Here is a 115343-nt window from a genome sequence, read left to right as displayed (position 1 = left end):
GGTTTGCATCGCGCGCGGCGGGGCCGATCTTCAGATCGTCCGGCGCGGCGGACGGCTCTGCGCCCAGCCCGTCCCGGCGGACGAACGGCGGAGCTGGCATCCCAACGTGGATCGGCTGGTCGAGAGCGCTCTGCGCGCCGTGGCGCCGTCACGGCTGATCGGTGTTCTCCTGACGGGCATGGGGTCGGATGGAGCGGCCTCGATGACGGAGCTGCGCCGACAGGGTGGGCGCACCATTGCGGAGGCGGAGGCCAGCGCCGTCGTGTTCGGCATGCCGCAAGAACTGATCCGCCGCGGCGGTGCCGACATGGTGCTGCCATCCGACCGGGTGGCCCAGCAGATGACGCGGTGGGTGAGGGGGGGAGTGTGATTGGAGCGGTGGAGGAGGCGGCATGGCCCTGGTGAAGGCACGGAAGATTGGCGGAGCGACGCCTGCGACCGCAGCGGAGGGCGGCGATCCGCTGATTTGGCTGGAGGACGCTGATCCGGCCCGACGCCGACAGGCCGCCCATGCGCTCGGCGAACGTCCGGACGCCGTTCCCGCCTTGTCCGCAAGGCTGGCGCGCGAGGAGGACCCGAGCGTCCGCGAAACCCTTCTCACCGCCTTGGTCCGCACCGGTACCGCTGCGGCCGCGGCGGCGCTGGTGCCCCATCTGGCGAGCGAGGACGTCGGGCTGCGCAATGGCGTGCTCGAAAGCCTTCAGCAGATGCCCGCCGCCGTGGTGATGCCGGAGGTGGCCCTGCTGCTGACGGCCGGGGATTCGGATCTGCGCATCTTCGCGGCCCAGCTCATCGGGAAGCTGCCGCATCCGGACCGGCTGGACCTGCTGTCCGGGGTGATCGACCGTGACCCGCACGTCAACGTCTGCCTTTCCGCGGTGGAGGCGCTGATGGAAAGCGGCGATCCCGCGGCCCTGCCGGTCGTAGAGCGGCTCGGCGCGCGTTTTCCGGACGACCCCTTCGTCACCTTTTCCGTCGACGCGGCGCGCCGCCTGTTTTCCGGAGCCTGAATGAGCCTGCCTTCGGACAAGGGGCCTTCGGACAAGGGGGACACCGCCGGCCTGAGCGCCGCGGATTACGACGCCTTCTGCCGGTTCTTGCGGGAACGCACCGGCCTGTCCTTCACCGAGGCCAAACGCTACTTCGTCGACCGCCGCGTGTCGGAGCGGATGGCGGCGGTCGGCGTCGACCATTTCCGCCAATACCTGAATCTGCTGCGCTTCCAGGCGTCGGGGGAGGAGTTGCAGCTTCTCGTCAACCGCATGACGGTGAACGAGACCTATTTCTTCCGCGAGATGTACCAGCTCGACTGCCTGGTGAACGCGGCGCTGGACGAGGTGGTGCGCGGGCGGGAGCCGGGCAGCCGGGTGCGCATCTGGTCGGCCGGCTGCGCCACCGGGGAGGAGCCCTATTCCATCGCGATCACGCTGCTGGAGCGGTGGAGCCGGGTGGATGAATTCGAGATCGAACTCTACGCCTCCGACATCGACAGCCATGTGCTTGAGCGTGCACAGGAAGGCATTTATGAGGAACGGTCGCTGCAGGCCATGCCGCGGAATCTCGTTGCCAAATACTTCACCCGTCTGGACGACCAGCGCTGGCAGATCATGGGAGAACTGCGGGACTCCATCGATTTCTCGCTCGTGAACATCGCCGATCCGCGCCAGATGGCGAATTTCCGTGGCATGGACGTCATCTTCTGCCGCAATCTGCTGATCTATTTCGATGACCTGGGGCGGCGCGAGGCGACGTCGATGTTCTACGACGCGCTGTCGCCCTGCGGATTCATCTGCCTCGGCCATTCGGAGAGCATGAGCCGGATGTCCTCCCTCTTCGTGCCGCGCCGGTTCCCCGACGCCATCCTCTATCAGAAGCCCCAGAGTTAAGGAGGCCGCCCGGTGACCGATCGACCAAATCCGCAACCCCGCGTCCTCGTGGTGGACGACGCCGTGACCGTCCGGGCCTACACCCGGCAGGTTTTGGAGGCCGACGGCTTTCGGGTCGACGAGGCGGTGAACGGGATCGACGGGCTGGAGCATGCGCTGGCGTCCACGCCGGACCTGCTGATCGTCGACATCAACATGCAGAAGATGGACGGCTACACCATGCTGCGCCGCCTGCGCCAGGAGCAGACCCTGCGGGACGTGCCGGCCATCATGATCAGCACCGAATCCAAGGACAGCGACCGCGAGAAGGCGCTGCTCGCCGGCGCCAACTGGTACTTCGTGAAGCCGGTGCGCCCTGCCGACCTGACGGCCGCCGCCCGCCTGCTCACCGGTCGAGAGGCACGGTCATGAGCGCGCTGTTCGAGCAGTTCGTCCTGGAATCGCGGGAGTTGCTGGAGGCGGCGGGCGCCGCGCTGTTGCGGCTGGAGCGCGACCCGACCGACAAGGCTCCGATCAATGACCTGTTCCGCGCGCTGCACACGCTGAAGGGCGCCACCGCCCTGTTCGATCTGGCGCCCTTCACCCGCATGGTCCATGCCGGCGAAGACGCCCTGATGGCGGTTCGGGACGGACGCGCCGCCATGAGCGGCGAATTGGCCGACCGGCTGCTGGCGTTGCTGGACATCGGCGCGGCCTGGGTCGATGGGCTGGAGCACAGCCAATCCCTTCCTGATGATGCCGACGCCCGCGCGCAGGCGCAGGAAGCGGGGTTGCGCGCCGCCCTTGGCGGGACGGCGGAGAGTGCGGGCAGCGGCACGCCGGCCGGATTCGCCTGGGTGGACGAACTGCCGGAGGCCGACCGGGCCAAGGCTGCCGGGCGCACGGTCACCGCCATCGCCTACGCCCCTGCGGAGGATTGCTTCTTCGCCGGGGATGATCCGCTGGACCTGTGCCGCCGCATCCCGGACCTGCTGCTGCTGCGCATCGAGGCCACCGGGGCGTGGCCGGCGCTGACCGACCTCGACCCCTACCGCTGTGCCCTGCGCTTCCGCGCGCTGAGTGGCGCGCCGAAGGACGAGTTGATGCGCCTGTTCCGCGGCGTTCCCGATCAGGTGTCCCTCGCCACGATCACGATACCCGCCCTGACCGAGGCGGCATCCCCCGCTGCGCCGCCCAGCCTCGCCACGGCCATGCTGCGGGAGCAGGCGCGCATCCTCCGTCTGCCGGGCAGCGACGAGGAAACGGCGGCCCGCCGGGCCGCGGTGCTGCGGGCGGTGCGCAACATCCTCGCCGCCGAGGGGCGGGCCGCGGAGAGGGCGGCGCTGGACCGCGCCGCCGAAGGCCCGGTGGACGCGCTCATCCCTTGCGTCGAGTCCCTGGCCGACGGCCCGGCTGCGACGGCGCCCACCGCTCCGGCCGCCCCGGCGCGGCGGGCGCTGCGGGTCGATGCCGAACGCATGGACCGGCTGATGGCGCTGGTCGCTGAACTGGTCGTCGCCAAAGGAAGTCTGCCCCACCTCGCGCGCGAGGCACAGGAGGGGCGGAGCGCCGACGCTCTGGCCCAAAGCATCAAGGAGGCCCACAACCGCATCGACTCCATCGTGGGCGACCTGCAGGACGCGGTGCTGCGGTTGCGGCTGCTTCCCCTGTCGCGCGTCTTCGACCCGCTGCCCCGTCTGGTCCGCGACACCGCGCGGCAGCTCGGCAAACCGGTCGAACTGCACGTCTCCGGCGGCGAGACGGAGGCGGACAAGGACATCCTCGACATCCTGGGCGAGCCGCTGCTGCACCTCGTCCGCAACGGGCTGGACCATGGCGTCGAGCCGCCGGAGCGCCGTCGTGCCGCCGGCAAGCCGGAGGTCGCGGCCATCCGCGTCCAGGCCTTCCAGGACAGCGGCGGCGTGGTGGTCGAGGTCTCCGACGACGGGGCGGGCATCGACGCGGCGGCCGTGCGCCGCAAGGCGGTGACCCAGGGCGCCCTGACCGCGGAGCAGGCGGCGGGCCTGTCCGACGCCGAGGCGTTGCGCCTGATCTTCCTGCCGGGGGTCAGCACCTCGGAGACCGTGTCGGACCTGTCGGGCCGCGGGGTGGGGATGGACGCCGTGCGCAGCGCGGTGGAGCAGGCGGGGGCGGGTGGAGGTCGCTTCGACTCCCGGCGCCGGAACCCGCTTCCGCCTCGTCCTGCCGCTCACGATGATGGTGACGCGGCTGGTGACGGTGGAGACGGCGGGTGCGCTCTATGGCTTGCCGATGACCCTGGTGACCGGGATGCAGCGTGTTCCCCACGGCGCGATCCGCCGGATGAAGCATGCGGAGAGCGTGGTCGTTCAGGACGCTGTGGTGCCGCTTCTGCGGCTGCGCCGCCTGCTCAACCTGCCGGAGGACGAGCGGGTGCGGAGCGGGGAGGCGGTGCTGCTGGTGGATCTCGGCGGGCAGCCGGTGGCGCTGGTCGTGGACGCCTTCCGGGAACGCGCCGACGTGGTCTTGAAACCGATGACCGGGCTGCTCGCCCGGCTGCGCGGCTACGCCGGCACGGCGGTGCTCGGCGACGGGCGCCTTCTGCTCGCCCTCAACCTGCGGGAGCTGGTGTGATGCCCATCCGTTTCGAGGACCGCACCGCCCGTTTCGAGGGCGCCTGCACCGTGGAAGAAGCGATCCCGCTGGCCGAATGGCTGGGCGCAGTGGAGGATCCCCGGCTGGACCTCGGTGCCTGCGCCGGGCTGCACACCGCGTTGCTTCAGGTGCTGGTGGCGGCGGGGAGGCCGATCGCGGTGCCGCCGGAGGACGCCTTCCTGAAGGGCTGGGTGATGCCCGTGCTGGCCAAGCGATAGCGCGTGGGCCGCTTTTGCCTTCAGGAAGGCCGCCGCAAGCCGCCACCGGCTCCCGCGCCGGTGGCGGACGGCGCTTAGGAGAACAGCTCCATCGTGTCGGGAATCTTGGCAGGCGTCCGCCCGGCCAGGATGGCGCTGACCGCCTCGACCGCGGAGACCAGCGAGGTTTGCGAGAAGGGCTTGGGCAGGCAGCCCACCCCATACTCGCGCGTCGGCTCCACTTCCTCGCGGTAGGAGGTGACGAATAGGCAGGGGATGCCCAGAGCGGTCATCCGGCGGGCCGCGTCGATGCCGCTGGAGCCCTGGGCGAGATGGATGTCCACCAGCGCCAGATCCGGCTTCACCTCCTGCGCCAGGACCAGCGCCTTTTCGCTGGTGGAGGCCGGCCCGTGCACCTCGTGCCCGGCGGATTCCAGGTAGAAGCTCTGCTCCATGGCGATGAGGACCTCGTCCTCGACGAGAAGAATCTTCATCCGTTCCACTCCGCCGCGCTGTCTTCCAGGATGGGGCCGCGCGTTTCCGGCATGGTCAGCGCGATGCGGAAGGAGGTTCCCCGTTCGACCGGCATCAGCGTGACCGTTGCACCGACCTGACCGGTGAGGCTGGTGATCAAGCGCATGCCGAGGCTGCGCGACCGGCGCATGTCGAACCCGGCGGGAAGGCCGGGTCCTTGGTCGGTCACGGTCAGAGCCAGCAGGTCGCCGGCCCGGTCAAGCGACACCAGGACGTTGGCGGGCGTGGACCCGCGGTGCTTGATGGCGTTGGTGATCAGTTCGTTGGCGATCAGCCCCAGCGGTGCCGCCTGATCGATGGGCAGGTCGACGCGCTCGGCCCGCACCTCGATGGAGCCCAGCGTGTCGCCGCCCGACGCGCGGGACAGATCGGCGCACAGCTCGTTCAGATAGCTGCCGAACTCGATGGTCTGGAACTGTTCGGTCTGGTAGAGCCGGCTGTGCACCCGCGCGATGGCATCGATGCGGCTGCGGGCGTCCTGGAAATGAACCCGCTCGGCGGCCCCCGGCAGACTCATGGTCTGGAGCGTCAGCAGGCTGGACACGAGCTGAAGGCTGTTCTTCACCCGGTGGTTCACTTCACGCAGCAGCGTGGACTTCTGCCCGACCAGCTTGCGCAGCGCCGCTTCCATCGACTTGATCTCGGTGACGTCGATGTGCATCAGCACCGCCCCGCCGAAGGGACCGGCGGCCATCGGCGCGGCGAGGCAGCGGTACCAGCGCGGCCCGGCATCGGACAGACCCGGATATTCGATGGAGACCGGCGCCCCGCCGCGCAGCAGGCTGCGCAGCCCCTCGATCAGTGCGTCGGCATGCTCCGCCCCGCTGCGGGTGGCGGCACAGGCTTCCAGATAGTCGTCGCCGATGGCCGAGCCGTCGCCGAGGAAACCGGCCTGCGGCCCGCTTCCCGCCCAGGCCTTGTTGACCGAGATGATGTGCCCGCCATGGTCGAGAACGGCGATGTGCGCCGGCAGCGCGTCGAGCGTGGCCTTGGTCTGCTCGGCGAGCTGGCGCATGGCGAGCGCGTTGGCCTTCAGCTCCTCGCGGGTGCGGCGGCGCTCGGTGATGTCGCGCAGGACGCCGGTGATGAAGCTCCGCCCTTCCGATTCCCAGCGGGCCAGCGAGACCTCCAGGTCGATGCGGGTCCCGTCGCGCTTGCGCCCGATCAGTTCCACGGGTGCAGGGCGTCCGGCCGGGTCGCGCTCCAGCAGGCCGGACCAGTCGGGGGAGCCTTCGGCGAGGAACAGGCTGACATGCTGGCCGATCAGTTCATTGGGCGGAAAGCCGAACTGCAGGGCTGCGGCGCCGTTGGCCCATTGCACGACGCCGCGCGTGTCGGTGGTGACGATGGCGTCGGGGGCGGTGTCCACGATGGCACGGTAGCGCGCGTCGCGCTGCTCGCGCAGAACCCGCTCCCGGTTGACCACGGCGGTGACGTCGCTCACCTGGATCAGGCAGTAGGAGGCGTTGGCGACGGAGAAGGGACGGATCAGCACATTGTGGACCATCCGTCGCCCGTCGGCGCAGCGCAGCGGGAACAGCACCGGGTTCAGCGTGTGGGACAGGACGCTGGGCGCCCCGGTTTCCAGCACGTCGCGCACCGCGTTGTGCAGCCGCGTGTCGCGCAGGGACGGCAGGGCTTCCACCAGCTCCCGCCCGTGCATGTCGGGTTCGGGGGTGCCCGACGCCCTTTCCATCCAGCGGTTCCAGAACTGCACGCGGCCATGGCGGTCCAGCACGACGATGCCGGCGTCCATCGCGTCGAGAAGGCCGTCCAGCCAGGGCATGCGCTTAAACTCGGTCGGTTCCATCGGGCGTTCCGGAGGCGATGCGGTCGATGAATCCATGGATCAGTCCCTTCAGCGACTCCAGAGACGACAGTCCCATGAGCAACGCGATGTAGCCGCGAATGCTCCGGCTGCGGATCAGGAAGTCGATGTAGAGGAACATCACCAGTTCGTCGGGGTTGGGCCCGTTGCTTTGGAAAATGCGGTCGCTGTCGCCGCGCAACACGCTGGGCAGCGAGATGTCCAGATTGTCCTTCAACGTGTTGGCCATCACGACCAGACAGCCATTGAGGATGATGTTGCCGATCTCCGCAAGCGCGTCCTGCTCCAGATCGACGATCTCCTCCAGGCTCAGCTCGCTGCCAAGGACGGCGCGGGCCAGTTCCAGGCTGTTGGTCTCGGGGAAGATCAACAGGGCGCGGCCGGAAAAGGACCCGTCGAAACGCTGCTCGACCGCGACGAGGCTCATTTTCTCGCGCGCGGCCAGGAGGCCGGCGGCGTCGTTGCGGCTGACGATCTCGATGGAGGGAACCGACAGCAGGACCTGATCGGCGACCATGCGGCTGAGGTTGGTCGCGGCACGGCCGACGCCCATGTTCACCAGCTCGGTCAGCGCGTCGCGCTCGAGGTCGCTCAGATCAACCATGCACCGACGCTCCCGTTTCCATGGACACGCCGGTGCACCGGCGCCCCCGGGCACAGTGCGACAGGAATGCCGTCAAAGTCTCCCCCGTCGACGGCATAGGCCAAATTGGGAGTGCTCTAGGCAATTCAGCAACAAGGCGCCGTCGATCCAACAATCGGTTCCTTCCATTGATCGCGGTCCGAATAAAAAGGCCGTCTGTATTATGATCCGGCGCGACGCTCCGCCGCACCCTGTTGCGGGTCAGGCCGCAAGCCGGCGGACGAGATCCCGGAGGAAGCCTTCGCAGGCTGTCACCTGGGCGACGTCGATGTACTCGTTGGGCTGATGCGCCTGATCGATGGAGCCAGGGCCGCAGAGCACAGTGGACAGGCCGGCCTCCTGAAACTGCCCGGCCTCCGCCGCGAAGGAGACCATGCCGGTGTCGTTGCGTCCTGTCAGGGCGTGGCAGAGCTGGGCTGCCGGCCCGTCCGGCTCCGGCGCCAGCCCTGGCACGCCGGCGACCTGCTCGGTGCGGATGTCGCAGTCCGGGCTGATTTGCCGCATGGCGGCGCGCAACCGCTCGCATTCCACCTCGAAGCGGTCGCGGTAGCGCGTCCAGTCGTCGCCGGGCAGCGGACGGATGTCCCAGACGAAGGAACAGTGGCGTGCGGTGATGTTGGCCGCCGTGCCGCCTTCGATGGTGCCGACCTGCAGCGTGGTGAAGGGCGGGTCGAAGCCGCAGGAGGGGTCCGCGGCGGCGGCGTTCTCCGCCGCCATGTCGCCCACGAGATTGACGAGCCGCGCCGCGGTCATCACCGCGCTGACCCCGCGGTCGATCTGGGACGAATGGACCTCGTGCCCGGTGACCGTGGTGCGCAGCACGTAGCAACCCTTGTGGGCCAGAACGACCCCCATCGAGGTCGGCTCGCCGACGATAACGGCGCTGGGGCGCGGCAACTCATCGGCGATGCGGGCGATCATGGCCGGGGCGCCGATGCAGCCGACCTCCTCGTCGTAGGACAACGCCAGATGCAGCGGCCGCTTCAGCCCGGCCTCCAGGATGTCCGGCAGCATGGCCAGCGCCACCGCGGGGAAGCTCTTCATGTCGGCGGTGCCGCGTCCATAGAGGCGCCCGTCGCGTTCGACCAGGGTGAAGGGATCGGTGTCCCAGGGTTGTCCGTCCACCGGGACGACGTCCGTGTGCGCCGACAGCACCACGCCGCCTTCGGTCATCGGACCGATGGTCGCGAACAAGTTCGCCTTGGCGCCGTCCGGGCTGGGCACCAGCCGGCTCTCGACGCCGTACCCGGCGAGATAGTCCCGAACCCAGTCGATCAGCGCCATGTTGGAACGGCGCGAAACCGTGTCGAAACCGACCAGGCGGGCGATCATCGCCTTGGAACCGTCTTGCACCCTTACGATCCATTCTGCGGGACGGCGGCGCCGATCCCACGCTTGTGATAATCTTTAGCAGTCAGACACTGGCCCCTGCATCCTACGATGTCAAATGAGTCGTCCGGATTATGTGGGCATAGCGGCCAACGACCAACACCGGTTGAACGGTCCTCCCGCACGCGGGGTGCCGTCCAACCGGCCGCAAAGCGGAACCGCTCGGGCCGGAGCGCCGCAGGGCGAAAGGGGCAGGGCAGAAAGGGAAGGGGCCGTCAGGCCGCCGACCAGACCTTCTCGGTCAGGATCGTGCGCACCAGCGTCAGCGCGCTCTCGGCGCTCTCGCGCCCGTCGAGCTTCGCCGCCACCGCCTCGATCTGGGCCGGCGGCAGGGTGGAGCGCAGGCGGCGCACCGTGTCGGTCAGGTGCTTCTTGGCGAAGCGCGCCTGGTTCCCACGCTCCGACAATTCCTGGAAGGCCAGCCGCCGGGTGGTCGCGTCGCGTCCGGCGCTGGCTGCCGTCGCACGCTCCGCCGCCGCGGCAAGCTCGTTCGAGGATTGGAGGTAGTTGCTGATGGCTTCGGTCAGGATACGGTTGGCTTGAAGCAAGGGATCAAGGGACATGCGCAGAACTCTTTGCCTTCCGTGACGGCTCTGGGCCGCAAACGGCCCCCTGCCAAGACGTTTCACCCAAAGTTAATTGGGCCGGCCGGCCCGGTTCAACCCGGCGAAGGGTTCTATGCGGACCGCAAGCCGGACCGGCGCCGGCGCGGGGCCGGCACGGGGGCGCAACCAACGCATGGTCTATCACCGTCCGCCCTCTGTCGAGGTTGGACAAGCAATGGGCCTATGAATTTCCTATGAACTAAGGCACGCTTTCTTTGTGTACGTTTATCGTCACATAAACCGGGCACTAAAACGGGAACCCACGGGCGCAGGACGCCGTTTTCCTCGAGCGTCGATGTTTCTGCGGCCAAGCCCACTTGGACCAAAGCCCACTTGGAGACGGAAGAATGCAAGGCGATCGTGAGGACCGCATCCGCCACCGCGCCTATGAGATCTGGGAGCGCGCCGGGCGACCGGAGGGACGGGGGGAAGAGCATTGGGCGCAGGCCTGCGCCGAGATCGAAACCGAGGACCGGACGGCCGCCACGGCGGAGCCGGTCGCCATGGTCGCGGCCGTCAAGGACGCCGCCGCGGGCGTCGTGAAGAAGGCGGTCCGCCGGACCAAGACGGCGGCGACCGAACTGCTGGGCGTCGGCCTGAACGCCGTGGTCGATGTGGTCGAGGAGGCCGTCGCGCCCAAGACGCCGCGCGCCCGCAAGACCAAGGCCGAGCCGACTGCCGCAAACGAATCCCCAGCCGAAACCCAGGCCGAAACCCCGGTCGCGGTTCCGGTTCCGGCGGCCCCGAAGGTGGCGAAGCCGCCCCGCGCCAAGGCCGTGAAAGGGGAAGCCGTGAAGGCAGAAGCGGTGAAGCCGGTCGCTCCGCGCGGACGCCGCAAGCCGGCCGCGCCGGACACCGAACCGGCCCATTGACCCGCACCGGCCCTGCGCGTTCCTACACACAGGGACGGATGTAGGGCCGGTTCGCCTCCCAAAGCTCGTCCAGGATCTTCACGGCAGCGTCGGTGGAAGTCACCACCGGGTCGATCAGGAGGGCCTGGAGCGCCAAGTCCTTCGAGGCGTGGACCGCGGCCTCGACGGAGAGTTGCTGCACGCCCGCCTGGACGTGCAGCAGTTTGGCAATCGGGTCGGGGAGGGGGCCGAGCGAGACCGGGTGAACGCCCGCCGCGTCGGCCAGCAGCGGCACCTCGACCGCCAGATCGGGCGGCAGGTTGGGGATGGCGCCCTGGTTGTAGACGATCCCCGACTCAATGAAGCGCTTCTGGTTGTGCAGCACCCCGGCGATGACCTGCACCGCCCGCTCGCCCCAGGATGGCTGCGTCCAGTCGTCGGGCACCGGCGTCGTCCCGGCGATGGTCCCGTCCATCAGCGCGTTGAGGATGCCGCGCCCGCGCTCGTCCTCGGCGAAGTCGAATCCATGCTCCCCGCCTTCCCAGCCGTAGGGGAGGTATTCGCCCATATGATCGTCGCTGCAGGTCGGCCACAGGCCGAAGCTGTTGAACAGGCGGCGGGTCAGCGGTGTGAAGGCCGGGTCGTGGGTCTTCTCCCGCTCGCGCAGCAGCGGGTAGAGGTCGCGCCCGCTCGCCTTGTCGCGGATGTGCATCAGCCATTGGAAGTGGTTCAACCCAGCGCCCCAGACCTCCACGTCCTTTTCGGCCATGCCGAGGATCTGGCAGATGAACCAGCGCGCCAGGAAGATGCCGTGGCACAGCCCCAGCGTCTTGACCTTGGTGTATTTACCGAGGCCGAGGACGACGCGGCTTTCCGGATTCGACAGGTTGATGAACTGGGCGTCCGGGCACAGCTCCTCGATGTCGCGGGCGAAGTCGAAGATCAGGGGCAGGGTGCGCAGCGTGAAGAACAGGCCGCCGGGTCCGCCGTTCTCGCCCAGCGTATGGCGGATGCCATGCTTCTTCGGCACCTCGAAATCGAGCTTCCACAGGCGGTTGCGGTCGATGGCGACGGAGTTGACGACGAATTCCGCGCCTTGCAGGGCAGCGCGGCGGTCGGTGGTCTGTTCGATGATCAGGCCGGCGGCGCCCTTGGCGTTCAGCAGGCGGGCGAGCGCGGTCATGCGGTCGAGCGCCGCCGGGTTCGTGTCGACCAGAGTCAGGGTGCTGCCCGCCAGCTCCGTCGTGGTGAAGAGGTCGCGGTACATGCTCAGCCCGAAGGCCGCGCTGCCGGCGCCCAGGAAGACGATCTTAGTGGTTTTGGGAGTGGAAACAGCCATGGAATGCCTCCCGCCGGCGGGAATGCTGCTGTGCTGATTTGTCAGGGCAGCCGCTTTGGGTGAAGCATACACTCGTTAAGACGAAGAGACTATACCTGATGGTCAGAATAAGTGTGGTCGCCTCTTCGCTCGCGCAACATGACCTTCGCGCTCGCAACAGTGCGTCTGCAACATAATCACTTCAAGGGAGTCCCCATCATGGCACTCATCACTTTTCCCAAGGACTTCCTGTGGGGGGCGTCCACCGCGGCCTATCAGATCGAGGGGGCGATTCACGAGGACAGGCGCGGCCCCTGCGTGTGGGACACCTTCACCGACGCCGGGCGCATCCAGGATGGCAGCAGTGCCGCTGTCGCCTGCGACCATTACCACCGCTGGGCGGAGGACATCGCCCTGCTGAAGGACGCGGGATTCAACGCCTACCGCTTCTCCATCGCTTGGCCACGCATCCTGCCGAGTGGGGCGGGGGCGGTGAACACGGCGGGGCTCGACTTCTACGACCGGCTCGTGGACGGGCTGTTGGCCGCCGGCATCCGGCCGATGGCCTGCCTGTACCATTGGGACCTGCCGCAGCCGCTGGAAGACCGCGGTGGCTGGCAGGGCCGGGAGGTCGTCGGCCCCTTCGCCGACTACGCCCGCATCGTCGCCGCCCGGCTTGCCGACCGGGTGAAGGACTGGATGATGCTGAACGAGCCGAACGTGGTGGCCACCCACGGCTACGGCACCGGGGAGCACGCGCCCGGCCATAAGCTGGGTGAGGTCGGCATCCTGCGCGCGCTGCACCACCAGAATCTGGCGCAAGGTGCGGCGCTCCGCGCCATATCGGCGGAACATTCCGGCCTGACGCTCGGCACCGTCATCAACCTCCAGCCCTGCCGGGCTGAGAGCGACCGGCCGGAGGACATCGCGGCGGCGGCCCGCTGGGACGCGGTGTGGAACCGGGTGGCCCTGGACGGCGTGATGCGCGGCAAGATCCCCGATCTGATGGCCGAGCGGATGAAGGACTTCGTGCTGCCCGGTGATGAGGAGGCGATCCGCTTCCCCATCGACCTGCTGGGCATCAACTACTACTCGCGCATGACCATGAAGCACGAGACGGGCCATCCGTTCGACGTGTGGTGGGGCGACGCCCATTGCGACCGCTGGACCGCCATGGCTTGGCCGGTCCAGCCCGACGGGATGTACGACCTCCTGATGGAGTTTAAGCGCGACTACGGCAACCCCGCCGTCTTCGTCGCGGAGAATGGTGCGGCCTATGACGACGTGGTGACGCCGGACGGGCAGGTACACGACGCGGAGCGCGTGGATTTCCTGCGCGACCATGTGGCGTCGGTCGGCCGCGCCCTAGCCGATGGCTGCAACGTGAAGGGCTATCTGTGCTGGAGCCTGCTGGACAATTTCGAATGGGCCTTCGGCCTGTCGAAGCGGTTCGGCATCGTTCGCGTCGACTATGACACGCTGGTCCGCACGCCCAAGGACAGCTACCGCTTTCTGAGCGCGGTGGCAAAGAGCGGGCGGCTTGATCTCGCGTGAAGAACAGGAGGGCAGGCTGCGCGGAGCGATGCTCCGTCAGCCTGTTCTTCTTGCGGAGAACGAAGATTTTTGATCATTGATGCTTTGAGATCTAATCATTAGAAATATAAGAGTTTCTTGTTAATTTACTCTTCACAATATTGGCTTCAGATGATCCGGTATCACACGCCATGCGTTCAGGATCATCGGAGGAAGCCATGGGAATTTCCGACGTTTCGGCATCCTTGTTCCAGGCCACCGCTGCGGCCTCCGTGCAGGCGAAACCCACCGCTGCGAAGAGCGGCGCCACGGACGGGACGGCACCGGCCGCCGCCTCCAAGAGTGACAAGGTTGATCTCAGCGATCTGGCGTCGGCGCTCAAGGGTGACGCGCTCGACCTGTTCACGAATCTCGCGGCGGAGGATCGGACCTCCCTGGGCAAACTCGTCTCCAGCGGGGCGATGTCGGCGGACGAACTCAATGACGCGCTGTCGTTCGCCCTGAAGTCGGAGCGCAAGAAGGCGTTCTGGCAATCCGCCAGGGAGGACGCCGAGGCTGGGCGCACCCCTGAAGGCGAGGCGCGGCAGCAGAAAATGCAATCCATCACGCAGCGCATGTTCTCCGAGACGGAAACCCGGCGCGCGGCCATGTTCGCGTCGGGCATGAGCATGGAGGACCGGATGGCTGCGACGGCTCAATTGGGCGAAGAGATGAGGGCGCTGCAGAACACGTATGACCAGTTGGCGGGGATCGGTAAACCGATGACCGCCTACACGCTGAAAGGAGGCGACGAGCGCTTCTTTGCGACGTCCAAGGAACAGGCGGCTGGGCAAAAGTTTGCGGATCTGGGATTCCAATCCGGCTCTTTCGACAAGGTGCTCTCGACGCTTGCCAAGGGGTTCGCCCAAAAATATGTGGCTGAAGAAGGTAAGAAGGAAATTACGATAGGATCTCCAATTAAGTAGACTTTTAGGTTTTCGTGATTGGTCTTTCAAAGTTTTGCAAAGAGCGCCTATGGAGTGATCGGCCGCCTGATCGTCAGTGTCTCTGAATTGTCACATCGGAGCCAAGCGGAAGCGGTGCTATCGACGGCGTCGTGTCATTACGGCGTCCGCCCATGCATTCCGTTGGAACTCACATCGCTTCAGGGTCCGGTGACGCCGAAAACGTCCGTGTGGCCGTCGTCGTGCCGACCTACAAGCATTCGGGCCTGCTGGTCGAGGCGCTGTCCACTGCGCTCGCCCAGGACACGGACTTCGCCTACGCCGTGGTCGTGGTCGACGACGGCTGCCCCTTCCCGGAGACTGGGCGGGTCTGCCTGGAATTCGCGGCGGCCCATCCGGGGCGGCTCTATTACCTGCACAAGCGCAACGCCGGGCTGAGCGCGGCGCGCAACAGCGGAATCGACTTTGCGCTGGACGCCTTTCCGGCGCTCGAGGCGGTCTATTTCCTCGACTCCGACAACCGCATCCGGCCCCATCTGCTGCAACGCATGCTGGACGCGCTGCGGGCGGCGGGACCTAAGGTCGGCTGGGCCTATCCGGACGTCGACAAGTTCGGCTTCTTCGAGTTCTGCGACATGTCCGGCGGCTATTCGCCGCTGGAGCATCTGTTCCGCAACGTCAGCGAGGCCGGCAGCATGGCGTCGCGCCGCCTGCTGGACAGCGGCGCCCGCTTCGACGAGGCGATGCGCCAGGGCAGCGAGGACTGGGAGTTCTGGCTGCAAGGGTTGGAGCGCGGCTTCCACGGCGTGCATGTGCCGGGCACCGGCTTCGGCTACCGCCGCCGCGGCGAGAGCATGCTGACCGAATCGGAGCGCGATTACCGCCCCATCCTGACTCACATCCAGAAGCGCCACCCCTCGCTGTTCGCGGTCCGGGCCGTGCTGCGGGCGGAGGCCGCCGTCGGCCGGCGCTACGCCGTTTACCTGCCCGACCGCGCCATCGTCCGCTGCGTCACCGACCCTGCGCTGGGCGAAGAGGACGTGCCGCTCGCCGACTTCGTGCGCCGCGCCCTGCGCGCGCCGGAGCGGCCCGGCTATGGGGAGTGCCCCGGCCTGCTGGCGGTGATGGACTCCGGTCTTTACGAGTTGCTGGCGCGCCATAGCCTGCTGCATGGCGCCCTGTGGGTCTTGGAGCGTGCGACAGCCCAGGCGACCCTGGTGCGCGCCAAGGTAACGGCGCGGGCGGCGGAAAACGGCTGCGAACTGTCCTGGTCCGGGGTGCCTGTGGGGTTGCAGGCGGATGTGCCGTTTCCCCTGCCGGGCGGCGGGGCGGCGATGGCGATGCTGCCGACCGCGGCCCTGCTCGACCTCGTGCGGCGCCAACCGGCGGGCATTCCCTTGCTGGAACGGGAGCCTTGGAAGCCCTGCGCCGAGGCCCGGCTGAGCCTCACCCTGGCGCTGCCCGGCGCGGTGCAACCGCCGGCCGGCGCCGATGCCGCCCTGTCCGCGCTGCACGAGGCGATGGCCGCAGCGTGGTCACGGCCGTCCAACGGCGGCTGGGCGGCGGCACCCATCGACCGCTACCGCGCCGGGGTCGCCACGCCGGAGGATGTCTACCAGACGGTGCACCGGCTGCCCTCGGTGCTTCCGCTGCTTCCCCCCGCGGGACACCGGCGCTTGGCTGCGCTGGTGGCCGATCCCGCCGACGCGGGGGCGCTGGAGACCGCCGCCCGCATGGCCCGCTGGCTGGCCGGGAAGGGCTATGACGCGCATCTGGTGGCGCTGGGGAGCGGGGACCTGGCCCTGGCCGCGGTATTGGTCGAGGCGTTCGCGTCGGTCATCCCTCACCCGTCGCCGCTGGTGCTGCCGGAACGTCCGCTGACCCACCGCGACGCCTATCTGGGCACGCCGCTGCGTCCCTGGGATGCGGTGGAGGAGGATATGGCGGTCGGCACGTTGGCCGTCTTCGATCTGGTCGTGACCGTGCGGCACGGCGCGGCGCACCCGCTGATGGGCCGGCTGCGCGCGCTCGGCGTGACGGGCTGGGCGCTTCTGGGGGCGTCCACCCTCCCGGACGCGCCGTCCCTGGCCGACGCGGTCAACGGCTGCGCCGCCTTCGAGCACGCCTACCAGACCGTCGTGCCCCTCGACGCCCGGACCTTCCGCCTCTGCCAAGCGCTGGGATTCCCACCGGACAAGCTGCGGCGCTGGGAGGATGCGGCGGAGCCGGACACCGATCCCGACTGGACCGCCTGCGCGCCTTTGTCCTCGTGTCTTTCCGAAACCCCCGTGGCCGCCTGAGAAGGGTGTCATCGTCATGAAGCTCTCCGCCCCTGCGGCCCAGTTCGCCTCCCTCTACGACGGCACGCCGAAAATCATCGCCGTCGGCACCGACACCAGTTTGGAAGCGGGCACCGTGCCCTTTCGCCTGCTGCGGCTGGTCCGTCACGACGGCGGCTATCTGCTGCTGTCCGGGGACACCGAGCCGGAGGAGGGCGAGGCGTTGCGCGCGCTGGCGATCCCGCCCGCCGCCGTCCGGGCGCTGTGGTCGGTCGACGAGGCGGCGCGGCGGGACGCCGAGCGGCTGCTCGGCTGGTGGGAGGAGGCCGGCGGGCCGGACAGCGCGCCACCGCAGATGACGGGCGATGCGTCCGCACTGCTGCGTGGCCTGCTGGGGCAGGCTTTCGGAGAAATCGACGGGCTGCACCGCCGCAACGCCGGCCTTCAGCAGACCTTGTCCACCCTCCGGGAGGAGTGGGGCCGTTCCGCCCGCCTGCCGCCCGAGGCGGTGGAACTTCTGGATGCCCTGCGCCTCAGCCCGCCGCGGCTGGTCTTCGCCTCGCCGCGCCCGGTGGGAGCGCTGCCGGTGCCGCTGCGCCATGGCCGGAACACCGCGGGAGCGGCTGAAATCGTGCAGCGCCTGCCGGCGGGTGCGCGGGGGCTGGTGGGACTTGACCTGCATCTCGACCAAGCGCCGAAGGGAAGCGGGGCGCTTGCCGTTGCCCTGGCCGGGGCGGAGACCGGCGAGACCCTTGCGGAATGGAGGCTGTCCTTCGGTGATCTGCGGTCCGGCTGGCTGTCGCTGCGCCTGCCCGCCGCCTCCACCCGGATGGATCGGCTTCTCGACCTGCGGATCGGCGCCATCGGGGTGGTGACGGAGGCGCCGCGCCTGTCGTTGGCCCAGGCCGGTCTGCTCGACGAATACGCCGTCGCGCCACCGGCCCGCGCCGTCGGGCTGCCGGCCATGCTGGCGCTGCGGCTGTGGGGCGGGCTGCCGGGGCTGGAGTATGGCGCGGCGGCGCATCTGGCGCCGCATCCCGCGCCGGACCGTATGGTCTGGCCGCTGACTCAGCCGGTGCTGGCGCAACTGCGCAAGGGCCGCGAGTTCGAGGCGACCTTCCCCTGGTTCGGCCTGCTGCGCGGCGGGCGCGTCCTGCTCCACCCGCTCCATGGCGTCGTCACGGCGGCCCACATCCCGCTGGACGAGGTTCCGGGCGCCGTGGCGGTGCGGGTGCGGGCGGTGATCGACGATCCGCGCTGCCGCTCCCCCATCGCCTGCAAACTGGTGGTGGCACCGCCGTCGCTGACGGTGGACGAGGCGGAACGGGAGGAGGGCATCCTAGCCTCCAGCGGCTGGGCGGTGCTGGAGGAGCCGCGCCGTCCGCTCGACCTGTCGGCGGCACTGGCGGCGCCCTGGTCGGGGCCGGTGGCGCTCCATCTTTTCACCGACATTCCGGACCGCGGCCACGGCCTGTACGGACGCACCATCTTTTCCGATTTCGAAGTGGAGATCGATTCCCGCACCGCCTGGGCCACCCCGCCCGCGCTGCCGGTGATGGACGGGGTTGCCGCCACGCCGTGACCGGCTATGACCTTGTGGCAGTGCACCAATCCTTTGGTGCACTGCGGGGCAAGCTGTTGGTAATAAACTGTTCGTTAGGGTAAAGGAGGTCTTGCTTCAAGCCCAGGGGGTGGAAGGGCCATGTCGATCGCGTCCAGGACGCCGGACCGGTCCGGCTTCACCCGCCGTTTCCTTCATCTTGCCGGTGGCTTCTGGTCGGGTGGCTCCCGCTCGGCTGGGCGGAACTGGACGGTGTGGCTCCTCGCCGGGGCGCTGGGGCTTCTGACGGTCGGGCAGGTGGTGGTTCCCATCCTGCTGAACTTGTGGAGCCAGCATCTGTTCGACGCGCTGGAGCAGCGCTCCATGGACCGCTTCGTGCTGATGATCGCGGCGGCGGGCGGGATCATCCTGTTCAACATCGTCAACACCATCCTGCATCTACGGGTGAAGCGCCGACTGCAGCTGGGTTGGCGGACATGGCTGACGCAGAAGCTGCTGGGCGATTGGCTGACGCGCGGCCGGCAGCATCAGGTGACCTACCTGCCCGGCGACCACGACAACCCAGACGGGCGCATCGCCGAGGACATCCGCATTGCCACGGAGGCGGCGATCGATCTCGCTCTGTCGCTGTCCTATTGCGCGCTTTTGCTGATCAGCTTCACCAACATCCTGTGGCGGCTGTCCGGTTCGCCGGAGGTGACGCTGGCCGGAAGCACCGTCCATGTGCCGGGTTATCTGCTCTACATCGCGCTGGTCTACGCGGCCGTCGGGACGAGCATCGCCCTGTTGATGGGAAAGCCGCTGGTGAGGGCGGTGAACCGCCGGCAGGGGCACGAGGCCTCCTTCCGCTTCGGCCTTGCCCGCGTGCGCGAGAACGCGCAGGACGTGGCGCTCCTGCATGGGGAGTCGGGTGAACGCGACCGGTTGGCCGTGCTGTTCGGCGGGGTGCAGCGGGGCTGGAACGGCCAGACGCACGCCCTGTCCAACATGATGGTCTTCAGCGCCGCCTATTCGGTGCTGTCCGCCGTATTCCCGATCCTGGTCGCTTCGCCCAGCTACATCGCCGGGGCCATTTCGCTCGGCGTGCTGATGCAGACGGCGCAGGCTTTCCAGCAGACGGTGGGCGCCCTGTCCTGGCCCATCGACAACCTTGCCCGCGCGGCGGAATGGAAGGCGTCGGTGGAGCGTGTGCTGGGCCTGCACGAGGCGCTCCAGCGCCTGGACCGCGAGATCGACGGGCAGGGAACGGAGCGCATCACCGTGGAGCGCAGCGATGGCGAGCATTGCCTGAGCTTCCGCGGGCTGTCCATTGCCGAGCCGGACGGGCGGCGCGTGGTGGAACCCTTCGATCTGGAGATCCACCCCGGCGAGCGCGTGCTGATCGTCGGCGACGCGGCGGCGGCGGTCAGGCTGTTCCGGGCGGTGGCGCGGGTCTGGCCCTGGGGCGGGGGAGGCATCGTCCTGCCCGCGCTCACCCGCGTGTTCTTCATGGCCGAACGTCCCTATCTGCCGCACGACACGCTGCGCGCCGCCCTCAGCTACCCCCTGGGGGCGGAAACGGTCGGCGATGCCGCTGCGGCGGCGGCGCTGGATCGGGTCGGCCTCGGGCACCTCCGGGCCCGGCTGGACGAGTCCGACAGCTGGGACGAGGTTCTGGCGGTGTCGGAGCAGCAATTGCTGGGCTTCGCCCGCCTGCTGATCCGCCGTCCGGACTGGATCTTCCTGGAGGACGCCACCGACAGCCTCGATCCGCGGACCGAGGAGGCGATGCTGCGCCTGATCGACAGTGAGTTCCCCGCCGCCACCCTGATCACCATCGGCAGCCATCCCGGCCTGGAAGCGCACCACCGCCGCAAGCTGGTGCTGGAGCGATGCGATGACACGGTGCGCATGCGCGAGGAGCCCCACGGGGACCGGAGGATCGCGGCGGTCGCGGAGTAGGGGGCGCCTCGCTACCGGGCCCGCTACCGGGAGAGCACAGCGGCTTGCAGCCGGCGCACCAGACCGGTCAAGGCCGCGCGGCGCTCCTCCTCGGAGCGGTTGTCGGTCAAGGTTTCCTCATGGATGCGCGTCGTCAGCGCGGACAGTTGGTCCGTGAAGCCGGCGCGGTGCTTCTCGTCGAAGAAGGGCAGGAAGACGTCGGAGACGCCGAGGCGGCGGCTCAACTCTTCGATGGGCAGAATTCCGACCGGGCCGTGCCGGCGCTCCACATCCGCGAATCCCTGGATCAGCGCGATCTGATCGAGGAAATACGCCATGTTGCGCTGTCGCATCCAATGCAGAAGGGCGGTGGCCGTGCGCTCCAAAATCTCCCGCGTGGATTCGTTTGGGCGCAGCACGATCAGCCCGTTGCTGATGGTGTTGTAGAGATAGTCCAGGCTGTCCGGCCGATGGATGAGCATCGCCTCCTCATCCGGCGCCATGGCCTCGACGAGGCGCCGCGGGTCGATCGGCAGCAGGGCGTCGATGTCGATCATCACCAGCGGTGGGCGCCCATGGAGGTCCAGCACGTCCGGTGCCCTCATCAGCCGCAGGCAGGTGTAGAGGGTGCGCCGGCTGATCGGATCGAGATCCGGCGGCGTCCGTTCCATGCTGACGGTCAGGCGGCAGCGCCGCAGCAACGCCCGCAGCCCGGCGACCACCTCCGCGATGTCGGGGCCGGGGTCCGCGACGTGGATGTGCATCCGTTGCCCTTCGCCGCAGAAGGCATCCACCGTCAGCAGAAGGGGGGCCGCGAACAGCTTCAGGTAACGGTCGTCGCAGGCAGCGAACAGGAGAGGTCCCGCGCCGTCGGCGGCCGGTTCCGATTGGAAGCCGGCCCGGTAGTCCGCAAGCTCCGCCAGCGGCACCGACCGGCAGAGGGCATCGAATTCGTCGCCGAAGGTGACGTGGCGCAGGAAGGGCAGGGCGGGGACCAGCGCCTTCAGCATTGCCCGGCCCGCCTCCTCGCTCCCCGGCATCCGCAGGAGCAGCGAACCGCGCAGGAAGTCGATCCAGGGCAGCAACTCCCGGTTTTCGGTCGCCGCCGCGTGGCGGAAGTGGTCGAGCGCCCGCTTCGCGGCGTCCGGTCGCCCCGCTCCGATCCGATCGTTCGCCACATGCATGGCGATGTAGACGGGGGCCTTCCAGAACAGATGCTCCGCCCGCGCCGCGGCCATCATCCCGCGGGCATGGGCGGCGAGAGCGGAGCCATTGTCTCCGCTTGCATCGAGAAGGGCTGCGTTTTCCCAAGCCGTATGGTTTGTGGGCTGCAGGGCCGCCGAGTCCCTGTAGGCCGCTGCGGCCCGGTCGGCATCGCCCGCCGCCTGCGCCGCCTCGGCCAAGTGAAATCGGTCCTGCGCGTCGTCGGGACGCAACCGGACCACCCGCGTGAGCAGGGCGCTGGCCCGGTCCGCCTGTCGCGCCGACAACAGGGCCAGTCCCAGTCCGGACAGCACCGCCGGTGCCGATGGATCGAGCGCTGCCGCCGCTTGGAACGTGGGAATGGCAGCCCCGGAGTCGCCCGCTCTCTGGAGGGTCAAGGCCAGATTGAAGGCCGCGAAGGGAGCCGCCGGGCGGAGCCGGAAGGCCCGGCGGTAGGCCATCAGGGTGGTGTCGGACGGCTTGGGCTCGTCCGTCGCGCACCCGGCCGCGTCCAGTTCGGCGGTCGTGTGGGCGATCCCCTCTTGGGCGGCGCCGTCACCCGGATCGATGATCTGGGCGGTGCGGTAGGCGGCCAAGGCCTCGGCGTGGCGCCCGCCGGCCCGCCACAAGCCTCCGAGCGCAATCAGCGGTCCAGCCCCCGGAGCCAGGGCGAAGCCGCTCCTCAGGGCCGCTTCCGCGTCATCAAAGCGTCCGAGGGCCTTCAGGGCGAGCGCGAGGTTGGAGTGATAGGCGGCGACGTTGCTGCGGCGGGCGATGGCGTCGGTGATCAGGGACACCCCTTCCGCGGGGTCGCCGGCTTGGCTTCGCAGCACCCCGAGAAGATGCAGCACGTCGGGATGACCGGGCTGCCGCTCCAGGAGCGTCCGGTAAAGCGGCTCGGCCTCGACGAGCCTGCCGGTCCGGTGCAGGGCCACGGCGTTCGCCAGAAGCGTCTCGGAAGGGATTGGCGCGTTCATGGGGAACGTCCCTGATTTGAAGGGGCTGACTGGCTTTTCTACCCCGGGGCGGCCTTCGCGCTCAACAATCACGCCAAAAGGTGATTTCGCAGGATTGCCTTTCCCGTTGTGACAGGGTTTCCTTGAGCCGCGGTGGTCCAAGGTCAAGGCGCGGGAGCGAGAGGCAGCGGTCATGCAGGATCTTTCCTTGAGCTTCCGGCAGGCGGTGGCTCTGCATCAGCAAGGGCGCCTGCCGGAAGCGGATGCGGCGTACCGTGCCGTGCTCGACGCCGTGCCGGACCATGCGGACACGTTGCGTCTGTGGGGGCTGGTCGCCTTGCAGTCGGGTGCCGCCGGGGCGGCCTGTGCGCGCCTGTCCTGCGCGGTTGCGGCCAATCCCGGCTCGGCGGAGGCGCTGCACGTGCTCGGCGGTGCGTTCCGGCAAACCGGCGATCTCGGGAAGGCGCTCGACTCCTACCGCCGCGCGGCGGTGCTTCGGCCGGTCTTTCCCGAATGCCACTTCAATCATGGCAATGCCTTGATTCAGGCGGAGCGGCCGCTGGAGGCCGCGGTGGCCTACCGCATGGCGGTCGTTCAGCAGCCGCTGGCGGCGAACAGCCGTCTCAATCTGGCAGGGGTGCTCAACCGCATCGGAGATCCCGCGGGTGCGGCGCTCCAGGCTCGGGCTGCGGTCGTTCTGGAACCCCATCAACCCACGATGCTGACGGCGCTTGGTCGTGCCGAGACGGGTCTGGGGAACGCCGTCGCCGCCGAACGGACGCATGGTCGCGCCCGCCGGCTGGATCCTCGGCAGGAGCCTGTTGCCTATGAGCACGGCCTGGCCTTGTCGGCGGTCGGCCGAATCGAGGAGGCCGGCGTTCTCCTGCACGCCCTGGCCCGCTCCACCGACGCCACCGTGAGGCTGGGGGCCAAGCTGGCCCTGCACCGGCTGGTGCTCCGCTGCATCGACGTCGATGACTACCGGCGAGCCGCTGCCGTCACCCTGAACGGCTGGAGCGGGCAGGGGAGCCATGGAGCGGCGATGCTGCCGATGAGGGTCCGGATCGAGACCTCCAGCGCATGCAACCTGCGGTGCCGGCACTGCACCACCGGCGTGGCGTACCACAGCACCGAACGCCGCTTGCTGAAGCCGGAGTTGTTCGAGCGAATCCTGCAGGATCTCAAGGGAATCGAAGCGCTGGTCAGTTGCGTCATGTATCTGGGCGGGGAACCGCTGATGAATCCCCAACTGGAAAGGATGATTCGGCGTTTGAGGGACGAGACGTCGATCGATCAGATCCATTTCGTCACCAACGCCATGCTGGTGACCGAAGAGCGTTGCCGCGAACTGGCGGACAGCGGCGTGGCGCGGATCATCGTCTCGATCGACGGCCGCTCGCCGGAGGAGAACGATGCCATCCGCCGGGGGTCCCACTATCCCACGGTGCGCCGGAACCTGAATCTGATGCGCCGGTACCTGGAACCCGTCGGCGTGCAGCTGGACATCTCCAACAACATCATGCGCCGCCCGGGGGATCCTCCGACCGCTGCGACTCCGGCCTTTCTGATCCAGGATTTTCCCGGCCTGTCGATCGCCACGAACTACGCGTACAAGTGGCCGGGCTGGACGCAGACGGAAGAGGAAGCGACGCTGGCGGTTGAGGTCAATCCGGGTCGGCGCCGTGGTTTTTGCGGTGCGCCGTTCACGGAAACGGTGATCCGGCCCAACGGCGACGTGACGCTGTGCTGCTACGACATTTCCGGCATCGAGGTGATGGGCAACCTGAGGCAGGGCAGCCTGGAAAAGATATGGAACGGCGAGCGCTACCGTGCGGTGAGGCTGGCCATGATGGCCGGTGACGAGGCGGCTTTGCCCGGCGTGTGCCGGAAATGCCCGGTCTACACAGGGGAGGAAATCCACGAACGCCCGGCGGACCAGCCCATCCCCGACATGGCGCTCAGGTAGCCGGTCAAAGCCGCGTCGGTCCGTTGCCCCGTGCCTGCGTTCCGTGTCCACCCAGCGGCCCGCCAATCAGCGCGGAGTACCATTTGGCGGATTCCTTCGGCGTCCGCGCCTGCGTCTCGAAGTCCACATGGACGATGCCGAACCGCGTGCCGTAGCCGCCCCCCCATTCGAAGTTGTCGAGCAGAGACCACACGAAGTAGCCGCGCACGTCGGCCCCGTCCGTCACCGCCCTTGCCATCTCGCCGATGCAGGTCTGCAGATAGTCCAGCCGCTCCCGGTCCATCACGATCCCCTGCGCGTCCGGGGACTCCGGCGCCTTGGTGCCGTAGCCGTTCTCCGTCACGTAGATCGGCAGGCGGTAGCGCGCTGCGGCGTGCATCAAGGCCTCGTGGAAGGCGCTGGGCTGGAGCGGCCAGCCGATGTCGGTGCGCGGCATGCCCTCCGGTGGGGCACCGAACCCGCATCCCCAGACGGCACCCGGCTCGGCCTGGGCGAAGAGGGGGGCGTAGTGGTTCATGCCGAACCAGTCCACCGGCCGGCAGATCCGCGCCATGTCGCCCGCCTGGACATAGGGCTCGATGGCGCGGGCGATGCGCGGCGGGTAGCGGCCCAGTATCTGGGCGTCGGGGAAGCACAGATTCCACAGCTCGTCGAACAGGGCCGCCGCCTCGACGTTATCGGGCGCCGGGTCGGCGGGGCGGCAGGGCTGGAAACTGTGCACCGCCCCGATGGAGGCGCCCGGCACCAGAGCCCGCAGCACGTCCACGCCGGCCCCATGGGCAAGGTTGGTGTGGTGGATGACCTTCAGATGCTCCCCGCGGTCGGACACGCTGGGGGCGCCCCAGCCGAGCGCGTAGCCGAACAGGGTGAAGACGGAGAACTCATTGAAGGTCGCCCAGCGCGTCACCCGGTCGCCGAAGCGGCGGGCGCAGAGGACGGCGTAGTCGGCGTACCAGCCGGCGCTGTCGCGGTTCGCCCAGCCGCCGCGGTCCTGCAACGCCTGTGGCAGGTCCCAATGGTAGAGGCAGGCCCAGGGCTCGATCCCCGCCTCCAGAAGGCGGTCGATCAGCCGATCGTAGAAGTCCAGCCCGGCCTCGTTGACCACCCCGCGCCCGCGCGGCAGGACGCGCGGCCAGGAGATCGAGAATCGGTAGGCGCCGACCCCGATGTCCCGCATCAGCGCCACATCCTCGGCGTAGCGGTGGTAATGGTCGCAGGCGACGTCGCCGGTGTCGCCGTTGTCCACCCGGCCCTTCAACCGGCAGAAGCTGTCCCAGATGCTGGGTGCCCGACCGTCCTCCGCCGCGGCCCCTTCGACTTGAAAGGCCGAGGTCGAGGTTCCCCAGAGGAATCCTTCAGGAAAATCGGAGGTGAGAAGGGGCATCGCTCGCCGTTCCACAGCCTTATGTTCCAAGGAAGATCGCTCCGTCGAACCGTTTGCTCGTCATTATGCCTGTTTCTTGACCATTCCGCCAAAGGTAGTATGGGTATGGCGATCGGGGCGGATGGGAGACGACGATGGCGGACCTGAAGGATTTTGTTTGGGGCGTCTCCACCTCCGCCTATCAGATCGAGGGCGCCGCGGCGGAGGATGGGCGCGGACCCAGCATCTGGGACACGCGCTGCCGCACGGCGGGCGGGGTGGTGAACGGCGACACCGGCGACGTCGCCTGCGACCACTACCACCGCTACGCCGAAGATGTGGCGCTGATGCGCGGGCTGGGGGTGGATGCCTACCGCTTCTCCGTGGCGTGGCCCAGGGTGCTGCCGCGGGGACGCGGGATGGCCAACGAGGCCGGGCTGGACTTTTACGACCGCCTGATCGACACGGTGCTGGAGGCCGGGATTGAGCCCTGGCTGTGCGTCTATCATTGGGATCTGCCACAGGCGCTGCAGGACCGCGGCGGCTGGGCCAACCGGGACAGCGCCGGCTGGTACGCCGATTACACGACTCTGCTGGCGCGGCGTTACGGCGACCGGGTGACGCGCTGGATCACCTTCAACGAGTTCTCCGTCTTCACCCTGTTCGGCTACGCCATTCCCTGGGCGGCTCCCGGCATCACCGACCGGGACCAGCATCTGCGGGCCATCCATCACGTGAACCTTGCCCATGGGGCCGGGGTCGACGCGATCCGGGTCCTGGTGCCCGGTGCTTCCATCGGCGCGGTGCACAACCGCCAGCGGGTGCTGCCGGAAGGCGGCAAGCCGGAGAACGCGGAGGCCGCCGCCCTGCTGGACGAGCATTGGAACCTGACCTTCTGCGACCCCCAGCTTCTCGGCCATTACCCCCCGCGCGTCGCGCGCGCCATCGAGCCTTACGTGAAGGCCGGCGACATGGCGCGGATCTGCCGGCCCATGGACTGGTTCGGCCTGAACCATTACGGCCCGATTTTCGCCCGCGTGAACCCGGACACCACCTGGGGCTATGGCTGGGGTGACGCCCCGCCCGATTCGCCGACGCACGGTGTCGGATGGGCGGTTTTCCCCGACGCCTTCCGCGATGAGCTGCTGGAGATCACCCGCCGCTACCGTATGCCCATCGTCATTACGGAAAACGGTTGTGGCGGCAGCGATTCGCCGGACGAATCGGGCGTCATCGTCGATCAGCACCGAATCAATTATCTGCAGCTCTATAACGCCTCAATGCATGAAGCGATTCGCGGCGGAGCGGATGTGCGCGGTTACTTCGTCTGGTCGCTTCTGGATAATTTCGAGTGGGGAAGCGGTTACGGCAACCGTTTCGGCATCGTCCACGTCGACTTCGAATCGCAGAAACGCACGCCGAAAGCCTCTGCCCGTTGGTACGCCGACCTGATAAAGCGCACGCGTTCCGCCACCTGAGCGGGCGGCGATTTTATCATCGAAGCCTACTATTTCCATTCGACTGGCAGGCCCGTCCGCGTGTCCTGCATGAAACACATTACACATTTGCATGTTAAACCTGATGCACAGGCTTGCGCTTTGCGCATCACTTTGCCCATCCTCCGTCTTGGATCATTCGTTCTCGAAGGAAACTGACATGCAAAGCAGCGACACCGACGGTTCTGAGAATTCGGCCACCGATCTGGTTGCCATGACGGGTAAGATCGTTGCGTCTTATGTCCGCTCGAACCAGATCGCGGTGAATGATCTTCCGAACCTCATCCGGATCGTCCATCAAAGTCTGTCGGGCACCGGTCGTCCGGCCGAACCGGAAGCGGTTGAGCTGCGTCCTGCCGTGCCGGTAAAGAAGTCGGTGATGCCGGACTACATCGTTTGCCTTGAGGACGGCAAGAAACTGAAGATGCTGAAGCGCTATTTGCGCACGGCTTATGGAATGACGCCCGACGAATACCGCCGGAAGTGGGGCCTGCCCGCGGATTATCCGATGACCGCCCCGAACTACGCGGAACAGCGTTCCGCCTTCGCGAAGTCGATTGGTCTCGGCAAGAAGGCCGCCGCGCCGGTCAAGCCGGCCCGCCGTGGCCGCGCCAAGAACGTCGCCTGATCGCTCCATGCCCCGAATTGCCCCTTTCCCGCGCTTGGGAAGGGGGCAGCGGGCATGACCGCCGGTTTTGCCCGCAGCGGCTTCAGCGTTGCGCGATCCGCGGCGTAGCCAGGCTGTTCAGGCTGGTGATCCATTCCGACAGGGTGACGAAACGGCAACCGCGGGTGCGCAGAAGGCCGATGGCCCGGGGAAGCGCCTCCGCCGTCGCGTTGTAGGTGGTGTGCATCAGGACGACGCTGCCGATGGTGCCGGTGGCTTCAAGCTGGGCCATGATCTTGCCGGCGTCGCGGGTGAACCAGTCGCGCGTGTCGACGTTCCACAGCGCCGGGCTCATTTTCTCCTGATCGACGGCCGTCAGCGTGTCGTTGTTCCAGCGTCCGGCGGGCGGGCGGAACAGCACCGGGTCGGCGCCAGCGGCGGCCAGGATGCGGTTCGTTTCCGCAATCTGCGCGCGCTGGGCCTCGGTGGTCAGGGTGCGCATGTTCGGGTGGGTCAGGCTGTGATTGCCAACCTCGTGGCCTTCCTGGACGATTCGCTGAATGATCCGCGGGTGGCGGACCGCGACGTTGCCAATGGGGAAGAAGGTTGCCCGCACCCCCTCGACGCGCAGGATGTCGAGGATGCGCGGGGTCACCGCCGGGTGCGGTCCATCGTCGAAGGTCAGGGAGCAGAGGTTCCAACGGCTGGCCTTCAGCGCTCCGATGTCCACCCGCGCGTCGTTGCCGGGGACGATGGCGGCTATTCGTGACAGGCGGGCGGCTTGCCGCTCGATCTCCTGCATTTCCCGGCTCTGGTCCGGGCTGTAGGTCACGACACCGTTGTGGTCGTTGTCCTCAACGGTGGCAGGCGCCGCCGTTGCCGGTTGCTCAACGGCGGCATCCACCACGAGGCAGCTGCCACCACCGCCGACGATTCGGCGGCAGACGAAGTTTGGATCGAGATCAGGCAGGGGAGCGGCCCGCAGGACGAAACCGGAGTCGGGAACCTCAGGCTTCTGCAGGAAGACTCGGGGAACGAGGTCGGCGACCATGTCGGGTTGGCGCCGGACAACCGCCTTCCAGGCAACCCATGCGTCGGCCTCTGTCCGGTAAACGCCGAATTGCAGCATCTTGGCCGACGGCTTCCCATCCGCGTCCTTCCGCACCGTGGTGACGGTTGCCAGATGCGACGGGTCCGCCGCTTGGGCCGGCATCGCGACCGCGCCGCAGAGCGCGGATGCCATCAGGCCCGCGGCCAAAAGCCGAAAACGGGACCGCCTCCGCGCCATGGCGGGGCCGAACATGTGGGAGGTGGAGAGGCCCGAACCTGAAATCATGTGCGATCGACCATCAACATCGCCGCAGTGAGATCAGGTGTGGGCGATACCTCTTATGAGATAGAGCAAAATTTATCACGTCTCCATAAGGATCGGCGCCAAGAGGTCGTTGTCACGGATTTCCCTGGCATATTTTCCATAATGCTCCTTATGGAATTTATGCGCTCGTTCAACTAAAAGCCTCAAAAAAAACTCCAAACACCGGATTCGTGCTTCTGCTCTCCGCTCTAATGGGGCGACCTTGCGTATCTCTCCTCAGCGACGCCGAAGGAGGGTCACGCCGTCACCCACGGGCAGCATGCACAGGGCCGTCCTCTCATCTTCCAGACGGGCCGCATTGAAGGCGCGGATGGCCTCGGTCTTATGCTTGCGATCGCTGGGATCGGCGACTCGTCCGCGCCACAAAGTGTTGTCCACCACGATCAGGCCACCGCGCCTCACGAGGGTGAGGCAACGCTCGAAATAGGCATCGTAGTTTTCCTTGTCGGCGTCGATGAAGGCGAAATCGAACGACTCGCCGCCTCCATCTGCGATGAGCTTGTCCAGACCGTCGAGCGCCGGCCCGATGCGCAGGTCGATCTTGTCCGCGACTCCGGCCTCGGACCAGATCGCGCGGGCTTGGGAGGTCCACTGCTCGTTGATGTCGAAACTGATGATGCGCCCATCGTCCGGCAAAGCCTGCGCCACCGTCAGCGCGCTGTATCCGGTGAACGTGCCGATATCCAAGGTCCGGCGTGCGCCGATCAATTCGACCAGGAAAGCCAGAAGCTGGCCCTCCTCCGGCGCGATCTGATAGTGGGCCTCGGTCAGTTTGGCCGTTTCGGCGCGCAGCTTCGCCTGGATGGCGGTCTCGCGCAGGGAAGCGTCGAGCATGTACCGGTAGATGGCATCGGGCATGAAGATCGACTGCACGGTCAAGGAATCCGCTCCCCACTCTGGCCGCCCGCTCCTTGTGGGCGTCCGTTCACATGTGGGGAGCCTTGGCGATTCCGAAAGCTGTTCCCCCGTGTCTCCAATGGCCGCACCCGCAGCTTGTCAGTCGGGAGCCCGTCCGAAAGCGAAGCGCAGGGCGTCGGCCACGGCCAGCGGCAGCATCGAACCGTGGCTTTCCTCGACGAAGTCATGGAAGGCGAGCCGCAAACCCGGAACCGTCGCAAGGGTGGCCGCAACCTCCCTTCCCGTTTGCCCGGAACGCAGGCGCTTCAGCCGTTCGGCGTCCGCCGGCGGCAACGGACGTTCCACCAGCTTGCCGGACGTCTCGATCAGCAGCGCCGTGCCGGGCGCCACGCCTGCACCCACCGCTCGATCGAGGAACGCCGCCTGCTCCTTCAGGATGCCCTGCCCGTTCCACCAGATCGCCGGGTCGGCCGCGACATAGGTCTGGAACAGGTCCCCCTTGGTGTAGAGAACGTAGAGGGAGAACAGTCCGCCCAGCGAATGACCGAACAGCGTCCGGCGCTGCCGGTCGATGGGCAGGCGCGCTTCGACCGACGGGATCACCTGCGTCTCAACGAAGGCCAGGAAATCGTCGCGTCCACCGGTTTCGATGACGGAGGCGCCGTCCCGCGACGGCGGAATCAACTCCGGCGGGGTCGGCGGTGTCAGGTCGCGGTAGCGGCGGAGGACGTCGAACGGCCCGTCGATCGGATAGCCGATTCCGACGATCACCGCAGAACCGTAGGGCTCGGGCGGATTAGGACCGATGACCGACTCCATCATCGGTACGGTCGCGTTGCCGTCCAGCAGATAGATGACCGGATAGCCGTCCGGGGGCGGCGCTTCGACGGGGCGGACGAGAAACACTCGGTAATCCAGGCCCGTCCGGTCGGCGCGCAGATCGAACGATTCCACCTTGCGGGCCTCCTTCACGGTTTCGGCCATCACGGTTTCCACCGGCGCGGCCTGGACGCCGAAGCCGGACAAGGCCAGCAGCAGCACGGTCGTAGCGAATCGGAGCATCGACGTTGGTTCCTGCACAATCGAACGATGTGGACCGGTGCATCGGGTGGAACCGTGCTCGCGGCCCCATGTTGTTGCACGGTCAGCAGCAGGAGAGCAACGCGATGAGAAAGCTCCTTTCCGCAACGGCGGTCGCCCTCGTCATGGTCGCGGCCGGGCCCTCGCTCGCCCAGCAGAGCGCCGCCATCGCCAACCCGGCCAACGCCTATCGGGAGGTGAAGGACGACAACGTCATGGTGCTGTCCCTCAAGCGGACGGTCGGGCAACTGGACGACATGGATGTCCTGGGACCGGACGGCACGAAGATCGGCGAGGTTGAGGAGGTGCTGATGGACGCCTCCGGGCAAACGGTCGCCGTTGTTGTGGACGTCGAGCATGGCGTGGGGATCGGCGACAAGGAGGTCATCGTCGGCCTGGACCAACTGCGCGACGACGGGCGCAGCCTGACGACGGCGCTGTCGAACGCGCAGCTCGGAACCCTGCCGATCTGGGACGATTGAGGCCGATCCAGCCTGTCGGTAATGCGTTACTGCGGCGCCATGCGGATGGCGCCGTCAAGCCGGATCACCTCGCCGTTCAACATTTCGTTTTCCAGAATGTGCTGCACGAGTCGGGCGTATTCGGAGGGCTGGCCGAAGCGCTTCGGGAAAGGCACCGTGGCGGCGAGGCTGTCCTGGACTTCCTGCGGCATGTTCAGCAGCATCGGCGTGCCGATCAGGCCCGGCGCGATGGTCATCACGCGCACGCCGCTGCGCGCCAGATCGCGGGCGGCGCAGATGGTCAGGGCGACGATGCCGCCCTTCGACGAGGCGTAGGCGGCTTGCCCGATCTGACCCTCGTAGGCGGCGACCGAGGCGGTGTTGACGATCACGCCCCGCTCCCCCGACTCCAGCGGGTCGAGCGTGCCCATGTCCGCGGCGGCGAGGCGCAGCATGTTGAAGGTGCCGATCAGGTTGACCTCGATCACCTTGCGGAAGTCGTCCAGCGCCATCGGGCCATCGCGCCCGACGATCCGCTTCGCCGGAGCGACGCCCGCGCAGTTCACCGCGATGCGGGCCGGGCCATGGGCCGCGCGGGCCTCGGCCACGGCCTTCTCCGCCGACTCCGCGCTCGACACGTCGCAGAGCAGGCCCAGGCCGCCGATCTCCTCGGCCACCTGTTTGACCGCCGCCTCGTTCATGTCGAGCACGGTGACCTTGGCGCCCAGCTTCGCCAGATGGCGCGCGGTTTCCGCCCCCATGCCGGAGGCGCCACCGGTGACGATGGCGGCCTGACCGTTGATCTGCATCGCGCTCTCTCCCTGATGTGTTTTGCTGCCGTTTGAGTTTTACATCCCGCCCGGATAGTTCGGCCCGCCGCCGCCCTCCGGGACGACCCAGTTGATGTTCTGGGTGGGGTCCTTGATGTCGCAGGTCTTGCAGTGCACGCAGTTCTGCGCGTTGATCTGCAGGCGCGGGTCGCTGCCGTCCTCCGCCCGCACGATCTCGTACACACCCGCCGGGCAGTAGCGCGTCTCCGGCGCGTCGTAGAGCGCCAGATTGACCGCGATCGGCACCGACGCGTCCTTCAGCGTCAGGTGCGCCGGCTGGTCCTCCTCGTGGTTGGTGTTCGACAGATACACCGAGGACAGCCGGTCGAACGACACCACGCCGTCCGGCTTGGGATAGGCGATCTTCGGCATCTCCGACGCCTTCTTCAGCGTCTCGTGGTCGCCGTGCCGATGGTGCAGCGTCCACGGCGACTTGCCCTTGGTCGCCGTCTCGTAGGCCGCGTTGGCCAGACCCGCCCACAGCCCCTTCTGGAAGCCGGGGCGGATGTTGCGCACCGCATGCAGTTCCGACCACACCCAGGACGCCTTCAGCTTCTCCGGATAGGCCACCGCCTCGCGCGCCGCTGCCTCGGCGGACAGCAACTCATGCACCGCCTCGGCCGCCAGCATGCCTGACTTCATCGCGGTGTGGTTGCCCTTGATCTTGGGCACGTTGAGGAAGCCCGCCGCGTCGCCGACGATCACACCGCCGGGGAAGGTCAGCTTGGGGATCGACTGGAAGCCGCCTTCGCTGAGCGCCCGCGCACCATAGGCGATGCGCCGCCCGCCCTCGAAGGTCGGGCGGATGGCCGGGTGGGTCTTGTAGCGCTGGAACTCCTCGAAGGGCGACAGGTGCGGGTTCTCGTAGTCGAGCCCGACCACGAAGCCGACCGACACCAGGTTGCCCTCCATGTGGTAGAGCCAGGAGCCGCCGTAGGTCTTGGGGTCCATCGGCCAGCCGATGGTGTGGACGATCAGGCCGGGCTGCGACTTGGCGGGATCGACCTCCCACAGCTCCTTGATGCCGATGCCGTAGGTCTGCGGGTCGGCGTCGCGGCGCAGGTCGAAGCGCTCGAACAGCGTCTTGGTCAGCGAGCCGCGGCAGCCCTCGGCGAAGATGGTCTGCTTGGCGTGCAGCTCCATGCCCGGCGTGTAGTTGGCGGTCTTCTCGCCGTCCTTGCCGATGCCCATGTCGCCGGTGGCCACACCCTTGACCGCACCCGTGTCGTCGTAGAGCACCTCCGCCGCGGCGAAGCCGGGGTAGATCTCCACACCCAGCTCCTCGGCCTGCCCGGCCATCCAGCGGGCGAGGTTGCCAAGGCTGATGATGTAGTTGCCGTGATTGTGCATCTGCGGCGGGGCGAAGGGCGACTTGAGGGCCTTGGTCTCGGTGAGATAGAGGAAGCGGTCCTCGCGGGCCGGGGTGGTCAGGGGCGCGCCCTTCTCCTTCCAGTCGGGGATCAGCTCGTCGAGCGCGTGCGGCTCGAACACCGCGCCGGAGAGCAGGTGGGCGCCGACCTCCGAGCCCTTCTCGACGACGCAGACCGACAGCTCCTGCCCGGCGTCGTTGGCGAGCTGTTTCAGGCGGATGGCCGCGCTCAGGCCCGACGGGCCGGCTCCGACGACAAGGACGTCGTACTCCATCACCTCGCGCGGGTCGCGAGCCATCTCGTCAGCCATTTCTTCTTCTTTCCTTTTTTCGTGCGAACAAACTCAGTGCGACAACAGAACGGGAAGGGTCATCTGGCGCAGGATCTGGCGGGTGTTGCTGCCCCGTCCGAACAGCGGGAACAGCGAGCCGCCATAGCCGCCGAAGCCGCCCATCACCAGAAGATCGGCGCCGTGGTCCGAGGCGCGCGACAGCACGGCGTCCATCGGAGTCATGCTGGCGATGGTCATGCGTTCCTGCGTGGCCGTCACGCCGTGGCTCGCCAGATGCTCCAGGATGTCGACCTGCGGGACGTTGCCGCCCCCCTCCGCCCGCGGCTGGGTGTGGAAGGCGAGCAGGAGTACGGAACTCGCCTGCTTCAGCAGCGGCAGCGCGTCGTTGACGGCGCGGGTGGCCTCGCGGCTGCCATTCCAGGCGATGACCGGGCGGTCGGCGAGCTGCGGATAGCTGCCGCTGTGCGGCACGACCAGGATCGGGCGCCCGGCGTTCAGCACCACCTCCTCAAGCAGGTCCGCCGGGACGCGGCTGTCCTCCGGGTCGTGCTGGCCGAAGACGGCGAGGTCGACATAGCGCGAGCAGATCACCGTCTCGGCGATCACATGGCCGTACTCGCCATGGCTGAGCTGCCACCAGCGGGTGGTCACCCCGGCTTCGTGGGCCTTCTCCTCGAACAGCTCCCGGGCCCGCTGCGCCGCCTGGGTCAGCGCCGGGCCGGCCTTGCGCGTGACGATGCCGGCACCGGAGCTGTCGCTCTGCGCGAACAGGCCGGTCAGAACGGCGCCATGCTTCTGCGCCAGGGTCAGGGCGACGGTCAGCCGCTCCCCGCAGCGGTCGCTGTCGTCCACATGCACCAGCAGGTTCGTGAAGCTCATGGCGCCCTTCCCTTCCCTCTTCCCCGTGTTTTACGCACATCCCCGCGCGCGGGCGACCTTCGAGGCGGTCGGACGGCCGATGGCATCGCTGATATAAGCGCCAGCCGCCACCAGCCGGTCGAGGTCCACTCCCGTCTCGATGCCCAGCCCGTTCAGCATGTAGAGCACGTCCTCGCTCGCCACGTTGCCCGACGCCCCCTTGGCGTAGGGGCAGCCGCCCAGCCCGGCGACGGAGCTGTCCACCACCGCCACGCCCATCTCCAGCGTCGCCAGGATGTTGGCGAGCGCCTGGCCGTAGGTGTCGTGGAAATGCACCGCCAAGCGCTCCATCGGCACGCGCTCCGCCACCGCCGCGATCATCGCCTGGGCCTTGGCCGGGGTGCCGGTGCCGATGGTGTCGCCGAGCGAGACCTCGTAACAGCCCATGTCGAGCAGCCGGCCGGCCACCTCGGCCACCGCCGCCGGGGCGATCTCCCCCTCGTAGGGGCAGCCGAGCACGCAGGAGACGTAGCCGCGCACCGGCACGCCCCGGGCCTTCGCCTGCTCCAGCACCGGAACGAAGCGGTCCAGGCTTTCGGCGATGGAGCAGTTGATGTTCTTCTGGCTGAAGCTTTCCGACGCGGCGGCGAAGACCGCCACCTCGTCGGCGCGGGCGGCGAGCGCGCCCTCCAGCCCCTTGGCGTTCGGGGTGAGGGCTGCGTAGCGCACCCCCTCCTTGCGGCGGATGCCGGCGAAGACGTCCGGCGTGTCGGCCATCTGCGGGACCCATTTGGGCGACACGAAGCTGCCGGCCTCGATGGCGGTCAGCCCGGCGTCGGTCAGCCGGTCGACCAGACCGATCTTCACCGCCGTCGGGACGATCTGCTTCTCGTTCTGGAGGCCGTCGCGCGGGCCGACCTCCACTATGCGGACGCTCCTGGGCAGACGCATGCTCATCCCTCCGCCACGTCGAGGACCAGCAGGTCCACGCCTTCGGACACCTGATCGCCCGCCGCGAAGTTGACGGCGCTGACCGTGCCGGCGGCGGGGGCCTTGATGGTGTGCTCCATCTTCATCGCCTCCAGCAGCATCAGCGGCGCGCCCGCCTCCACCGTCTGGCCGGGCTCGACCAGCACGCGGACGACGGTGCCCGGCATCGGCGCGGTCAGGCGGCCGGACCCGCCCTCCTGCTCCGCGGCGCGGGCGGTCGGGTCGTCCAGATGCAGGCGCCACACCGCTCCATCCGATAGGATGGTCAGGTCCAGCCCCTGGCAGACCACCGTGGCGCGGGTGCGCACCGCGTCGATGGTGGCGGTCAGCGTCTCGCCATCGAGCGTCACCCGCTCCGCCCGGATGGCCGGGCGGCCCTCCACCTCGATCTCGTAGCCGTCGGGGCGGAAATGCAGGGTCAGGCCGCGCGGCGTGTCGCCGTCGAGCAGGCGCAGGTCGTGGTGGTTGTCGTCGTTGAGGCGCCAGCCGCTGGCCGACAGCCAGGGCGACCAGGGATCCGACGCGGCGCGGCGGGCCTTTCGGGCGTCGGCGTTGCGGCGGAGCAGCACGCTGAGCGCCGCGATGGCCAGCCCGCGATCCGGCACCGGGGCCGGCGGGGGCAGCAGGTCGGCGCGGTGCCGCTCGATGAAGCCGGTGTCGATCTCCACCGCGCGGAAGGCCGGGTGCCCGGCGATGGCGCCGAGGAAGGCCACGTTCGTCGTGACGCCGACCACCTCGTAGGCGGCGAGCGCCACGCGCAGGCGGCGCAGCGCGGCGTCGCGGTCCTCGTCCCAGACGATCAGCTTGGCGATCATCGGGTCGTAGAACATGGTGACCTCGTCGCCCTCGCGGACGCCGGTGTCGACGCGGACATGCTCGTTCTCGGCGGGCGGGCGCAGGCGGACCAGCTTGCCGATGGCCGGCAGGAACTCGCGCTGCGGGTCCTCCGCGTAGAGGCGCGCCTCGAAGGCGTGGCCGCGGCGGGTGAGCTGGGCCTGCATCAGCGGCAGCGTGCCGCCGGCGGCGACGCGCAGCTGCCATTCGACGAGGTCCTGGCCGGTGATCTTCTCGGTCACCGGATGCTCCACCTGGAGGCGGGTGTTCATCTCGATGAAGTAGAATCCGCCGTCCTCGTAGAGGAATTCCACGGTCCCGGCGCCGACATAGTTCACCGCCTTGGCGGCGGCCACCGCGGCCTCGCCCATGCGGCGGCGCAGGTCGTCGGGCAGCGCCGGGGCCGGGGCCTCCTCGATCACCTTCTGATGGCGGCGCTGGATCGAGCAGTCGCGCTCGAACAGATAGACGCCGTTGCCGTGGGTGTCGCAGAAGACCTGGATCTCCACATGGCGCGGGCGGCCCAGATACTTTTCCAGAAGCACGCTGTCGTCGCCGAAGGCGGCCTTCGCCTCGCGCTTGGCGCCGGCGACCGCGTCAGCGAATTCGCCGGCGGCGCGGACCACGCGCATCCCCTTGCCGCCGCCGCCCGCCGACGCCTTGACCAGCACCGGATAGCCGATGCGCTCGGCCTCCGCGCTCAGCGTCTCCAGGTCCTGGGCGTCGCCGTGGAAGCCGGGGACCAGCGGCACGTCGGCCTGGGACATCACGCGCTTGGATTCCGCCTTGGAGCCCATGACGCGGATGGCCTCGATCGGCGGGCCGATGAAGACCACGCCGGCCTCCGCGCAGGCCGCCGCGAAGCCGGCGTTCTCCGACAGGAAGCCGTAGCCGGGATGGATGGCCTGGGCGCCGGTGCGTTTGGCGACCTCAAGAATGACATCGCCGCGCAGGTAGCTCTCGCCAACCGGCGCCGGGCCGATGCAGACGGCCTCGTCGGCCATCTCCACATGCATGGCGCGGGCGTCGGCCTCCGAATAGACGGCGACGGTGCGGATGCCCATGCGGCGGGCGGTGCGGATGACGCGGCAGGCGATCTCGCCGCGGTTTGCGATCAGAATCTTGTCGAACATGGTCCGTCAGCTCCGCCACGCCGGTTCGCGTTTCTCCAGGAAGGCGCCGACGCCCTCCCTTCCCTCGTCGCTCGCGCGCTGGCGGGCGATGCGCTCCGCCGTGTCGCGGACCAGCGCGTCGTCCAGCGGACGGCGTGCCACGGCGCGGATCAGCTCCTTGGCCGCGGTCTGCGAGGCCGGGCCGCATTGCAGCAGGTTGCGCACCATCACCTCGACCGCGGCGTCCAGCTCCGTCGCCGGGACGGTCTGGTGCAGCAGGCCGAGCCGCAGCGCCTCGGCGGCGGAGAAGCGCTCCGCCGTCAGGAAATAGCGGCGGCAGGCGCGCTCGCCCATCGCGGCGACGACGTAGGGGCTGATGACCGCGGGGATCAGGCCCAGCCGCACCTCGGTCAAGGCGAAGCTGGCGGTCTCGGCGGCGATGGCGATGTCGCAGGCGGCGACCAGCCCCACCCCGCCGCCGAAGGCCGGACCCTGCACCACGGCGATGGTCGGCTTCGGGCATTCGTCCAGCGTGCGCAGCATGGTGGCGAGGCCCATGGCGTCCTCGACGTTTTCGCCATGGCTGTAACCCGCCATCTTCTTCATCCAGCCGAGGTCGGCTCCGGCGGAAAAGCTCTTGCCCGCGCCGCGCAGCAGGATGGCGCGGACGTCCGGGTTCGATCCCAGGCTGAGGAAGGCGTCGGTCAGATCGGCGATGACCCGCTCGTTGAAGGCGTTGTGCACCTCCGCCCGGTTCATCGTAACGGTCGCCACGCCGCCCAGGGAGCCGCTGTCGGCGATGTCGATCAGAATGTCGCTCATGCTCGTCGTTCCCCCGCTCACATCCGGAACACGCCGAAGGTGGTCTTCTCGACCGGGGCGTTCAGCGACGCCGACAGGCCGAGGCCGAGCACCATGCGGGTGTCCGCCGGGTCGATGATGCCGTCGTCCCACAGCCGGGCGGAGGCGTAGTAGGGATGGCCCTGGTCCTCGTACTGCTGGCGGATCGGGGCCTTGAACGCCTCCTCCTCCTCCGGCGCCCAACTCCTGCCCTGGGATTCCATGGCGTCGCGCCGGACCTGGGCGAGCACGCCCGCCGCCTGCTCCCCGCCCATCACGGAGATGCGCGAGTTCGGCCACATCCACAGGAAGCGCGGGCTGTAGGCGCGGCCGCACATGCCGTAGTTGCCGGCGCCATAGCTGCCGCCGATGATGACGGTGAATTTCGGCACCTTGGCGCAGGCGACGGCGGTGACCAGCTTCGCGCCGTCCTTGGCGATGCCGCCGGCCTCGTACTTCCGCCCGACCATAAAGCCGGTGATGTTCTGCAGGAAGACCAGCGGGATGCCGCGCTGGCAGCACAGCTCGACGAAATGCGCGCCCTTCAGGGCGGATTCGCTGAACAGGATGCCGTTGTTGGCGATGATGCCGACCGGGTAGCCGAAGATGTGGGCGAAGCCGCAGACCAGCGTCGTTCCGTAGAGCGGCTTGAACTCGTCCAGGACGGAGCCGTCGACCACGCGGGCGATGACCTCGCGCACGTCGAAGGGCTTGCGCGGGTCGCTGGGAATCACGCCGTAGAGTTCGCGCGGGTCGTAGGCCGGCTCCTGCGGCTCGCGCAGGTCCATGTCGATGCGCTTGCTGCGGTTCAGGTTCGACACGACCTTGCGCGCCATGGCGAGCGCGTGGGCGTCGTTCATCGCGTAATGGTCGGTCACGCCGGAGGTGCGGGAATGCACGTCCGCCCCACCGAGATCCTCCGCCGACACCACCTCGCCGGTCGCCGCCTTCACCAGCGGCGGGCCGCCGAGGAAGATGGTGCCCTGGTTGCGCACGATGATCGCCTCGTCCGACATGGCGGGCACATAGGCGCCGCCCGCCGTGCAGCTTCCCATCACCACCGCGATCTGCGGGATGCCCTGGGCGGACATGTTGGCCTGGTTGAAGAAGATGCGGCCGAAATGGTCGCGGTCGGGGAACACCTCATCCTGGTTCGGCAGGTTGGCGCCGCCGCTGTCCACAAGGTAGATGCAGGGCAGGTTGTTCTGCTGCGCCACTTCCTGGGCGCGCAGGTGCTTCTTGACGGTCAGGGGGAAGTAGGTGCCGCCCTTCACCGTCGCGTCGTTGACGACCACCATGCATTCCTGCCCGGCCACGCTGCCGATGCCGGTGATGATGCCCGCCGCCGGGATGTCGTCGTCATAGACCTTGTAGGCGGCCATCTGCGACAACTCCAGGAAGGGCGATCCCACGTCGAGAAGCTGGCGAATGCGCTCGCGCGGCAGCAGCTTGCCGCGGGACAGGTGCTTGTCGCGGGCCTTCGCACCGCCGCCCTGCTTGATGGCGCCCACCTTCTCGCGCAGGTCGGCGACCAGGGCGGACATGGCGTCGGCGTTCGTCTGGAACTCGGCGGAGCGCGGGTTCAGGGCGCTCTTCAGGACGGTCATGGCCGTCGTCCTCCCGTCTCTTCTTGTTCTACTGCATCAGGGCGCGGCTGATGACCAGCCGCTGGATGTCGCTCGTGCCCTCGTAAATCTGGCAGACGCGCACGTCTCTATAAATGCGCTCCACCGGGAAATCGTTCAGGTAGCCGTAACCGCCGTGGATCTGGATGGCGTCGGAGCAGACGCGCTCGGCGATCTCCGAGGCGAACAGCTTCGCCATGGCCGCCTCCTTCAGGCAGGGCTCGCCAGCGTCGCGGAGGCTCGCGGCGTGCAGGACGAGCTGGCGCGCGGCCTCCACCTTCGTCGCCATGTCGGCCAGCCGGAAGGCCACCGCCTGATGCTGGATGATCGGCACGCCCATGCTCTGCCGCTCCTGGGCGTAGCGTGTGGCGTGGTCGAGCGCGGAGCGCGCCATGCCCACCGACTGCGAGGCGATGCCGATGCGCCCGCCTTCCAGGTTGGCGAGCGCCACCCGGTAGCCTCCGCCCTCCGCGCCCAGCATCAGGTCGGCGGGGATGCGGCAGTCCTCCAGCACGATCTGGCAGGTGTCGGAACAGCTCTGGCCGAGCTTTTCCTCGACCCGCGCGACCTGAAAGCCGGGGGTGTCGGTCGGCACGATGAAGGCGGTGATGCCCTTCTTGCCGGCCTCGGGGTCGCTGACCGCGAAGACGATGGCGACGTCGGCGTTTTTCCCTGAGGTGATGAACTGCTTGGTGCCGTTCAGGACCCAGTGGTTGCCGTCGCGGCGCGCGCGGGTCTTGATGGCGGCGGCGTCGGATCCCGCCTGCGGCTCGGTCAGGCAGAAGCAGCCGAGCTGCTCGCCGCGGGCCATCGGCTTCAGGAAGCGCTCCTTCTGCTCGGCGCTGCCGAACTTCAGGATCGGCATGCAGCCGACGGAGTTGTGCACGCTCATGATGGTGGAGATGGCGCCGTCGCCCGCCGCGATCTCCTCGATGGCGAGCGCGTAGGCGATGTGGTCGGTGCCGGCGCCGTCGAACTCCTCCGGCACCAGCATGCCCATCAGGCCGAGCCGGCCCATCTCGGCCAGCTCCTCCTTGGGGAAGGCGCCGGTGCGGTCGCGCTCGGCGGCGGTGGGCGCCAGCCGCTCCGCCGCGAAGTCCCGTGCCATGTCGCGCACCATCCGCTGCTCTTCCGTCAGCCGCATTGCTTTCCCTCCCGAATACGTATTGCCCCCACCCCGGCCCTCCCCCGCTGGGCGGGGAGGGAGTTAGTCCCCTCCCCTGCGTTAGCGGGGAGGGTTAGGGTGGGGGCAACACTCCGCCCTTACACCAACTCCACCGCCACCGCCGTGGCCTCGCCGCCGCCGATGCACAGCGAGGCAACGCCGCGCTTCAGCCGGTTCTTCTCCAGCGCCGCCAGCAGCGTGACGAGGATGCGCGCCCCCGAGGCACCGATCGGATGGCCGAGCGCGCAGGCGCCGCCATGCACGTTGATCTTGTCGTGCGGGATGTCGAGTTCGCGCATCGCCGCCATGGCGACCACGGCGAAGGCCTCGTTCAGCTCATAAAGGTCCACGTCCTTGGCCGACCAGCCGGCGCGCTCCAGCACCTTGTTGATCGCGCCCACGGGTGCGGTGGTGAACCAGGCCGGGGCCTGGGCGTGGTTGGCGTGGGCCTTGATCTCCGCCAGGATCGGCAGGCCCAGCTTCTCCGCGTTCGACCAGGTGGTCAGCACCAGCGCCGCCGCACCGTCGGAAATGGAGGAGGCGTTGGCCGCCGTCACAGTGCCGTCCTTGGCGAAGGCGGGCTTCAGGGTCGGGATCTTGCCCGGGTCGGCCTTCAGCGGCTGCTCGTCCTTCTCCACCACCGTGTCGCCCTTGCGGCCCTTGACGATGACCGCGGTGATCTCCTTGACGAAGCTGCCGTCCTCGGTGGCGCGGCGGGCGCGGTTCAGGCTCTCGATGGCGTAGTTGTCCTGCGCCTCGCGGGTGAACTGGTAATGGGTGGCGCATTCCTCCGCGAAGGTGCCCATCAGGCGCCCGCGGTCGTAGGCGTCCTCCAGCCCGTCGAGGAACATGTGGTCGAGCACGCGCCCATGGCCCATGCGGTAGCCGCCGCGCGCACGGTCCAGCAAGTAGGGAGCGTTGGACATGCTCTCCATGCCGCCGGCGACCATGATCTCCGCCGAGCCGGCCTTGATGAGGTCGGTGGCGAGCATCACCGCCTTCATGCCAGACCCGCAGACCTTGGAGATGGTCGTGCAGCCCGCCGCCTCCGGGATGCCGGCGCCGAGCGACGCCTGACGGGCCGGCGCCTGCCCCAGACCGGCGGGCAGGACGTTGCCCATGAAGACCTCGTCCACGGCGTCCGGCTTCACGCCCGCGCGCTCCAGCGCCGCCTTGATGGCGGCGGAGCCGAGCTGCGGCGCGGTCAGCCCCTGCAAGTCGCCCTGGAAGCCACCCATCGGCGTGCGGGCGGCGCCCGCGATGACAACGGTATCGGTCATGGTCATTCCCTTCCCTCCGGCTTTATGCCGTTTCCCTCAGGCCGTTTCCTTGAACAGCTCGCGCCCGATCAGCATGCGGCGGATCTCGCTGGTGCCGGCGCCGATCTCGTAGAGCTTGGCGTCGCGCAGCAGGCGGCCCGTCGGGTATTCGTTGATGTAGCCATTGCCGCCCAGAGTCTGAATGGCCTCCAGCGCCATCCAGGTCGCCTTTTCGGCGGCGAAGAGGATCGCCCCGGCGGCGTCCTTGCGGGCCGTCTCGCCGCGGTCGCAGGCTTTGGCGACGGCGTACACGTAGGCCTTGGCGGCGTTCATGATCGTGTACATGTCGGCCAGCTTGCCCTGCATGAGCTGGAACTCGCCGATCGGCTGGCCGAACTGCTTGCGGTCGTGCAGATAGGGAACCACCACGTCCATGCAGGCCTGCATGATGCCGAGCGGCCCGCCGGCCAGCACCGCGCGCTCATAGTCGAGGCCCGACATCAGCACGTTCACACCGCGCCCGACGCCGCCCAGGATGTTCTCCTCCGGCACCTCGCAATCCTCGAACACCAACTCGCCGGTGTTGGAGCCGCGCATGCCCAGCTTGTCGAGTTTCTGCGCGACGGAGAAGCCCTTGAAGGACTTCTCAATAAGGAAGGCGGTGATGCCGCGCGGGCCGGCGTTGACGTCGGTCTTGGCGTAGACCACCAGCGTGTCGGCGTCCGGCCCGTTGGTGATCCACATCTTCGTGCCGTTCAGCACGTAGCGGTCGCCCGTCTTCTCGGCGCGCAGCTTCATCGACACGACATCGGACCCGGCGTTCGGCTCCGACATGGCGAGCGCGCCGATGTGCTCGCCGGAGATCAGCTTCGGGAGGTAGCGGGTCTTCTGCTCCGCCGTGCCGTTCTTGCGGATCTGGTTGACGCAGAGGTTGGAGTGCGCGCCGTAGCTGAGGCCGACCGAGGCCGAGGCGCGGGAGATTTCCTCCATCGCCACGACATGCTCCAGATAGCCCATGCCGGCACCGCCGTATTCCTCCTCCGCCGTGATGCCGAGCACGCCGAGGTCGCCGAACTTCCGCCACAACTCGTTCGGGAACTCGTTGGTGCGGTCGATCTCGGCGGCACGGGGCGCGATCTCGTCGGCCGCGAAGCTGCGCACGGTGTCGCGCAGCATGTCCGCGGATTCGCCGAGGTCGAAGTTCAGGGTCGGATACTGGTTCGACAGCATGGTGTTGGCGCTCCCCCCGGAGGTCTGTTCTTCGTTCCCGCCATACGGCGACGTATGGAGCCGTACGGTAGCGTATGGAAATGGGCGTGGCAAGGCCTCTTGGCCCGTCCCCCTTCTGGAGGAGGGCCAAGAGGGTCAGCTCACTTCATGTTGATGATGATCGTTTTCTTGTGGGTGAAGTGCTCCAGCATCGCTTCCAGCGAGGCCTCCTTGCCCAGCCCCGACGACTTCACGCCGCCATAGGACAGGTTCGGCTGCACCACCAGATTCTGGTTCACCTGGACGAATCCGGCCTCCAGCCGGTGCACCGCGTCCATCGCCACCTTGAGATCGCGCGTCCAGATCGTCGCGGCGAGGCCGTATTCGGTGTCGTTGGCTTGGGCAATGACCTCTTCGTAATCGGTCCAGCGGATGACGCAGCAGACCGGGCCGAAGATTTCCTCCTGCGCGATGCGGTCGCTGTTCTTCACGCCGGTGAAGATGTGCGGCTGCACGTACAGGCCCTTGGTCAGCTTCGGATCGGACGGCATGGCGGAGCAGACATGCGGAGTCGCCCCGCCCTCCTTGCCAATGGCGATGTAGCTCTGCACCCGGTCGAGCTGCTGCGGCGAGACGATGGTGCCGATGTCGGTCGACTCGTCCAGCGGGTCGCCCATCTTCATCGCGTTCACCTTCTCCTTCAGCTTCTCCACGAAAGCGTCGTGGATGCTGTCATGGACGAAGATGCGCGACGATGCGGTACAGCTCTGGCCCTGGCGGGTGAAGCGCATGCCGGCGATGGCGCCCGCGATGGCCTGGTCAAGGTCGGCGTCGCCGCAGACGATCATCGGGCTCTTGCCGCCCAGTTCCAGCGTCACCGGGATCAGCTTCTCGGCGGCGGTCTTGTAGACGATCTTGCCGGTCTCGACCGAGCCGGTGAAGGTCACCTTCTTCACATCCTTGTGGGCCACCAGCGGGGCGCCGCATTCCGGGCCATAGCCCGAGAGGATGTTCACAACCCCCGCCGGAATCACCGTGTTGATCAGTTGCACGACGCGCAGCACGGCGAGCGGCGCCTCCTCCGCCGACTTCACCACCACGGCGTTGCCCGCCACCATCGCCGGGGCGATCTTCAGCGCCATCAGCAGCAGCGGCACGTTCCACGGGATGATCGCGCCGACCACGCCCACCGGCTCGCGCACCGTCATGGTCAGCATCGACGGGTTGAAGGGAATGGTTTCACCCTTCAACTCCGGCGCCAAGCCGCCGAAGAAGACGAAGGCGTCGGACAGGACGCCGGCCTCGACGCGCGATTCGGTGCGCAGGGCCTTGCCGGTCTCCAGCGCGATCAGCTTGGCGATTTCCTCCTTGTGGGCGTCGAGCACGCGCCCGCACTCGGCGACCAGCTTGCCGCGCTCGCGCACCGGACGCTTGGCCCATTCCTTCTGCGCGGCCACCGCGGCGGCCACCGCGGCATCGACGTCCGCCACCTCGCCGAAGGCGGCCTCGGCCACCGTCTCGCCGGTCGCCGGGTTCACGACGGGGAAGCCCTTGCCGGAGGAGGCCGGGCGGAAGTCGCCGCCGAAGAAATGCTTGCCCGACAGCTCCCTGGCGAGCGCGAAGGGGTCGAGCTGGAGGTCGGTGCTGACGCTCATGTCGAAAAGGTCCTTGTGTGTATCGGGTCGGTTATCGTTGTTTTCGGGTCTCAGGCGCGGGCGTCCTCGATGACCTTGCCGTCGTTGGGCAGGCTGCCGGGGGCCGCGAACTCCACGACACCCTTCAATTTGGTGACGGCGGCCAGAGTTTCACGCACCGAAGCCGCCAATGCCTCGCCGGACTCGAGCGACTCGCAGCGCAGGGTCATGGTGTCATTGGCGTCCTCCCGCCCGACGACGAGGCGGGCCTTGCCGATCTGCGGGTGACGGCGCAGCACCTCGGCGATCTGCTGCGGGTGGACGAACATGCCCTTGACCTTGGTGGTCTGGTCGGCGCGGCCCATCCAGCCCTTCAGCCGCATGTTGGTGCGCCCGCAGGGGCTTTCGCCGGGCAGGACGGCCGACAGGTCGCCGGTGGCGAAGCGGACCAGCGGATAGGCCTGGTTGAAGGTGGTGACGACGACCTCCCCGACCTCCCCCGCCGGCACGGGATCGCCGGTGCCGGGGCGGACGATCTCCACGATCACGCCCTCCTCCACCACCAGCCCGGCGCGGGCCGTCGTCTCGTAGGCGACGAGGCCGAGGTCGGCGGTGCCGTAGCTCTGGTAGGCGGCGATGCCGCGGCCCTCGTAATAGGCGCGGGCGTCCGGCAGGAAGGGGCCGCCGGTCAGATGGCCGATCACGATGGAGGACAGGTCCAGCCCCAGCTCATCGCCCTTCTCCAGGATGATTTTCAGGAAGTCGGGCGTGCCGATGTAGGCCCGCGGCTTCAGATGGGCGGCGACCTGGGCCTGCATCTCGGTGTTGCCGACTCCGGCGGGGATGACCGCGCAGCCCAGCGCGTGCGCCCCCGTCTCGAACATCGAGCCGGCGGGGGTCAGGTGGTAGGCGAAGCAGTTCTGCACGAGGTCGCCGCCGCGAATGCCTGAGGCGTAGAGCGCCCGCGCGGTGCGCCAAGGGTCCGTGCCGTGCGCCTCCGGATCGTGGATCGGGCCGGGCGAGGCGAAGACGCGGGCCAACCGCCCGATGGGGACGGTGGTCATTCCGCCGAAGGGCGGCGCGTCCTTCTGCAGCGCGATCAGGTCCGACTTGCGCGTCACCGGCAACGCGGCGAGCGCCGTCCGGTCACCGACGGCGGCAGGGTCCACATCGGCCAGCAGGCGGGTGAAGTAGGGCGCGTTCGCCTTGGCGTGGGCGATCTGCACCGGCAGCGCCGCGAACAGCTCCGCCTCGCGCCGGTCGGGAGAGCGGGTTTCGAGTTGATCGTAAGTGTCGGACACCGATGCCTCCCGGCTGTTTTTCTTGTCCCCTCTACCCTCTGGGGAGAGGGAAACGTTCAAATCCAGCGCTTCCGGCGCTTGAAGCTCTTCAGATTCTTGAAGCTCTTTCGCTCTTCGTTGCCGCCGCCGAGGTAGAATTCCTTCACGTCCTCGTTGTTGCGCAGCTCTTCGGCGGTGCCGTCCAGAACGACCTTGCCGTTCTCCATGATGTAGCCGCGCGTCGCGGCCTGGAGCGCCATGCGGGCGTTCTGCTCAACCAGCAGGATGGTGACGCCCAGGTCCTTGTTGATCTGCCGGATGATGCTGAAGACCTCCTTCACCATCAGCGGTGACAGGCCCATGGACGGCTCGTCCATCAGAATCAGCTTCGGCCGCGCCATCATCGCGCGCCCGATAGCCAGCATCTGCTGCTCGCCGCCCGAGAGGTAGCCGGCAAGGCCAGTGCGTTCCTTCAGGCGGGGAAAGTAATGATAGACCATCTCGATGTCGTCCTTCACGCCGCCGTCGCGGCGGGTGAAGGCGCCGAGGCGCAGATTCTCCTGGCAGGTCATATCGCCGATGATGCGGCGTCCTTCCATGACCTGGAAGATGCCGCGCCGGACGATCTTGTCGGGGTCGATGCCGTTGATGCGCTCACCCGCGAAGGAGATGTCGCCGCGCGTGACCTCGCCGTCCTCGGTTTTCAGCAGCCCGGAGATGGCCTTGAGCGTCGTCGATTTGCCGGCGCCGTTGGCGCCCAGCAGGGCGACGATCTCCCCCTCCGGCACCTCCAGGCTGAGGCCGCGGAGCACCAGGATGACGTCATTGTAGACGACCTCGATGTTGTTGACGGACAGCAGCGGCGCCTTGGCCGTGCCGGGAACCGGCGCCGGAGCGCTGGCGGGAGTGACCGCGGCGGTCGCGGTGGCGGCGTTCATGATGCGGCACCTGATGCAGTGAGACGGGACGGAAGCCCCCGCCGCCGCCCTTTCACGGCGGCAACGGGGGCGATCCGGCTTACCAGCCCAGCCACTCCGGCTTGCGCGGGACGTCGACGGTGGCGATCTTCTCCAGCTTGATCGTGCCGGCCTTCACCAGTTCGTCCACCGAGCCGCCGGTGTCGCCGGTCACGTTGGCGCGGTACAGGTTGACCTTGTCCATGCCGCGGTGATCGGTCTCGGTCCAGGTCGAAGGCACGCAGACGCCCTCCAGCCCCGCCGGCACCCAATCCTTCTTCTGGTACATGCCCTTGCGGATGTTCGGGCCGGTCACGCCGCCGTTCTGCTTCGCCCAGTCCATCGCTTCCTTCATGTAGAAGGCGGAGCAGATGCCCGACACGTAGTGCACCGGACGGTAGGCGGTGCCGGCGGCGTCGGAGACCTTGGAGATCTCCTTGACGATCTTCATGCCCGGCGCGTCGCCGCCCCAGATCGCCGCGGTGCGCACCGGGAAAATCACGCCGTTGGCGGCGGAGCCGGCGGCCTTGGCGGCGTTCTCGTCCATGCCCCAGACGTTGCCCATGAACTGCACCTGGGCGCCGACCGTCTGGCAGGCCTTCAGAACGGAGATGTTCGAGCCCGCCGTGTTGCCGAGATAGGCGTAGTTGGCGCCGGCCTGCTTCAGCGTCAGGCACTGGGCGGTGTAGTCGCCCGGCGTCAGGGCGAACTGCACCGCCGGAAGGACATCGAAGCCCAGCTCCTTGGCGAGTTGCTCACCGGCTTCCTTCGGGGCGTTCGGGTAGGGGTGGTTGGCGCCCATGTGGACGTACTTGGGCTTGCCCGAGCCGCCCTTCTTCTTCCAGTCCTCGGCCGCCCACATCAGCATGGCGCGCAAGCCGTCGGAGTAGGACGGACCGTAGAAGAAGTTGTAGGGGGCCGGCTTGGAGCCGTGCGGGCCGTTGCCGGTCGGGTCGGTCAGGTGGCCCGAGTAGGAGCCGGAATAGTAGGGGATCTCGTCCTTGCCGACGAAGCCGGTCAGCGCCTCGGTGTCGGCGGTGCCCCAGCCCTGGATGGCCGCGACCTTGCCGCTGCCCGACGACCACTTCTTGTACTGGCTGATGGCGCGCGGCGCCTGATAGCCGTAGTCAACCGTCTCGACGTCCATCGTCGTGCCGCCGACGCCGCCGTTCTTGTTGATGTAGGCGAGCGCGTCGGCGACGCCCTGGCCGAAGGGCACGCCCACGTCCGACGTGGCGCCGGACTGGTCGGCGAGGTGGCCGACCGGGATCTTCTGGGCGTTGGCGGTCCCGGTGCCGAGCAGGACAACGGCGGCGGACGCCAGCAGGACGGTCTTCATGGTCATGGTGCGTTTTCTCCCAGTCGTTATGTTTTTCAGAAGCCGTGTTGCGAAAAGCGTGTCAGTGCGAGAACGGGTAGAGCTTCCAGTAGGCCTTGATCTGCTTCCAGCGGTGGGCCAGCCCGTCCGGCTCGAAGACCAGGAACAGGATGATGACCAGGCCGATGGCCATTTCGCGCAGGAAGGCGATGGCCTCCCTCAGGTTCAGCGCGGCGTCGATGGCGGTGCCGGACAGCGCCGTGGTGATGGCCTGCATCACCTCGGGCAGCAGCACCATGAAGGCGGTGCCCATCAGCGAGCCCATGATCGAGCCCAGGCCCCCGATGATGATCATGCCGAGGAACTGGATCGAGAAGAGGATCGTGAAGCCCTCCACCGACACGAACTGCAGGTAGTGGGCGTAGAGCGCGCCGCCGATGCCGGCGTAGAAGGACGAGATGCCGAAGGACATCGTGCGGTACTTGGTCAGGTTGATGCCCATGATCTCCGCGGAGAGATAATGGTCACGGACCGCCACCAGCGCCCGCCCGTCGCGGGACCGCATCAGGTTGGTCGCCAGGATGTACATGACGACCACATAGACCAGCACGACGTAGAAGAAGCTCTCGTCGGTGTCGAAGGCGTAGCCGAACAGGGTGAACGGCTCCGCGATGGTGCCGGCGGTGCCGCCGGTGAACCAGTCGGCGCGCGAGAAGAAGTCCTGGAGGATGTACTGCGCCGCCAGTGTGGCGATGGCGAGGTACAGGCCCTTCAGCCGCGCCGCCGGGATGCCGAACAGCATGCCGACCGCGGTGGTCATCACGCCGGCCAGCGGGATGGCGAGCGCCACCGGGATGCCGAAGCTGTTCGACAGCCACGCCGACGAGAAGGCGCCGAAGCCGAAGAAGGCGGCGTGCCCGATGGAGATCTGGCCGGTGAAGCCGACCAGGATGTTCAGCCCCAGCGCCGCGATGCCGAGATAGCCGATCTGGATGCACAGGTTCAGCCAGTAGCGGTCCATGAAGGCCGGGCAGAGCAGCAGCAGCGCCACGCCCAGGATCGCGAAGTTGCGGCTGGTCTTGGTCGGGAAGATGGTCGTGTCGGCGGCGTACCGGGTCTTGAAGTCGCCGCAGGGGATGAGACTGATGTTCGCCATGGTTGCGGCCGCTCCTTACACGCGCTCGATGTCCTTGGTGCCGAAGAGGCCGTAGGGCTTGATCATCAGGATGACGATCAGGACGTAGAAGGGGGCGATCTCGTACATGTTGCCCCAGTTCAGCCACTGGCTGTCCAGGTAGTGCGCAAGATTCTCCAGCACGCCGACGATCAGGCCGCCCAGAACCGCCCCGGCCACGCTGTCCAGCCCGCCGAGGATGACCGCCGGAAAGACCTTGATGCCGAAGAAGGAGAGCGCGGAGGACACGCCGTTGACGACGCCGACCGTGACGCCGGCCACCGCCGACACCATGGCGGAGATGGCCCAGCTCATCGCGAACATGTGGCGGACGGAGATGCCCAGCGACTGCGCCACCTGCTGGTCGAAGGCGGTCGCCCGCATCGCCAGACCCATCCGCGAGTATTTGAAGAACCAGCCGAAGCCCGCCATGATCAGGATCGAGATGACCAGGCTCATCACGTAGACGGTCTGCACGTCGAGCCCGAGGATGTTCACGGTCGGGCTGGCGAAGATGGTCGGGAACGGCTTGGCGAAGACGCCGAACATCCACTTCATCATCGCCTGGAAGAAGATCGACAGGCCGATGGTGACCATGATGACGGAGATGATCGGCTCCCCGATCATCGGCCGCAGCACGACGACCTGAAGCACGATGCCGAAGACCAGCATGAAGGCCAGCGTGATCGGGAAGCCGATCCAGAAGGGCAGCTGCCAGGAGGTCAGCAGCCACCAGCAGGTCCATGCGCCGATCAGCAGGAATTCGCCCTGGGCGAAGTTCACGATGCGGCTGGCCTTGTAGATCAGCACGAAGGACATCGCCACGACGCCGTACAGCGCGCCGACGATCAGTCCGTTGACGAGAAGCTGGAAGAGCAAGGTCATGGGCGGGTCTCCCCGAAACCGCAATTCTTATCCCCTCTCCCCCCCGGGAAGAGGGTTAGGGTGAGGGGGCTCGCGGGGGACCGGGAGGTTCTGCAAATGCTGAACCCCCTCACCCCGACCCTCTCCCCGGGGGGGAGAGGGAGAAAAGTGGGCTTCTTCATTCTTACCCCCTCACGCCGCGGCCTGCGCCGGCTTCTTGGCCGGCGTGGGCAGCAGGTCAACCACCTTCAGCACGGTGCGGATGCGCTGCTTGGTGCCGTCCTGGAAGGTGATGGTGGTGTCCACGTCGATGGCCGGCTGGCCCGCGTAGATCGAGTCGATGATCTCGCCGTACTTCTCGGCGATCACGCCGCGCCGCACCTTGCGGGTGCGGGTCAGCTCGCCGTCGTCGGCGTCCAGTTCCTTGTAGAGCAGCAGGAACTTGGTGATGCGCTGGAACTCCGGCAGCGTCGCGTTCACCCGCTCCACTTCCTGGCGCAGCAGTTCGTAGACCTCCGGCTTGGACGCCAGATCGGAATAGGTGGTGAAGGCGATGCGGTTCTTCTCCGCCCACTTCGACACGATGGGGAACCGGATGCAGATGATCGCCGACAGGTAGGGCCGCTTGTTGCCCAGGATCACCGCCTCGGCCACATAGGGGCTGAACTTCAGCTTGTTCTCGATGTATTGCGGGCTGAAGCGGTCGTTGTTGCTGGTGGTGGCGATGTCCTTGATGCGGTCGATGATGACCAGATGGCCCTTCTTGTCGAAGAAGCCGGCATCGCCCGTGTGCATCCAGCCGTCACGCAGGTCCGCCGTGGTCGAGGCCTCGTTGCGGTAGTAGCCGGCGAACATGTTGGGGTGGCTGACGACGATCTCGCCGATGCCGTTCTGGTCGGGCTCGATCACCTTGACCTTGACACCGTCGTCGAAGGGCACGCCCACCGTGTCGAAGTCCACATCGTTCGAGCGGTGCACCGTGTAGGCGCCCATCGTCTCGGTCTGGCCGTAGATCTGGCGCAGCGGCACGCCCAGCGCCTGGAAGAACTTGAAGGTGTCGGGGCCGAGGGCCGCGCCGCCGGTCGCCGCCGACTTCAGGTTGGTGAAGCCCAGGCGGTCTCGCAGCGCTGCGAAGAGAATGCGGTCGGCGACGGCGGACCGCGTGCCGTTGGCGAGCGCCTCCAGCCCCAGCTTCATGCCGTAATCGTACATCTTCTGCTTGAAGGGCGAGGCGTCCATCATGCGGGCGCGCACGTCGGCGGCGATCTGCTCCCACAGGCGGGGGGCGAACAGCACGAAGCTCGGCCCGATCTCGCGGAAGTCGTTCATCATCGTCTCGGCTTCCTCGACGAAGTTCACGCGCATCCGCGACACCATGCCCATGCCGACGGCGTAGATCTGCTCCATGATCCAGGACAGCGGCAGCACCGACACATACTCGTCGGTCGGCCCTTTGGGGTCCACCGACAGGTAGCTGGCGACATGGCGGATCAGCCGCCCGGCCGGCAGCATCGCCAGCTTCGGGTTCGAGGTGGTGCCCGACGTGGTGCAGAGCACCGCCACATCGTCGCCGCGCGTCGCGCCGACCAGCTCCTCATAGAGGTTTGGCTTCTCGGCGTGCAGCGCGTTGCCCAGCTTGACCAGCTCCGACGCCTCCATCAGGCGTGGGTCGCTGTATTTGCGCATGCCGCGGGGATCGGAATAGATGATGTGCTTCAGCGTCGGCAGGCGCTCGCCGAGGTTCAGCAGCTTGTCGACCTGCTCCTCGTCCTCCGCGAAGATGATGTGCACGTCGGCGTAGGTGATGAGGTAGGCGACCTCCTCGTCCATGGCGTCGCGGTAGATGCCCAGGCTCATGGCGCCCATGGCGTGGGCGGAGATTTCCCCCATCACCCAGTCGGGCCGGTTGTCGCCGAGCAGGGCCACCACATGGCCGCGCTCCACCCCCAGCTTGATGAGGCCGAGCGTGAAGGCGCGCACGCGGGCGTGCATGTCCGCCCAGGTGAACTCGCGCCAGATGCCGAAGTCCTTCTCGCGCATGGCGACGTCGCCGCCATGCTCGCGGGCGTGCAGGGTCAGCAGCTTCGGCAGCGTGTCGTGAGTCTTGATATCCGGAAGAGACATCACGCGACCTCCTGCTTGGGCGGCGGGGCCACGGCCTCGTCCTCCTCGTCGTCCTCGCCGAGATAGGCGCGTTTGACGCGCGGGTCGGCCAGAACCTCCTCGGGCGTGCCCTCGGCGATCTTCTTGCCGAACTCCAGGACGATCACGCGGTGGGAGATGTCCATCACGACGCCCATGTCGTGCTCGATCATCACCACCGTCATGCCGAACTCCTCGTTCAGATCGACGATGTAGCGGGCCATGTCCTCCTTCTCCTCCAGGTTCATGCCCGCCATGGGCTCGTCCAGGAGGATCAGGTCGGGTTTCAGCGCGATGGCGCGGGCCAGCTCGACCCGCTTGCGCAGGCCATAGGAGAGCGTGCCGGCGGTGGCCTTGCGGACATGCTGGATTTCCAGGAAGTCGATGATCTCCTCGACCTCGCGGCGGTGGGCCAACTCCTCCTTGCGGGCGCCGGTCAGCCAGTAGAGGGAGCCGGTGAAGAAGTTGTTCTTCAGCAGGTGGTGCCGCCCGACCATGATGTTGTCGAGCACCGTCATGTGGCCGAACAGCGCCAGATTCTGGAAGGTGCGCCCGATGCCGAGCGAGGCGCGGTGGTTGGGCGTCATGCCCGTGATGTCCTGGCCCTTGAAATAGACCTTTCCGTCGGTGGGCCGGTAGCGGCCGGAGATGCAGTTGACCATGGAGGTCTTGCCCGCACCGTTCGGGCCGATGATGGAGAACAGCTCCCCCTTGCGGATGCTGAAACCGACGTCGGTCAGCGCCTGCACGCCGCCAAAGCGCAAGGACACGCCCCGGGCTTCGAAGATGGTGTCCGATGGGGAGGCCGCGCGGGTGGCGCCGGCCGGATGGGCGTAACCGCGTGGCGATGCGACGGGCGCGCCTGACATTTCCTCCTCCGTTGCTGTGGAACTGCCTTTTTATCGTTCGCCGAACTGTTTGAGTGGCGAACTGGTCCATATTGTGGACCGTCCTTTGTGCAACGACCGAACTATAACCCGTGATGCGCACCGTTTTCAACACGGACATTCCGTGTATGCATGTTTTTTGGAGCGACATGCGAGCCAAAGGTCCATAATATGGACCCCATCATGACCCGGCCCGATTCCGACACCGAAACCGCCCCCGCCGGAGCGTCCGGCGGCACGCAAAGCCTGGAGCGTGCGCTGGCCCTGCTGCGCGCCGTCGCGTCCCACGGGGCGGAGGGCGCGCGTCTGGCCGACCTGATGGGGGACACCGCCCTGTCGAAGGCAACGGCGCACCGCCTGCTGACCGCGCTGGCGCGGGAACGTTTCATCGACCAGGACCCGCGCAGCCGCCGCTACCATCTGGGGCCGGAATTGGATTCGTTGGGCCGCATCGCCGCCGCACGCCACCGCCCCGAAGGCGAAAACGACACCCCGGCGCCCGGTCCGGCCACCGTTCAGCCCACCGCCTTCCTCCGCCCGGATTACCAGGGCGAGGCGATTCCGCTCGCCGATCTGCTGTGCGACCGTCACGCCCGCGCCGATGGCGCCCGCGCCGCCCTGCTGCACGAAAGCGTCGCGGGCCAGACGACCGAGCTGAGCTTCGCCCGTCTGGCCCGCGATTCGGCGCGCTTCGCCGCGGTGCTGCGCGGCCTCGGCGTCGGGCGCGGCGACCGGGTGGCGGTGCTGCTGCCCAAGGGAGCGGAGTTGCTGATCGCCGCGCTGGCGATCTGGCGGTTGGGCGGAGTCTACATGCCGCTCTTCACCACCTACTCCGCCGCCGCGGTCGCCTACCGTCTGGCCGACAGCGAGGCGCGGGCGATCGTCACCACCGGCTTCCTGCGCCGCAAGATCCCGCGCGACAACAGCCGCCCCGTGGTGATGGTGGAGGGGGACGAGGCCTTTGGTCCCGGCGCCGACGCGGTGCCCTTCTGGTCCGCGCTGCATGAGTCCGCTCCCCTGGGCGACGTCGCCCGCTACGCCGACCGCGACGCCTTCGCGCTGATCTACACCTCCGAGGCGGAGCCGAAGCCGCTCGGCGTGTCGCTGCCCGTCATGGCGCTGGCCGGGATCGAGCAGTACATGCGAATCGGCCTCGATCTGCGTGATGACGACATTTACTGGAACATGGCCGATCCCGGCTGGGCCTATGGCGCCTATTACGGGCTGGTCGGGCCGCTGCTGCTCGGGCGCACGACGATCTTCTGCGACGGCCCCTACGACGTGCGGCAGGGCTACCGCATGCTGACGAAGTTCGGCGTCACCAACCTGACCTGCGCGCCGTCCCAGATCCGCGCCTGGCACAGCGCCGACCCGGAGGGCGGTCCGCACAAGCTGGCGCTGCGCATCCTGTCGGTGGTCGGCGAACCACTGCCGCCGGAGTTGATCGGCTGGGCCAACCGGGTGGTCAGCGTCCCTCTGCTCGACCAGTACGGGCAGCGCGAGACCGGCATCTTCATGATGAACCGCTACGACCCCGGCCACGCCGACCGCACCGCCGATTCCTCGCTGGGGCGGCCCCTGCCGGGCTTCCGCGTGGTCATCCTCGACCCACAGGGCCGCGAGGCGCCGGTCGGCGGAGCGGGCGAGATCGCCATCGACGTGGAGTCCTCGCCGCTCTTCTGGTTCGATGCCTACGCCAACGATCCGGGACGCACCGCCGCCCGTTTCCGCCACGGCCGCCGCTATTATCTGACCGGCGACTGGGCGTTCCTGGACGGCGACGGCAACATCCATTTCCGCGGCCGGGCGTCCGACGCCATCGTCATGCAGCAGGCGGATTGAGGGGGAGGCGCTTGCCCCCTCCTGGCCCTCCCCGCTTTCGCGGGAGAGGAGATCCAGTTCCCTCCCTGCGAAGCGGGGAGGGCCGGGGTGGGGGGCCCGTGACCGCCCTTACGGCTTCCCACGCAGCAGGTTGACGATGCCGGAGAAGTCCTTGCCGCCGAAGCCGGCGTTGCAGAACAGCGCGTACATCTGCGCCGCCTCGCCGCCGAGCGGCAGCGGGCTGCCGGTGCTCTGCCCAGCCTCCACCGCCAGCTTCAGGTCCTTCAGCATCAGCGCCGCGGCGAAGCCCGGCTGGTAGTCGCGGTTGGCCGGCGAGGTCGGGACCGGGCCCGGCACCGGGCAATAGCTGGTCAGCGACCAGCACTGGCCCGACGACTTCGATGCCACGTCGAACAGCTTTTGCGACTCCAGCCCCAGCTTCTCGGCGAGCGCGAAGGCTTCCGACACACCGATCATCGAGATGCCGAGGATCATGTTGTTGCAAATCTTCGCCGCCTGACCGTTGCCCGGTCCGCCGGTGTGCACGATGGCCTTGCCCATCGCCGACAGGATCGGCTCGGCGCGGCGGAAGGCGGTGTCGCTGCCGCCGACCATGAAGGTCAGAGTCGCCGCCTCGGCGCCGCCGACGCCGCCGGACACCGGCGCGTCGACCATGGCGTGGCCTGCCGCCTCCGCCGCCGCGGCGACGGCGCGGGCGCTGTCGACATCGACGGTGGAGCTATCGATGAACAGGCTGCCCGGCTTGGCCTTGGCGATGATGCCGTCCGGCGCCGTGTAGACCTCGCGCACGTGCTTGCCGGCGGGCAGCATGGTCACGACCACCTCGGCCTCCCCCGCCGCGGCGCCGGGGCCGGTGGCGATGGTGGCGCCGGCGTCGCGCGCTGCGGTGCAGGCGGCTTCCGACAGGTCGAAGGCCAGCACGGTGTGGCCGGCCTTCAGCAGGTTGCGCATCATCGGCGCACCCATGTTGCCCAGACCGATAAAGGCGATCGTCGCCATAGCGTTTCCCCCTCGCTTTATAATGACGCTATCAGCCGCCGGTCAGATGGCGGGCGATGATGACGCGCATGATTTCGTTGGTGCCTTCGAGAATCTGGTGAACCCGCAGGTCGCGGAAAATCCGCTCGATCGGGTATTCCTTGATGTAGCCGTAGCCGCCGTGAAGCTGCAGCGCCTCGTTCACCACCTGGAACCCCGCATCGGTGGCGAAGCGCTTGGCCATCGCGCAATGGGCGGTCGCCTCCGGCGAGCCGGCGTCGAGGCTGGCGGCGGCGCGGTGCAGCATCAGCCGCGCGGCGTCCAGTTCCGTCGCCATGTCGGCCAGCTTGAACTGCAAGGCCTGGAAGGCGTTCAGCGGCTTGCCGAACTGCTTGCGCTCCGTGGTGTAGGCGATGGCCTGCTCCAGGCAGAAGCGCGCTCCGCCGACCGAGCAGGCGGCGATGTTCAGGCGCCCGCCGTCCAGCCCCTTCATGGCGATGCGGAAGCCCTCCCCTTCTTCGCCGATGCGGTTGGCGACGGGCACGCGGCAATTCTCGAAGATGACGGCCGAAGTCGGCTGGCTCTTCCAGCCGAGCTTGTGCTCCTGCTTGCCGAACGACAGGCCGGGCGTGCCCTTCTCCACGACGATGCAGGAAATGCCCTTGGGGCCGGGTTCGCCGGTGCGGACCATGCAGACATAGACGTCCGACGTGCCGCCGCCGGATATGAAGGCCTTTGAGCCGTTCAGCACGTAATGGTCGCCATCCCGCTCCGCCCGCGTGCGCAGCGAGGCCGCGTCGGACCCCGCCCCCGGCTCGGTCAGGCAATAGCTGGCGAAATGCTCCATGGTCGTCAGCTTGGGCAGGAAGCGCTGACGCTGCTCCGGATTGCCGAAGCGGTCGATCATCCAGGAGGCCATGTTGTGGATGGAGATGTAGGCCGCCGTGGACGGGCAGGCCGCCGACAGCTCCTCGAAGATCAGCGCCGCGTCGAGCCGCCCGAGGCCGGAGCCGCCGAACTCCTCCCCCACATAAATGCCGGCGAAGCCGAGTGCCGCGGCCTGTCGCAAGGTCTCGACGGGAAAGACGCTGTTCTCATCCCAGTGCGCGGCGTTCGGCGCCATTTCCTGCTGCGCGAAGTCGCGCGCCGTGTCGCGGAACGCCTGCTGCTCCTCCGAAAGCGCAAAATCCATGCGCATCCTCCCCAGAACCGCAGTGGCCCGGAGTCCATGGCGGATCTCCGGTTCTCATTGTTGGGTGGAAGGACTATCATGCTGGATACGCGCTGTCCATCTCTTGTATACAGAGATTGGAGCGGCGGAAGGCCGCGGATGAGGAAGAGGACACGCTCGGGATGAGCGACCGGATTGCCGCCAGCAAGACCGCCGACAAGGGCGCCACGCGCGCCGACGAGGTGCGGCTCGCCATCGAGGAGGACATCTTCCTCGGCCGCCTGCGCCCCGGCACGCGGCTGGACGAGGAAAGCCTCGCCCAGCGCTTCAACATCTCCCGCACCCCGATCCGCGAGGCGATCCTCCAGCTCGTCCACGCCGGGCTGGTGGAGAAGCAGCCGCGCCAGGGGGCGGTGGTAGCGCCGCTGAAGCTGCACCGCATGGTGCAGATGTTCGAGGTGATGTCGGAAATCGAGGGGCTGTGTGCCCGCTTCGCCGCCCGCCGCATGTCGGAGGAGGAGAAGCAGGCCCTGAAACATCTGCACGACACCTCGAAGGTGCATATGGAGGCGCGGGAGCTGGACGCCTATTACGCGGTCAACCGCTCCTTCCACGAGGCGGTCCAGGCGGGCAGCCACAACGAGCCGCTTCAGGAGATCGCGCGCGGCCTGTTCGCCCGGCTGGCACCCTACCGCCGCTACCAGCTCAACCACCCCTACCGCGTCAAGGACAGCTTCAAGGAGCATGACGACGTGGTGGAGGCGATCCTGGTCGGCGACCCGGAGGCCGCCTACGCCGCCATGCGGCGGCATGTGACCATCCAGATCGACATCTTCACCGAGTTCGTGTCCATCATGGGCGGAAACGAAATACAATAACCCGGTCTTCCGTATACAAAGATGTGGCCGACGGCAGGTGCCCGTGCTAAACCCTGGACACCGGATCACCGGGTGCATGGAGGGAATCATAATGTCCGAAGCGGGTGGAAATCTGGTGGGTGGCAATCTGTTCGAGCTGTTCCGTTCCCGCTTTCCGGCGGACCGCAGCCGCCCCTTCGCCGAGACCGAGCCCGGCACCGCCAACGCCCGCACCGTCACCTACGGCGATCTTGAGGCGTTGACCGGCCGTTACGCCAACCTGCTCGCCGACCTCGGCCTGAAGAAGGGCGACCGGGTCGCCGTGCAGGTGGAGAAGTCGGTCGAGAACATCATCCTCTACCTCGCCACCGTGCGGGCGGGCGGCGTCTTCCTGCCGCTGAACCCGGCCTACACGAAGGCGGAGGTAGAGTATTTCCTGACCGACGCCGAGCCGCACGTCTTCGTCGCCCGCCCCGAATCCGCCGACGCGCTGCGCGAGGTCGCCGACAAGGCCAAGGTCGCCCATCTGCTGACTCTCGGCACCCATGGCGAGGGCACACTGCCGGAGCAGGCCGCCGGCAAGGGCACGGACTTCACGACCGTCCCGGCCGAGGCCGACGATCTCGCCGCGATCCTCTACACCTCCGGCACCACCGGGCGATCGAAGGGCGCGATGATGAGCCACCGCAACCTCGGCTCCAACGCGCTGACGCTGCACAAATACTGGGGCTTCCAGCCGGACGACGTGCTGCTGCACGCCCTGCCGATCTTCCATACACACGGCCTGTTCGTGGCGACCAACTGCGTGCTGCTGAACGGCTCCTCCATGCTGTTCCTGCAGAAGTTCGACGCTGAGCAGGTGATGGGGCTGCTGCCGCGCGCCACGGTGATGATGGGTGTGCCGACCTTCTACACCCGCCTGCTCGCCCATCCCGGCCTGACGCGCGAGGCGACGGCGCACATGCGGCTGTTCGTCTCCGGCTCGGCACCGCTGCTCGCCGACACGCACAAGGAGTTCTCGGCCCGCACCGGCCACGCCATCCTGGAGCGCTACGGCATGACGGAGACCGGCATGCTGACCTCCAACCCGCTGGACGGCGATCGCATCCCCGGCACGGTCGGCTTCCCGCTGCCGGAGGTCTCCGTGCGCGTCGTCGACCCGGAGACCGGCGCGAGCCTCGGCACCGACGACATCGGCATCATCGAGGTGGCCGGGCCGAACGTCTTCTCCGGCTATTGGCGGATGCCCGAGAAGACGAAGCAGGAGATCAAGCCGGACGGCTTCTTCATCACCGGCGACGTCGGCAAGGTGGATGGGCGCGGCTATGTCCACATCGTCGGGCGGGCCAAGGACCTCATCATCTCCGGCGGCTTCAACGTCTACCCGAAGGAGGTCGAGACGGTGATCGACGGCATCGACGGCGTGGTCGAATCGGCGGTGGTCGGCGTGCCGCACCCCGACTTCGGCGAGGCGGTGACCGCCGTCGTGCTGCGCAAGCCCGGCAGCGCCACCCCGGACGAAGCCGCGGTGATCGCCGTCTGCAAGGAGCAGCTGGCCAACTTCAAGGTGCCCAAGCGCGTCTTCTTTATGGACGAGCTGCCGCGCAACGCCATGGGCAAGGTGCAGAAGAACCTGCTGCGCGACGCCCACAAGGACCTCTTCACCGCGACGAAGACGCGCTGAGCAGCGCGCGGCTTTCCCTCTCCGGTCAAATCCGTATAAGGTTCGGCGTTTTTTCCACCCGGTGGGTTGTGGACAGGCCATCGGCGACTCGATACGCTGCCGTATGGTCTCCGGAGTGTTACCGATGGAAGCGAAGACGCTGAACCGCGAATCCTGGCTGTCCGCCGCCTTTTCCGCCCTGGCGGAGGGCGGCGTCGAGCAGGTGCGGGTCGAGCTTCTGGCCAAGCGGCTGAAGGTGACCAAGGGCAGCTTCTACTGGCACTTCCGCGACCGGATGGAGCTGGTGGAGGCGATGCTGGAAGGCTGGAAGACCGGCCGCATCGAGGCGATCAAGGCGCAGACCCGGCTGGACGGCCGCACGCCGGCCGAGGGGTTGCGCTACGTGCTGTCGTTGTACGGCGGCAGCAGCAACCCGCGCGGCATCGCCATCGAGCTGGCAATGCGCGACTGGGCGCGCCGCGATCCTCGTGCGTCCGAGATCGTGGCCGAGGTCGACCGCGAACGCCTGCGCTGCGTGTCGGACCTGTTCGCCGGCCTGGGGCTGGACCCCGACGACGCCTTCGCGCGGGCGTATCTGTTCTACTCGTTCATCTTCGGGGAAGGGCTGCTGGCCCGCTCCGCCGCGCCGGACCGGTTCGAGAAGGCGCGGGACATTTGCGGGAAGGTGCTGGTTCCGGAGGGAGTGGTTTAACGGGCGCTGTGTTGCCCCCACCCTTCCCACGGCTTCGCCGCGGGCCCCTTCCCTCCCCGCTCTCGCAGGAGAGGGAGATTAGTTCCCTCCACCGCCCAGGGAGGGCTAGGGAGGGGGCAAGCGTCGCCCCACCCGCAAGTTACGTCCCCGTCCCGCGCACCGGCGCGAAGGGCAAGCCCGCCTGATCCAGCGCGCGGTCGATCACCTCGTCCGACGCGCCGTCGAACAGCTGCAACAGCAACTCGTCCACCACCCACTCGTTCGTCGGGGTCAGGGCGGCGAACAGGTCGGCCATGACCTCCGCCTGGTAATCGTCGCGACGGTTGTCGCTGCCCTCGTAGCCCATGCGCTTGGCGGTGGCGATCGCCACCTGGAAGGGCGGCACCAGGACCGGCGCGACCGATGCCTTCTTCAGCACCGCCCGCAGCCCGAGCGCTCCGTCGTCCCAGGCCAGCTTGCGGGCGTTCTCCGCCGGAATGCCGGCCTTCGCCCCCAGCCCCGCCGCGAACAGCGCCACGTCGCCCGCGCACAGCACACGGAACAGCAGCGCCGCGGTGAAGCGCCCGTTGGCGTGCAGCCAGCGGGCCACCGCCTCCACATCCTCTTCGCCGCGCAGCGCCGGGCGCAGCAGCCGCAGCGTCGCCGACTCGCGCCCGCGGCTGGCCAGCCGGTCCACCAGATCCTTGGACAGGCCGTGTGTGTGGGCCAGCGTGGCGCGTATCGCGTCGGACACGAAGGCGACCAGCCGCTCCACCACGGCCAGCGGCAGGCCGGGGCGGGTCGCTGCGGCCTCGCTGACCATGCGCACCCGGCCGAAGCGGTCCAAGGCCCGATGCAGCGCCGGTTCCGCCAACTCGGCGCCGGGGTTGCGCAGCAGCGCGGTCACCACCGCGACGTTGCCGGTCTCGACGACAGCCCCGGCCACCCGCGCCGACACGGTGTGACGGTTGGCGACGGCCATGTGCTTGCCGGCGTCGGGGTCCGCCAGCACGTCGAGCAGCAGCTCGTCGCTGAGGCTTCCGGCGTCGCGCAGGATCGGGAAAGCCACGCGGGCCACGTCCTTCACCAGCCGCTCCGCCAGTTCCGCCGTCAGCATGGCGTTGTTGCGGATCTGCCAAGCCACCGCCTCGCGCACCGCGACCTGGGCGTCGGCGGCGAAGCAGTGCATGACCTCCAAAGCCAGCGACCGCTCGGCGTCGGTCAGCCCGCCTTTCTCCAGATCGCCGGCCAGCTTCTGCATCGTGTCGATGCGGGCCTCCGCCGACGAGGATTCGAGCAGGCGCTCGACATCGCGGATGGACAGGGATGAGTCGGTCATGTGCGGATGCCTGCGGATGAAAGATGCATAGGACGGTTCAATCGAGCCACTCAATCGAGGCCCTGGCCGGCGTAGCGGACCATGTCGCCCCAGATGCGGTCGAGCCGGCGCAGCGTGCGGTAGGCGGCCTTCAGGTCGAACGCCTCCGCCTCGTTGCGGACCAGCGCGGTGGCCTGCACCTGCTCCAGCTTGAACAGATCGTCGCGCAGCGTCCGCCCCTTGTCGGTCAGGCGCAGGCGGGCCGTGCGGCGGTCGCGCTGGCTGGCGCCGCGGTCGATGTAGCCGGCCTCCACTAGGATCTTCAGGCTGTAGGAGGCGTTGGACCCCAGATAATAGCCGCGCTCCATCAGGTCGCGGACCGACGGCTCGTCGTCGCCGATCAACATGACCATCAGCGCCTGAACCGGCCCGATGTCGTCGATCCCCTGCCGCAACAGGCCGGCCCGCACGACGTCGAGGAATCGGCGGTGCATCCGCTCGATCAGCCGGGCGAGCCCGTGATACTCGGCCAGTTCCGCCGCATCGATGGCGTCCGGTTTGGCTTCGGCCGGCTTGGATTCGGCGCCCGCCCGGCGCTGCGTGCTCATCCCTCGTCTCTCCGTCACTCGGCGGCCTGCGCCACGGCCGGGCCGCGGTAGCCGCCCGGATGGCGGCGGCGCCATTCCCACGCGCTGCCGATGATGCTGTCCAGATCGGGGAAGCGCGGGGTCCAGCCCAGTTCCCCCCGGATGCGCTCCGACGAGGCGATCAGCACCGCCGGATCGCCGGCGCGGCGCGGTCCGACCTTCACCGGGACCGTCAGGCCGGTAACCCGCTCCGTCGCCTCGATCACCTCGCGGACGCTGTAGCCCGTGCCGTTGCCCAGGTTGAAGTGGACGCTCCGCGTCTCCAGCGCCGGCAGCACCCGCAGATGCGCGTCGGCGAGGTCGCAGACATGGATGTAGTCGCGCACGCAGGTGCCGTCCGGCGTCGGGTAGTCGTTGCCAAAAATCTCGATGTGCGAGCGCCGGCCGCTGGCCGCGTCGAGCACCAGCGGGATCAGGTGGGTTTCCGGGTGATGATCCTCGCCAATGATACCGTTCGGATGCGCGCCGGCGGCGTTGAAGTAGCGCAGGCAGGCGGAGCGCAGGCCGTGGCAGCGGTCCGCCCAGTGCAGCGCACGCTCGATGAAGAACTTGGATTCGCCGTATGGGCTGCCGGGGTCGATGGTGGTCTCCTCGTCGATCGGCTGGCGCTCCGGCGTGCCGAACAGGTTGGCGGTCGAGGAGAAGACCATCTTGCGCACGCCGGCCGTGGTCGCCGTGCGGATCAGGTTCAGCGAGTTGACGGTGTTGCCGTGCAGATAGAGATGCGGGTCGCGCATCGATTCACCGACCAGCGACAGGGCGGCGAAATGGAACACCGCGTCGAAGCGCCATTCGGCGAAGACGCGGGTCAGCGCGTCCATGTCGGCAAGGTCGGCCTCCACGAAGGCGGCGTCGGACGGCACGGCGGCGCGGTGGCCCTGGCGCAGGTTGTCGAGCACGACGACCCGGAAGCCGCGGTCGAGCAGTTCGGCCACACAGTGACTGCCGACATAGCCGGCACCGCCGGTCACGAGTACGGTCTGGGGCGTGTTCATCGTAAATATTCCTTGGATTTGAGAAATATTCGTCAGTCCAGGCACCCGCCGGCATCAAAGGATCGTACATCCCCCGGTGGCAAGTGCAAGAGTTCCGCGATGCACCATGCCGTCAATTCAGACGGAAGGCCAGTTGACGAAAAAGAGACATGGGCGCCGCGCAAGGCGTGGCGTGTGATCGGAAAAGTGTTTTGGAACAACATTTTACAGCGCTGCAAATACCCCTTTCGATCGTTGTCGGACGGGGTAAGGGCTCAAAGTTGTCACACGCCGCAGCGCAGCGTCGGACGTAAGCGGAAATGGCGCGGGACCAGTCTTCCCGCAATGGGCGGCCTTTGTCCGGACTTCGTCTCAAAAGGAGTTCATGCGACGCGGCCGCATCTCAACACTTCGTTAACCATGAAACCCTTTGCATGACCGGCTTCATGGCCCGCCCCAAAACCTGAGAACGCGGGACTCCGGAACGCGGGACACAAGAAAAGGAATCGGCATGAGCGGTACGGATCGGACCCTGCTGACCCAAGCCTACCGGAAGATTGGACGCGGCCTGCTGCTGGCTGGCGCCCTCACTTTCTTCGTCAACATCCTGATGCTGGTGGTGCCGCTCTACACGATGCAGGTCTACGACCGCGTGATGAGCAGCCGCAGCCTGGAGACGTTGACCATGCTCGCGGTGATCTCCGTGGGCGGGTTGGTGCTGTACGGCGTGCTGGACTTCATCCGGGCGCGCGCCTTCCTGGTCTGTGGGGCGGTGATCGCGCACCGCTTCAACGTGCCGGCGCTGCAGGCGGCCATCGTGGACGCGCTGGGCGGCGGGACGCGCAACGCCGGCCAGACGATGCGCGACCTGAACGACCTGCGGAACTTCATGACCAGCAACGCCGTGGTGGTGCCGCTGGACCTGCTGTGGACGCCGATCTTCCTGGTCATCCTGTTCATCCTGCACCCGATCTACGGCTGGATCGCGGTGGGGTCGGCGCTGCTGCTGCTGACCATGAACGCGCTGACCGACGCGCTGACCCGCCGCCCCATCGCCGAGGCGAACGAGGCGTCGGCCAAGGTCTTCGCCGACGTCGCCAGCACCGTCCGCCACGCCGAGGCCATCGAGGCCATGGGCATGCTGCCGCCGCTGGCCCGGCGCTGGCAGATGGCGCAGATCGGCTCCGCCTCGCTGATCGACCGCGGCGTTGTGCTGTCGCGCGGCATGGCCTCGGCCTCCCGCTCGCTGCGCCTGATTCTGCAGATCGCCACGATCTCCGCTGGTGCCGCCCTGGTCATCCGGAACGAGGCGTCACCGGGCAGCATGATCGCCACCGGCATCATCATGGCCCGCCTGCTTCAGCCCTTCGAGCATCTGGTGGAGAACTGGCGGCAGTGGATCGTCGCCCAGACCGCCCACAAGCGCATCCGCGAGCTTCTGAACGGCGAGGGCGCGCGGCGCAGCACCATGCCGCTGCCCCGCCCCGACGGGCGCCTGACCGTCGACCGCGTCAGCCATGTGCCGAAGGGCCTGCAGCGCCCGGTGCTGCGCGGCGTCTCCTTCGCGCTGGAGCCGGGGGAGGTGCTGGGGATCATCGGCCCGTCGGGCGCCGGCAAATCGACCCTCGCCCGCCTGCTGGTCGGCATCTGGGAGCCCACCGCCGGGGGCATCTACCTGGACGGCACCAGCACCTTCCTGTGGGAGCGCGAGAGCTTCGGCCAGTATGTCGGCTACGTCCCTCAGTCGGTGGCGCTGCTCGACGGCACCATCGGCGAGAACATTTCCCGCATGGCCCAGGCCGACCCGGCGGAGATCGTGCGCGCCGCCCGGCTGGCCGGAGTCCACGACATGATCGGGCGCCTGCCCTTCGGCTACGACACGCCGGTCGGCGAGAACGCCTTCGCCCTGTCCGGCGGCCAGCGGCAGCGCATCGCGCTGGCCCGCGCGCTGTTCGGCAAGCCCCGCCTGATCGTGCTGGACGAGCCCAACTCCAACCTCGACCATGAGGGCGAACAGGCGCTGCTGACCGCGATCAACCACGCGCGGCGCGACGGCGCCACCATCGTGATGGTCGCCCACCGCCCCTCCATCGTGTCGGTCGCCGACAAGCTGCTCGTCCTCAAGGACGGCATGGTCGAGCATTTCGGCGAACGCACCGACGTGCTGAAGATGGTCCAGCCCGGCGGCGCCGTGAAGGTGGCCCGGCTGGTCCGGACGGGAGAATCCGCATGACCGACACGACGCTTTCCCAGCCGGCGAACGCGCCAGCCTCCCTCACCCCCGCTTGGGCGCCGGTCATCGACGTGACGCCGCACGAACCGACGCTGCGCGGCACCGCGCTGGCGGGGGCGCTGGCCGTCGCCGTCGGCTTCGGCGGCTTCTTCGGATGGGCCTTCACCGCCAGCCTGGACAGCGCGGCCATCGCCCCTGGCACCATCATGGTGGAAAGCCACCGCAAGACCGTCTCCCACCTGGAGGGCGGCATCCTCAGCGAACTGCTGGTCAAGGACGGCGACATGGTCACGGCCGGGCAGGTCCTGCTGCGGCTCGACACCACGCAGAGCGGCGCGGTGGTCGCCCAGCTTCATGGGCAGTACTGGACCTCGCTGGCCCGACTCGCCCGGCTGCGCGCCGAGCAGACCGACGCAAAGGCCCCGGTCTACGCCGACGAGCTGGTGGCCGCCTCCAAGACCAGCTCCGTCGCCGCCGAAGCGCTCGCCGCCGAACAGCGCCTGTTCGAATCGCGGCGCGACGCCTATCAGGGACAGATCTCCATCCAGCGCAAGCGCATCGGCCAGCTCCGCGACGAGCTGGTGGCGCTCGATTCGCAGCGCGTGGCCGCCAACGACCGGCTGCGCTACACCCAGGACGAGCTGCGGATCGTCGAGACGCTGCTCGCCAAGGGCTACGAGCGCAAGCCTCGCATGCTGGAGCTTCAGCGCAACGTCGCCGACACCAAGGGCCGGCTGGGCGAGATCCAGGCCGACAAGTCGAAAGCCGAGCAGGGCATCGCTGCGGCGGAGCTTGAGATCATCAACCTCGGCAACACCCGCCGGTCTGAGGTCGGGAACGAGCTTCAAACCGTCCAAGCCACCGTCTCCGACCTGTCGGAGCGGCTGCGCAGCGCCGGCGACGTGCTGAAGCGCCAGGAACTCGTATCCCCCCAGGCGGGCCGGGTCACCAACCTGCGCTTCTACACGCCGGGCGGCGTCATCCCGGCGGGCCAGGGCATCCTCGACATCGTTCCGCAGGACGACGGGCTGATCGTCGAGGCCCGCGTCGCCCCCGCCGACGTGCAGAACATCGACGTGGGCGGCAGCGCCATGGTGCGGCTGGTCGGCTACCGCCAGCGGCTGGTTCCGCCGGTGCAGGGGAAGGTCCTCACCCTCTCCGCCGACCAGCTTGAGGACGAGCGCACCGGGCAGGCCTATTTCCTCGCCCGGATCAGCCTGGACGCCGCGGCGCTGAAGGCCCTGCCGAACGTGGACCTGCACCCCGGCATGCCGACCGAGGTGATGATCCATGGGCACACCCGCAAGGCCATCGAGTATTTCCTGACGCCGCTGACCGACGGCATGAACCGCGCCTTCCGCGAGAACTGACCTCGCCGCCGCACCGGATCATTTCGCACGCTCCCCTGTTGCCCAGCAGGCAGGAAAAGGAGCGTGCGAGCATGACCACACAGTGGGACCGGAACACCCTGAAGCGCGTCGCCGACGCCATCGGCGACGTCCATCTCTACGACAAGCACCACACCGGCGAGTTCATCGCCATGCGCCTGCGCGATTCGCTGGCCGACAGCCCCGGCTATGACCGGGCGGCGGTCGACGACAAGCTGATGCAGCTGGCGCGGGTCGCGCTGGACGCCGCGGAGGCCGGAAAAGCCTGATCCGACACAGGCGCAAGATAAAAATCTTCGTCCCTTCGAAGGCGTTGCCCACAGCCATCCGGCGGCTTTCGGCCCGACATCGGTGCGTCGCCGGAACGGCTCGGGCCTCGGGCAATGCCCGTTCGGGTCGTCGAGTGGAGCGCCTTTCGAGCGCCGCGCGCTCCCAAGCGGACCACACCGCTCCGCCCCCGCTTTCAAATTTCGGCTTTTAAAATCGCTTGTCCTTCTCGCCGGATTTTTAAAAATCCGGGGTTTTGAATGCGATGCAGCGTCGGCGGCATCTCCGAAGTGCAATGATCAATGGCATAATCCTAAGCCAAGCGCATAGGACTTAAGGGTCAACTCAAGACATTCTGTCGAATTTCAGCAAAAACTCTCTCCTGGCGTCTTTAAAAGTATTACAGGCGAACAATTCTGATTCTTTTGCTAATTATGAGCCTTTGTCTTTGAAGGAGGCCGTAAAAACGCCGATCTGCCGCGACGTACAAAATTAGATGTTTAGATTTTCGAAGGGATTTGAAGCCAAGGTGACAGCAATGACGTAATGAACGTTGACGATTATTGTGTTTTGACTCTACGAACTCAAGATTTGCCTGGGTTTGACCTTAGTTTTGTCACAGCCCTGCCGAACGGTATTTGGGTAAAGGCTTAGGGGTACCTCGCCATTTCGGGGTAGGAAATCACCCACCCCACCGAATCCCATCGTTAAGGAGTATGATTCATGGCCACCCTTCCTGGCGGCAACTATGACGACATCATCACCGGCACCAACGGCAGCGACTTCATCAACGGCGGCAACGGTGACGACATCCTGATGGGTGGCAACGGCGCCGACACGATCCTGGGCGGCGACGGGCGCGACGCCCTGTTCGGCGGGAACGGTGACGACGTCCTGAGCGGCGGCAGCGGGGCCGACGTCCTCGACGGCGGCAACGGCAACGACACGCTGGATGGCGGGGACGGCGACGATTACCTGTCCGGCGGCAACGGCGACGACGTGCTGATCGGCGGCCGCGGCAACGACATCCTCGACGGCGGCAACGGCGATGACGTCCTGAACGGCGGCGACGGCGCCGACATTCTGAAGGGCGGCAACGGCGATGACGTCCTGACGGGCGGCGGCCACAACGATTACCTGGACGGCGGCGCCGGCAACGACATCCTGATGGGCGGCACCGGCGACGACATCCTGAAGGGTGGCGAGGGCGACGACTTCCTGTCCGGCGGCGACGGCAACGACATCCTGGACGGCGGTGCCGGCAACGACATCCTCGTCGGCGGCGCCGGCAACGACATCTTCGTCTTCTCCGGCGGCGGCGGCCAGGACGTGGTTCTCGATTTCCGCGCGGGCGAGGACGTTCTGCAGATCGAGCGCAACATCAACGGTCTGGAGATCAACGACGCCTCCGATCTGGCGGCCCGCGTCACCGACATGGGCGGCAACGCCATGATCGATCTCGGCAACGGCGACAGCATCATGCTGAAGGGCGTTTCGGCCGACGAAGTTCACAACAACCCGAACGACTTCTTCGTCATTCACTAAAGCCGTAACCCACTCAGGTACCGGACCGGCGGCGTGCTGAATCCACGCCGCCGATGGGTCCGGCTAAGGAACGCATGACCGTGCTCGCCGTCCTGCCGGCCTCCGCCTCCATCGCGTCCGCCCAGCTCCATGCGCTCGGCGACGACTTCGTGCTCGCCTCGTGGGAGAGCGACGGACCGGAGCCTTCCGGCCGGGTCGTTCCCACCCTCGACGGCGAGGAGGTCCGGCCGCCCTACACCACCTTGTCCGTCCGGACGAGCTGGGGTGGGCAGCGGGTGCTGTCGATCCTGCGGGCGCCCCGGGTTTCCGGTGCGCCCGTCCGTTTCGTGGCCCAGAGCCGCGTCGTCGCGGAGGTTCTGGCCGAACCGCAGGTTCCCGACCCCGACCCCGCCTTCCTGCTCGGCAGCCTCGACGCGCCCTCGCGGCTGCGCGTGGTCCGTTTCCTCTTCGATTTCGCGCGCTCCACCCCGGCGCTGCGCAGCGACGCCGGCTTCGCCGCGGTCTGCCGCCGCATGGTGCTGGAGCTGTCGCCCACCCCCTCCCCGATCATCGCCCGCGCCCTGGCGACCGACGAGCTTCTGCTCTGCGGCGGGTCGCTGTCGTCGGGCTTCGGCGAGGTGACGGGGGCGGTCATCCTCACCGCCGGCGCTGTCGGCCCCTCCCCCTTTGACGTCTGCATCGGCTCCGCGCTGGACCGGCGCGGGCGCACGGCCATGTCGCTGCTGGTGGACAAGGCACTGTGCGCGCCGGGCAACCTGCTGGTGGTGCTGGGCCGCAACGGGCTGGCCTGCCGCGCCTTCTCGGCCGTGGCGCCCAACCTGCCGAGCCTGACCGAACGCCTGTCCACGCGCCGCGACACGCCGCTGGAGCTGCGTCAGTACATTCTGAACGCGCTTGCCCAACGCGGGCGGTCGGATGCCACGGCGGCGGCGGCGGTGCGCGAACTCCAGGTGCTCGCCCCGCTGCCCAAGCGGCAGGTCGCCGACGCCAAGCGCTCCATCGGCGCCGCCCTCGACCTCGCCGTTCCGACCGGTGACGGCGGGCTGTTCCTGGCCGGCTGGGTGCACGACCCGCATGGCCTGTCCGGCGGCCTCACCGTGCACACGCCCTTCGGCGGCGAGCGCCGGCTGGAGGTGCTGGAGCACCGCTTCCCGCGCGAGGACGTGGCGAAGCTGTTCGGCACCGCCCCGTCCACCGACCGCAGCGGCTTCGTTGCCTATCTGCCCGGCGCGCCCGAGCCCGCCGCGGCGCTTCAGGTCCATGCGGAGCTTCGCCTCGGCTCCGGCGGGTCGATCCGGCTGGTGCCGCCGCTGCGCCCGCTGTCGCCCGCCGACGCCCGCGCCGCGGTGCTCGGCAGCCTGCCGCCGCAGCACGCGACTCCGCTGGTTCTGGAAACGGTGATCGCCCCGGCCGTGGCACCGCTCCACGCCGCCCACATGGCGAGCCGCGGCGAGCCGGAGACGGTCAGTTTCGGGCGCGGTCCGGAGACGCCCGCCGTCTCGGTCATCATCCCGCTCTACAAGGCGCTGGAGTTCCTGCGCTTCCAGCTCTCCAGCTTCGCCACCGATCCCGGCATGGCCGGGGCGGAGCTGATCTTCGTGCTCGACAGCCCGGAGCAGCGCGACGAGCTGGTGCACATGCTGCACGGCTTCCACGCGCTCTACGGTCTGCCGATGCGGGTGCTGGTGCAGCCGGCCAATTACGGTTACTCGACGGCCAACAACACGGGCGTCGCGGCCTCCACCGGGCGGACGCTGCTGTTCCTGAACTCCGACGTGATCCCCGACCAGCCCGGCTGGCTGCCCGCCCTGCTCGCCGCGCTGGAGCGCGCGCCGGGGACCGGGGCGGTCGGGCCGAAGCTGCTGTTCGACGATGACAGCCTGCAGCACGCCGGCCTCTACTTCGACCGCGACGTCCGCGGGCGCTGGTATAACCATCACTTCTTCAAGGGCCTGCCGCGCGACTTCCTGCCCGCCCGGCGGGAGCGCAGCGTGCCCGGCGTGACCGGCGCCTGCCTGATGATGACCCGCGAGACCTTCGACGCCGTGGGCGGCTTCTGCGAGGACTACGTCATCGGCGACTACGAGGATTCCGACCTCTGCCTGCGCGTCCGCAAGGCCGGGCTGGACATCCGCTACGTCCCCTCGGTCGAGCTGTACCATCTGGAGCGCCGCTCGATCAGCCGGCACCAGGGCTACACCCGCGGTGTCGCCTCCGAATACAACGGCTGGCTCCACGCCCGCCGCTGGGCCGCGATGATGGAGGAGCTGGCCGCCCGCGACTGGAGCGCGCCACCGCCGCCGCCCGCGCTGGAGGACAGCCTGATGCGCCCCCTGTCGGCGGGCGCCCCCACGGACACCGCCCTTCCCGTTGCCGTTCCGGGCAAGTCCCGCCTGTTCGGGCGTGCCAACCGGAACCGGAGCTGACCTGATGAACGAGATCCTCACCGGACGCCGCCTCGCCGTCCTGCGCCGCAACACCGACCCGCGACTGGAATGGCTGTGCGCGCAGATCGCCCGCAACCGCTTCCTGCCCGTGCCGCCGCCGGACCGCGTGTTCATCGGCGACGGCGATTTCCGGGCCATCGGGGCGGAATTCCTGCGCCATTTCGTGCGCGTCGGCGGGCTGAAGCCGAAGCACCGCGTGCTGGAGATCGGCTGCGGCATCGGGCGCATGGCCGTGCCGCTGACCCAGTATCTCGACTCCAGCTACGACGGCGTGGACATCGTCGAGGACGGCATCCGCTGGTGCGCCGAGACGATCACCCCGGCCTATCCGGAGTTCCGCTTCCAAACGCTGGACGTGGCGAACGCGCTCTACAACCCCGGCGGGGCGGAGGACGCGGCGCGGACCCGCCTGCCCTTCCCGGACGGCGGGCACGACTTCGTCATCCTGACCTCCGTCATCACCCATCTGCGGACGGCGGAGACGGTGCGCTACGCGGCGGAGATCGCCCGCGTGCTCAAGCCGGGCGGGCGCTGCTTCCTCAGCCTGTTCCTGGTGGACACCCGCGCGCGGGACGGCATCGCGAAGAAGACCGCCCGCCCGGCCTTCATCGAGGCCGCCGGGCCGGAGTTCATCGCCGACGAGGCCAACCCGAACGCCGCCGTCGCCTACAGCGAATCCTTCCTGCTCGACACCTTCGCGGAACAGGGGCTGCGCCCGGCGCGCGCGGTCCTGCGCGGCCACTGGAGCGGGCAGCGCAACGCCGAAAACTTCCAGGATCTCCTGGTTCTGGAAAAGGAGGGCGCGCGATGAGCCTGCCCCGCGTCCTCGTCGTCGCCCACAACCACCCCAGCCTCCACCCCGGCGGCACGGAGATTTTCGCGCACGAGCTGTTCGGCAGCCTGAAGGCCAAGGGGGCGGAGGCCCTGTTCCTCGCCTGCACCAACGGCGTCCACCGCGACCGCAAGCCCGGCACCAACCTTCAGACGCTAGGCCGCAGCGCCGACGAGGTGGTGCTGTGGGCCGGGCATTTCGATCACTTCTTCCAGAGCCAGATCGACCTGCACGGCATCGTGCCCGACCTATCGAACCTGCTGCGCGCCTTCCAGCCGGACATCGTGCACATCCACCACACGCTGCTGCTGGGCGTGGAGATGCTGTTCCTGATCCGCCGGGTCTGCCCGCGGGCGCGCATCGTCTACACGCTGCACGACTACTACCCGATCTGCGCCAACGACGGGCAGATGGTGACGACGGGAAACCACGCGCTGTGCCGCATGGCCTCGCCCGACGCCTGCCACCGCTGCTTCCCCGACCGGCCGGCCGACCAGTTCGTGCTGCGCGAGAAGCATATCAAGGCGATGTTCGGGCTGGTCGACCATTTCCTGGCGCCCAGCGCCTTCCTGCGCGACCGCTACATCGCCTGGGGCATCGACCCGGACAGCATCTCCGTCATGGAGAACGGGCGTCCGGCGGTCCGTCCGGCGCCGCACCGGCCGCTGCCCGCGGGCGCGCCGCGCAACGCCTTCGCCTATTTCGGCAACCTGAACCCCTTCAAGGGAATCACCGTCGCTCTGGACGCCGCCGCCCGGCTGGAGAAGCAGGGGCAGGACCTGACGCTGGCCGTCCATGGCGGCGCGCCGTTCCAGACCGATGCCTTCAAGGACAAGGTCGAACAGGGCTTCAAGGGCGCCCGCGGCACCGCCGTCCGCCACGGCCCCTACCGGCGCGAGGAGATGCCCGAGCTGATGGCCGCCGCCGATTGGGTGGTGATGCCGTCGATCTGGTGGGAGAACGCCCCCCTGGTCATCCGCGAAGCCTTCCAGCACCGCCGCCCGGTCATCTGCAGCGGCATCGGCGGTATGGCGGAATCGGTGACCGACGGGGTGGACGGGCTGCATTTCCGGGCGGGGGACGCCGCGGATCTGGCGCGCGTGATGACACGCGCGATGACCGAACCGGGGCTTTGGGACCGGCTCGTCTCCAACATGCCGGCGGTCCCGACGACCGAGGAGGCCGCCGAAAAACACGTCATTCTCTATGACGACATAATCAACGGTCCGGGGGGAAGGCATGGGCAGGGTTCCATTGTGGGGAGCATCGCGGGATGAAGGAACCGATCACCAAGGCCGACATCACGGCGGCCATTCTTCTTGACGACGACACGCTCGTCCTGTTCGGCGCCATCGACCGGGCGCTGCCCGCGCAGGGCGCCGTGCATCTCGACGGGTCGGTGGAGGGACGCTACGCCGGACGCTCCTGGGCCGACGCCGAGGGCGAGCGCTGGTTCCTCGGCGGCATCCGCGTGCCGGGGCTGGCCCAGATGCGCCCGTCGCGCGTCGAACTGGCGGACGAGAAGGGGGAACGCCTCGTCCTGCCGCGCCTGTCCAACGTCCGCACCAACCCGTCGCACCTCGTCTCGGCGCTGAAGGGCTTCCAGCCCGGCGCGCTGGCCGTGGCGCTGGATTTTGCGATCCAGCTCGCCGCGTCGTCGAATGACGGGGCGGACAGTGACTCCGACCGCATCGGGCGCCTGCTCTCGGGCCTCGCCCAAGAGGTGTCGCAGCCGGACGGCTTCGCCGAGGTGTTCGGTCGCTTCCGCGACGGCAGCCTGATGCTCCAGGGCTGGGCGCGCAGCTTCCGCAACGGCGCCCAAAAGATCCTGATCGAGGCCGAGGAGACCGCCGCCTACCGCGCCACCGCCGGGGCCTTCTCCCGCCCGGACCTGCCGCCGGAGGCGTCGGGCGTGATGGCGGTTCTGACCGACCAGACCCCGCTTCCCACCGCCATCCGCCGCATCCACTACCGCGCCGCCGAAGGCTGGCGCCATCTGGAGATCTTCGAGCACCGCACCATCCTGCCCGACGGTGTGGCGTCCGCCCATGTGCGCGACATGCTGGGCAACATCCAGGACGCCGAGACGCGCCAGCGGATGGCGCGGATCGCCGCGTCGCGTTACGACGGGGCGGAAACGGTGTCGCGGCTCGACATCCCGGTGCGGATCGGTCTGGACATGGCGCTGCGCGTGCCGGGGGCCGGACTGTTCGTCGCCGGCTGGCTGCTCGACCCGACGCGTCAGGTCCGCGCCGTCACGCTGAAGGGGCCGGGCGTCGCCGTCCGGCTCGACGAGGGCTGGTCGCGGCTGGCCCGCCGCGACGTGACGGAGGCCTTCCAGCATGACGGCCTGTTCGCCGGGCGCATGATTCCCGGTCAGGACCAGCACGGCTTCACCGCCTTCGCCGCCGAGCCGTCGGGCCTGCCCCCGGGCGCCGAGTTTCATCTCGAGCTGGAGCTGGCCGACGACCGCTTCGCCTTCCTGCCGCTGAGCTGCCTGCCGCCGGCTCCGGAAGCGCTGCGCCGCATGCTGTCGCTGGTCAATCTGGACAGCCCGTCCATCGACACGCTGATCGCCCGCCATGTCGGGCCGATGCTGCGCACCGCCCGCACCCGCTCCGGTGCCGCGCCGTCGGCGGGCGTGCACCCGATGGGCCGCCCGGTCAAGGCGCCGCGCGTCTCGGTGATCCTGCCGGTGACCGACGGGCGGGAGGACGTGGACCTCAACATCGCCCGCCTCGCCATCGACCCGGACTTCGCCGAGACCGAGCTGCTGGTGGTCGCCGCCGCCGGCACGCACGAGCGGCTGGGCGGTGCCGTCCGTCAGGCCGCCGCCTTCTACCGCATGGCCGTCACCTTCGTCGCCGCCCCCGACGCGACCGACGCGTTCGAGGCGATGGCCGCCGCCCTGCCCCATGCCCGCGGCGAGCGGGTGCTGACGCTCTCCCCCTCCGTCCTGCCGACCGAAAAGGGCTGGCTGGCGGCGCTGGAGCGGGTGTCGCGCAAGTCCGGCGGGCCGGTGATGGTCAGCCCGACGTTGCTCTACGAGGACCATTCGATCCGCTTCGCCGGCATCATGGCGGTGGAGGGTTCGGACGGCGCCAAGACCTTCGAGCGGCGTTTCGCCGGCTACCCGCGCGACTGGCTGAAGGAGCAGGACGCGGCGACGGTGGACGCCGCCGCCCCGGAATGCGCGCTGCTGCCCAAGGACGCGCTGGTCCGGGCGCTGGCCACCATGGGCTCCTACATGGGGGCCGACCACAAGGGGCTGGATCTCTGCCTGCGCCTGCGCGCGCTGGGCGGGGCCTGCGTCTGGCTGCCGCGCGTCACGCTGATGGCGCTGGACGAGCAGCCGCGCGACGCACACGCCGACCGCTGGCGCCGTGCCGGCGCCATGGTGGACCGCTGGAGCTTCGAGGACATCTGGTCCGCCCGCGCCGCCGCCTGACCACACGCAGCCCTATCGAGATCGGCCCGACCATGAGCAACAAGCGCGTCCTGATCATCAGCCACGGCCATCCCGCCTTCTCGCTGGGCGGCGCGGAGGTGGCCTCCTACAACCTGCACCAGGGGCTGCACGACCTGCCGGGCTGGGAGAGCCATTACCTGGCCCGCACCTCCCCGCCGGTCACGCCGCACGGCAGCTCCGCCCTGATGGCGCTGCGCCAGAAGGAGCGGGAGGTCCTCTACTACGCCAACGACTACGACCATTTCCGGCTGTCGAACCGCAACCTGCCGGGGCTGGAGAAGGACTTCGTCCGCTACGTCCGCGACCTGCAGCCGGACGTGGTGAACTTCCACCATTTCCTCGGTCTGGGCATCGAGACCATCCAGGCGATCCGGCAGGCGCTGCCCCGCGTGCCGATCGTGGTGACCTTCCACGAGTATCTGTCCATCTGCCACCACCACGGCCAGATGGTGAAGACCAGCCGCAACACGCTGTGCTACCGCGCCAGCCCGGCGGATTGCGCCGGCTGCTTCCCGCACATCGGCGAGGCGCAGTTCTTCAAGCGCGAGCTGTTCCTGAAGACCTTCCTGGAGCAGGCGGACTTCTACGTCAGCCCGTCGAACTTCCTGATCGACCGCTACGTCGACTGGGGCTTGCCCCGCGAGAAGTTCCGCATGATCGAGAACGGCCTGACCGTCGAGGGCATCGCCCCGCCCCGCCCGCTGGCCCGCGGCGGCAAGCGCAACCGCTTCGCCTTCTTCGGCCAGCTCACCGAGTTCAAGGGCGCCCATGTGCTGGTCGAGGCGATCGGCCGCGTCTCCGAAAAGGCGTGGGGCGAGGATGGCGCGCTGATGATCTTCGGCGGCAACCTGGAGCGCCAGCCCGAGGCCTATCAGAAGAAGTTCAACGAGGCGGTGGAACGTGCTGGCGACCGCGTGCGCTTCTACGGCAGCTACCGCTCCGCCGAGCTGCCCGGCCTGATGAAGGACGTGGACTGGGTGGTGATGCCCTCCATCTGGTGGGAGAACTCGCCGGTGGTGATCCAGGAAGCCTTCCTGCACGGCCGCCCGATCATCTCCAGCAACATCGGCGGCATGGGCGAGAAGGTCACCCACGGCGTGGACGGGCTGCATTTCCGCAACGCCAGCGTCGAGGATCTGGTGGACCGCCTGACCGAGGCGCTGACCACGCCGGACCTGTGGGACCGTCTGCGGATGCGCATCCGCCGCCCCATCGACCGCACGGAATGCGCCCGCCGCCACGCCGACGTGTTCGACGCGCTGATCGCGAACGCGGGCGGTGGCGCGGTGTCGATGCCCGAGCGGGCGGTGGCGCAGAAGCCGTGATGGGGATGTTCGTGCGACGGGCCCCCACGTCCGGCAGACGGGCCCCCACCCTAACCCTCCCCGCTGGGCGGGGAGGGGATTAAAGGCCCTCCCCGCCCAGCGGGGAAGGGGAGGGACCCACGAAGTGGGGAGGGTGGGGGCAATACGCCCTCATTCTCACAACTCTCCTCGCCACCCCCTCGCAGGCCACCGACCTCCGCGTCAGCGTCCCCGCGGGCGCGGGGCTGGAGACCGTCTACGATCACCACACCCAGGCCTGTGAGGACTGGGACGTGCCGGACGCCCCGGCGCGCGCCTGGAAGGCGGCGGACGGCAGCGTCCGGCTGCTCGCTGCGCACACCCGCGCGCGTACCTTGAGCGGTCCGTCGCTGAACGACCTGCACCACGCCTGCCGCATCGTCTTCCAGTCGGCCAAGCGCGACGACCCGGCGCGGTTCGACGACATGGGCTGGCTCACCTCGCCCTACACGCTGGACGGCACGACCGTCTACGGGCTGGTCCACAACGAATACCACGGCCACAAGCGCCGCGACCTCTGCCCGACCGGCGACTACATGGCCTGCTGGTGGAACGCGCTGACCCTCACCGTCTCGCACGACGGCGGGCAGAGCTTCGGACCGGCGCGCTACGTCGCCGGGGTGCCCTACCGCTTCCGCGGCGATCTGGGGAAGCGGGCCGGGCTGTTCGCGCCGAGCAACATCGTCGAGCGCGACGGCTGGTACTACGCGATGGCCTTCGCCGAGGGCATCGGCGCGCAGAAGCGCGGCGTCTGTCTGATGCGCACCCGCGACCTTGGCGATCCGGCGTCCTGGCGGGCGTGGGACGGGCGGGACTTCACCGTCCGCTTCCGCGATCCCTACACGCAGGGCGAAGCCGATCCCGAGGCGTCGGTCTGCGCGCCGCTGCCACCCAACCGCCTGCCCTTCACCGTCACCAGCCTCGTCCGCCACACGCCGAGCGGCCTCTACGTTGCGGTGATGGCCGGGCGGCGGGCAGAACGCAAAGGGTCCGAGCCGGTGTCCGGCGTGTGGGTGTCGACCTCCGCCGACCTGATCGACTGGTCCGCCCCCCGCCTCGCCTGGGCGGCGCCGCTGCTCACCGACAAGAATTGCGCCGTGGACGAGACCTTCTACTACCCGGCCATTCTCGATCCGGACGCCAGAAGCCGGAATTACGAGGACACGGATGGAAACGCCTGGCTCTACCTGACCCGGCTTGCCCAGGAAAACTGCAAGCCGACCAGGGATCGCGATCTGGTCCGAATAATGATCCGGGTTGAGCCGTCCCAAGGCGGCTAAAATTCATCAAGATAAAACCCGAACCCTGCAACCTTCCACCACCCCGACCCCAGGAGAATTAAATTGGCTAACATCCTAGTCATGATTCCCTCCGGCGAAGTCTACGACCATGACTGCGTGCGGTGGTACAGCTACCAGAACATTCAGCGTAGTATCAATCATTACCACAACATCGGCGACGCCTTCGTCTACGATTCCTCGCTGAAACTGCTGACCTTCGACCGTCTCGACGTCGTCGAGATCCGCGAGTTCAAGCAGGAGGTGGTGGACCGGGCCAACGCCGAATACGATTACGTCTTCCTGCGCGGGTCGAACTACATCCACGACCACATGACCTGGCCGGAGGGCACCGAGCAAGTGCTGTCCAAGCTGCGCATCCCGGTCATCGCCTTCGGCGTCGGCGCCCAAGCCCCGGCCACCGGCAAGCTGACGCTGTCGGACGAGAGCAAGCGCATCTGGCAGATGTTCGCCGACAAGTCGACGACGCTGGGCGTGCGCGGCACCTACACCGCCGAAGTGCTGTGGGACCTCGGCATCAAGAACGTGCGCATCGTCGGCTGCCCGACCGCCTTCCGCAACCGCGATCCGGAGCTGCGCATCGACCTGCCCTCCCTGGACAGCGTGCGCAACGTCGGCATCACCATGCGCCGCGAGGTATCCAGCCACTATTCGCCGGACGTGAAGACCTACCTCACCCGCCACCGCGACTTCGTCAAGGACATGAGCCGCCGCTTCGACACCGTCCTGATGATGCAGGGCGAGGTCGAGGAAAAGAAGCTGCTCTGGGGCACCGACGAGCAGAAGGCCGAGGCCTGGGACGAGCTGCACAACAACAACTGGCTGAAGAACTGGTACTTCGACGAGGAGCTGGACGAGCTGTACCGCTCGCGCCTGTGGTACTCGGACGTCGTCGCCGACTATGAGAGCATCGTGCGCTCGAAGGACCTCGTGCTGGGCTATCGCCTGCACGGCAACCTGATGGCGCTGTCGAACGGCACGCCGTCGGTCTATTTCAGCTACGACAGCCGCACGGCGGAGTTCGCGGAGACCTTCGCGATCCCCTGCTATGATGTCTATTCCGACAAGCCCTTCGTCCTGGAGGAATACTGGGACCAGAGCCTGTTCGAGAAGTTCAACCGCACCTTCTATCAGCGCTACCGCGACATGCGGGAGTTCCTGGACGAGAACTACATCCCGCACCGCATGCCCAGCCCGACCGTGCGCAAGACCCCGCAGCGCAAGGCGGCCTGACGGCGGTTGCCACAGAGAGGGGCGCCGGCTCCGGGGACTGTTCTCCGGTGCCGGCGCCCCGTTTCCGTTCCTTCTTCCGCTTACTCGCGAGTGCCCGCCATGCCCGACGTCGCCACGCCCGACTCCATGTCCTCCACCCCCGTCGCGGCGGAGCCTGCGGCGTCCATCATCGAGGGCCGGGTGGACGCCGTCCAGGCCGGACGGATCTACGGCTGGGCCTGGGACCGCTCCTACCCCACCGACCGGTTGCAAGTCGAGTTCCGCGCCGAGATGCCGGACGGCCGCAGCGTCGTCCTGGGGCGCACGCTGGCCGACCGCCCGCGCGAGGATCTGGTCGGCGGCAATTTCGGCGACGGGCACCACGCCTTCGAGGCCGACCTCGCAATTCCGGCCGGGATCGACCCCACGCGCGTCGTCGCCGTGGTCGTGGCGCCCAGCACCGGCACCATCGCCACCTTCGCCCAGCCGAGCGCCGAGGAGAAGCTGCTGGAGCGCACGCTCGCCCCGCATCTGGTGCGCATCGGCGCCGGGCTGGACGCCGCCCGCCGCGACCATCAGCAAATCGCCGCCGGCCAGCAGGGCATCGCCCGGCTGCTGCGCGAGACGCAGGAACGCATCGCCGCCGGCCAAGCCGGAGCCGGTGCCGCCTCGGCCCAGCAGGCCGCCCTGTCGGACGCGCTCCACAGCCTGCAGGAGCGGGTAGCCGGGCTGGAGGTGTTCCTGGTCCGGATGGACACGACGCTGCGCGGTTTCGACGACGCGCTGAAGGTGAAGTCGGCCAAGTCGCACGCCCCCACCATCATCGCCGCCCTGGCCTCGGCCGTGGGGGCCTTCGCCGCGACGGTGATCGGGCTGGCGATCTTCGGATAACGGCGGCCCGCCGCCCTCCCGGCTCTCACTCCAAGACTTCGTTTCATCGTTCCCAGGCGCTTCAGCCGCCGCCGACACCGGCGGCGGCTTTTCCGTGCGCGGGTGGGTGGCCCGCCGCCGTTCCGCGCGCCACCCTGCATGACGCGCATCCCACCGGGATCATGCGGACCGCGGTGCGGCGTCCAGGACGTCACTGAGACGAACCGCATTCCGAACCGACAAGGCCAGCGGCCTTCTACCGGGAGACATGCCCGCAGATGGTCCTTCCACCCCTCCGATCTCCCCGCTTGGCGGCGACCTCTTCACGCCCAAGGATGTCCACGCAATCACCAAAGCGCAGGAGATGGCGCGGCGGAAGGAGGCCCAGGACCTCGAAAGGAAAAAGCAGGAGGAGCAGAGCGCGGGGACGCCGAAATCGAGATCGTGCGCTTTCCCAGCGGCTATTGCAGCGATGGCGGCCGTGCGATCAACAATGTCGAGCCCGACTGGCCGGACAGCCTCGCCGGCTTCATGCGGGAGGTCTACGACAGTTGCGGGCGATGTCGGCGTCTTCCTGCACTGGTGATCGCCGGCATCCGAACGCACCGACGCCCGGCCAAGGAATGGCCGGGCGCGGTCGTCGCCGAAAATGTGGAGAGAGACCCCGTCCTTACGCGGTCGGGCTGGCCTTGGAGGCCGAGGAGATGGTGTTGTTGGCGACGTTCTGGCTGATGCTGTCGGCGATGGACACGGCGGAGCGGCCGTTGTTGTTGTTGAAGATGTTGTCGTGCACGTCGAGCGTGATCGACCCGGCGCCCTTCAGGTGCTCCATGATGCCGCCGTTGTTGTTGAAGATCTCGTTGCCGTAGATCTTGTAGGTGACGCTGGTGCCCTGGTTCTGGCCGACCGAGATGCCGACGTTGGCGTTGCCGTAGATGGTGTTGTCGTAGATCTCGGTGCTCGACTTGGCGAGGATGCCGGCGCCGCGCGGGTTGTCGTAGATGGCGTTGCCGTGGATCTTCAGCGTGCTGTTGGCCTGGCTGTGGTCGTGGTACAGCCCGTGCGACCGGCCGTCGCCACCGCCGGCGCCGTTGTTGAAGATCGTGTTGTCGGCGATCTCGCCGCTCAGGATGCGGCCGTTCCAGCCCGAATACACACCGTCGGTCCGCCAGCCGTTGTCGCTGATGGTGTTGTTGGTGAAGTACTGGTCGGCGTTGTCGGCGGAGTAATGCACGATGCCGTAGGCGCCGTTGCCGTCGATGGTGGAATGGTCGATCCGCAGCCCGTGGGACGTGCCGCTGATGACGACGCCCGAGCCCTGGTTGTCCAGGATCTGCGAGTTGGTGACCTTCACGTTGTCGGCGCCGCCGTTGAGCAGCAGGCCGGCATCGCCCGAGCCCTTCATGGTCAGGCTGTCGAAGGTGATGTTGTCCTTGTTGTTCAGGCTGACGGCGTAGCTGGAGCCGCTGGCCGCCTCGATCACCGGGTTGGCGCCGGTGCCGTAGGCGCCGTAGACGATCGGCTTGTCGGAGGTGCCGGAGGTCGAGGCCAGAAGGCTGTCGTGCCAAGTCTCGCCACGCTCGAACAGGACCAGCGAACCGGCCGCGAAGTTGGTCGAGTTCACCTTGTCCAGCGACTTCCAGGCCTGGTTCGCATCATGGCCGGAGTTGCTGTCGCTGCCGTTGGTCGCATCGACGTAGTAGATCTGCGAGGCCGGGGTGGACGGGTAGTCCGACGTGCCGGAGGTCGGCGCCGTGGGGGCGGCCGGGGCCGCGGCGGCGGTCGTCGCGAAGAACTCCTTGGGAGCGGCGACGGCCAGCGTGCCGTTCCACCACATGTTGGCCTGACCCGGAACGACGTCCTTGCCGTCGAGCGCGCCCTTGTCATAGGTGACCGACGGATCCGTCGGGGCGACCTTGTGGCCGTTGATGGAGATGGCGTTGACCGTCAGGTTGCGGTCCTGCCCATCGACAGCGCCATCGTTGTCGTACTGGATCTGAATCTTGTGCGCCTGATCGGCAGTCACGTTGGCGTCGAAGGAGAAATCCTTGGCATCACCGCCCGCGGAGCCTTCGCCGACCACGGCGCCGTCCACCAGCAGTTTGAAATGGGGCGAGACGCCGCCCGCGGCGGTGCCGGAAGCGTTCACGACGATCTTGGCGGTGGAGGCGGCAGCGGCCGTGGCGTCGGCCAGCGCCAGAGGCTGTGCGGTGGTCTGGAGTGCCTGGAGATGGAGAATTGAGTCCGGCGTCGCGGCGCTGTCGGCGGTCACCGGGGTGATGCTATCGACAACAGCCTGAAACGGATCGGCAGCAGAATCACCGACAAAACCGGTCGTGTCGGCGTGGTTCTGATGATCAAGCTCAATGGCCATATGATCCATGGTCTTCACTCTTTCCTTTTTACAGCGCCACGTTTGTGGCGGTGGGCGGGAATGTGCGCGGATCGCGCCGTCCCGCTTGCTGTGTGCTCAATCGTTTTCGACAGGACCGGAGCCTAGCCAGCACCGTGTGGCCTTAAATGGTTCGATTTTAGGATAATTAGTTTTTGAAGTGCGCCAAATCCATCACAGGAATTCTCCCAACGAAAGTGGTAGTTCCTCGAATTTAGGAGTTAACACTAAGGATGTAACTCTTTCGGTAAATTTTTGAAATTGCAGCGAACTACAAGAATTTAGCCGCCGATTATCGATGGCTTCTTGCGCCGCACCCAATGATTGGGCCCGGTCGTCCTGTGACATTCCTGTTGAAGAAAGCTGGGATGCCACATACCATACGCCACACGGACAGTTTGGATAACAAACAATCCGTCTCGCCAGACAATCCAAAAATGATGAGCCGTGCCGACGGAAGCCCGGCCACCCAAAAGGGAAGGAATGAGGCATGAAGGACGTACAGCGCCCGCGCTGCGCGCGGAAGACCCCTTTTGACTCCTTCGCTTTTAAAAACACGCCAAGAAGAACGCTCGCCGGCGGAACGGCCCTGGCCGGCGCGCTCGGCCTTCTGCTGCTCCCGGTCGCGGCCCAAGCCGCCTGGGAGCCGACCAAATCGGTCGAATTCGTCGTCCCGGCGGGAACCGGTGGCGGCGCCGACCAGATGGCGCGGATGATCCAGGGCATCATTCAGAAGAACAACCTGATGGGCCAGCCCATCGTCGTCATCAACAAGTCGGGCGGTGCCGGCGCGGAAGGCTTCCTCGACGTCAAGTCGTCGAACCGCAACCCGCACAAGATCATCATCACCCTGTCCAACCTGTTCACCACGCCCCTGGCGACCGGCGTTCCCTTCTCCTGGAAGGACATGACCCCGGTGGCAATGCTGGCGCTGGACAACTTCGTCCTGTGGGTGAACAGCGAGGCCGCGCAGAAATCGCCCAAGGAGTTCGTCGAGGCCGCCAAGGAGGGCGGCGCCAACCGCTTCAAGATGGGCGGCACCGGTTCCAAGCAGGAGGACCAGATCATCACCGCCGCCATCGAGCAGTCGGCGGGCGTCACCTTCACCTACGTCCCCTACAAGGGCGGCGGCGACGTGGCGGCCCAGCTCGTCGGCAACCACATCAACGCCAGCGTCAACAACCCAATCGAGGCGGTGTCGCAATGGCGGGCCGGCGCGCTGCGGCCCTTGTGCGTCTTCGACAAGGAGCGCATCCCGCTGAAGGAGCCGGTGGCCGATGGCAAGTCGTGGAACAGCATCCCGACTTGCAAGGAATCCGGGCTGGACGTGGAATACACCATGCTGCGCGGCATCTTCATGGGGCCGGGCGTCACGCCGGAGCAGATCGCCTATTACGTGGACCTCTTCAAGAAGGTCCGCGAGACGGAGGAATGGAAGGACTTCATGGCGAAAGGGGCCTTCAACGTCAGCTTCAAGACCGGCGACGAGTTCAAGACTTGGCTGACCGCGGCGGAAACCCAGCATAAGACGCTGATGGACAAGGCGGGCTTCACCAAGCAATAGCCCCTCCTGTCCGACGCGCGGCCCCCGGGGCATCGCGCCCCGGGCGCCCTCCCCAACCTTTCGGGTTTTCGTGGGAGTGAGCCATGGAGCATGAAACGCAGAACAGTGATCCGGTCGTCTCGAACCGGACCATGGAGATCGTCGTCGCCGGGCTGTTCGCCCTCGTCGCCCTGGTGGTGATGGCCGACAGCATCCGCGTCGGCAACGGCTGGGGGGCCGACGGGCCGAAGGCCGGTTACTTCCCCTTCTATGTCGGCCTGATCATGCTGGTCAGCAGTCTGGCCACGCTGGCTGTCAACCTCTGGCGCCACAGCGGCGAACGGACCGCCTTCGTCGAGAAGCACCAGCTCGCCCTGGTTCTCAAGGTGCTGGTCCCCAGCGCCGTCTTCGTGATCCTGACGGCCTTCCTGGGCATCTATCTGTCGGCGGTGCTGTTCATCGCCTTCTTCATGCATTGGGTGGGCAAGTATCCGCTCAAGACGATCCTGCCAGTCGCCATCCTCGTGCCCGCGGGCCTCTTCGTGATGTTCGAGATCTGGTTCCTGGTTCCGCTTCCCAAGGGACCGGTGGAGACGATGTTCGGGTTCTGACGGGTCCAGTTTTTACCAGTCCAGTTTTTAAATGCCGGGGCGGCCGCGGGAACGGCCGCGCACACCGAAGCAGCGGCGGGCATCCGCGACGAACCAGCCCATGCGGCGGGGACGAACCCCGTCCTGCGCACTCAAGACGCGACCTTTCCAAACGGAACGGGCGCGGATGCCGGAAAGGGAGGGAAACTTGGAAGCGCTCGGGTCACTCATACACGGGTTCGGCGTGCTCGCCGATCCTATGAACATCGCCTACATGTTCATCGGCATCACGCTGGGCGTCCTGATCGGCGTGCTGCCGGGGCTGGGCGGGGCGAACGGGGTGGCGATTCTGCTGCCCCTGACCTTCAGCATGTCGCCGACCTCCGCCATCATCATGCTCTCCTGTATTTATTGGGGAGCGTTGTTCGGCGGGGCCATCACCTCGGTCCTGTTCAACATACCGGGCGAGCCCTGGTCGGTGGCGACCACCTTCGACGGCCACCCCATGGCGCAGAAGGGCCACGCGGGCGAGGCGCTGACGGCGGCCTTCACCTCGTCCTTCTTCGGGGCGTTCGTGGCGGTCCTGCTCATCACCTTCCTGGCCCCGGTGATCGCCGGCTTCGCCCTGCGCTTCGGCCCGGCGGAGTTCTTCGCGGTCCAGCTTTTGACATTCTGCAGTTTCGTCGGCATGGGCAGCGAATCCCCCTTCAAGGTGCTGTGCGCCATGATGCTGGGATTCGCGCTGGCCGCGGTCGGGCTGGACAGCGTGACCGGCGAGCTGCGCATGACCTTCGGGTCGGTGGAGCTGCTGCGCGGCTTCGACTTCCTGATCGCGGTCATCGGCCTGTTCGGCATCGGCGAAATCCTCCTGACCATGGAGGAGGGGCTGGCCTTCAAGGGCAAGAGTGCCAAGATCAACGCCAAGGTCGTTTGGGAGACTTGGAAGAGCCTGCCCCGCTACTGGGTCACCGCCATCCGCGGCTCCATCGTCGGCTGCTGGATGGGCATCACGCCCGGCGGCGCCACCCCGGCCTCCTTCATGAGCTACGGCCTCGCCAAGCGCTTCTCCAAGAACCGCCAGAATTTCGGCAACGGCGAGGTGGAGGGCGTGGTCGCCCCGGAAACCGCGGCCCACGCCGCCGGCACCAGCGCGCTGCTGCCCATGCTGACTCTGGGCATCCCCGGCTCGCCCACCGCGGCGGTGCTGCTGGGCGGCCTGCTGATCTGGGGGCTCCAGCCCGGCCCGCTGCTGTTCGTCGAACAGAAGGAGTTTGTCTGGGGCCTGATCGCCAGCATGTATCTGGGCAACATCGCCGGGCTGATCGTGGTGCTGACCACGGTTCCGGTCTTCGCCTCGATCCTGCGCATCCCCTTCAGCATCATCGCGCCGGTCATCGTGGTGATCTGCGCGGTCGGCGCCTACACGGTGCACAACGCCTTCCTCGACATCGTCATGATGCTGGTGTTCGGCGTCGTCGGCTACGTCTTCAAGAAGCTGTCCTACCCGCTGGCCCCGCTGGTGCTGGCCCTGGTGCTGGGCGACATGGCGGAAAGCTCCTTCCGGCAGGCCATGCTGGTGTCGCAGGGCGATCTGGCGATCTTCTGGTCCAACCCGCTGGTCGGCAGCATCGTCACCCTGGCGCTGGTCATGCTGTTCTGGCCGGTGCTATCCGCCCTGCTGCGCAAGCGGCAGTCCCGGCAGGACGGCGGGACCGAGGTGATCCCGGTGAAATAGTCATCCCCGTGACATAGCTCCACCCACTCCCCCGCCGGCCTCCGGGACGGGAAGGCCGGCGGGGGGCCTTCTTCTCACATCGGGGGGTTTGGGACGATGGACACGTCCGATTTCATGATCGCTCTGCTCCAGATCATCTGGATCGACATCCTGCTGAGCGGCGACAACGCGCTGGTCATCGCGCTGGCCTGCCGCTCGCTGCCGCCGAAACAACAGAAGATCGGCGTCTTCCTTGGCACCGCCGCGGCCATCGTGCTGCGCGTGCTGTTCGCCGTCATCATCGCCTATCTGCTGGCCATCCCGTACCTGAAGATCATCGGCGGGGCGCTGCTGTTCTGGATCGCCATCAAGCTCATGCTGCCCACCGAGGAGGAGGAGCAGGCGGAACATGCAGGCACCTCCGCCGGGTTGTGGGGGGTGGTCCGCACCATCGTGATCGCCGACGCGGTGATGAGCCTGGACAACGTCATCGCCATCGCCGCCGCCTCGCACGGCAACACGGTCCTGCTGATCCTCGGGTTGGCCATCAGCATTCCGCTGATCGTCTTCGGCAGCACGCTGATCCTGAAGGCCATCGAACGGCTGCCGGCCCTGGTCTATGCCGGCGCGGGGCTGCTCGGCTACATCGCGGCGGAAGTCATCCTCACCGACCCGAGCATCCATTCCCACATGACGGAAAGCCTGCCGGTGCTGACCGGGACGGCACCCTTCGTCGCGGCGCTGGGGGTGATGACGGCCGGCTTCCTGATGGCCCGCAGCATCAACCGCCGCCGCGCCGTCGCGGAAACCGATCCGGCTTGAGAACTTCTCAGCAGGAAGAAGGGCGACGGGGCTCGCGGCAGCGACCGCCCCGGACCGCCCGAAAACGGCTCGGCAGGGCCATGGCGCGCACATCGCTGGTGATCTCGGAGATGAGGCCCGGATCGTTCCGCAAAATCTCCGTCACCACGGCGGCCAACCCGGCCAGAGCGAACACGACGGCAAGACTCTCCAACATGGGGAACTCCGGACTCTGACCACACTCATGCTGCGTTGCAGCAGAGATGGCGCAAAGTCCGTTGGGGAGCAAGGGATAAGAAACGTAGCATTTCGTATACCAGACACGCAGCAGGAGCCGGACACAGGCTCCGCACCGCCAGTTCAGGGAGGAACGTCGAGATGCAAGCGAAGGATGTCATGACATCGCCGGTCATCACGGTGGCGCTGGATACCCCCGTGCCGGACATTGCGGAACTGCTTTTGACCCATCGGATCAGCGGCTTGCCGGTGGTGGACCAGGATGGCCGCGCGGTCGGCATCATCAGCGAGGGGGACCTTTTGCGCCGGGTGGAGACGGGAACCGACCGTCCGCGCGCCCGCTGGCTGGAGATGCTGGTGGGCCGCAACGTGCAGGCCGCCGATTTTTTGAAGACCCATGGGCGCTGCGCGCGCGACGTCATGTCGCGCCCGGTCCAGGCCGTCTCGCCCGACACGGAGATCGCCGAGATCGCCGACCTGATGGAGGACAAGCGGATCAAGCGCGCGCCCGTCCTGGTCGATGGGCGTCCGGTCGGCATCATTAGCCGGGCCAACCTGCTGCACGGTCTGCTCCGCAACCGGCGCGGTGCCGCCGGCTTCGGTGCGTCCGGCGACGAGGCGATTCGCGCCGCGCTGCTGCAGGCGTTGGACGGACAGTCCTGGGTGGACCTTGATCGGATCAACATCGTCGTCAACGACGGGGTCGTGCAGCTCTGGGGCATGGTCGACAGCGAGGAGCAGCGCCGCGCCCTGCACACCGCGGCGAGCGGTGTCAGCGGCGTGAAGCGCGTGGAGGAGCATCTCAACCGGAACCGCTTCGTCGGGTGATCTCCCGGCCATCCGCCCCATCGAAGGAGCAGCCCGATGCCGCCACCCGAACTGTCCGTCCAACCGCTGGATTCCGGCGCCACCTTCCGCAACCAGGTCTACCGAAAGCTGAAGCAGGCCATCATTCAGATGGACATCTACGACCACCCCGGCGACGTCCGGCTGGACGAACGCCAGCTCAGCGGCTTGCTGGGCGTCAGCCGGACCCCGATCCGCGAGGCCCTGACCCTGTTGGAGCAGGAAGGTCTGGTGCGGCTGGAGCCGCGGCGGGGAATCTACATCGTCCGCAAGACCAAGACCGAGATCATCGAGATGATCATCGCCTGGGCGGCACTGGAAAGCATGGCGACCCGCCTCGCCGCCGAGCGCGCCACCGAGGAGGACATCGGCACGCTGTGGAACATCTTCCGCAGCTTCGAGGAGCAGGCACCCTCCGACAACATCCAGGAATATTCCGACGCCAACATCGAGTTCCACAAGGCGATCATCCGCCTCAGCCGGGCACGCATCCTGGAAACGCTGACCGACAACCTGTTCATCCACATGCGGGCCATCCGCAAGCTGTCGATCCGGCAGGACAACCGGGCCGAACAGTCGATGCACGAGCACCGTGACATCATCCGGGCGTTGGAGCGGCGCGACGGCGAACTGGCCGAGCGCCTGGCCCGCGAGCACACGCTGGGTCTGGCCGCCCATGTCGAGCGGCACGGCGATTTCCTCGACTGGCTGCGGCTGGCCGAGGTGCGCAATCCCGAGGCGCGCGGGGCGGAGATCAAGGCAGCGTTCAAGGATGGTCTGCCGCTGATGTAGCGGCGGACAGGGGGCCGTAACTTAACCCTCTCCCCCCTGGGGAGAGGGTGGCCCGAAGGGCCGGTGAGGGGGTTGCGCGTTCACGTCGGGATCGACCAGGCGCACACACTGATCCGCACCGTGGCGGTGAGCGCCGCCTCGGTGACCGATACCGAGCTGGGCGACCAACTGGTGTGCGGGGACGAGGCGATGGTGCTGGCCGACCAGGGTTACAGCAGCAAGGTCCGCCGCGCGTGGCTGAAGGAGCGTGGTATCCGCGACGGCATCATGATGCGGCCTGACAAGCACCATCCGGTCTTTTCGCCCTGGCCCAAGCGACGCAACCGCCTTCTTGCCCAGGTCCGCTTCGCCGTGGAACGACCGTTCGCCGTGCTCAAGGAGCAGTACGGCTTGCGCCGTATGCGCTTTTTCACCCAAGCGCGCAATCACGTGCAGGTCCTGCTCGCCTGCTGCGCCGACGACCTGCGCCGTGCCGCCGGCGTTGGGGCGGGCTGATGGACGAGATCCGTCCGCAGGCCGCCGAGCATCGGGTAAAACCCCGACTTCGGCCGCCATTAGGCCGCTTTGGGACGGGAAATTCGCGGCCAAACAGGAATCTGGTCCTGCTTGGCCGCGCGATATTCAAACAGAGTCCAAAATCCGGCCCTATCGCAAAGCCCTCCTCTGGGGAGAGGGTTGGGCAAGGGGGATTTACGGCCGGCCGGGCGGAGAAAAGTTCTCGCTTCGCAAAGTGAAGTGGGCCGCCTTCGGCGCCCCCTCATTCCAACCTTCTCCCAGGCGGGAGAAGGACCAGGCATCAGGCGGGCGTGGCGGCCTCGCGGCGGCAGTGCAGCAGGCTGAACAGCCCGAAGGGCGGAACGGTCTGCAGTTCCTCCACCTTCAGGCGGGAGCCGGACATCAGCGTGTCCAGCGTAAAGTCGGGCCGCCAGCCCAGCTTCTTGGAGAAGGGCGCCATCCAGTTCTCCACCGAGCGGCGAACGCCCGGCTTGTCGGCGGCGAAGTGGTTGACGATCAGGATGTCGCCGCCGGGCCGACAGACGCGCTCCAGCTCGTTCATCGTGCCCTGCGGGTCGGGGACCACCGTCATCACATACATGGCGACGACGAGGTCGAAGCTGCCGTCGGCGAAGGCCAGCGTGCCAGCGTCCATCTCCAGCAGCCCCTCCACATTTTCCAGCCGCTCGCGGTCAACCCGGTCCTGGGCGACGCGCAGCATGTCCGACGACAGGTCGATGCCGACCACGCGGTTGTCCTTGCGGTAGTCGGACAGGGAGATGCCTGTGCCCACACCCACCTCCAGAACGCGCAAGCCGCCCCGCCGGTTGATCCACTTCACGGCGGCGTGCCGGCCGGACGCCAGCAGGTTTCCGAAGACGGGGTCGTAGAAGCGCGCGTAGCGCCGGTAGGCGGCGCGGATGGAGTCGGCGTCCATTGGGTTTCCCTCACGATTCCTGGCGCAGGATTTTCGGCCGCGACCATAGCGGCCTTTCGCACCACAGGAAAGCCGCAGCGCGCCCTCCTTGTTCCACTCCGGGCCGCAGTTCTGTCTCCGCTTCGGATCGTCATCACATGTGCGGCACGGATGTTGACACCACCATCAACATGACTCATGGTGCCCGTGCGATCACCCCAAATAAGGGATGCCCCCGTGGCCCACGAGATGAGCGGCGAGGAGCTGCGCCGCTACCGCGAACAGCGCGGCATGAACCAGCAGGCTCTGGTCGGCTGGCTGAACGAACGGCTGAACCGGCGCTACGACCGCGCCAAGATCTCCCGCTGGGAAACCGGGGCGGAGCGGATCCCGCAGATCGTCGCGGGCGCCCTGAAGACCGTGACGGAGCCGGTGGGCATCCCCGCCGCGGCGGTGCGGGCGGCCCCGGTGGTGTTCTGCGCCGCCAATCAGAAGGGCGGAGTCGCCAAGACGACCACCTGCGTCAACGTCGCGTGGCTGCTCGCCCAATCGGGGCGGCGCGTGCTGCTGATCGACTGCGACCCGCAGGCCAACGCCACGGTGCATCTGGGCGTCGATCCGCACGAGCGGGAGCTGGCCAAGGCGACCCTGACCCACGCGCTGAAGGCCAGCCGCCCGATGCGGGAGTTCATGACCCCGGTCTGCGACGGCGCCTTCGATCTGCTGCCCTCCTCCATCTCGCTGGCGGCGACCGACCGGGAGCTGCTGCGCCAGCCCAACGGCACGCTGATCCTGCGCGCCAAGATCGCGCAGCTTGCCGGCCAGTACGACTTCGTGGTGCTGGACTGCCCGCCGCATCTGGGCGAACTGACCGTCTCGGTGCTGAACGCCGCCGACCAGCTGCTGATTCCGACCCAGACGGAGATGCTGTCGATGATGGGCATCCCGCAGCTGTTCGAGACCATCGCCGGCGTGCGCGAGCTGGTGAACCCGCGCCTGCAGATTCTCGGCATCCTGCCGACCATGTACAGCCCGCGCCGCCTCCAGGACGAGACGGTGATGAAGGAGCTGCGCGAGCTTGCCGCTGCGGAGCAGCTCCACCTCTTCTCGCCGGTCAAACGGGCCGCCGACTATTCCAAGAGCGTGATGGCCGGGCGCCCCGGCCTTGCCTACAACCCGAACTCCGCGGGCGCGGAAAGCTACCGCGAGATCGCCGACGCCCTGCTGGCTCTCGCCGGGGAGGAGATGCGCCATGGCGCGTAAGCTCGACACCTCCAACGCCGGCCTGTTCAAGCGGGCGCTCAGCCGCACCGGCAGCGGCGGGGGCAGCAACGCCGCCCTGTTCGGCCTGTCCGGCAAGATGCGTCACCGCGAAATCCCGCTGGATCAGGTGGAGCCCAACCCCGACCAGCCGCGGCGCAACGCCCGCGGGGCCGACATCGCGGCGCTGGCCGCCTCGATCGGCGAGCGGGGCCTGCTGCAGCCGATCAACGTGCGGGAGGTCGCCCCCGACCGCTTCCAGATCGTGGCGGGGGAGCGGCGCTACTGGGCCTTCCGCACGCTGGAGCGGGATACCATCCCGGCGCTGGTCATCGACACCGACGACGTTCAGGCGCTGGCCCTGATCGAGAACGCCCAGCGCGTCGACCTGCACCCCATCGACCTTGCTTTGACGCTCGCCAGACTGATCGGCGACAAGGGGCTGACGCAGGAGCAGGCCGCCGTCCTGATCGGCAAGTCGCAGGAGTATGTGGCCCGCCTCCTGGGCATCCTGCGCCTGCCCGCCCGCATCCTGGAGGAGGCTCCGGACCGGACCACCGTCTCCGTGTCCCTTCTCATGGAGTTGGCGGAGTTGCCCGACGAGGCGATCCAGCTCGCGCTCTGGAAGCGGGCCGGCGACGGGTTGACCGTCAAGGACGTGCGAAACGCCAAGCAGAAGCGCAAGGCGGCCCTCCCGGCCACCCCGTCCGCGGCCCCCGCCTTGCGTGCGCTGCGCAGCAATGTGGACAAGATCCACAACCTGCGCGCGTCCGGCCACGCGCTGGCCGAGGACCAACGGCGGGAGCTGCGCGACCTGCGCGACGCCATCGACGCCCTGCTGCGCGAGTAGAATCCCGAAAAGGGCCATGCGAACGGGAATTTTTTTATCACGCCTCCGCGCCGATAGCGGTCATTGGACAGAATGCGACTCTTGCGCGATGCTTGGCAGCGTTCCGCCATCCGTCCCCAGAAGGGTACCATCATGTCCGATACCGCCGTCGCCAACCCGTCCGCCTCCACTGCCCAATTGCCGGCCGTCCAGGCGCCCGCGGCTCCAGCCGCGCCTCCGCCGAGCGGCGCCGCCGTCATCCAGAACGAGCAGGGCAAGGCGAACTCCCTGCTGAACACCATCGCGGACAAGCTGGACCGGCTGGTGACGCTGACGGTGGTGACTGCGATCGCCGACATCGACGTGGTCCAGGACGATCCCAATCAGGTCGGCTTCACCTGCCGTCCGAAAGCCGGCACGACCATCGAGGCGTTCCAGACCCAGGTCAATCTGGTCACCGGCGACATCGAGAACCTGATCAGCCGTGATTTCGCGACCAACACCGCCTACCACAGCCTGACCGAATTTCACCTCGCCCAGGTGACCAAGAGCAGCGACATCGTCAGCACCAACCTGAAGGCGATCCGCGATCTGGCCGTCCATATCTCCGGCCGCACCGGCTGACCCGCCTTCCGGGCGGCGGGACGTCGCCGCACCGCAGCCACCTCCCCGACGCCCTCCCGCCAACCCAGCAAGGTGGCCGATGTCCCAGTTCGTCGATCTGGCGCGCAACCTTCTCGCGCTCGAAATCAACACTGTGCTGAAAACCGGCATCTCGGCGGAAAAGATGCCGCTGGCGGGGGATGCGCTGATCGATCTGGCGCAGGAATACTATGTCTTCCTGTGCGAGCAGTTGGACGTCTTCGGCAGCCGCGAGACGGCGATCCTCGCCCCCTGGGCCGGCCGGATCTCGGAGACGTTCCATTGGGGGCTGGCCCCGTTCGCCCCGCCACCCGACACCGCCCGGCCCGACCGCTACGACCCGTTCTTCTTCAGCCGCGACCTGCCGGGCAACGACCCCGCCCGCGGCACCACGCTGAAGGTCTTCGACGACCTGCGCGAGGTGGCGAGTTGGCTGCGCGAGATGACCGACCGCACCCTGGACGCCGCCCGGCAGCCCGGCGCCACCGCCGACGTGGTGTCCGCCGCGGCGGAGATCGACCACGACGCGCCGCCGATCCTGATGCGCATCCAGCGCAACTCCGACCAGATCAACGACGTGCTGCGGCGGCGCGGGCTGGACACCGTCAGCTATCTGCGCGGCATGGCCGAGGAGGTCCGTCGCATGCCGGCGCTGAAGACGGCGGACGTGGTGACCATCCGCAAGGCGTGGGACGTCGGGACCGAACTGGTGGTCATGCAGTCGACGATCCAGATCGACGGCGACGTGGTCACCCGCCTGCTGAAGGGCCGCGACAACGCCGGCAGCAGCGTCATGATCAGCGTCCACAAGGACGCGGTGGACGTCTCCTTCCGCTATTGGAGCTTCCTGATCGACGCTCTGGGCCGGTTCGCCGGAAAAGCCGTGAACACCCTGGTGGGAGATACGGGGTAGCCCGCTGCGCCGGCGCTTCCTCAGTGACCTCCCGCATGGCTTCGCCTGGCGGCGCGACGCCCTGACCGAGATGGTCGGGCGGTTGCGCCGGGGCAAGGCCGGCCTGATTCCCCGGCGCGGGCATGGCATTGCGCTGACTCTTCAGTTCTTCGCCCAGGGTGGACGGACGATCGGCCTGCGCGTGCCGGTCGCCACGCCGTCACCCGACAATGGTGCCGGCTTGCGCACCATTCCGGTCCGTGTGTCGATCCAGCCCGACGGCGACGTCCTGGTCGCCCTGCCCCGGGCCGCGGTCGAGAATGGACGGTTCGACGCCGCGTCCGCGGCGCGTCTGACCGCTCAACTGCGCCGTCTGGTGGAGCGGGTCACCTCGGCGAACCCGCTGTGGGGGATCGACGCGCTCCAGGCGCTGGGGGAAGCCGTCACTGCCGTCGCCGGGCTGTGCAGCGGCGCGGTCCTGCTGTGGAACGGGTTCGAGCGGATGACCGCCGGCCAATGGGCGCACAGCGGCGCGACGCTCGTGCTGCTGACAGCGCCGGCCGCTCTGGCGAAGCTGCGGCCCTGGCTTCTCGGGGCGGTGGCGCCCAAGCTGTTCCCGCTCGCGCTCAAGGCCGGTGAGCGAATCCTGCGGATTTGAGCCAAATCCGACTGGTCACACCACTTGGTGCGGTGCGGTAAGGCTCTGAAAATTCATTTCTTATTGACATTCCTGTGAAAAATCGCACCCGCTCGCATCTGCGATGTTGCAGCGCATTGGCCCGGGGCCGGACTTGTTCTATGTTATGCCTGCCGCCGCGGTTGATGGCTCCCCCATAAGGACCATCGGCACGACAGCATCCGTAACAAGAAGCAACCCCTTTGCTTCTGCGGTTCACCAGCGGGCTTGCCTCACCAGGAGCTGGCCGTTTCTATTACTGGAGCGATTGTAATGTCTCAGAAGATCGCGCTCGTCACCGGTGCCATGGGCGGTCTCGGCACCGCCATCTGCCAAGCCCTGGCCAAGGACGGTTGCATCGTGGCGGCGAACTGCCTGCCGAACTTCGAGCCGGCCGCCGCCTGGCTGGGCCAGCAGGAAGCCCTCGGCTTCAAGTTCTACGTGGCGGAAGGCGACGTTTCCGACTTCGAAAGCTGCAAGGCGATGGTCGCCAAGATCGAGGCCGACCTGGGCCCGGTGGACATCCTGGTGAACAACGCCGGCATCACCCGCGACAAGTTTTTCGCGAAGATGGACAAGGCCCAGTGGGATGCGGTCATCGCCACCAACCTGAGCAGCCTGTTCAACGTCACCCAGCAGGTGTCGCCGAAGATGGCCGAGCGCGGCTGGGGCCGTATCATCAACATCTCCTCGGTGAACGGCGTGAAGGGCCAGGCCGGCCAGACCAACTACTCGGCCGCCAAGGCCGGCGTGATCGGCTTCACCAAGGCGCTGGCCGCCGAACTGGCGACCAAGGGCGTCACCGTCAACGCCATCGCCCCGGGCTACATCGGCACCGATATGGTCATGGCCATCCGTGAGGACATTCGCCAGGCCATCACCGACAGCGTTCCGATGAAGCGCCTGGGCCGTCCGGACGAGATCGGCGGCGCGGTGTCCTACCTCGCGTCGGAGATTGCCGGCTACGTCACCGGCTCGACCCTGAACATCAACGGCGGCCTGAACTACCAGTAAGGCACCGGCCGTCCGGCACTGGCGGCAAACCGCCCAGCCGGCAAGCACACGGCCCGTTCCCGGCCTGACCGGGGGCGGGCCGTGTGCCTTTCGCTCTTCGGAGCATCCCTTCAAAGTAAAACGCCCGGGATCGGGTGGACCGTTCGCGCCGCGCACCTCCCCTTTGTGCCATGGCTTCGGTAACGGCCGGTCATCTGAAAAGTATACTCCCGCAGATTTCCTGTTGAATCCGTTCGGGCCCCTGTACCCGCGCGCCCCAACGAGTATGCTCCCCAGCAGCACGCAAGTTGCGTCCTGAGGCCGCACCGCGCTCGTCTTCCGGAATCAACAGACGTCGAGAACCTGCACATGGGCACGTCCCATGCAGGAAGGGAGGAATCGTGCCTGAATCGCCGATCATGCAAACTCTGCCGGGAGACGGGTCTGCCCGTCACAGGTCCAGGGCCGATTACGTCTATGGGATCGACATGGTCCGCTTCGCCGCGGCTTTGCTGGTCACCGGCTTCCACCTGACCTGGCGCGACCCCGCGGTCGCCGACGTCATGTGGTCCGGCTGGGCCGGGGTGCAGGTCTTCTTCGTGGTATCGGGCTTCGTCATCGCCAATTCGGCCAACAACGCCACACCGATCGCCTTCATCCGGTCGCGTCTGCTGCGTCTCTATCCGGCGGCCTGGGTCTGCTGCATCCTGTGCCTCGTCGCCCTTGTGCTCATGCCCGGTGCAGACCCGGATCTGGCGCGGCGCTTCATCGCCTCCTTCTCGCTGGCGCCCGCCGGCCCCTACATCGCGTCGGCCTATTGGACGCTGCCGGTCGAGATCGCCTTCTACGCCGCGGTGTTCCTGCTGCTGTTCAGCGGGAATTTCCACCGGCTGCCGCAGTTCGCCCTGGCGCTGACCGCCGCCAGCTCGGCCTATCTCGGCGTCTACAGCCTGCACGTCTTCGGCGTCGTCGACCTGCCGTTCCTGGAGTTCGAGTACGGCATGCTGAACATGACGCTGCTGCGCCACGGCGTGTTCTTCGCGCTGGGGATCTTCCTGTGGCTGTGGTCGTGCGGCAAGCTGACCCGGACGGGCATGGCCGCCGCCCTGCTGGCCCTGATCGCCGCGCCGCTGGAGATCACCGCCCGGTCGGTGGAGTTCGTGGAGCGCTCGCCGGTCCCGCTGAACCTCGCCGATCTGTGGATGAACCCGCTGCTGATCTGGGGAGCGTCGCTCCTCGCCATCGCCGCCTCGGCGCGCTGGCGGGCGGAAATCGCCACGCTGCCGCCGTCCCTGCTGGCCCTGCTGCGCGTGGTCGGGTTGGCCACCTACCCGCTCTACCTGCTGCACGAGGTGATCGGCGGCTCGGCCAAGGCGCTGGCGATGCAGGCCGGGGCCTCCTCCATGGCCGGCGCGGTGACGGGCGGCGCCCTGTCCATCGCCGTGGCCCTGCTGGTCGCCGCGGTCCTGGAACCGGCGGTGCGCGACCGGCTGCGCCGTCTGCTCGACATCCCGCAGGCCGCCTTCTCGGCCCGCCCCGCCTTCAGCACCTTCTACCGCTCCGGCGGAACCGTGTGACCAAACGTCCAACCGTTACCAAACGCTTCCACAAAAAACGATCGCCGTGAATTCCAGGGGAGAAACCTGAATGTACACCGACGCGCTTGGTGGCGATGTCCTGTGCCCCGCGTCCTCCATCGAGATCGACCGGGTCGACCGCAGCGGCTGGTACGCCATTCTCGATGGCTTCGACGACGCCAACATCTTCCAGACCTGGGATTATGGCCGCATCGCCCACGCCGGGCGGGAGTTGAGCCACCTCGTCGTGCGGCGCGACGGGCGCCCGGTGGCCGCGGTGCAGGTGCTGCTACGCCGCGTGCCGGGCATCGGCGGTCTGGCTCTGGTCATGTGGGGGCCGATGTGGCACCCGCGCGGCCAGGAGCCCGACCACGCCGCCCTGATGACCGCGCTGCACGCGCTGAAGGCGGAATACACGGATCGGCGCGGCTTGCTGCTGCGCCTGCTGCCTCATGTCTCCCAGGCGGACGGGGAGGCGGTGACGGCGGCCCTGGCCTCGCTGGGAATGCGGTTCCGGGAGGAGAAGGCCCCCTACCGCACCTTCATCACCGACCTGACGCCGGACGAGCCGGGACTGCGCTCCAACCTGTCCCACCACTGGCGGCGCGGGCTGAACAAGGCCGAGCGGATGGGGATCGAGGTCGTTGAAGGCTCCCACGCCGAACTGCTGGAGACCATCGACGACATCTTCGTCGAGACGCAGCGCCGCAAGGGCTTCAAGGCCTACGACAGCCGCACCTTCACCCGCATCAACGAGGCGCTGCCGCCGCGGCGGAAGATGCGCGCCTTCCTCGCCATGCACGAGGGGCGGCCGGTGGCCGGGGTCGTCGTATCGCTGTTCGGCACCACCGGGCAGATGCAGAACTCCGCCACGCTGGAGGCCGGGCTGCGGGTCAACGCCGCCTATCTGCTGCAATGGCGGGCGCTGCTGTGGATCAAGGCGAACGGCGGGCTGCGCTACGACCTGCATGGGGTGAACGCCCAGACCAACCCCGGCGTCTACCAGTTCAAGCGCGGCCTCGCCGGCAAGCATCCGGTCGAGACGCTTCACATCGGCACCTTCGAGACGCCCGGCCCGTTGCCCAGCCGCCTGCTGGTCCAGGGCGGCGAATCGATGCGCGCCCAGGCCGACCGCTGGAAGACCCAGGCCGGCGCGATGGTGAGCCGGCTGCGAAACTGGAAACCACCCCAGGCCGAGCCCGCCCCGTTGGAGGACGTGGACACCTCCGACGCCGCCGTTCTGGCGAAGGCACCGTCCGGCCCGGCGTGAGGTTGGCCGGCGTGAGGTTGGCCGGAAGACCGTGTTATGATCGGCCTGGAACGGAGGCCGACCCATGACCAGCGCTCCCCTGATGATGCAGGAAGCCGCAGCCGCCCCCGCGGCGGTGCGGCGCCTGCTCGACTCCGACGCCGCAGCGGTGGCCGCCCTCGCCGACCGGCTGCGCTCCGTGCCGCCGCCCTTCGCGATGACCATCGCGCGGGGCAGCAGCGACCACGCCGCCGGCTACGCCCGCTACCTGTTCGAAACAGCGCTGGGGCTGGTCACCGCCTCGGCGGCGCCGTCGGTGGTCACGGCCTATGGCGCCGATCTGCGGGTGAAGGATGCCTTCGTCCTGGCCATCTCCCAATCGGGCCAGAGCCCCGACCTGCTGCGCGGCGCGGACGCGGCGCGGGCCGGCGGCGCTTTGACGGCGGCGCTGCTCAACGCGGAGGGCTCGCCGCTGGCGGAGCGGGTCGCCCATCCCCTGCCGCTTCACGCCGGGCCGGAGTTGAGCGTCGCCGCGACCAAGAGCTTCGTTGCCAGTCTCGCCGCCATCGCCCGGCTGACCGCCGTCTGGACGGACGACCGCGCGCTTCTCGACGCCCTTTCGCAACTGCCCCACGAACTGGAACGAGCCGGTGCTGCGGACTGGTCGGCGGCGCTGCCGGTGCTGGGGGGCGTGTCCAGCCTGCTGATCGTCGCGCGGGGCCGCAGCTATCCCATCGCGCAGGAAATGGCGCTGAAGTTCAAGGAGACCGCCGCAGCCCATGCCGAACCCTTCAGCGCGGCGGAGGTGATGCACGGTCCGATGGCGCTGATCGAGCCGGGCTTTCCCGTGCTGGTCGTGGCGGTGCGGGACGAGACGCTGGACGGCGTATTGCAGACCGCCCGTGCGCTGAAGCGGGCCGGCGCCCATCTGCTGGTCGCCTCCGCCGAGGAGCGGGCGCTCGCCTTGGCCGACACGCCCTTGCCCCTGCCGCCGCCGCTGCACCCGGTGCTGGATCCCATCGCGGCGATCCAGGCCTTCTACCCCTTCATGGCCCGGCTGGCGGTGGCACGCGGCTTCGACCCCGACCGGCCCCGCCATCTGCGCAAGGTCACCCGGACGGTTTAGGAATTACCTCGAATTTGCGGTGATCTTTTCGGCCCTGCCGCCACCGCCCGTTGACGCGCCCGGACCAGCTCGCGCTAGGCTTGCCAAAACCACGGTTTGGCAGCGAAACGGGACAGCAGCATGACCATCGGCATCGGCGCGGACGACCTTCTGCGGTTTGAAAGTCTGGGCGACAATTGCGAATTCGGCTTCGTCCTGCGCCGGTTGTCCTGCGAGGCGGGGAGCCTGTTCCGCTGGGCGTCGATGAAGCCCGACCAGCTTCTGACCAAGCTGCGCGCCAACTTCGAGGGCATGTACCGCTTCGAGAACCTGTCACCGCTGCGCACCGGCATGGTGCTGGATTCCGCCTATGGCATCGGCTGGCACAGCGACATGAAGTCCGACGTCAGCGGCGGGCGGCTGGTCTTCCGTGACGACGACGCGACGCGGCGCGCGATGCACCGCCGGGAGACGCGAAAGATCCAGTATCTCCAAGCCAAGTTCACTGCGCGGGCGGCGATGGGTGGGGTGATCTTCGTCGTGAAGTCGAACCCCGGCATCGCCCCCGCCACCATCGACGGGCTGCATGACGCGCTGGCCGTCCTTGCGGGCCACGACGACTTCGCCCTGCTGGAGGTTCAGGCGACGGACGATCCCACCCGCATCGGCCATGTGGACTGGCAGCGCCCCGGCCTGATGCGCGGCTACGTCACCCGCTTCGCCCACTATCATCAGGCGGACGACATCGACGCCGCGGCATGGTTCTCCATCGTCCAGGGCGCGCTGCGCCTGTTCCCCTGCCACGACTGGGCGCAACGCCACGCCGCCCTGCGCATCGGCACGCCGGACGCGCTGGTGCAGCTTCGCTTCCCCTTCGGCCCCGATCAGGACACGAGCAAACCCATCACGGGCGACCTGCGCGCCGGAACCGCCCACCTGCTGAACGGAAACAGCTGGTGCCGCCCTTACGAGGGCCTGTTCCGCCTGCACGGCCCCGATCCGGAGCGGCCCGGCACCACGCTGCGCTGGACCGGTGTGCACGCGCCCGGTCCCTTCCATCTCGGCGCCACCCTGCGCTGCCCCCTTCGGGACTCCGTCCCGCTCCGCGTCGCGGTTTCCATCGCCACGGAGGGCGGCACGACGCTGGCCGAGGAGCGGTTCGAGGTGCATCCCGGCCGGGCCACCGACCTCGTGCTGGACGCCCCCGCCACGAAGGGTCCGCTGACCGTCGCGTTGATCGTGAACGCCGTGCGCCCGCTGACCGAGGGGGAGCGCGCCGTTCTAGACCTCTCGCCGCCCGCCCTGCATCCTGAGCAGGTCCCGGCCGTCGCTCTTCCGGCGAAGGCGGCGTGAGTCGGATCACCCAAGCGGGATGGGCCGGGATCGCCACACTGCTGGTGGTCCTGGCCGTCCCGGCGCAGGGCGAAACGCCTGTCGGGCCGCGCACGCAGCCCCCCTATCCGGACGGGCTGACGACGCGCATGGAAACGCTGCGGCGGCAGGACCCGAAGGCGATGCTGCTGGGAGACTCCCTGATCGCCGGCTGGCCGCCCGACCTTGCCCGCCGGCTGTTCGACGCGGAGCCGATGAATTTCGGGGCCGGGGGCGACACAACGGGAAACCTGCTGTGGCGGGTGCGGCAGTCCTTCGGGCCGGGCATGGGGCTGAGGTCCGCGCTGGTCCTGATCGGGACGAACGATCTGCCGAACCGTTCCGCCGGGGAGATCACCACCTCCATCGAAGCCATCACCATGGACGTGAAACGCTTCGCCCCCGACGCCTGCGTCACCCTGCTGGCCCTGCTGCCGCGGCGCGACGGCAACGCCATCTTCGCCGAACGCATCGCCGATGTGAACCGGCGGCTGAGCGCCCTCGCCGGTCCCGGCCTGCGCGTGGTTGACGCCAACACCCCGCTGCGCGACGCCTGCCCGGCGGAGGGCGCCTGCCCACTCTACAAGGACCCGGTGCATCTCACCCGCGCCGGCTACGAGCGGCTGACCACCCTTATCGACAAGGCCGGTTGTTAGGGGGCCGGTTGTTAGGGGGCCGGCTGCCAGAAAGATGTCGAAGGCGGCCGGGCTTCGGGATATCTAGGGGTTATGACCAGCGACACCGCCGCCGCCGACCGTACCGGCACCGATTTCGAGATCTTCATCGTCACCGCGCCGGGCCTGGAATCCGTGCTCTGCGCGGAGGTGAAGGCCAAGGGCTTCCGCGACGCCACCGCCATCAAGGGCGGCGTCACCGTCCGCGGCGGCTGGCCGGAGGTCTGGCGGGCGAACCTGGAGCTGCGCGGCGCGACCCGCGTGCTGGCCCGCGTCGCCTCCTTCCGCGCCTTCCACCTCGCCCAGCTCGACAAGCGGGCGCGCCGGGTGCCCTGGGCCGAGTTCCTGCGCCCCGACGTGCCGGTCCGCGTCGAGGCGTCCTGCAAGGGCTCGCGCATCTACCACGCCGGGGCGACCGCCCAGCGCATCGAGCGGGCTATTACCGAAGAGCTGGGCGCCACCATCTCCGCCGAGGCCGAGGTGTCCATCAAGGCCCGCATCGACGACGACCTGTGCACCATCAGCGTCGACGCGTCCGGCGAGTCCCTGCACAAGCGCGGCCACAAGGAGGAGATCCACAAGGCCCCGCTGCGCGAGACGCTGGCCGCCCTGTTCCTGCACCATTGCGGCTACGACGGGACCGAGCCGGTGGTCGATCCGATGTGCGGGTCCGGCACCTTCGTCATCGAGGCGGCGGAGATCGCCGCCGGCCTGCACCCCGGACGCAGCCGCCGCTTCGCCTTCGAACAGCTCGCCTCCTTCAACGACGCGGCGTGGCAGGCGATGCGCTCCGCGGGCGGCACACGCACCGCGCCCGCCGTCCGTTTTTACGGCAGCGACCGCGACGGCGGGGCCATCGCCATGAGCCGCGCCAACGCCGAGCGCGCGGGCGTCGCCGCCCTGACGGACTTCCAGAAGCAGGCGGTCAGCGACCTGATGCCGCCGGAGGGTCCGCCGGGCCTCGTCATCGTCAACCCGCCCTACGGCGCGCGGATCGGCGAAAAGAAGCCGCTGTTCGCCCTCTACGGCGCGCTCGGGCAGACGTTGCTGTCGCGCTTTTCCGGCTGGCGGGTCGGTCTCGTCACCAACGAGGCGTCGCTGGCCCAGGCGACCGGCCTCCCCTTCCGGCCCTCCGGCCCGTCGGTGTCGCACGGCGGCCTGCGCGTGACGCTGCACAGCACCGCCGCCCTTCCCTGACCCCATACCGCACCCATCTGTAAAGCCATGTCCAACCGCACCGCTCCCCGCCTGCACGCTTCGGCCTGCCCGCACGATTGCCCATCCACCTGCGCGCTGGAGGTCGAGGTGCTGGACGAGCGCCGCATCGGGCGCATCCGCGGCGCCGCCGACAACAGCTACACCGCGGGAGTGATCTGCGCGAAGGTTGCTCGCTACGCCGAGCGGGTGCACCACCCCGACCGGCTGACCCGGCCGCTGCGCCGCACCGGTCCCAAGGGCTCCGGCCAGTTCGCGCCGATCTCCTGGGACGAGGCGCTGGACATCGTCGCCGACCGGTTCCTGGAGGCCGAGCGCCGGCACGGGCCGGAGACGGTGTGGCCCTACTACTACGCGGGCACCATGGGGCTGGTGCAGCGCGACGGCATCAACCGGCTGCGCCACGCCCGGCGCTGGTCGGGCTTCTTCGCCACCATCTGCACCAACCCGGCCTGGGCCGGCTGGCTGGCCGGCGCCGGAAAGCTGGCCGGGGCCGACCCGCGCGAGATGGCCAAATCCGACCTCGTGGTGATCTGGGGAACCAACGCCGTCTCCACCCAGGTCAACGTGATGACCCACGCGGTCCGCGCCCGCAAGGAGCGCGGGGCGAAGATCGCCGTGGTCGACGTCTACCGCACCCCGACCATGGAGCAGGCGGACGTCCCCCTGCTGATCCGTCCGGGCAGCGACGGGGCGCTGGCCTGCGCGGTGATGCATGTGCTGTTCCGCGACGGGCTGGCCGACCGCGTCTATCTCGCCAGCCACGCCGACGACCCCGCCGGGCTGGAGGCGCATCTCGCCAGCCGGACGCCGGAGTGGGCCGAGTCCATCACCGGTCTGCCGGCGGCGGAGATCGAGGCCTTCGCCCGGCTGGTCGGGCAAACGCCGCGCAGCTATTTCCGGTTGGGCTACGGCTTCACCCGCTCGCGCAACGGGGCGGTGAACATGCACGCCGCCTCCTGCATCCCGGTGGTCAGCGGCGCTTGGCAGGTCGAGGGCGGCGGCGCCTTCCATTCCAACAGCGGCATCTACGGCTGGAACAAGACGCTGATCGAGGGGCTGGACCTGCGCGACCCGACCGTGCGCATGCTCGACCAGTCGCGGATCGGCCCGATCCTGGAGGGCGATCCGGAGGCGCTGGCCGGCGGCCCGCCGGTGACGGCTCTGCTGATCCAGAACACCAACCCGGTGACCGTCGCCCCCGATCAGGCCCGCGTGCGCCGGGGCTTCGCGCGCGACGACCTGTTCGTCTGCGTGCACGAGCAATTCATGACCGAGACGGCGCGCATGGCCGACATCGTGCTGCCCGCGACCATGTTCCTGGAGCACGACGACCTCTATCAGGCGGGCGGCAACCAGCACATCCTGCTCGGGCCCAAGCTGGTCGATCCGCCGGGCGAGTGCCGGCCCAACCACGCCGTCATCACGGAGCTGGCGCGGCGGCTGGGCAGCGACTCCCACCCCGGCTTCGCCATGACCGAGCGGGAGCTGATCGACGCCACGCTGCGCGCGTCCGGCCACGGCACGCTGGAGGCGCTGGAATCCCAGCGCTTCCTCGACGTGCAGCCGGACTTCGAGGACGCGCATTTCGTGAAGGGCTTCCGCTGGCCGGACGGCAAGTTCCGCCTGAAGCCGGACTGGCCCAAGGTGCCCTACGCCGCGCCGTCCACCTTCGGCCCGGTCGATGCCATGCCGGCCTTCCCCGACCATTGGGCGGTGACGGAGGAGGCGGACGAGGAGCACCCCTTCCGGCTGGTCACCGCGCCGGCCCGCAACTTCCTGAACAGCAGCTTCACCGAGACCCCGACCTCGGCGGGGCGGGAGCGCCGCCCGAGCCTGATGCTGCACCCCGACGACGCGGCGGCGCTGGGCATCGCGGAGGGCGACCGGGTGGAGGCCACGAATGGACGCGGCGCGGTGTTCCTGCACGCCCGGCTGTTCGACGGGGTGCGGCGGGGCGTGGTCATCGCCGAGTCTATCTGGCCCAACGCGGCGCACGAGGGCGGGCGCGGCATCAACAGCCTGACCGGCGCCGACCCGGTTGCGCCCTTCGGCGGCGCCGCCTTCCACGACAGCCATGTGCGGGTGCGCAAGGCCGACGCCGACGCTTAAATTCGACTCCTCCCTCTTCTCGCCGGGGCCGGTAAAGCCCAAATGCGGCCGCTGTGGCCCTGTGCAGGACGCCGATTGCCAAGACCGGGGCGCCGTGCCACGGTGCACCGCACACGAAACCAGAGCGGGACAAGGCGGTGGCGTCGGGCGGGGTACGCGATCTTCGATTGGACTTTTTCCGTGGGCTGGCCCTGTGGTTCATCTTCGTGGACCATATCCCGGGCAATCAGATCGCCTGGGTGACGATGCGCAACTTCGGCCTCAGCGATGCGACCGAGGTGTTCGTCTTCATTTCCGGCTACACATCGTCGCTGGTCTATTCACGGATACTGGACAAGCACGGCTGGCGGTTCGCAGCGGCCAAGGTGCTGGACCGCTGCTGGACGCTCTACATCGCCTATCTTTTCCTCTTCATCGCCTTCACGGCGCAGGTCGCCTACACCGCGCGGGTCTTCGACAACCCCCTGTTCACCGAGGAAATGGGCATCGCCGGTTTCTTCGCCGATCCCGCGGTGTCGCTGGTGCAGGCGCTGGCGCTCAAGTTCCGGCCGGCCAACCTGGACATCCTGCCGCTCTACATCGTGCTGCTGCTGTCCCTTCCGGTGGTGCTGCCGGTGCTGCGGCGCTGGCCGCTGGTCCTGCTGGCCGGGTCGGTCACGCTCTACACGGTGGCGCGCGTCCTGGACTGGAACCTGCCGACCTATCCGGACGGCGGCGTCTGGTTCTTCAACCCCTTCGCCTGGCAGCTCCTGTTCGTGCTGGGGGCCACCATGCAGCGGTTGCCCGGGGTGACGGCCGCGCTGACGACGCGGCGGACGGCGCTGCTGTGGCTGGCGGGAGGGTATCTGTTCGCCTCGTTGCTGCTGGTGATCTCCTGGCAGGTCGCGCCGATGGCCGCGCTGATGCCGGTGTGGCTGGCGGAGATCCTCTACCCGATCAGCAAGACCGACCTCGACCTGTTGCGGCTCGCGCATTTCTGCGCGCTGGCCTACGTCGTTCTTCAGATCGCGCGGTTCGACAGCACGTGGCTGCGCTGGCCGGCGCTGGCGCCGGTGATCCTGTGCGGGCGCCAGTCGCTTCAGGTCTTCTGCCTGGGCATCTTCCTGTCCTTCGCCGGCCAGACGGTGCTGAACCACTGGTCCGCCTCGCTTTTGGCCCAGTTTTCGGTCACACTCGCCGGAATCGCCGTGATGGTGGCCGCCGCGCGGGTGCTGACCTGGTATCAGTCCGTGGGACGGCCGCCACGCCAATCGGCATCCGCCCCGCCCGCGGCACCCGCCGCCCCATTGGTCCCTGAAGCCCCAATGGCCCCAGCCAAGGACCCGAGCGCATGAAGCGCGCGACCGTCTTGACCCTGGCCGTCCTCGCGGGACTGACCGCCACCATCGACATGGGCGTCGCGAAGGCGGCGTCGGAGACGCCCAGCGATCCCTGCGCCGTTCCCGAAACCGTCTACACCATCGACGGCGCCCTGCCGCGCGCCTGGGAACGGCTGAAGCGCGGCGGCACGCTGCCCATCCTGGTGCTGAACTCGGCGGGTGCGCGACCCGACACCGCCTATCCGGCCCTGCTGGAAAAGGAGCTGGCGGCCCGGTTGCCCGATCGCAAGGTCAGCGTGACCGTGCGCAACGCGCCGGGGGCGACCGCGCAGGAGATGCTGCCCATCCTGAACCGGGAACTGGCCTCCTCCGCCGCCTCCCTGCTGGTCTGGCAGGTGGGGACGGCGGACGCCATGCGGAACATCGGGCCGGACAGCTTCGGGGAGGCTCTGGGCCACGGAATCGCGGCAGCCCAGGGGCGCGGCGCCGATGTGATCCTGATGGACATGCAGTACAGCCCCCAGACGACCCAGCTCATCACCTTCCAGCCCTACCTGGACTATGTGGAGTGGGTGTCGCAGAACAGCGACGTGGTCCATTTCCCCCGTTTCGAGATGATGCGGCATTGGTTCGAGGAGGGCCGCGTTGGCTTCGCCCCCGACTCCAAGGAGGAAAAGCTGCAGGCCTACCAGTTCGTTCACCGCTGCCTCGGCCGCATCCTGGCCGACACCGTGTCCACCATGATCGACCGCGCCGGGAGACCCGCTCCGTGACAGGCACGCCCGCCCCCCGGACCCGTGGCCGGAGGGCCGCCGTCCTCTCAGCCGCCCTGCTGTCCCTCGTCCCTTTCCTCGCCGGCTTGACGGCCAAGCCCGAGCCGGCAAGGGCCGCGGCCTGCGCCGTGTCCTTGCAAACCGCCGACCTTGCCGTTCCGCTGCCGCGCGGCGCGCGGGCGCTGGCCGCCGGCAGGCCTCTGCGCATCGTCGCCATCGGCTCCTCCTCCACCGCCGGGGCCGGAGCCAGCAAAGCGGAGCACAGCTATCCGGTGCGGCTCGCCGAGCATCTGGGCGCGCGTTACCCCGGGCTCGCCCTGACCGTCCTCAACAAGGGCGCCAACGGGGAGACCGGACCCGACATGCTGAAGCGGTTCCAGCGCGACGTGCTGGACGAAACTCCCGATCTGGTGATCTGGCAGGTTGCGGCCAACACCGTCCTGCGCGGCGACGATCCCGACGCGGCGGAACAGGTGATCCGCAGCGGCGTGCGGACGCTGAAGGGCGCCGGTCTGGACGTCGTGCTGATGGACCTGCAATACGCCCCGGCCATGCTGGCGAAGCCCCGGCACGAGGAGATGGAGGCCCGCATCGCCCGCGTCGCGGCGGAGGAAGGGGTCGGCCTGTTCCACCGCTACGCGGTGATGCGCCAGTGGGTGGAAACCCGGCAGGCCGCCATGCACGATCTGGTGGGACCGGACGGCATCCATCAGAACGACTTCGGCTACGACTGCGTGGCCCGCACGCTGGCCGCCTCGCTGCACGACGCCCTCAGCCTGCGAACCGCGGGGTCGGTGTCCGCGCGTCCGTGAGGGTTGCGGCGGCAACGGCAGCATCACGTCAGGTGCGCTGCCGCTCGGGCACCATCAGCCAGCGCGCCAGGGCGTAGAGGTTGACCGCCACATAGACCGCCGCCCCGACCACCCCCATGATGAGGCCGCCGAGTTGCTGGTCGGCCAGGGCGGACAGGCCCCAGGGCGCCGTCGTGTCCAGATGGTAGACGAACAGCGGCTGCGGGGCGAAGATCAGCAGCGCCGCCAGGATGGCGAGATGGACCGAGGTGCCAAAGGCCGACAGCAAGCCCCTCCCCCGCATCGCCGGACCGTCCGGGGCCAGCACCGTCCGCCACGCGGCAACCGCGCCGACGAGCAGGCTGGCGTGCATGCCCCACAGCACCGCCTCGAAGCGCAGAGCCGCCATGTAGGGTCCCGGCAGGTGCCACACCCAGAGGAACAGCCCGAACAGCCCCCAGGCGATCTCCGGAACGGCCAGGGGTGATGCCAGGGTCCGCGCCCAGTTGGGCCAGCGCACCGCGCCCATCGGCCAGGACAGGACCAGCAGGGGCGCCGCCACCTGGATGGTCAGAAGATGCTGGACCACCCGCGCCGAGAACAGGGCGGAGGTCAGGTTGCACAGCGGCGACACGAAGGCGGCGAACAGCACCAGCCACCCGGCGGCGAAGCACCAAGGCTGGTGCCGCTCCATGCCCGCCCCATGCCGCTTTGCCAGTGCCGCGTATCCCACGGCGGCCAGGGCGAAGACGGACAGCAGGACCGGGTCGCCGTTCCAGGCGCTCCAGAACCCCTCCGGCACCGGCGGGGCACCGCAATAGGGAATGACGGACGGCAGCGTTTCGGCAAGTGGCGTTGCGGTGGGCACGGCTGGACCTCCCTTGGCCTACAGCCGTGTAAAACCGAGAATGACCCTCGGGTTCCCGAATGACGGACGACCGAACGGGACTCAGGTCCGTTCGGCGGTTTCGATCAGGTCGGTGCGCCCGATGCGGCGCAGGGAGGCCTCGAGCCGCGTGTCGTCCTCGCGGATTTCCCGCAGGGTGTGCAGCGTGAACATCACGTGCGCCTCCGCCGCCGCATGGGCGGCCTCGGCATCGCCGGCCAGCACCGCGTCGACGATGGCCAGATGCTGCGCCAGCAGCAGGTCGCGCACACCGGGCCGGGTGTAGAGCCGATCGCGGTTGTAGAACACGTCGTTGCGCAGCATCTCCGACAGCGCGCCCATGATGTGCAACATCACCGTGTTGTGCGCCGCCTCGTAGAAGGCGAGGTGAAGCTGTGCGTCCACATCGGCCTCTTCCGACGGATCATCCTTCCCATGGGCGTCGCGCATGCGCTGGGCCAGGGCGCGGATCGCCTTGCGGTCGAGGTCGGTCGCCCGCTGCGCGGCCAGCTTGGCGGCGGCGGCCTCGATGGAGCTGCGGAACTCAAGATAATGGAAGGGCGCGTCCGGATCGGATTGCAGCAGCGCCGCCAGCGGGGCGGCGATGGGCGCCAGGAACTGTGCGATGTGCGTGCCGTTGCGCCCGGAGACGAGCAGCCCGCGCTCCTCCAGCTTCTCCAGGGCATCGCGCAGCGACGGGCGCGAGACGTCCAGCTTGAGCGCCAGGTCCCGTTCCGGCAGCAGCTTCTCCCCCGGACGCAGCACGCCCTCCCGGATCAGCGTCTCCAGATGATCCGCGATGGCGTCCGCCAATTTGGCCGGCTTTATCATTCCCTTGCCCTGCCCCTTGCCCTGCATCCGCAGAAATCCCGCCTTATCCAGAAGGTTAGATATCGTCATGGCTTTCGCGCGTCCAGCCCTGCCGAGATCCATGACACCGTTTACCGGCGGCTCCACCATCGAATGGGTCTAGTGGTAATACCACGGGCAAGAAAAAGTCCCTCGCTACGCTGACGGTAAATTGAATTTTCCCTATTGCCAACCATTGCGACCCAATGTATCCGTTCTGAGCCTTTGGTCATAAATTTTGACCGGAGCCCAACCCAAGAAAAAACTGATCTCCACGACCGATCGGCCGTGGAATGACAGGCGGCGCGCGTCCGGATAAGACGCGCGGGTCCGGGCTCCACTCACGGTCGCAGGCCAAAGCGCAGAACCGAGAATCTGCGGCATAGGTAGGAAACATGCAGCCCTGGACACAAGTCTACGATCCCGCGGGTAACCTTTGGCTTTCGGCACTTGTGGCCGCGTTGCCGATCATCTTCTTCTTCATCGCGCTGACCGTTCTGCGCATGAAGGGCCACATCGCGGGCACCATCACCGTCGCCATCTCGCTGGCCGTCGCCATCCTGTTCTACAAGATGCCGGTCGGCATGGCGCTGGCGTCCGCCGGATACGGCTTCCTTTACGGCCTGTGGCCCATCGCCTGGATCATCGTTGCCGCCGTGTTCCTCTACAAGATCACGGTCAAGACCGGCCAGTTCGAGATCATCCGCTCGTCGGTGGTGTCGATCACCGAGGACCAGCGGCTTCAGATGCTGATGGTCGGCTTCTCCTTCGGCGCCTTCCTGGAAGGGGCTGCGGGCTTCGGCGCGCCGGTCGCCATCACCGCGGCGCTGCTGGTCGGGCTGGGCTTCAACCCGCTCTACGCCGCCGGTCTCTGCCTGATCGCCAACACCGCCCCGGTGGCCTTCGGCGCCATGGGCATTCCGATCATCGTCGCCGGTCAGGTCACCTCGCTCGACCCGTTCAAGATCGGCGCCATGGCCGGCCGCCAGCTTCCGCTGCTGTCCGTCTTCGTGCCCTTCTGGATCATCATGATCATGGACGGCTGGAAGGGTGTGCGCGAGACCTGGCCCGCCATCCTGGTCGCCGGCGGCACCTTCGCCGTCACCCAGTACTTCACCGCCAACTTCATCGGGCCGGAGCTGCCGGACATCACCTCCGCCCTGGTCAGCCTCGTCAGCATCACCGTCTTCCTGAAGTTCTGGAAGCCGAAGGCGATCTTCCGCTTCGCCAATTCCCCGCTGGCGTCGGGTCCGGTGCCGCAGTCGGTCGGCGCCATGGCGTCGAGCGAGTTCAACGCCCAGCGCGGCTACAGCGCGGGTGAGATCGCCAAGGCCTGGTCGCCCTTCCTGATCCTGACCGTGGTCGTCACGATCTGGAGCCTGAAGCCCTTCAAGGCCCTGTTCGCCAAGGGCGGCGCGCTCGCCGACACGGTGCTGTACTTCCCGATCGCCGGGCTGGACAAGCTGGTGCTGAAGGCCGCCCCGATCGTCGCCTCGCCGAAGCCCATCGACGCCGTCTACAAGCTCGACCTGCTGGCGGCCACCGGCACGGCCATCCTGATCTCCGCGATCATCACGATGGTCATGCTGAAGATGCGCCCGGCCGACGGCGTGAAGACCTTCGTCGAGACGGTCAGCGAGCTGAAGCGCCCGATCTACTCGATCGGCATGGTCCTGGCCTTCGCCTTCATCGCCAACTACTCGGGCCTGTCCTCGACCCTGGCGCTGCTGCTGGCCGGCACGGGCTTCCTGTTCCCGTTCTTCTCGCCGATCCTGGGCTGGCTGGGCGTGTTCCTGACCGGCTCCGACACGTCGAGCAACGCGCTGTTCTGCGGCCTGCAGGCCACCACGGCGCAGCAGGTGGGCGTGTCCGACGTGCTGATGGTTGCGGCCAACACGACCGGCGGCGTCACCGGCAAGATGATCTCCCCTCAGTCGATCGCCGTGGCCTGCGCCGCGGTGGGTCTGGTCGGCCGCGAGTCCGAGTTGTTCCGCTTCACCGTGAAGCACAGCCTGTTCTTCGTCGCGATCATCGGCGTCATCACCATGATCCAGGCCTACATCCTGCCCTGGATGATCCCGTAAAGCGTCGACGTCCGAACCCCCTTCTCCTCCCCCCGGGGAGAAGGGGCGTCATCCACTGCCGAGCTTTAATCCCTACGGCGCCGCTCGGCCTTCCATCCGGTCGGGTGGCGCCGCTTTCTTTGTGCGCCGTATTTCTTATGCATTGCAGCATCACAGCGCTGCGTTTGGTCAATTCATTTTACCATTGCGGCCACCCAGCAAATCGATTATCCCCAGCAAATCTATTATCCGACCTACTGACTGTGGCACACAACAAGCCGTCCGTCTGACGGGCGGAAACAAACGTCGCCCCAGCACCCGCAACCCGGACCGGCGATCACGGAGGAGTCGTCGCGCGGTCCCAGATCCGGAGGCCCCGAGAACCGATGCTGCCCGCGCCCTATGACCGCCTGCACGCGGCCCTCCGGGAGTTCATGCCGGACGAACGCCTCGTCACCGACCCGCTGCGCACGCTGGCCTACGGGACCGACGGCAGCTTCTACCGCCTGATCCCGAAGATCGTCGCCATCGTCGAGGCCGAGGGCGAGGTGGTGCGGCTGCTCAACCTCTGCCGGGAGCTGAAGACGCCGGTGACCTTCCGCGCCGCCGGCACCAGCCTGTCAGGCCAGGCGGTCACCGATTCCGTCCTGGTCCTGCTGGGCGACAGCTGGCGCGGCTGCACCATCCCGCCGGGTGCGGCGACGGTGACCCTCCAGCCCGGCGTCATCGGGGCGGAGGCGAACCGCAAGCTGGCCCCCTTCGGGCGCAAGATCGGTCCGGACCCGGCCTCCATCGCCACCGCCAAGATCGGCGGCATCGCGGCCAACAACGCCAGCGGCATGTGCTGCGGCACCGCCCAGAACAGTTACCGCACACTGGCCTCCATGCGGCTGGTGCTGGCCGACGGCACGCTGCTGGACACCGGCGACGCCGCCAGCCGCGCCGCCTTCGCCGTCAGCCACGGCGCCCTGCTGTCCGGCCTGTCCGATCTGGCCGCCCGCACCCGCGCCGACGAGAAGCTGGCGGAGCGCATCCGCAACAAGTTCCGCATCAAGAACACCACCGGCTACAGCCTGAACGCCCTGGTGGATTTCGAGGAACCCGTCGAGATCCTCCAGCACCTGATGATCGGATCGGAGGGCACGCTCGGCTTCCTGTCCGAGATCACCTACAACACGGTGCCGGAGCACGCCCACAAGGCGAACGCGCTGCTGATGTACCCCGACATCGGGGAAGCCTGCCGCGCCGTCGCGCTGATGAAGCCGACTCCGGTTTCGGCGGTGGAGCTGATGGACCGCGCCTCGCTGCGCTCGGTCGAGGGCAAGCCGGGCATGCCGGACTTCATCGGAGGGCTGGGGCCGGACGCCTCCGCCCTGCTCGTGGAGATCCGCGGCGAGGATGCGGCGGCGCTGGACGCCAACATCGCCGCGGTCAGCGCGGTGATCGCCCAGACCCAGACCCTGTTCGAGCCGACCTTCACCACCGACGCCAAGCTGGGCGAAAGCTACTGGAAGATCCGCAAGGGCCTGTTCCCGGCGGTCGGCGCCATGCGCAAGGTCGGCACCACGGTCATCATCGAGGACGTGGCCTACCCGCTCGACCGGCTGGCCGAGGCGACGGTCGAGCTTCAGGCCATGTTCCTGAAATTCGGCTACACCGAGGCGATCATCTTCGGCCACGCGCTGGAAGGGAACCTGCACTTCGTCTTCACCCAGGCCTTCGACACCGACGAGGAGGTGGACCGCTACCGCCGCTTCATGGACGCGGTGTGCGATCAGGTGGTGCGCAAGTACGACGGCTCGCTGAAGGCGGAGCACGGCACGGGCCGCAACATGGCGCCTTTCGTGGAGATGGAGTGGGGTCCGCAGGCCTATGGCCTGATGAAGGAGATCAAGGCGCTGCTCGACCCGCAGGGCCTGCTGAACCCCGGCGTCATCCTGAACGACGACCCCGAGGCGCATCTCAAGAACCTGAAGGCGATGCCCGCCGCCCACCCGCTGGTGGACACCTGCATCGAGTGCGGCTTCTGCGAGCCGACCTGCCCGTCGCACAAGATGACGCTCTCCCCCCGCCAGCGCATCGTCGGCTGGCGCGAAATCTCGCGTCTTGAGGCCACGGGCGCGGACGCGGCGCGGCTCGGCGCCCTGCACGAGGCTTACGACTACCAGGGCATCGATACCTGCGCGGCCTGCGGCCTCTGTTCCACCGCCTGCCCGGTGGGGATCGAGACCGGGCTGCTCATCAAGGCGATCCGCGGCGACCGTCGCGGGGCGGTGGCCCAGGGCGTGGGCCGCTACGTCGCCGGCCACACCGCCGGGGCGCTGAGCGTCGCCCGCGCCGGTCTGAAGCTGGCCGATCTGGCCAAGCGGACGCTGGGCGACGGCACGGCCAATTCGCTGTTCGAGGGGTTGCGGAACGTGACGGGCCAGCGCCTGCCGCATCTGCCGCGCGCCCTGCCCACACCGACCAACTTCACGCCGCTGCCCCAGGCCAAGGCGTCCGCGGACGCGCCGACCGTCGTGTATGTGCCGAGCTGCACCAGCCGCAGCATGGGGCCGGCCGCCAACGATCCGGAGAAGACCCCGCTGCCG

General features: G+C 68.0%; 95 protein-coding genes and 1 pseudogene (2 of these 96 running past the window's edge). 57 read left to right on the top strand and 39 right to left on the bottom strand.

Annotation, left to right across the window (positions count from 1 at the left end; genetic code table 11):
* The 6 genes and pseudogenes from cheB to ACWPXE_RS02010 form a co-directional block, all read left to right on the top strand.
* Positions 1-370 carry the 3' end of a chemotaxis-specific protein-glutamate methyltransferase CheB gene (cheB, locus tag ACWPXE_RS02035; RefSeq protein ID WP_454016481.1) on the top strand. The gene continues 734 nt to the left of window position 1, outside the view, so the window shows 370 of its 1104 coding nt (coding positions 735-1104); its start codon lies off the left edge, out of view; its stop codon occupies positions 368-370.
* Positions 371-392: 22 nt separating this feature from the next.
* Positions 393-1010, top strand: coding sequence for a HEAT repeat domain-containing protein (locus ACWPXE_RS02030; RefSeq protein WP_454016480.1), 618 nt, complete (start codon positions 393-395; stop codon positions 1008-1010).
* The gene (locus ACWPXE_RS02025; RefSeq protein WP_454016479.1) at positions 1011-1886 is read left to right on the top strand and encodes a CheR family methyltransferase; all 876 of its coding nucleotides are present in this window, start codon (positions 1011-1013) and stop codon (positions 1884-1886) included.
* A 12-nt stretch (positions 1887-1898) separates the two neighbouring features.
* Positions 1899-2297, top strand: coding sequence for a response regulator (locus tag ACWPXE_RS02020; RefSeq protein WP_454016478.1), 399 nt, complete (start codon positions 1899-1901; stop codon positions 2295-2297).
* Positions 2294-3961 (top strand): annotated as a pseudogene (locus tag ACWPXE_RS02015) (chemotaxis protein CheA); the annotation flags it as partial. The gene ACWPXE_RS02020 and the pseudogene ACWPXE_RS02015, both read left to right, overlap by 4 nt.
* A gap of 118 nt (positions 3962-4079) precedes the next feature.
* Positions 4080-4478, top strand: a complete 399-nt coding sequence (locus ACWPXE_RS02010; RefSeq protein ID WP_454017891.1) for a chemotaxis protein CheW — start codon at positions 4080-4082, stop codon at positions 4476-4478.
* A gap of 313 nt (positions 4479-4791) precedes the next feature.
* Here the strand turns inward: ACWPXE_RS02010 and ACWPXE_RS02005 are convergent, their stop codons facing one another.
* From ACWPXE_RS02005 to ACWPXE_RS01985, 5 genes are all read right to left on the bottom strand, one after another.
* Positions 4792-5190: a response regulator gene (locus tag ACWPXE_RS02005; RefSeq protein WP_454016477.1), complete on the bottom strand. Its 399-nt coding sequence runs from the start codon at positions 5188-5190 to the stop codon at positions 4792-4794.
* Positions 5187-7040, bottom strand: coding sequence for a PAS domain S-box protein (locus tag ACWPXE_RS02000; RefSeq protein WP_454016476.1), 1854 nt, complete (start codon positions 7038-7040; stop codon positions 5187-5189). Before ACWPXE_RS02000 ends, ACWPXE_RS02005 begins: the two co-directional genes overlap by 4 nt.
* A complete protein-coding gene (locus tag ACWPXE_RS01995) occupies positions 7021-7662 on the bottom strand; it encodes a chemotaxis protein CheC (RefSeq protein ID WP_014242550.1) in 642 nt (213 codons plus the stop codon). Before ACWPXE_RS01995 ends, ACWPXE_RS02000 begins: the two co-directional genes overlap by 20 nt.
* Before the next feature lie 240 nt (positions 7663-7902).
* The gene (argE, locus tag ACWPXE_RS01990; RefSeq protein WP_454016475.1) at positions 7903-9054 is read right to left on the bottom strand and encodes an acetylornithine deacetylase; all 1152 of its coding nucleotides are present in this window, start codon (positions 9052-9054) and stop codon (positions 7903-7905) included.
* Between the two features lie 251 nt (positions 9055-9305).
* The gene (locus tag ACWPXE_RS01985) at positions 9306-9653 is read right to left on the bottom strand and encodes a hypothetical protein (RefSeq protein WP_014242552.1); all 348 of its coding nucleotides are present in this window, start codon (positions 9651-9653) and stop codon (positions 9306-9308) included.
* A gap of 389 nt (positions 9654-10042) precedes the next feature.
* Here ACWPXE_RS01985 and ACWPXE_RS01980 point away from each other — a divergent pair, with 389 nt between their 5' ends.
* Complete coding sequence (locus ACWPXE_RS01980) at positions 10043-10567, top strand: DUF2934 domain-containing protein (RefSeq protein ID WP_454016474.1); 525 nt, start codon at positions 10043-10045, stop codon at positions 10565-10567.
* A gap of 22 nt (positions 10568-10589) precedes the next feature.
* On the opposite strand, the gene ACWPXE_RS01975 is transcribed toward ACWPXE_RS01980, so the two are convergent.
* Positions 10590-11885: a family 4 glycosyl hydrolase gene (locus ACWPXE_RS01975; protein WP_454016473.1), complete on the bottom strand. Its 1296-nt coding sequence runs from the start codon at positions 11883-11885 to the stop codon at positions 10590-10592.
* Between the two features lie 198 nt (positions 11886-12083).
* Here ACWPXE_RS01975 and ACWPXE_RS01970 point away from each other — a divergent pair, with 198 nt between their 5' ends.
* The 5 genes from ACWPXE_RS01970 (at position 12084) to ACWPXE_RS01950 (ending at position 20122) form a co-directional block, all read left to right on the top strand.
* Complete coding sequence (locus ACWPXE_RS01970; RefSeq protein WP_454016472.1) at positions 12084-13418, top strand: GH1 family beta-glucosidase; 1335 nt, start codon at positions 12084-12086, stop codon at positions 13416-13418.
* Positions 13419-13615: 197 nt separating this feature from the next.
* Positions 13616-14362, top strand: coding sequence for a hypothetical protein (locus ACWPXE_RS01965; protein WP_454016471.1), 747 nt, complete (start codon positions 13616-13618; stop codon positions 14360-14362).
* 209 nt (positions 14363-14571) lie between these two features.
* Positions 14572-16641: a glycosyltransferase gene (locus tag ACWPXE_RS01960; protein WP_454016470.1), complete on the top strand. Its 2070-nt coding sequence runs from the start codon at positions 14572-14574 to the stop codon at positions 16639-16641.
* A gap of 16 nt (positions 16642-16657) precedes the next feature.
* The gene (locus tag ACWPXE_RS01955; protein ID WP_454016469.1) at positions 16658-18202 is read left to right on the top strand and encodes a DUF6212 domain-containing protein; all 1545 of its coding nucleotides are present in this window, start codon (positions 16658-16660) and stop codon (positions 18200-18202) included.
* A 120-nt stretch (positions 18203-18322) separates the two neighbouring features.
* Positions 18323-20122, top strand: a complete 1800-nt coding sequence (locus ACWPXE_RS01950) for an ABC transporter ATP-binding protein/permease (RefSeq protein WP_454016468.1) — start codon at positions 18323-18325, stop codon at positions 20120-20122.
* Between the two features lie 23 nt (positions 20123-20145).
* Here ACWPXE_RS01950 and ACWPXE_RS01945 read toward each other — a convergent pair whose 3' ends face one another.
* On the bottom strand, positions 20146-22281 hold the full coding sequence (locus ACWPXE_RS01945; protein ID WP_454016467.1) for a tetratricopeptide repeat protein: 2136 nt from the start codon (positions 22279-22281) through the stop codon (positions 20146-20148).
* 172 nt (positions 22282-22453) lie between these two features.
* On the opposite strand from ACWPXE_RS01945, the gene ACWPXE_RS01940 reads away from it, so the two are divergent.
* Positions 22454-24226 (top strand): radical SAM protein, encoded by a 1773-nt coding sequence (locus ACWPXE_RS01940; RefSeq protein ID WP_454016466.1) that lies wholly within the window; start codon positions 22454-22456, stop codon positions 24224-24226.
* A 4-nt stretch (positions 24227-24230) separates the two neighbouring features.
* Here the strand turns inward: ACWPXE_RS01940 and ACWPXE_RS01935 are convergent, their stop codons facing one another.
* The gene (locus ACWPXE_RS01935) at positions 24231-25610 is read right to left on the bottom strand and encodes a GH1 family beta-glucosidase (RefSeq protein WP_454016465.1); all 1380 of its coding nucleotides are present in this window, start codon (positions 25608-25610) and stop codon (positions 24231-24233) included.
* A gap of 134 nt (positions 25611-25744) precedes the next feature.
* Here ACWPXE_RS01935 and ACWPXE_RS01930 point away from each other — a divergent pair, with 134 nt between their 5' ends.
* Together ACWPXE_RS01930 and ACWPXE_RS01925 are read left to right on the top strand one after the other, a co-directional pair.
* Positions 25745-27067, top strand: coding sequence for a GH1 family beta-glucosidase (locus tag ACWPXE_RS01930; protein WP_454016464.1), 1323 nt, complete (start codon positions 25745-25747; stop codon positions 27065-27067).
* A 178-nt stretch (positions 27068-27245) separates the two neighbouring features.
* Positions 27246-27713 carry a MucR family transcriptional regulator gene (locus tag ACWPXE_RS01925; protein WP_014242569.1) on the top strand — a complete coding sequence of 156 codons (468 nt, stop codon included), beginning with the start codon at positions 27246-27248 and terminating at the stop codon, positions 27711-27713.
* 82 nt (positions 27714-27795) lie between these two features.
* Here ACWPXE_RS01925 and ACWPXE_RS01920 read toward each other — a convergent pair whose 3' ends face one another.
* From ACWPXE_RS01920 to ACWPXE_RS01910, 3 genes are all read right to left on the bottom strand, one after another.
* Positions 27796-28935 carry a polysaccharide deacetylase family protein gene (locus ACWPXE_RS01920; protein ID WP_454016463.1) on the bottom strand — a complete coding sequence of 380 codons (1140 nt, stop codon included), beginning with the start codon at positions 28933-28935 and terminating at the stop codon, positions 27796-27798.
* A gap of 348 nt (positions 28936-29283) precedes the next feature.
* Complete coding sequence (locus ACWPXE_RS01915) at positions 29284-29940, bottom strand: class I SAM-dependent methyltransferase (protein ID WP_454017890.1); 657 nt, start codon at positions 29938-29940, stop codon at positions 29284-29286.
* A 123-nt stretch (positions 29941-30063) separates the two neighbouring features.
* Complete coding sequence (locus ACWPXE_RS01910; protein ID WP_454016462.1) at positions 30064-30987, bottom strand: alpha/beta hydrolase; 924 nt, start codon at positions 30985-30987, stop codon at positions 30064-30066.
* A 104-nt stretch (positions 30988-31091) separates the two neighbouring features.
* Between ACWPXE_RS01910 and ACWPXE_RS01905 the strand changes: the two genes are divergently transcribed.
* The gene (locus tag ACWPXE_RS01905) at positions 31092-31487 is read left to right on the top strand and encodes a PRC-barrel domain-containing protein (RefSeq protein ID WP_454016461.1); all 396 of its coding nucleotides are present in this window, start codon (positions 31092-31094) and stop codon (positions 31485-31487) included.
* 26 nt (positions 31488-31513) lie between these two features.
* Here the strand turns inward: ACWPXE_RS01905 and ACWPXE_RS01900 are convergent, their stop codons facing one another.
* From ACWPXE_RS01900 to ACWPXE_RS01815, 18 genes are all read right to left on the bottom strand, one after another.
* Positions 31514-32275 carry an SDR family NAD(P)-dependent oxidoreductase gene (locus ACWPXE_RS01900; protein WP_014242576.1) on the bottom strand — a complete coding sequence of 254 codons (762 nt, stop codon included), beginning with the start codon at positions 32273-32275 and terminating at the stop codon, positions 31514-31516.
* A gap of 39 nt (positions 32276-32314) precedes the next feature.
* Complete coding sequence (locus ACWPXE_RS01895; RefSeq protein WP_454017889.1) at positions 32315-33964, bottom strand: 4Fe-4S dicluster domain-containing protein; 1650 nt, start codon at positions 33962-33964, stop codon at positions 32315-32317.
* Between the two features lie 45 nt (positions 33965-34009).
* Positions 34010-34837 (bottom strand): universal stress protein, encoded by an 828-nt coding sequence (locus tag ACWPXE_RS01890; RefSeq protein ID WP_454016460.1) that lies wholly within the window; start codon positions 34835-34837, stop codon positions 34010-34012.
* A 30-nt stretch (positions 34838-34867) separates the two neighbouring features.
* On the bottom strand, positions 34868-35767 hold the full coding sequence (locus tag ACWPXE_RS01885) for a hydroxymethylglutaryl-CoA lyase (RefSeq protein WP_454016459.1): 900 nt from the start codon (positions 35765-35767) through the stop codon (positions 34868-34870).
* A 2-nt stretch (positions 35768-35769) separates the two neighbouring features.
* Positions 35770-37773: an acetyl-CoA carboxylase biotin carboxylase subunit gene (locus ACWPXE_RS01880; RefSeq protein ID WP_454016458.1), complete on the bottom strand. Its 2004-nt coding sequence runs from the start codon at positions 37771-37773 to the stop codon at positions 35770-35772.
* A 6-nt stretch (positions 37774-37779) separates the two neighbouring features.
* Positions 37780-38574 (bottom strand): enoyl-CoA hydratase/isomerase family protein, encoded by a 795-nt coding sequence (locus ACWPXE_RS01875; protein ID WP_454016457.1) that lies wholly within the window; start codon positions 38572-38574, stop codon positions 37780-37782.
* 17 nt (positions 38575-38591) lie between these two features.
* The gene (locus ACWPXE_RS01870; protein WP_114862092.1) at positions 38592-40199 is read right to left on the bottom strand and encodes a carboxyl transferase domain-containing protein; all 1608 of its coding nucleotides are present in this window, start codon (positions 40197-40199) and stop codon (positions 38592-38594) included.
* 28 nt (positions 40200-40227) lie between these two features.
* Positions 40228-41361 carry an acyl-CoA dehydrogenase gene (locus ACWPXE_RS01865; protein ID WP_114862091.1) on the bottom strand — a complete coding sequence of 378 codons (1134 nt, stop codon included), beginning with the start codon at positions 41359-41361 and terminating at the stop codon, positions 40228-40230.
* A 119-nt stretch (positions 41362-41480) separates the two neighbouring features.
* Positions 41481-42668 carry an acetyl-CoA C-acyltransferase gene (locus tag ACWPXE_RS01860; protein ID WP_454016456.1) on the bottom strand — a complete coding sequence of 396 codons (1188 nt, stop codon included), beginning with the start codon at positions 42666-42668 and terminating at the stop codon, positions 41481-41483.
* A gap of 30 nt (positions 42669-42698) precedes the next feature.
* Positions 42699-43871: an isovaleryl-CoA dehydrogenase gene (locus ACWPXE_RS01855; protein WP_145673372.1), complete on the bottom strand. Its 1173-nt coding sequence runs from the start codon at positions 43869-43871 to the stop codon at positions 42699-42701.
* Positions 43872-44011: 140 nt separating this feature from the next.
* On the bottom strand, positions 44012-45505 hold the full coding sequence (locus ACWPXE_RS01850; protein ID WP_454016455.1) for an aldehyde dehydrogenase family protein: 1494 nt from the start codon (positions 45503-45505) through the stop codon (positions 44012-44014).
* Between the two features lie 50 nt (positions 45506-45555).
* On the bottom strand, positions 45556-46785 hold the full coding sequence (locus ACWPXE_RS01845) for a phenylacetate--CoA ligase family protein (RefSeq protein WP_454016454.1): 1230 nt from the start codon (positions 46783-46785) through the stop codon (positions 45556-45558).
* Positions 46786-46841: 56 nt separating this feature from the next.
* Positions 46842-47702, bottom strand: a complete 861-nt coding sequence (locus ACWPXE_RS01840; RefSeq protein ID WP_109469031.1) for an ABC transporter ATP-binding protein — start codon at positions 47700-47702, stop codon at positions 46842-46844.
* A 79-nt stretch (positions 47703-47781) separates the two neighbouring features.
* On the bottom strand, positions 47782-49065 hold the full coding sequence (locus tag ACWPXE_RS01835; protein WP_454016453.1) for an ABC transporter substrate-binding protein: 1284 nt from the start codon (positions 49063-49065) through the stop codon (positions 47782-47784).
* Positions 49066-49120: 55 nt separating this feature from the next.
* Positions 49121-50194: a branched-chain amino acid ABC transporter permease gene (locus tag ACWPXE_RS01830; protein WP_109469029.1), complete on the bottom strand. Its 1074-nt coding sequence runs from the start codon at positions 50192-50194 to the stop codon at positions 49121-49123.
* A 15-nt stretch (positions 50195-50209) separates the two neighbouring features.
* The gene (locus ACWPXE_RS01825; RefSeq protein ID WP_014241711.1) at positions 50210-51097 is read right to left on the bottom strand and encodes a branched-chain amino acid ABC transporter permease; all 888 of its coding nucleotides are present in this window, start codon (positions 51095-51097) and stop codon (positions 50210-50212) included.
* Positions 51098-51268: 171 nt separating this feature from the next.
* Positions 51269-53200 carry an AMP-binding protein gene (locus ACWPXE_RS01820; protein WP_454016452.1) on the bottom strand — a complete coding sequence of 644 codons (1932 nt, stop codon included), beginning with the start codon at positions 53198-53200 and terminating at the stop codon, positions 51269-51271.
* Positions 53200-54087 carry an ABC transporter ATP-binding protein gene (locus tag ACWPXE_RS01815; protein ID WP_454016451.1) on the bottom strand — a complete coding sequence of 296 codons (888 nt, stop codon included), beginning with the start codon at positions 54085-54087 and terminating at the stop codon, positions 53200-53202. Before ACWPXE_RS01815 ends, ACWPXE_RS01820 begins: the two co-directional genes overlap by 1 nt.
* 201 nt (positions 54088-54288) lie before the next feature.
* Between ACWPXE_RS01815 and ACWPXE_RS01810 the strand changes: the two genes are divergently transcribed.
* On the top strand, positions 54289-55947 hold the full coding sequence (locus ACWPXE_RS01810) for an AMP-binding protein (protein ID WP_454016450.1): 1659 nt from the start codon (positions 54289-54291) through the stop codon (positions 55945-55947).
* A 108-nt stretch (positions 55948-56055) separates the two neighbouring features.
* On the opposite strand, the gene mmsB is transcribed toward ACWPXE_RS01810, so the two are convergent.
* Together mmsB and ACWPXE_RS01800 are read right to left on the bottom strand one after the other, a co-directional pair.
* Complete coding sequence (gene mmsB / locus ACWPXE_RS01805) at positions 56056-56946, bottom strand: 3-hydroxyisobutyrate dehydrogenase (protein ID WP_454016449.1); 891 nt, start codon at positions 56944-56946, stop codon at positions 56056-56058.
* 31 nt (positions 56947-56977) lie between these two features.
* The gene (locus ACWPXE_RS01800) at positions 56978-58117 is read right to left on the bottom strand and encodes an isobutyryl-CoA dehydrogenase (protein ID WP_454016448.1); all 1140 of its coding nucleotides are present in this window, start codon (positions 58115-58117) and stop codon (positions 56978-56980) included.
* Positions 58118-58278: 161 nt separating this feature from the next.
* On the opposite strand from ACWPXE_RS01800, the gene ACWPXE_RS01795 reads away from it, so the two are divergent.
* From ACWPXE_RS01795 to ACWPXE_RS01785, 3 genes are all read left to right on the top strand, one after another.
* Positions 58279-58974, top strand: coding sequence for a GntR family transcriptional regulator (locus tag ACWPXE_RS01795; RefSeq protein WP_454016447.1), 696 nt, complete (start codon positions 58279-58281; stop codon positions 58972-58974).
* A 91-nt stretch (positions 58975-59065) separates the two neighbouring features.
* Entirely contained in the window at positions 59066-60637 is a 1572-nt protein-coding gene (locus ACWPXE_RS01790; protein ID WP_454016446.1) for a malonate--CoA ligase, read from the top strand.
* A gap of 124 nt (positions 60638-60761) precedes the next feature.
* Positions 60762-61328 (top strand): TetR/AcrR family transcriptional regulator, encoded by a 567-nt coding sequence (locus tag ACWPXE_RS01785; protein ID WP_137106107.1) that lies wholly within the window; start codon positions 60762-60764, stop codon positions 61326-61328.
* A 139-nt stretch (positions 61329-61467) separates the two neighbouring features.
* Here the strand turns inward: ACWPXE_RS01785 and ACWPXE_RS01780 are convergent, their stop codons facing one another.
* From ACWPXE_RS01780 to galE, 3 genes are read right to left on the bottom strand one after another with little or no spacing between them, the layout of a single operon-like run.
* The gene (locus ACWPXE_RS01780) at positions 61468-62646 is read right to left on the bottom strand and encodes a DUF2336 domain-containing protein (protein ID WP_454016445.1); all 1179 of its coding nucleotides are present in this window, start codon (positions 62644-62646) and stop codon (positions 61468-61470) included.
* Positions 62647-62696: 50 nt separating this feature from the next.
* The gene (locus tag ACWPXE_RS01775; protein WP_454016444.1) at positions 62697-63233 is read right to left on the bottom strand and encodes a MarR family winged helix-turn-helix transcriptional regulator; all 537 of its coding nucleotides are present in this window, start codon (positions 63231-63233) and stop codon (positions 62697-62699) included.
* A 14-nt stretch (positions 63234-63247) separates the two neighbouring features.
* Positions 63248-64267, bottom strand: coding sequence for a UDP-glucose 4-epimerase GalE (gene galE, locus ACWPXE_RS01770; protein WP_454016443.1), 1020 nt, complete (start codon positions 64265-64267; stop codon positions 63248-63250).
* Between the two features lie 490 nt (positions 64268-64757).
* Between galE and ACWPXE_RS01765 the strand changes: the two genes are divergently transcribed.
* The 12 genes from ACWPXE_RS01765 to ACWPXE_RS01710 all read left to right on the top strand — a co-directional run bounded on the left by ACWPXE_RS01765 (position 64758) and on the right by ACWPXE_RS01710 (position 81171).
* Positions 64758-66479 (top strand): type I secretion system permease/ATPase, encoded by a 1722-nt coding sequence (locus tag ACWPXE_RS01765; protein WP_114860877.1) that lies wholly within the window; start codon positions 64758-64760, stop codon positions 66477-66479.
* Positions 66476-67849 carry an HlyD family type I secretion periplasmic adaptor subunit gene (locus ACWPXE_RS01760; protein WP_454016442.1) on the top strand — a complete coding sequence of 458 codons (1374 nt, stop codon included), beginning with the start codon at positions 66476-66478 and terminating at the stop codon, positions 67847-67849. The genes ACWPXE_RS01765 and ACWPXE_RS01760 overlap by 4 nt, the downstream gene beginning before the upstream one ends.
* A 71-nt stretch (positions 67850-67920) precedes the next feature.
* Complete coding sequence (locus tag ACWPXE_RS01755) at positions 67921-68136, top strand: hypothetical protein (protein ID WP_145624157.1); 216 nt, start codon at positions 67921-67923, stop codon at positions 68134-68136.
* Between the two features lie 721 nt (positions 68137-68857).
* Positions 68858-69679 (top strand): calcium-binding protein, encoded by an 822-nt coding sequence (locus ACWPXE_RS01750; RefSeq protein ID WP_454016441.1) that lies wholly within the window; start codon positions 68858-68860, stop codon positions 69677-69679.
* Positions 69680-69753: 74 nt separating this feature from the next.
* Positions 69754-72105, top strand: a complete 2352-nt coding sequence (locus tag ACWPXE_RS01745) for a glycosyltransferase family 2 protein (RefSeq protein WP_454016440.1) — start codon at positions 69754-69756, stop codon at positions 72103-72105.
* A 4-nt stretch (positions 72106-72109) separates the two neighbouring features.
* The gene (locus tag ACWPXE_RS01740) at positions 72110-72937 is read left to right on the top strand and encodes a methyltransferase domain-containing protein (protein ID WP_454016439.1); all 828 of its coding nucleotides are present in this window, start codon (positions 72110-72112) and stop codon (positions 72935-72937) included.
* Positions 72934-74235: a glycosyltransferase family 4 protein gene (locus ACWPXE_RS01735; protein ID WP_454016438.1), complete on the top strand. Its 1302-nt coding sequence runs from the start codon at positions 72934-72936 to the stop codon at positions 74233-74235. The genes ACWPXE_RS01740 and ACWPXE_RS01735 overlap by 4 nt, the downstream gene beginning before the upstream one ends.
* Positions 74232-76406, top strand: coding sequence for a glycosyltransferase family 2 protein (locus tag ACWPXE_RS01730; RefSeq protein ID WP_454016437.1), 2175 nt, complete (start codon positions 74232-74234; stop codon positions 76404-76406). Before ACWPXE_RS01735 ends, ACWPXE_RS01730 begins: the two co-directional genes overlap by 4 nt.
* A gap of 32 nt (positions 76407-76438) precedes the next feature.
* Positions 76439-77752, top strand: coding sequence for a glycosyltransferase family 4 protein (locus ACWPXE_RS01725; protein ID WP_454016436.1), 1314 nt, complete (start codon positions 76439-76441; stop codon positions 77750-77752).
* A gap of 272 nt (positions 77753-78024) precedes the next feature.
* Positions 78025-79050 carry a hypothetical protein gene (locus ACWPXE_RS01720; protein ID WP_454016435.1) on the top strand — a complete coding sequence of 342 codons (1026 nt, stop codon included), beginning with the start codon at positions 78025-78027 and terminating at the stop codon, positions 79048-79050.
* Positions 79051-79113: 63 nt separating this feature from the next.
* Entirely contained in the window at positions 79114-80301 is a 1188-nt protein-coding gene (locus tag ACWPXE_RS01715; RefSeq protein WP_454016434.1) for a polysaccharide pyruvyl transferase family protein, read from the top strand.
* A gap of 99 nt (positions 80302-80400) precedes the next feature.
* Positions 80401-81171, top strand: coding sequence for a hypothetical protein (locus tag ACWPXE_RS01710; protein WP_454016433.1), 771 nt, complete (start codon positions 80401-80403; stop codon positions 81169-81171).
* 649 nt (positions 81172-81820) lie between these two features.
* On the opposite strand, the gene ACWPXE_RS01705 is transcribed toward ACWPXE_RS01710, so the two are convergent.
* Positions 81821-83533 (bottom strand): right-handed parallel beta-helix repeat-containing protein, encoded by a 1713-nt coding sequence (locus ACWPXE_RS01705; protein WP_454016432.1) that lies wholly within the window; start codon positions 83531-83533, stop codon positions 81821-81823.
* A gap of 499 nt (positions 83534-84032) precedes the next feature.
* On the opposite strand from ACWPXE_RS01705, the gene ACWPXE_RS01700 reads away from it, so the two are divergent.
* The 4 genes from ACWPXE_RS01700 (at position 84033) to ACWPXE_RS01685 (ending at position 88211) form a co-directional block, all read left to right on the top strand.
* Positions 84033-85106, top strand: a complete 1074-nt coding sequence (locus ACWPXE_RS01700; protein ID WP_454016431.1) for a Bug family tripartite tricarboxylate transporter substrate binding protein — start codon at positions 84033-84035, stop codon at positions 85104-85106.
* An 83-nt stretch (positions 85107-85189) separates the two neighbouring features.
* Positions 85190-85696, top strand: coding sequence for a tripartite tricarboxylate transporter TctB family protein (locus tag ACWPXE_RS01695; RefSeq protein ID WP_454016430.1), 507 nt, complete (start codon positions 85190-85192; stop codon positions 85694-85696).
* A 223-nt stretch (positions 85697-85919) separates the two neighbouring features.
* On the top strand, positions 85920-87410 hold the full coding sequence (locus ACWPXE_RS01690) for a tripartite tricarboxylate transporter permease (RefSeq protein ID WP_454016429.1): 1491 nt from the start codon (positions 85920-85922) through the stop codon (positions 87408-87410).
* 96 nt (positions 87411-87506) lie between these two features.
* Entirely contained in the window at positions 87507-88211 is a 705-nt protein-coding gene (locus ACWPXE_RS01685) for a TerC family protein (protein ID WP_454016428.1), read from the top strand.
* 7 nt (positions 88212-88218) lie between these two features.
* On the opposite strand, the gene ACWPXE_RS01680 is transcribed toward ACWPXE_RS01685, so the two are convergent.
* Positions 88219-88407: a hypothetical protein gene (locus ACWPXE_RS01680; RefSeq protein ID WP_237907255.1), complete on the bottom strand. Its 189-nt coding sequence runs from the start codon at positions 88405-88407 to the stop codon at positions 88219-88221.
* A 161-nt stretch (positions 88408-88568) separates the two neighbouring features.
* On the opposite strand from ACWPXE_RS01680, the gene ACWPXE_RS01675 reads away from it, so the two are divergent.
* The 3 genes from ACWPXE_RS01675 (at position 88569) to ACWPXE_RS01665 (ending at position 90560) form a co-directional block, all read left to right on the top strand.
* Positions 88569-89255 carry a CBS domain-containing protein gene (locus ACWPXE_RS01675; protein WP_454016427.1) on the top strand — a complete coding sequence of 229 codons (687 nt, stop codon included), beginning with the start codon at positions 88569-88571 and terminating at the stop codon, positions 89253-89255.
* Positions 89256-89291: 36 nt separating this feature from the next.
* A complete protein-coding gene (locus tag ACWPXE_RS01670; protein ID WP_454016426.1) occupies positions 89292-90065 on the top strand; it encodes a GntR family transcriptional regulator in 774 nt (257 codons plus the stop codon).
* A gap of 72 nt (positions 90066-90137) precedes the next feature.
* Positions 90138-90560, top strand: a complete 423-nt coding sequence (locus ACWPXE_RS01665; RefSeq protein WP_454016425.1) for a transposase — start codon at positions 90138-90140, stop codon at positions 90558-90560.
* A 301-nt stretch (positions 90561-90861) separates the two neighbouring features.
* Here ACWPXE_RS01665 and ACWPXE_RS01660 read toward each other — a convergent pair whose 3' ends face one another.
* Positions 90862-91497, bottom strand: coding sequence for a class I SAM-dependent methyltransferase (locus tag ACWPXE_RS01660; RefSeq protein WP_145624388.1), 636 nt, complete (start codon positions 91495-91497; stop codon positions 90862-90864).
* A 216-nt stretch (positions 91498-91713) separates the two neighbouring features.
* On the opposite strand from ACWPXE_RS01660, the gene ACWPXE_RS01655 reads away from it, so the two are divergent.
* The 16 genes from ACWPXE_RS01655 to ACWPXE_RS01580 all read left to right on the top strand — a co-directional run bounded on the left by ACWPXE_RS01655 (position 91714) and on the right by ACWPXE_RS01580 (position 108975).
* Entirely contained in the window at positions 91714-92739 is a 1026-nt protein-coding gene (locus tag ACWPXE_RS01655; protein ID WP_454016424.1) for an AAA family ATPase, read from the top strand.
* Positions 92729-93586 (top strand): ParB/RepB/Spo0J family partition protein, encoded by an 858-nt coding sequence (locus tag ACWPXE_RS01650; RefSeq protein WP_454016423.1) that lies wholly within the window; start codon positions 92729-92731, stop codon positions 93584-93586. The genes ACWPXE_RS01655 and ACWPXE_RS01650 overlap by 11 nt, the downstream gene beginning before the upstream one ends.
* A 132-nt stretch (positions 93587-93718) precedes the next feature.
* Positions 93719-94189, top strand: coding sequence for a hypothetical protein (locus ACWPXE_RS01645; RefSeq protein ID WP_454016422.1), 471 nt, complete (start codon positions 93719-93721; stop codon positions 94187-94189).
* Between the two features lie 79 nt (positions 94190-94268).
* Positions 94269-95120 (top strand): hypothetical protein, encoded by an 852-nt coding sequence (locus tag ACWPXE_RS01640; RefSeq protein ID WP_454016421.1) that lies wholly within the window; start codon positions 94269-94271, stop codon positions 95118-95120.
* 70 nt (positions 95121-95190) lie between these two features.
* The gene (locus tag ACWPXE_RS01635) at positions 95191-95757 is read left to right on the top strand and encodes a hypothetical protein (protein WP_454016420.1); all 567 of its coding nucleotides are present in this window, start codon (positions 95191-95193) and stop codon (positions 95755-95757) included.
* A gap of 291 nt (positions 95758-96048) precedes the next feature.
* Positions 96049-96789, top strand: coding sequence for a beta-ketoacyl-ACP reductase (gene phbB / locus ACWPXE_RS01630; RefSeq protein WP_035669664.1), 741 nt, complete (start codon positions 96049-96051; stop codon positions 96787-96789).
* A 380-nt stretch (positions 96790-97169) separates the two neighbouring features.
* The gene (locus ACWPXE_RS01625; protein ID WP_454016419.1) at positions 97170-98345 is read left to right on the top strand and encodes an acyltransferase family protein; all 1176 of its coding nucleotides are present in this window, start codon (positions 97170-97172) and stop codon (positions 98343-98345) included.
* A 70-nt stretch (positions 98346-98415) separates the two neighbouring features.
* Positions 98416-99615 (top strand): lipid II:glycine glycyltransferase FemX, encoded by a 1200-nt coding sequence (locus ACWPXE_RS01620; protein WP_454016418.1) that lies wholly within the window; start codon positions 98416-98418, stop codon positions 99613-99615.
* A gap of 64 nt (positions 99616-99679) precedes the next feature.
* A complete protein-coding gene (locus tag ACWPXE_RS01615) occupies positions 99680-100720 on the top strand; it encodes an SIS domain-containing protein (RefSeq protein ID WP_454016417.1) in 1041 nt (346 codons plus the stop codon).
* Between the two features lie 120 nt (positions 100721-100840).
* The gene (locus ACWPXE_RS01610; protein WP_454016416.1) at positions 100841-102052 is read left to right on the top strand and encodes a hypothetical protein; all 1212 of its coding nucleotides are present in this window, start codon (positions 100841-100843) and stop codon (positions 102050-102052) included.
* A complete protein-coding gene (locus tag ACWPXE_RS01605; protein ID WP_454016415.1) occupies positions 102049-102726 on the top strand; it encodes a GDSL-type esterase/lipase family protein in 678 nt (225 codons plus the stop codon). The genes ACWPXE_RS01610 and ACWPXE_RS01605 overlap by 4 nt, the downstream gene beginning before the upstream one ends.
* A gap of 72 nt (positions 102727-102798) precedes the next feature.
* Complete coding sequence (locus tag ACWPXE_RS01600) at positions 102799-103941, top strand: THUMP domain-containing class I SAM-dependent RNA methyltransferase (protein ID WP_454016414.1); 1143 nt, start codon at positions 102799-102801, stop codon at positions 103939-103941.
* A gap of 27 nt (positions 103942-103968) precedes the next feature.
* Complete coding sequence (locus ACWPXE_RS01595; protein WP_454016413.1) at positions 103969-106071, top strand: molybdopterin-containing oxidoreductase family protein; 2103 nt, start codon at positions 103969-103971, stop codon at positions 106069-106071.
* A 167-nt stretch (positions 106072-106238) separates the two neighbouring features.
* Positions 106239-107405 (top strand): OpgC family protein, encoded by a 1167-nt coding sequence (locus ACWPXE_RS01590; RefSeq protein ID WP_454016412.1) that lies wholly within the window; start codon positions 106239-106241, stop codon positions 107403-107405.
* Entirely contained in the window at positions 107402-108163 is a 762-nt protein-coding gene (locus ACWPXE_RS01585; protein WP_454016411.1) for a hypothetical protein, read from the top strand. The genes ACWPXE_RS01590 and ACWPXE_RS01585 overlap by 4 nt, the downstream gene beginning before the upstream one ends.
* Entirely contained in the window at positions 108160-108975 is an 816-nt protein-coding gene (locus ACWPXE_RS01580) for an SGNH/GDSL hydrolase family protein (RefSeq protein WP_454016410.1), read from the top strand. The genes ACWPXE_RS01585 and ACWPXE_RS01580 overlap by 4 nt, the downstream gene beginning before the upstream one ends.
* Positions 108976-109003: 28 nt before the next feature.
* On the opposite strand, the gene ACWPXE_RS01575 is transcribed toward ACWPXE_RS01580, so the two are convergent.
* Together ACWPXE_RS01575 and ACWPXE_RS01570 are read right to left on the bottom strand one after the other, a co-directional pair.
* Positions 109004-109822 carry a cytochrome c oxidase assembly protein gene (locus tag ACWPXE_RS01575; protein ID WP_454016409.1) on the bottom strand — a complete coding sequence of 273 codons (819 nt, stop codon included), beginning with the start codon at positions 109820-109822 and terminating at the stop codon, positions 109004-109006.
* 81 nt (positions 109823-109903) lie between these two features.
* The gene (locus ACWPXE_RS01570; protein WP_454017888.1) at positions 109904-110698 is read right to left on the bottom strand and encodes an FCD domain-containing protein; all 795 of its coding nucleotides are present in this window, start codon (positions 110696-110698) and stop codon (positions 109904-109906) included.
* A 386-nt stretch (positions 110699-111084) separates the two neighbouring features.
* On the opposite strand from ACWPXE_RS01570, the gene lldP reads away from it, so the two are divergent.
* Entirely contained in the window at positions 111085-112773 is a 1689-nt protein-coding gene (lldP, locus tag ACWPXE_RS01565; protein ID WP_454016408.1) for an L-lactate permease, read from the top strand.
* 365 nt (positions 112774-113138) lie between these two features.
* Positions 113139-115343: the 5' portion of an FAD-binding and (Fe-S)-binding domain-containing protein gene (locus tag ACWPXE_RS01560; RefSeq protein ID WP_454016407.1), read on the top strand. The gene runs 669 nt beyond the window's last position; 2205 of the gene's 2874 nt are visible here — the first part of the coding sequence; it begins with the start codon at positions 113139-113141; its stop codon lies off the right edge, out of view.

The sequence above is a fragment of the Azospirillum sp. Marseille-Q6669 genome (assembly GCF_965111635.1).
This window is presented reverse-complemented; position numbering and strand designations above follow the sequence as displayed.

What these genes read in the sequence shown, in the direction of transcription:
- galE (WP_454016443.1), bottom strand. Translation starts at nt 64,267, where the DNA reads ATGAACACGCCCCAGACCGTACTCGTGACCGGCGGTGCCGGCTATGTC.
- ACWPXE_RS01985 (WP_014242552.1), bottom strand. Translation starts at nt 9,653, where the DNA reads ATGTCCCTTGATCCCTTGCTTCAAGCCAACCGTATCCTGACCGAAGCC.
- ACWPXE_RS01925 (WP_014242569.1), top strand. Translation starts at nt 27,246, where the DNA reads ATGCAAAGCAGCGACACCGACGGTTCTGAGAATTCGGCCACCGATCTG.
- ACWPXE_RS01695 (WP_454016430.1), top strand. Translation starts at nt 85,190, where the DNA reads ATGGAGCATGAAACGCAGAACAGTGATCCGGTCGTCTCGAACCGGACC.
- ACWPXE_RS01800 (WP_454016448.1), bottom strand. Translation starts at nt 58,117, where the DNA reads ATGGATTTTGCGCTTTCGGAGGAGCAGCAGGCGTTCCGCGACACGGCG.
- ACWPXE_RS01950 (WP_454016468.1), top strand. Translation starts at nt 18,323, where the DNA reads ATGTCGATCGCGTCCAGGACGCCGGACCGGTCCGGCTTCACCCGCCGT.
- ACWPXE_RS01735 (WP_454016438.1), top strand. Translation starts at nt 72,934, where the DNA reads ATGAGCCTGCCCCGCGTCCTCGTCGTCGCCCACAACCACCCCAGCCTC.
- ACWPXE_RS01740 (WP_454016439.1), top strand. Translation starts at nt 72,110, where the DNA reads ATGAACGAGATCCTCACCGGACGCCGCCTCGCCGTCCTGCGCCGCAAC.
- ACWPXE_RS01765 (WP_114860877.1), top strand. Translation starts at nt 64,758, where the DNA reads ATGAGCGGTACGGATCGGACCCTGCTGACCCAAGCCTACCGGAAGATT.
- ACWPXE_RS01865 (WP_114862091.1), bottom strand. Translation starts at nt 41,361, where the DNA reads ATGCGGCTGACGGAAGAGCAGCGGATGGTGCGCGACATGGCACGGGAC.
- ACWPXE_RS01780 (WP_454016445.1), bottom strand. Translation starts at nt 62,646, where the DNA reads ATGACCGACTCATCCCTGTCCATCCGCGATGTCGAGCGCCTGCTCGAA.
- lldP (WP_454016408.1), top strand. Translation starts at nt 111,085, where the DNA reads ATGCAGCCCTGGACACAAGTCTACGATCCCGCGGGTAACCTTTGGCTT.
- ACWPXE_RS01970 (WP_454016472.1), top strand. Translation starts at nt 12,084, where the DNA reads ATGGCACTCATCACTTTTCCCAAGGACTTCCTGTGGGGGGCGTCCACC.
- ACWPXE_RS01645 (WP_454016422.1), top strand. Translation starts at nt 93,719, where the DNA reads ATGTCCGATACCGCCGTCGCCAACCCGTCCGCCTCCACTGCCCAATTG.
- ACWPXE_RS01820 (WP_454016452.1), bottom strand. Translation starts at nt 53,200, where the DNA reads ATGTCTCTTCCGGATATCAAGACTCACGACACGCTGCCGAAGCTGCTG.
- ACWPXE_RS02000 (WP_454016476.1), bottom strand. Translation starts at nt 7,040, where the DNA reads ATGGAACCGACCGAGTTTAAGCGCATGCCCTGGCTGGACGGCCTTCTC.
- ACWPXE_RS01600 (WP_454016414.1), top strand. Translation starts at nt 102,799, where the DNA reads ATGACCAGCGACACCGCCGCCGCCGACCGTACCGGCACCGATTTCGAG.
- ACWPXE_RS02010 (WP_454017891.1), top strand. Translation starts at nt 4,080, where the DNA reads ATGATGGTGACGCGGCTGGTGACGGTGGAGACGGCGGGTGCGCTCTAT.
- ACWPXE_RS01725 (WP_454016436.1), top strand. Translation starts at nt 76,439, where the DNA reads ATGAGCAACAAGCGCGTCCTGATCATCAGCCACGGCCATCCCGCCTTC.
- ACWPXE_RS01855 (WP_145673372.1), bottom strand. Translation starts at nt 43,871, where the DNA reads ATGCTGTCGAACCAGTATCCGACCCTGAACTTCGACCTCGGCGAATCC.
- ACWPXE_RS01620 (WP_454016418.1), top strand. Translation starts at nt 98,416, where the DNA reads ATGTACACCGACGCGCTTGGTGGCGATGTCCTGTGCCCCGCGTCCTCC.
- ACWPXE_RS01700 (WP_454016431.1), top strand. Translation starts at nt 84,033, where the DNA reads ATGAAGGACGTACAGCGCCCGCGCTGCGCGCGGAAGACCCCTTTTGAC.
- ACWPXE_RS01615 (WP_454016417.1), top strand. Translation starts at nt 99,680, where the DNA reads ATGACCAGCGCTCCCCTGATGATGCAGGAAGCCGCAGCCGCCCCCGCG.
- ACWPXE_RS01675 (WP_454016427.1), top strand. Translation starts at nt 88,569, where the DNA reads ATGCAAGCGAAGGATGTCATGACATCGCCGGTCATCACGGTGGCGCTG.
- ACWPXE_RS01685 (WP_454016428.1), top strand. Translation starts at nt 87,507, where the DNA reads ATGGACACGTCCGATTTCATGATCGCTCTGCTCCAGATCATCTGGATC.
- ACWPXE_RS01810 (WP_454016450.1), top strand. Translation starts at nt 54,289, where the DNA reads ATGACCCGGCCCGATTCCGACACCGAAACCGCCCCCGCCGGAGCGTCC.
- ACWPXE_RS01910 (WP_454016462.1), bottom strand. Translation starts at nt 30,987, where the DNA reads ATGCTCCGATTCGCTACGACCGTGCTGCTGCTGGCCTTGTCCGGCTTC.
- ACWPXE_RS01835 (WP_454016453.1), bottom strand. Translation starts at nt 49,065, where the DNA reads ATGACCATGAAGACCGTCCTGCTGGCGTCCGCCGCCGTTGTCCTGCTC.
- ACWPXE_RS01825 (WP_014241711.1), bottom strand. Translation starts at nt 51,097, where the DNA reads ATGACCTTGCTCTTCCAGCTTCTCGTCAACGGACTGATCGTCGGCGCG.
- ACWPXE_RS01585 (WP_454016411.1), top strand. Translation starts at nt 107,402, where the DNA reads ATGAAGCGCGCGACCGTCTTGACCCTGGCCGTCCTCGCGGGACTGACC.
- ACWPXE_RS01815 (WP_454016451.1), bottom strand. Translation starts at nt 54,087, where the DNA reads ATGTCAGGCGCGCCCGTCGCATCGCCACGCGGTTACGCCCATCCGGCC.
- ACWPXE_RS01680 (WP_237907255.1), bottom strand. Translation starts at nt 88,407, where the DNA reads ATGTTGGAGAGTCTTGCCGTCGTGTTCGCTCTGGCCGGGTTGGCCGCC.
- ACWPXE_RS01955 (WP_454016469.1), top strand. Translation starts at nt 16,658, where the DNA reads ATGAAGCTCTCCGCCCCTGCGGCCCAGTTCGCCTCCCTCTACGACGGC.
- ACWPXE_RS01860 (WP_454016456.1), bottom strand. Translation starts at nt 42,668, where the DNA reads ATGACCATGACCGATACCGTTGTCATCGCGGGCGCCGCCCGCACGCCG.
- ACWPXE_RS02025 (WP_454016479.1), top strand. Translation starts at nt 1,011, where the DNA reads ATGAGCCTGCCTTCGGACAAGGGGCCTTCGGACAAGGGGGACACCGCC.
- ACWPXE_RS01570 (WP_454017888.1), bottom strand. Translation starts at nt 110,698, where the DNA reads ATGCAGGGCAAGGGGCAGGGCAAGGGAATGATAAAGCCGGCCAAATTG.
- ACWPXE_RS01670 (WP_454016426.1), top strand. Translation starts at nt 89,292, where the DNA reads ATGCCGCCACCCGAACTGTCCGTCCAACCGCTGGATTCCGGCGCCACC.
- ACWPXE_RS01965 (WP_454016471.1), top strand. Translation starts at nt 13,616, where the DNA reads ATGGGAATTTCCGACGTTTCGGCATCCTTGTTCCAGGCCACCGCTGCG.
- ACWPXE_RS01635 (WP_454016420.1), top strand. Translation starts at nt 95,191, where the DNA reads ATGGTCGGGCGGTTGCGCCGGGGCAAGGCCGGCCTGATTCCCCGGCGC.
- ACWPXE_RS01790 (WP_454016446.1), top strand. Translation starts at nt 59,066, where the DNA reads ATGTCCGAAGCGGGTGGAAATCTGGTGGGTGGCAATCTGTTCGAGCTG.
- ACWPXE_RS01760 (WP_454016442.1), top strand. Translation starts at nt 66,476, where the DNA reads ATGACCGACACGACGCTTTCCCAGCCGGCGAACGCGCCAGCCTCCCTC.
- ACWPXE_RS01775 (WP_454016444.1), bottom strand. Translation starts at nt 63,233, where the DNA reads ATGAGCACGCAGCGCCGGGCGGGCGCCGAATCCAAGCCGGCCGAAGCC.
- ACWPXE_RS01705 (WP_454016432.1), bottom strand. Translation starts at nt 83,533, where the DNA reads ATGGATCATATGGCCATTGAGCTTGATCATCAGAACCACGCCGACACG.
- ACWPXE_RS01595 (WP_454016413.1), top strand. Translation starts at nt 103,969, where the DNA reads ATGTCCAACCGCACCGCTCCCCGCCTGCACGCTTCGGCCTGCCCGCAC.
- ACWPXE_RS01880 (WP_454016458.1), bottom strand. Translation starts at nt 37,773, where the DNA reads ATGTTCGACAAGATTCTGATCGCAAACCGCGGCGAGATCGCCTGCCGC.
- ACWPXE_RS01795 (WP_454016447.1), top strand. Translation starts at nt 58,279, where the DNA reads ATGAGCGACCGGATTGCCGCCAGCAAGACCGCCGACAAGGGCGCCACG.
- ACWPXE_RS01995 (WP_014242550.1), bottom strand. Translation starts at nt 7,662, where the DNA reads ATGGTTGATCTGAGCGACCTCGAGCGCGACGCGCTGACCGAGCTGGTG.
- ACWPXE_RS01975 (WP_454016473.1), bottom strand. Translation starts at nt 11,885, where the DNA reads ATGGCTGTTTCCACTCCCAAAACCACTAAGATCGTCTTCCTGGGCGCC.
- ACWPXE_RS01750 (WP_454016441.1), top strand. Translation starts at nt 68,858, where the DNA reads ATGGCCACCCTTCCTGGCGGCAACTATGACGACATCATCACCGGCACC.
- ACWPXE_RS01935 (WP_454016465.1), bottom strand. Translation starts at nt 25,610, where the DNA reads ATGCCCCTTCTCACCTCCGATTTTCCTGAAGGATTCCTCTGGGGAACC.
- ACWPXE_RS01830 (WP_109469029.1), bottom strand. Translation starts at nt 50,194, where the DNA reads ATGGCGAACATCAGTCTCATCCCCTGCGGCGACTTCAAGACCCGGTAC.
- ACWPXE_RS01870 (WP_114862092.1), bottom strand. Translation starts at nt 40,199, where the DNA reads ATGACCGTCCTGAAGAGCGCCCTGAACCCGCGCTCCGCCGAGTTCCAG.
- ACWPXE_RS01710 (WP_454016433.1), top strand. Translation starts at nt 80,401, where the DNA reads ATGCCCGACGTCGCCACGCCCGACTCCATGTCCTCCACCCCCGTCGCG.
- ACWPXE_RS01850 (WP_454016455.1), bottom strand. Translation starts at nt 45,505, where the DNA reads ATGAGCGTCAGCACCGACCTCCAGCTCGACCCCTTCGCGCTCGCCAGG.
- ACWPXE_RS01885 (WP_454016459.1), bottom strand. Translation starts at nt 35,767, where the DNA reads ATGCGTCTGCCCAGGAGCGTCCGCATAGTGGAGGTCGGCCCGCGCGAC.
- ACWPXE_RS01895 (WP_454017889.1), bottom strand. Translation starts at nt 33,964, where the DNA reads ATGGCTCGCGACCCGCGCGAGGTGATGGAGTACGACGTCCTTGTCGTC.
- ACWPXE_RS01785 (WP_137106107.1), top strand. Translation starts at nt 60,762, where the DNA reads ATGGAAGCGAAGACGCTGAACCGCGAATCCTGGCTGTCCGCCGCCTTT.
- ACWPXE_RS01900 (WP_014242576.1), bottom strand. Translation starts at nt 32,275, where the DNA reads ATGCAGATCAACGGTCAGGCCGCCATCGTCACCGGTGGCGCCTCCGGC.
- ACWPXE_RS01945 (WP_454016467.1), bottom strand. Translation starts at nt 22,281, where the DNA reads ATGAACGCGCCAATCCCTTCCGAGACGCTTCTGGCGAACGCCGTGGCC.
- mmsB (WP_454016449.1), bottom strand. Translation starts at nt 56,946, where the DNA reads ATGGCGACGATCGCCTTTATCGGTCTGGGCAACATGGGTGCGCCGATG.
- ACWPXE_RS02005 (WP_454016477.1), bottom strand. Translation starts at nt 5,190, where the DNA reads ATGAAGATTCTTCTCGTCGAGGACGAGGTCCTCATCGCCATGGAGCAG.
- ACWPXE_RS01930 (WP_454016464.1), top strand. Translation starts at nt 25,745, where the DNA reads ATGGCGGACCTGAAGGATTTTGTTTGGGGCGTCTCCACCTCCGCCTAT.
- ACWPXE_RS01890 (WP_454016460.1), bottom strand. Translation starts at nt 34,837, where the DNA reads ATGAGCTTCACGAACCTGCTGGTGCATGTGGACGACAGCGACCGCTGC.
- ACWPXE_RS01940 (WP_454016466.1), top strand. Translation starts at nt 22,454, where the DNA reads ATGCAGGATCTTTCCTTGAGCTTCCGGCAGGCGGTGGCTCTGCATCAG.
- phbB (WP_035669664.1), top strand. Translation starts at nt 96,049, where the DNA reads ATGTCTCAGAAGATCGCGCTCGTCACCGGTGCCATGGGCGGTCTCGGC.
- ACWPXE_RS01905 (WP_454016461.1), top strand. Translation starts at nt 31,092, where the DNA reads ATGAGAAAGCTCCTTTCCGCAACGGCGGTCGCCCTCGTCATGGTCGCG.
- ACWPXE_RS01640 (WP_454016421.1), top strand. Translation starts at nt 94,269, where the DNA reads ATGTCCCAGTTCGTCGATCTGGCGCGCAACCTTCTCGCGCTCGAAATC.
- ACWPXE_RS01755 (WP_145624157.1), top strand. Translation starts at nt 67,921, where the DNA reads ATGACCACACAGTGGGACCGGAACACCCTGAAGCGCGTCGCCGACGCC.
- ACWPXE_RS02030 (WP_454016480.1), top strand. Translation starts at nt 393, where the DNA reads ATGGCCCTGGTGAAGGCACGGAAGATTGGCGGAGCGACGCCTGCGACC.
- ACWPXE_RS01610 (WP_454016416.1), top strand. Translation starts at nt 100,841, where the DNA reads ATGACCATCGGCATCGGCGCGGACGACCTTCTGCGGTTTGAAAGTCTG.
- ACWPXE_RS01660 (WP_145624388.1), bottom strand. Translation starts at nt 91,497, where the DNA reads ATGGACGCCGACTCCATCCGCGCCGCCTACCGGCGCTACGCGCGCTTC.
- ACWPXE_RS01745 (WP_454016440.1), top strand. Translation starts at nt 69,754, where the DNA reads ATGACCGTGCTCGCCGTCCTGCCGGCCTCCGCCTCCATCGCGTCCGCC.
- ACWPXE_RS01650 (WP_454016423.1), top strand. Translation starts at nt 92,729, where the DNA reads ATGGCGCGTAAGCTCGACACCTCCAACGCCGGCCTGTTCAAGCGGGCG.
- ACWPXE_RS01980 (WP_454016474.1), top strand. Translation starts at nt 10,043, where the DNA reads ATGCAAGGCGATCGTGAGGACCGCATCCGCCACCGCGCCTATGAGATC.
- ACWPXE_RS01840 (WP_109469031.1), bottom strand. Translation starts at nt 47,702, where the DNA reads ATGAACGCCGCCACCGCGACCGCCGCGGTCACTCCCGCCAGCGCTCCG.
- ACWPXE_RS01875 (WP_454016457.1), bottom strand. Translation starts at nt 38,574, where the DNA reads ATGAGCGACATTCTGATCGACATCGCCGACAGCGGCTCCCTGGGCGGC.
- ACWPXE_RS01920 (WP_454016463.1), bottom strand. Translation starts at nt 28,935, where the DNA reads ATGGCATCCGCGCTCTGCGGCGCGGTCGCGATGCCGGCCCAAGCGGCG.
- ACWPXE_RS01730 (WP_454016437.1), top strand. Translation starts at nt 74,232, where the DNA reads ATGAAGGAACCGATCACCAAGGCCGACATCACGGCGGCCATTCTTCTT.